The organism is Novosphingobium sp. PC22D (assembly GCF_002556635.1).
GTDB lineage: Bacteria > Pseudomonadota > Alphaproteobacteria > Sphingomonadales > Sphingomonadaceae > Novosphingobium.
Genome location: NZ_MWMO01000001.1, coordinates 456031 through 564791, shown reverse-complemented (window position 1 = coordinate 564791; position 108761 = coordinate 456031). Strand labels below are relative to the sequence as shown.

The window sequence follows — 108761 nt, the reverse complement described above, 5'->3', positions numbered from 1 at the left end:
GACAGACATGGCCAATACGCCGCAAGCCCGTAAGCGCATCCGCCGCAACGAACGCCGCGCGCTCGTCAACACGAATCGCATGAGCCGCATCCGCACCTTCGTGAAGAAGGTCGAGACCGCAATCGCCGGCGGCGACAAGGCAGCCGCGACCGAGGCGCTCAAGGCCGCGCAGCCCGAACTCGCGCGCGGTGTCGCGCGCGGCGTGCTCCACAAGAACACCGCCTCGCGCAAGATGTCGCGCCTGACCAAGCGGGTCGCCGCGCTCTGATTCGCGAATCGATTCGGTCATGTGACCGGTCGTTCCGCGGTACGAAGTGAGAACGCCGTAAGGGGGAGCCGATGCGCTCCCCTTTTTGCGTTTTTTGCAGCCCGACCTGCAATTCACAAAACTGTAGGATTCCTGCGGGATTCGCTGCGCCATGAGCCGAAGCGCCGAAAATATCTCTTTGTTTTGAAAGAGTTACAAGAAACCCAACGGATTTCTGCGGGCTTTGCGCTGTCAACCGAAGAATTTTAGCTCCGATGTTGACCCTGCGCTTGCACCTCCCCGTCCGACCTTTCAAAAGACTCGTGGCCGTTGCGGAACTGGCCGGGGAATGAATCAAATCACGAGCTGATTCACGCTGCAAGCGGTTGCTTTGCGGTGGTGGGGAACTGTTCGCGCGTCACCTCGATTATCCGTTAGGCCAAGGGGTGCATTTCTTATCTGGAGGCGAACTGGGGTGTCAGGTTCGGTCGCAGGCGGCGCCAGGGGCGCGAGCAAGAAGTCAAAGGTGGACAACAGCGCAATGGAAGAGGATCAGGAGGCCCTCAATCTCGCAGCGGATTGGGCTGATATAAGTCAGGGCCTTCGCAAGGATCTCGGCCAGCAGGCGCACAGCCAGTGGATCAAACCGATCCAGCCCGGCTGCCTGTGCAAGGAGACCGGCACGCTCGATCTCTATCTTCCCACCGAGTTCTCGGCGAACTGGGTGTCGGATCGCTTCGCCGACCGGCTTTCGCTGGCGTGGAAGATCGCCCGGCCCGACGTGCGCCACGTGCGCATCCTCGTTCAGCCGGGCCGGCGCCAGTTGCCCGAGTTGCGTCTCGGCAGCGGCGGCAATCCGCGCCGCGCCGCCAACGACGGCGCCCATGGCGGCGATTCGCTCGGCTCGGTGCTCGATGACGACGCCTTCGCATCGCTCGGCCAGGGCGGGATCGGCATCGACGCCTCGCTGACCTTCGCCTCGTTCGTTACCGGCACCAGCAACATCCTCGCCTTCAACGCGGCGCAGCGCATGGCGGCGCGCGAAGAGCCGCAGTTCTCGCCGCTCTACCTCAAGGCCGCGACCGGGCAGGGCAAGACACACCTGCTCCACGCGATCGGCCACGCCTATCTGGCCAGCCACCCCAACGCGCGGATCTTCTACTGCTCGGCCGAGCGCTTCATGGTCGAATTCGTCCAGGCGCTGCGCCAGAACCAGATGATCGAGTTCAAGGCACGGCTGCGCGGCTTCGACCTGCTGCTGGTCGACGACATCCAGTTCATCATCGGCAAGTCGGCCGCGCAGGAGGAACTGCTCTACACGATCGACGCCTTGCTGGCCGAGGGCAAGCGGCTGGTCTTCGCCGCCGATCGCTCGCCGCAGGCGCTCGACGGAGTCGAGCCGCGCCTGCTGTCGCGCCTGTCGATGGGCCTCGTCGCCGACATCCTCGCCGCCGACATCGAACTGCGCCGTTCGATCCTGGAAAATCGCCTGCAGCGCTTCGCCGCGGTCGACGTGCCCGCCGACGTGATCGAGTTTCTCGCGCGCACGATCAATCGCAACGTGCGCGAACTGGTCGGCGGCCTCAACAAGCTGATCGCCTATGCCCAGCTCACCGGGCAGGTGGTCTCGCTGCAGCTCGCCGAGGAGCAGCTCACCGATATCCTCTCGGCCAACCGCCGCCGGATCACGATCGACGAGATCCAGCGCACGGTGTGCCAGTTCTATCGGATCGACCGCACCGAGATGAGTTCGAAGCGGCGCGCGCGCGCCGTGGTCCGGCCGCGACAGGTCGCGATGTATCTCGCCAAGGTGCTCACGCCGCGCAGCTATCCCGAGATCGGCCGCAAGTTCGGCGGGCGCGACCACTCGACGGTGATCCACGCGGTGCGCCTGATCGAGGAACTGCGCACGCGCGATGCCGACATGGACGGCGACGTCAGGAGCCTGCTGCGCCAGCTCGAAAGCTGATCCGCGCTCCACAGGCAAGCCACAGGCAATCCGCAAGCCGGTGCACAGCTTCTCCAGAGGCTGCGCACCGGCTTGCCCACGCGCTATCCACAGGCTTGTCCGCAGGCGCGGGCAAGGGGGGCAGGTTTGGCGCGCCGCCTGGCGCGGTTTCGATCCCCTCTTCCCCCGCCCCGCGCGGGGGCCTAGAGACACGACAATGTCACCCCCCTCGTTGCCTCAGACGTTCGTCCAGGCGCTCGTGCGCGGCGCGCGCGGGCGCTGTCCGCGCTGCGACGGCGCTCCGCTGTTTCGCCGCTGGCTGAAGTCGGTCGATGCCTGCGCCGCGTGCGGGCAGGACTGGACGCACCACCGTGCGGACGATTTTCCGGCCTACATCGCGATCTTCGTGACCGGCCACGTGCTCGCGCCGGTCATCATCATGCTCGCGCTCGACTTCGCGCTCTCGCCGCTGGCGATGTTCGCGCTGATCATCCCGACCGCGCTGGTGATGATGCTCGGCCTGCTCCAGCCCGCCAAGGGCGCGGTCATCGCCGCGCAATGGTGGCACGGGCTCCACGGATTCGAGAAAGAGCGGCCCCGCGAGCCGACGGCGCCCGAGCCGACGAGCGAGGCGTGACTCTCGAAAGCGAAAGGGTCGGCCGGTTCGCCCGCCACATCGTGCTGCCCGAGGTGGGGGGCGCGGGACAAGTCGCGCTCGGCCAGGCGCATGTGGTGCTGGTCGGCTGCGGCGGGATCGGCAGCCCGGCGCTCCAGTATCTCGCCGCAGCCGGCATAGGCCGGCTGACGCTGGTGGACGATGACGTCGTCGACGTCTCGAACCTCCAGCGTCAGACCATCTTCACGCCGTCGGATATCGGCAAGCCCAAGGCGGAACTGGCGGCCGAATGGGTGCGGCGTTTTGATCTTGGCCTCGAAGTCCATGCATTCGCGGGTCGACTGGGTGGCGAAAACGCCGCGCAGGTCCTTTCCGGCGCGAGCCTCGTATTGGACGGGTGTGACAATTTCGCGACTCGGCTCGCGGTGTCAGATGCCTGTGTCAAGCTCGCCATACCGCTGACAAGTGTCGCCATCGGCCGTTTCCAGGGACAAGTCGGCAACTTCGCCGGTCACCTGCCCGACCAGCCCTGCTACCGCTGCTTCGTGGGCGATGCCTTCGACGCCGAGGACTGCGACACCTGCGCCGCCGACGGCGTGCTCGGCGCGATGGCGGGGATGGTCGCGACCTTCGGCGCGATGCACGCGATCCGCGTGCTTCTCGAAGGCCACGCTACGCTGGGCGAGCCGCAATACGGCAAGCTCCACCTCATCGACGGCCTCGCGCCCGCGATGCGCGCGCTTTCGATCGCCAAGGACCCGTCGTGCAAGGGCTGCTCCGCCGTTGGCGCGAGCTAGGAGGGGTGGGCCAGTTTCGAACGGCGAGGAATGGCGGCTATTCAGGAATATCGGGCGGCAGACGACTTTCCGGACACGACGACTTTGCGGACGTTCGCCGAGAGGATTTTGATCAGCAGAAACTGGGCCGGAAGCAGCCGGTCGGGTAAGCCTGCACAAACCTTCAAAAGCCGATGTTAGTTAGACATAGCCATCGGGTTGTTTCCTCGACCAACGCAGAGCGTAACGACGAGCACTCATCAGGCGGGCAAGTTATCGGGTGACTGGAGGGTGTAGTCGCCAAGTCGATTTTCGCTATAGATGTAGGGACCTAGGGGAGCGCATCTAAATGCGATATGAAGTTTACGGCCCTTTTTGGGCACCTCGAGCAGAAGCAGAAGCGAGCGGGCTCGCGCTACGACATTTCTGGGACGAGATTGAGAACATGGTTCCGGGGCTTCCGAAAGCGATCGGCATCTACATCTTCTCGACGTGTCACGGAACCAATTACACTCCGTGGTACGTCGGCAAGACGAATGCTAAAGCGGGGTTCCGCGGCGAGATTTTCCATGAGCACAAGCTCAATCATTACGTCAGCGCTGGCCAGCAAAAGAGGGGCTATCCTGCGATCCATCTCCTCGCCAAAGTCGAGCCCCGTCGTCGCAACTTCTGCCGCGCATCTCAGCGCTCGGGCCGTGAGATTGATGAATTAGAAACGGTCATGATCGGCATGGCTCTCCGTGCAAATCCCGATGTTCGCAACTCCAAAAAGACCTGGTTCAACAAGACCTGCCAGGTGCCAGGCATTATCGGAGACTCAATCACTGGACGCCCGCCAGAGGCGGTAACTTCGCTGCGCAATGCATTGGACTTGTGAAGCTTGTCATCCAGCTGAAGTTGGGCCGCGAGCGGTCTGGCCGCTTTCGGGGGAGTTAGTTGTCACTAGTCCGCCCCAGGGACGGTAGTAACTGACTAAACCCGCTTCGGAGCCTGATCATTCAAGATTAAATGGGGAATGACAGCTTTGGACCTTTCACAGCGTTAGCTTCTACGTCCGGGATTTAGGCGCAAAGCTGACGCGTTCTAGTGCAACTGCGAGCGGCTGCTTCCCGCGACTTTTCCCCCGTCCGCGGCTCGCAAGGCGTTCAACGAGAGCCGCCACTTGGCCGAACTCAGGCCGGCGCGTGGTGGTGCCGTGCCCCCATGTCCGCCCCCACAACCGTCCTGGCATTGCGCCCCTACTCCAGCATCTCCTCGACCCACGCCGGCACGATCTCGCCAGCGGGGCCGTGGCGCGCTTCGTCGAACCAGTGCGAGCCTTGCGAGGGTTCGAGGTTGAGTTCGAGTGTCGCGACGCCCAGTTCGCGGGCGTTACGCACGAAGCCGGCTGCGGGGTAGACCGCACCCGAGGTGCCGATCGAGACGAACAGGTCGGCCTCACGCAGCGCCGCGAAGATCTCGTCCATGCGGTAGGGCATCTCGCCGAACCAGACGACGTCGGGGCGCAGCGCCGGCTCGCCGCAAACCGGGCACGGCGGGCGGTCGCGCATCGTGCCCGACCACGGCGGCCGCGAATCGCAGGCGGTGCACCACGCGGTATTGTGCTGGCCGTGCATGTGGAGCACGCGATGAGCGCCCGCGCGCTCGTGCAGGTCGTCGACGTTCTGGGTGACGATCAGCAGCTCGCCCGGCCACTCGGCGTCGAGCCGCGCGAGCGCCTCGTGCGCCGGGTTGGGCTGCTTGTCGCGGATAGCCGCGCGGCGCATGTCGTAGAAGCCGAGCACGAGGTCGGGATCGCGCGCGAACGCCTCGGGCGTGGCGACGTCCTCGGGCTTGTAGCGCTCCCACAGGCCGCCCGCGGTGCGGAAGGTGTCGATCCCGCTTTCGGCGCTCACGCCCGCGCCGGTGAGGATCACGATGTTGCGGATCTGGCTCATCGCGGCCATGAGACACGCGCAGAAGGGATTGATCAATGGCCAGAATCGGGATCATCGGCAGCGAGGGGCGGATGGGGCGCGCAATCGCCGAGGCCCTCGCCGAGGCGGGCGAGGCGCTCGGGGGCGGGATCGGGCGCGGCGGCGACCTTGCCGCGCTGGCCGCCGCCTCGGACGTGCTCGTCGACTTCTCGGCGCCGGACGCGCTCGAAGGCAATCTCGATGCCGCCGCCGCCGCGGGGGTACCGATCGTCGTGGGCACGACGGGCCTGGAGGAGCGCCACCATTTCCTCATCGACCACGCCGCCGAGACGATCCCCGTCCTCCAGACCGGCAACACCTCGCTCGGCGTGACGCTGCTCGCGCATCTCGTGCGCGAGGCGGCGAGCCGGCTAGGCGAGGACTGGGACATCGAGGTCGTCGAAACGCATCACCGGATGAAGGTCGACGCGCCCTCGGGCACGGCGCTGCTGCTCGGCGAGGCGGCCGCGCGGGGTCGAGGTATCGACCTCGCAAACGAGAGCGAACGCGGTCGCGACGGCATCACCGGCAAGCGCGGCACCGGCACGATCGGCTTCGCATCGCTGCGCGGCGGCACCGTCGCGGGCGACCACTCAGTGCTGTTCCTGGGCGCAAACGAGCGCCTCACGCTCTCGCACATGGCCGAGAATCGCGCGATCTTCGCCAAGGGCGCGGTGCGCGCCTGCCAGTGGATCATCGGCCAGCCGCCGGGGCGCTACACCATGCCAGAGGTGCTGGGGCTTTGAGGAAGGCCGAGATCTTCGAGTTCTTCCGGCGGCTGGCCGAGGCCAATCCCGATCCGCAGACCGAACTCGAATACGGCAACGATTACCAGTTGCTCGTCGCGGTGGTGCTCTCGGCGCAATCGACCGACGTCGGCGTCAACAAGGCAACGCGCGCGCTGTTCCGCGAGGTGACGACGCCCGCACAGATGGTCGCGCTCGGCGAGGAAAAACTGAAAGAGCACATCAAGACCATCGGGCTGTTCAACTCCAAGGCGAAGAACGTCATCGCCTTGTCCGAGATTCTCGAGCGCGACCACGGCGGCGAAGTTCCCGCCGATCGCGACGCCCTCACCGCGCTCCCCGGCGTCGGGCGCAAGACGGCGAACGTCGTGCTCAATTCCGCGCACGGGGCGGAGACTTTTGCGGTCGACACGCACATCTTCCGGGTGTGCAACCGCACGGGACTCGCCAAGGGCAAGACGCCGCTCGCGGTGGAGCAGGGATTGGAAAAGAAGGTTCCCGGCCCTTTCCGCGTCGGAGCCCACCACTGGCTGATCCTCCACGGGCGCTACATCTGCAAGGCGCGCACGCCGGAGTGCTGGCGCTGCCCGGTGGTCGACTTGTGCGGCTTCAAGCCGAAGATCCTGGAACGCGGGGTCAAGCTTGCGGTTACGTCTAAAGAGAGGAAAAAACGACAGGCTGACAAAGGAGGCTGAAATGAAACTCCACCAACTGGGCTGCGCCGCGCTTGCCGCCGTGGGGCTGACCGCATGTTCGCAATCCGCGCCCGAAACCGCGACGAAGCCCGTCGCGCCGGCCGCCGAAATCGTGGGCGAACCGGTCAATTGCCTGCAACTGACCAGCTTCCGGTCGAGCGAGATCCGCGACGACCGCACGATCGACTTCATCGGCACCGGCGACAAGGTATGGCGCAACACGCTGCCGAACAAATGCCCCGGGCTGCGCTCGGCGGACTCGTTCAGCTATGAGACCTCGCTGAGCCGGCTCTGCAGCACCGATATCATCTACGTGCTGAACAACTATGGCGGATCGCTGCAACGCGGCGCCGGCTGCGGCCTCGGTCAGTTCGTGCCGGTGAAGCTGGCGAAGTAACCCCGCCGGTCAGACGTCGTCGGCGCTGATCATTTCCTCGCGGTCGATCTCGCCGGTCATCACCGCGACGGCGGTCGCGACGGCGGCGTCGCCGCTGACGTTGGTGGTGGTGCGCATCATGTCCATGATCCGGTCGACGCCCGCGACGAAGGCGATCGTCTCGAGCGGGACGCCGACCGCGCCGAACACCAGCGCCATCATGATCAGCCCGGCGCCCGGGATGCCCGCCGCGCCGACCGCGCCCAGCGTCGCCAGGACCGAAATCAGAAAGTAGTCGCCCCACGACAAATCGACGCCGAAAACCTGCGCGCCGAACAGCGTGGCGAGACCGAGATACATCGCGGTGCCGTTCATGTTGATCGTCGCGCCGAGCGAGATCACGAAGCTCGCGACCGAGTTGCTGACGCCGAGGTTGCGCTCGGCGCAGCGCAGCGTGACCGGCAGCGTCGCGTTCGAGGAGGCGGTCGAATAGCTCACCGCCATGGCATCGATGATGCCGCGAAAGAAATCGTGCACCGGCAACTTCGCCAGGAAGTGGATCATCGCGGAATAGATGCCGAAGATGATCAGCAGGCAGCCGAGGTAATTCAGCCCCACGAGCTTGGCGAGCGCGAACAGCGCGTCCTGCCCCAGCGTGCCGGCGACCCAGGCCATGAGCGCGAAGACGCCGAAGGGCGTCAGCTCCATGACCACCATCGTCACCTTCTGCATGATCACCGAGCCCGAATCGAAGATCTTCTGCGCGGGTGTGCCTTCCTCGCCCGCCATGAGGATGCCGACGCCGATCAGCAGCGCGAAGACGATCAGCGGCAGCACCTGAACGTCGGCCATGACCTGGACCGGGCTTTCGGGGATCATCGAGAGGATCATGTCGACCGCGTTGGTCTCGTTGGGCTGGGGCGTGGCGCCGCGCTCGATCGCATCGACATCGAGCCCCGCGCCCGGGGCGAAGAAGGTGCCGAGCAGCAACCCGAGCCAGACCGAGATCTGGCCGGTCACCACGAACAACAGCAGCGCGCGTCCGCCCACCGCGCCCAGCTTGCGCAAGTCGCCGATCGCCGCGACGCCCGAGACGAGCGAGAAGAAGATCAGCGGCACCACCAGCATCTTGATCGACTTGATGAAGAAATCGCCGATCCACTTTATGCTCTCGGCGTCGGGCCCCCAGAAGATGCCCGCCACGACGCCGAGCACGAGCGCGGCGACGACGCGCTGCCACAGGGGAATCTTGAACCAGGTAGCCAGCATTGAAAGTCCCCCTGCCCGCTTCGGGCGATGTCGATCGACGGCACGCTCGCAAGAGCGCGCCCATAATTCAAGCGCCCAGCGCGGTCTCGGCGATACGGCGGTAAATCCGCGCCAGCCCTTCCAGATCGGCCAGCGCGACCGCCTCGTCGCGTTTGTGCATCGTCGCGTTGCACAGGCCGAACTCGATCACCGGCGAGAAGTCCTTGAGGAACCGCGCGTCGGAAGTGCCGCCGCTGGTCGAAAGCTCGGGTCGGATGCCGGTCTCGGCCTCGATGACATCGCTTACGATCGCCGAGAAGGCGCCCGGTTCGGTGAGGAAGGACTCGCCCGAGATCAGCGCGCGGGCGGTGCCGCCGTGGCGCTTGGCGATCTCGGCCACGCGCTCGGCGAGACTGGCGCCGGTGTGCAGGTTGTTGAAGCGGATCGATATCCGCGCGCTCGCCTTCGCGGGGATCACATTGTGCGCCGGGTTGCCGACGGTGAGATCGGTCACTTCGAGGTTCGAGGCCTGGAACCAGTCGGTCCCCTCGTCGAGCACGATCGCCTTGAGTTCGGCGAGCATCGCCACGAGGCGGGTGATCGGATTGTCGGCGAGGTGCGGATAGGCGACGTGGCCCTGCACACCCTCGACGTCGAGAAATATGTTCACCGAGCCGCGCCGGCCGATCTTGGCCATGTCGCCGAGACGATTGACCGAAGTCGGCTCGCCGACGAGGCACAGGTCCGGGATTTCGCCCAGCGCGCGCATATGGTCCATCAGCGCGCGCGTGCCGTAGCGGGCGGGGCCTTCCTCATCACCGGTGATGATGAAGCTGATCGTGCCCGCCTCGGCCGGGACCTCGCGCACCGCGGCGACCATCGCAGCGATCGCGCCCTTCATGTCGACCGCGCCGCGTCCGTGAAGCAGTTCGCCGCGCCTCTCCGGAGCGAAGGGCGCGCTGGTCCAGCCCTCGCCCGGAGGGACCACGTCGAGATGGCCCGCGAAGGCGAAATGGCGGCTGCCTTGCGGCCCCTTGCGGATCGCGAAGAGGTTCTCGACCGGCCCGTCGGGCGCCTCGCCGTCGAGGAAACGCCAAACCGCGAAGCCGAGCGGCGCGAGCTGGCCTTCGAGACAGTCGAACACCTCGCCCGTCGCCGGCGTGACGCTGGGGCAGGCGATCAGCGCCTCGGCCAGTTCGGCGACGCTCTTTGCGGAGGATGTGGCGGTCTGTGTCATTCCGGGTTGGCGGCATATGGGCTAGGCTGGCGAGACACAAGCCGGAGAGCGTCCCGATGCCCAAGCTCGATCTCGATTCGCTGCCCCAGTCGAACGCGACCGGCTATCCGCCTCCCTTCGACGAGGCGGTCGCGGGTCGCTGGTGGCGGCGCCTGGCCCCGGCGGGCGGGCTCACCGAAATGGGCGCGAGCCATGTCGTGCTGAAGCCCGGCGGCTGGTCGAGCCAGCGCCACTGGCACGACGAGGAAGACGAACTGGTCGTCATGCTCGCCGGAGAGGCCGTGCTGATCGAGGACGGGGGGCGCACGGTGCTGCGCGCCGGCGACGTATGCGCCTGGCCCAAGGGGGTGAAGAACGGCCACCACATCGTCAACGAAAGCGGGGCCGATGTCGCCTTTATCGCGATCAGCGCGGGCAACACATCGGGCAGCGGCGGCTATTCGGACATCGACATGATGTGGGACGAGCGCGGGTTCGTCCGCAAGGACGGCACGCGCTATGGCACCGAACGGCTGCGGTAGCGCACGCGAACCGCTCGAGAAGCGCCAGCCCTGCTAACGCTGGGCCGGCCTCAGGCCACCGGGCTCTCGTACTGCTCGATGACCCATTCCTCGTCCTCCGCGGCGCCAATCCACTGCGCCATCCACTCGTGCTCCCAGATCGCCTGCATATAGGCCTGCGCGAAGCCGGGAACGCCGATGCCGTAGGAGAGGAACCGGCTCACGACCGGGGCGTAGATCACGTCGGCGGCACAGAAGCTGCCGAACAGGAACGGCCCGCCCTTGCCGAAGCGCGCCCGCGCCTCGGCCCAGAGCTGGAGAATGCGCACGATGTCCGCGCGCACATCGTCGTCGATCGTCGCGCCCTCGATCCGGGCGCGCACGTTCATCGGGCAGGTGCGCCGCAAAGGAAGGTAGCTCGAGTGCATTTCCGCGACCATCGAGCGCGCCATCGCGCGCGCGGCGTCCTGCTTGGGCCAGAAGCGGTCGCGCCCGACCTTGTCGGCGAGATATTCGATGATCGCGAGGCTGTCCCACACCACCGCGTCGCCGTCCCACAGGATCGGCACCTTGCCCGAGGAGGGCGCGAGAGCATCATCGTTGCGCTTGCGCTGCTCCCAGTCCTCGCCGAGGATCGGCACGGTCAGCTCCTCGAAATGGAGACCCGACTGCTTGCACGCCAGCCAGGCGCGCAGCGACCAGCTCGAATAGTTCTTGTTGCCGATGATCAGCTTCATTGGGGTTGGCGTCCCTGTGCGGCGAAGCGCTCGCCCTATATCGTGCGCCATATCCTGTCGAGACTGCTCCAGCATGCGCGAAACCGTGGACTTACGATCCGCAATGGCTCATAATCAGCGGATGATCCGCTTATCCCTGCTCGCTTCAGGCTTGATCCTCGCTGTCCCGGTGCCGCTGTGCGCGGCCCCGTCCGGAGCGACGATCGCGGTCGAGGTCGCGGGCATCGGCGCGGCCAGGGGGCGCGTCCACGTCGATATCTGTCCGGAAAAGCAGTTCACCCGCGAGGATTGCCCATGGTCGGCCGAGGCGCCGGCGAAAGCGGGCACGACGGTGGTCACGGTGCCGGGGGTGCCGCCCGGCCGCTACGCCGCGCAGGCCTATTGGGACGCGAACGGCAACGGCAAGGCGGACCGCAACTTCATCGGCATGCCGCTCGAACTGGTGGGTTTTTCCAACGACGTGCGCGTAAAGATGTCACGCCCGAAGTTCGCCGCGGCTGCCTTTGACCACGGCGCGGCGCCGCTGCGCATCGGCTTTGCCGTGCACAAGATCCCCTAGCCGGGGAGCCGCCTCGCCTTGTCCGGCAGAATCTGCGGGTCCTTTGCGAGCATGCGGATCGTGCCCCAGGCCATGACCAGAAGTACCAGCGCGAACGGCAGCCCGGTGACGATGGCGGCGGTCTGCAGCGCGCCGAGCCCGCCCGCGTAGAGCAGCCCGGCGGCGAGCACGCCCATCGAGATAGCCCAGGTGACGCGGGGGATCAGCCCGGCCTCGTGATCGCCGCCCGAGGCGATCATGGCGACGACCAGCGCGCCGCTGTCCGCCGAGGTGACGAAGAAGGTCGCGACGATCACGATCGCGAGGCCCGACATCACCGAGGTCAGTGGATAATGGCCGAGAAAGGCGAACAGCGCATCGGGCATGCTCGTCGAGACCGCCTCCTGCAGGCCGCCCTTGCCGAACAGCTCGATGAAGATCGCGCTGTCGCCGAAGATCGTCATCCACACGAAGGTGAACAGCGTCGGCACCAGCAGCGTGCCCGCGATGAACTCCCGCACGGTGCGCCCATACGAAATGCGCGCGATGAAGATGCCCACGAAGGGCGACCAGCTAATCCACCAGGCGTAATAGAAGATCGTCCAGTCGAGCTGCCACTTGCCGCCCGTATAGCTCTCGGTCCAAGTCGCCAGATAGACGAAGCGCTGGACGTAGTAGCCCAGGTTCTGGATGAACGAATTGAGCAGGAACACCGTCGGCCCCATCACGAAGACGAAAGTGACCAGCAGCAGCGCCAGCGCCATGTTGCCTTCCGAAAGCACCTTGATGCCCTTCTCGAGCCCGAAGGCGACCGAGAGGGTCGCCATGCCGGTCACCACCGCGATGATGATGCCCTTGGCGACCATCGTGTCGCCCGCGCCGAACAGGAAGGTGAGGCCCGCGTTGATCTGCGAGGCGCCGAAACCGAGCGAGGTGGCGACGCCGCAGACCGTGGCGACGATCGCGAGGATATCGACCACGTCGACGATCAGGCGCGGGCACTTCGGCCAGAACTCGTGCAGGAAAGCGCCGATGCTGAGCGTGCGCCCGCTATTGAATGCGACATAGGCGAGTGCCAGCCCGATCATCGCGTAGATGCCCCAGGCGTGAAGGCCCCAGTGGAGGAAGGTCAGCCCCATCGCGTGCTGAGCATTGCCGGCGACCGCCATCTCGCGGACCGGGTTGGGCGTCGAGTATTGCGAAAGCGGCGGATTGGCGAAATGCAGCACCGGCTCGGCGACGCCGTAGAACAGCAGGCCGATGCCCATCCCCGCGCTGAACAGCATCGCGAACCACGCCGCGTAAGTGAACTCCGGCACCGCCTCGGCTCCGCCAAGCCGGACATTGCCGAGCCGCGTGACGGCGATGAAGCCGCAGGTGACGAGCATAACGTTGACCGTCGCGACCAGCAGCCAGCCGAAATTCGTGGAGGCGTATTGCTGGATGGCGCCGAAGACCGTCTCTGCCTCGGCCAGATTGATGAAGGCAAACGCCAGCAGCGCGACGATCAGGCCGATCGCGCCATAGAACACGGTTGGATTGAAGCCGGCGTCCCGGCCGAGAGGGGGTGTCGCCATCTCAGCCAGGGACTGCGCGATGCGGTCTGATCAACGATCAGGCCTTCTTGCGATAGACCATGATCGCCCAGCGCAGGTTGCCGTTGGCGGCACCGTCGACCCAATGGCCGAGACCCGCCGCCATGCGGGTGACGAAATCCTCGGGCAGGCCAAGCTCCTGCTGGCGGCTGAGCAGTTCCTCGCGGACCCGCGCATAGTGCCGGCCAAGCTGGTGCGTCAGTTCGTCGACCTCGACTTCCTCGAAATCGCGCGCGACCAGGGCATCGCGATAGAAGCCGATCGAAGCGAGATCGGGAAGGTGGATGCGCTCGTAGATCGGCTTCAGCGCGCTGGTGTCGGTGAGCCCGTCGGCCTGCATCGGATCGTGGAACACGAACAGGCCGCCCGGGCGCAGCACCCGCGCCACCTCGTCGAGCACCGCGAAGCGATCGGGCGCGTGCAGGATCGCGTCCTGGCTCCAGGCGATGTCGAAGCTTCCCGCCTCGAACGGCATTGCATCGTACGAGCCGTCGATCACGTCGATCTTGTCGGCGAGTCCCGCCTCGGCGTTGAGCGCGCGGTTGCGCTCGTTCTCAACGGCCGAGAGGTTGAGGCAGGTGACATGCGCGCCGCGAGACGCGAGCACGCGCGCCGCCCCGCCGTAGCCCGAGCCAAGATCGACCACGCGCTTGCCGGCAAGATCACCGACGCGGGCGATCATGCTCTCGACGGTGCGGCGGCTGGCGTCGCGAATGTCGTCGGTCTCGTCGTAGAGGCCGACGTGAATGTCTTCGCCGCCCCAGATCGCGCTGTAGAAGCCGTCGGCCTCGGCGCTGTCGTAGTAGTCACGCGCGACAGCGACGCCTTCGTTCACCTCACTCATAGATCTTCTCCGCGATGTGCACGAAGAAGTCAGGATTGGGCTCTTCGCCCTCATCCTGGAAGTCACCGTAAGTGTGGATCTTGCGGAAGCCCGCTTCCTCGAGCAGCCCGCGCATGTACTTGCGGCGCAGCGGGAACATGTTGAGGTTGTGCTTCGACCCGTCGGGGAAGCTGTACTCAAACCGCGCGAGCCCGTCGTCGACGTGGACCGGCTCGGCCACGACCTGGTCGCCGCAGTAGTAGTAGCGGTGCTTCGACGAGAAGCCGTCGTCGAGGATCGAATCGTAGTTGCGCTGGTCGATGATCAGGATGCCGTCATGCTTGAGCGCGGCATAGAACTCGGCGAGCGCGCGGCGGCGGTCAGCCTCGTCGAACAAGTGCGTGAAGCTGTTGCCGAGGCAGATGATCGCGTCGAACTTGCCGTGCACGTCCTTGTTGAGCCAGCGCCAGTCGGCGTGGATGGTCTTGAGCACGACATCGTGGCGCATGCCGTTCTGGAACGCCTTGGCCAGCATTTCCGCCGAGCCGTCGGCCGAGAACACGTTGAAGCCGGCCTTGCTGAGCTGGACCGAGTGGAAGCCGGTGCCGGTCGCCACGTCGAGGACCGCGTGCTTGCCGCGGGCCTTGAGGACGTCGATAAAGAAACGCCCTTCACTTTCGGCGCGCTGCTCCCAGTTGATCAATTCGTCCCACTTGTCGACGAAGCCACGCACGTATTCTGACGTATATTTATCCGTCTCGCGAACAGATATCGGATCTTCTCCGTAATTCTGTTTAACATCGGGCGCGAATACGGTTTTATCTCTCTCTAACAAAGGAATCCCCTGTATGAATTCGTCACGCCTCCGACCGCGATGAAACTATCATGCAGCTATGCCGAAGGGCGGCTATTTGAGTGGACGCGCGGGAGCTAACATTTTTATATCCTGGCTTCCACCCCTGCGGGTAATGTTTTTATTGCCGGGGCGGAATCGGCGTCTCATTTCCGTCATCGCGACTCGACGCGCGAAAGCGGCCCGCGACCCGTTTTCCCGGGGAGTCGCGCGTGCCACGGGCGCATGCCCGCAGTGCGATCAGTGTCAGATTTCGGCGTCGGAAAGCACCGCGGCGCGCAGCGCGGCGATGCCCATGCCCTTCTCGGAGGACGTCACGTGGATTTCGGGATGCGCCGCGACGTGCTTGCGCGCCTCGGCCAGCGTCGCGGCGGTGACCTTCTCCAGTTCGCTGGCCTTGATCTTGTCGGCCTTGGTCAGGACGATGCGATAGCCCACGGCCGCCTCGTCGAGCATCTTCATCATCTCGGCGTCGACCGGCTTCACCCCGTGGCGGCTGTCGACGAGCAGCAGCGTGCGGCGCAGGACCACCCGGCCACGCAGGAACTCGCGCACCAGCCGGCGCCAGGCCTCGACGACGGCGGGCGGCGCCTTGGCGAAGCCGTAGCCGGGCATGTCGACCAGGCGGAACACGACCGGATCGCCCACGTCGAAGAAGTTCAGCTCCTGCGTCCGGCCCGGCGTCACCGAAGTGCGCGCGATCGCCTTGCGGCCGGTCAGCGCGTTGAGCAGCGACGACTTGCCGACGTTCGAGCGGCCGCAGAAGGCGATCTCGGGAAAGTCCGGATCGGGCAGGAACTTGAGTTGCGGCGCGCTCTTGAGGAACGTGACCGGGCCGGAGAAGAGCTTGCGCGCGCGCTCCTCCAGGTCCCGTGCCGCGGCGGCGTCCTCGTCCAAGTCAGGCCCCGCCCTTGGCGGCCGCGTCGCGCTCGGCCGCGCGCTTCTTGTCGGCGGCTTCCTTCTCGGCCATCGCCTTGAGCTGCGGGTGGCGCGAATAGAGATACTTCTGCTGCGCGATCGTCAGCAGGTTCGAGGTGATCCAGTAGAGCAGCAGGCCCGCCGCGAAGGGCGCCATGATGAACATCATGAACCACGGCATGATCATGAACATCTGCTGCTGCATCGGGTCCATCTGCGCCGGATTCAGCTTGAACTGCAGGAACATGGTGATGCCCAGCAGCAGCGCCAGCACGCCGATGCCCAAGAAGCTCGGCGGGTCGAACGGCAGCAGCCCGAACAGGTTGAGGATGTGCAGCGGATCGGGCGCGGACAAGTCCTTGATCCACAGCACGAAGGGCTGGTGGCGCATCTCGATCGCGAGGATCAGGGTCTTGTAGAGCGCGAAGAACACCGGGATCTGAAGCAGCATCGGCAGGCATCCGGCGAGCGGATTGACGCCTTCCTCCTTGTACAGCTTCATGATCTCCTGCTGCTGCTTCTGCTTGTCGTCCTTGTGGCGTTCCTGCAGCGCCTTCATCTTCGGCTGGATCGCCCGCATCGCCGCCATCGAGGCGAAGCCGCGCTGCGCGATCGGGAACATGATGCCGCGCACGAGCACGGTAAGCAGAATGATCGCCACGCCGAAGTTGCCGACCAGCTTGAACAGCGAAATCAGCACCCAGAAGATCGGCTTCTCGAACCAGCGGAACCAGCCCCAGTCGATCGCGAGGCCGAAATTGGTGATCCCGGCCTCCTCGTAGCGGTCGAGCAGGTCGTGCTCCTTGGCCCCGGCGAAGAGGCGGGTGGTGCGGCTGGCCTGCTGGCGGGGCTGGACCACCACCGTGTCGTAGACGAGGTCGGCCCGGAACAGGTTGTTACCGAGCGAGCGGAACGTGCCGCTCGCCTTGGCGTCGACCGGCGCGATCGCCGACATCCAGTAGACGTCGGTAAAGCCCGCCCAGTTCGCGCGGCCCGGCTCGGCGACGGTGCCGTCGTCGGTCAGGTCGTCGTAGTCGGGGCCGAACGAGACCGAGCCGTCGAAGGCGCCGATCGGGCCCGAATGGACGTTCCAGGTGTCCAGGCTCGCGGTGCGGTCGGTGCGGTTGATCAGCGCGAAGGGCTGAACCGCGACCGCGCCGCTTCCGGCATTGCCCAGCGTCTGCCTGGCGGTGATCAGGTAGTTCTCGTCGATCGCAAGCGTGATCGTGAAGACCTGCCCTGTCGGATTGCGCCAGGTCAGCGTGACCGGCGTCGATGGCGTGAGCTTCGCGCCCTCGCTTGCCTGCCACACGGTGCCCGCGTTCGGCAGCGCGACGCCTTCACCGACCCAGCCGAACTGCGCGAACTGCTGCGCTGGCGTGCCCTGGGGCGAGAAGATGCGCACCGGACCGGAGTCCTTCTCGACCGTCTCGCGGTAGCGGTTGATGACGAGGTCGTCGATCACCGCGCCGGTCAGGTTGATCGAACCCGAAAGTCCCGGCGCCTGAACCGGAACTCGGCCGCCCGTGGCCAGCGCCTGCTTGAGATCCCTGCGCTCGAGCGCGATGTCGCTTTCGGTCCTCAGTCCGCCCTCGCGGGTCGGCTTTGTCGGGCTCACCGCCTCGTCGGCGCCACCCTGTTCCTCGACCTTGGTCGGCGTATCGGCCTGCGGGTAGAAATAGCCCACCGCCGCGTCCCAGCCGAAGAGCACGAGCGCCGTCAGCAGGACCGCGAGGATGATGTTACGCTGATTGTCCACGAAGCTTTCCTATGACCTTCCGTCATCTGCGGCCCGCCCGGCCCAACTCTATGGCACGGGGTCGTAGCCGTGCCCCCCCCAAGGATGGCAGCGCAATATACGCTTGGTCGCGAGCCAGCCACCCCTAATCGCGCCGTGCTTCTCGATCGCCTCGATTGCGTATTGCGAGCAAGACGGCGCATAGCGGCACGAAGGCGGCATGACCCGTGAGGGGCCGAGTTGCCACGCCCGCGCGATCAGCACGAGCGCCTTGCGCACCAGCCAGCCGACCAGCGCCACCAACTTTTTCGCCAGCCCGATCGCGCTCATCGCTTCCCCCTCGGCCGGCGCGGCGGATCGCCCTTGCCCGCCGCCGCGCGGCCGAGTGCGGCGAGCAGTTCCTCGCGCAGCTTCGCGAAGTCGCGCTCGATGCCGCCCTCGCGGCCGATCAACACGTGGTCGTGGCCGGCGAGGCCGTGTTCGGGAAGAATCGCCCAGAGCAGCTCGCGAAAGCGGCGCTTCATGCGATTGCGGACCACGGCATTGCCGATCCGCTTGGTGACGGTGATGCCATAGCGCATGGCCTCGGTCCCGTTGGGTCTGGCCAGCAAGACAAAACCGGGACGTGCGACCCGCACCCCCCGGTTTGCAGCCAGATAGTCGGCCCGCCGGGTCAGACCCTGCGGACGCCCGCTCATTCCGAAGAAAGGGGCGAAATCAGGCGGACAGCTTCTTGCGGCCGCGCGCGCGGCGGGCACGCAGGACCTTGCGGCCGCCGGGGGTCGCCTTGCGGGCGCGGAAACCATGGCGCCGCTTGCGGACAAGGCGGCTGGGCTGGAATGTGCGCTTCATTGCAAACCTCGAACAATCTTCTGCGCCGTGAAGCGCGAACAAAAAGGGCCGCCCGCAAACCGGACGACCGCCGAACAGACGGGGCCGTTAATCCAGCCCCGCGCGCGAGTCAAGCCGATCCCGACGCGAACCGCCGCATCATACCACCGCCTTGCGCACCCGCGCCAGATCCTCGACACGCGTGCGGAAGGTATGGCTGCCGGTGTGGGTAAGGTCGATCCACGGGCACGCCCAGACCTTCAAGCCGATGCGGCGCACCAGCCGGCAGAACTGGAAGTCCTCCGAGACGTAGGGGCCCGGCTCGCCGCGCCTTGCGGACATGAACGCGAGCACCGCCTCGCTTCCCGCCTCGGGATGCTCGGCGAGATAGCCCCGCAGGTCGGCCTCTAGCGTCTCGGCGCCGCCTTCGATCGCGGTGTCGAAGAACTGGGTCATGGTCGGCCCCGCGCCCTCGCGCAAGTCGCTGGGGCCAGAGCGGTACGTCCGCTCCGGATAGGCCTTGCAGAAGCGGTCGAGCGTGGAACGCCGGATGGACATGAAGGCCGTGCTCGCCTGCGTCACCTCGACCGGCGCGTTCAGCTTGAACTGGCCGCCCTCGGCGAGATGAAGCTGGATGTCGCTGGCATAGCGCTCGAGCCGGTCGGCATCGTCGTCGGCGAGCCCGGCCTTGGCGGCGCGCGACACGCTCGACCAGTCGAACCGCTTCTGCGGATAGGGGGCAACAACGACATCATAGGCGTTCGCGCCCCCGTCCGCCTGCTGCACCGAGAGCACTTCGAGCACGTCGGACGCCTCGAAGCCGATGTCCGAATCGATCATCACCAGATAGTCCGCACCCGAACGCAGGAATCGGTCGGCGATCGTGTTGCGCGCGGCCATGACGAGCGCGTCGCCGCAGGGTAAGCAGACCTGGAGCGAGATTCCCACCTGCTGGCACAGCGCGGTGAGGTGGCACATGCCCTGCAGATACTGCGAGTGGCAGCGGCCGTCGTACATCGGCGTCCCGACGAGGAGCCCCACGCCCTTGAGACGAGCCGCATCGTATCTGGCGCTCAAGACGAATGCCCTCCCTGGATCGGGCGCCCCGTCCGTCGCCCCCGCGCCAGCCTAGCGACCGGGATGCCCCGGCGGCAACGAGTCTTTCGTCTGTGCCAGGGCCACAGCCACGCGAGGTCGGAACGCATCCCGGACCGCGCCGGCAAGGCGCCGTCTGTTACCCCGCCGGGCCGTCGAGCCTCACCCACATCGCCATCTGCGCGGCGTTGAGCCAGCGCGCCGAGCGGTGCGGTGCGGCGTTGGTCATCGCGTAGAAGGCCTCCGCCTCGATCCCGCTCATGCCCATCTCGCGGTAGTAGGTGAGATACTTGGCGTTCTCCGGGTCGGTGCCGGAATAGTCGGTCGCCTCATGGCCGGTATCGTCAAGCCAGGCATGGACCGCGAACTCGGCACCGGGTTCGGCGATCCGCCGCGTTCCCGCCAGGAAGAGTTCGACCGCGCCCGAGCGGACCGAGCCGTTCGCCGGAACCCGCATCGCGATCCCCGCCGAACGGATCATCCGGCCGACCCGCAGGTTGGCAAGGTCGTCCTCGGTGCCGGGGCAATCGATCATCTCGATTTCGGAGATGCCGGGAAAGGCCCGCAGCATCGCCGAGAACTGGCGCGGGCTGGCCGCGTCGGTAACGCCGACAAGCGCCGCACGGCGGGCATCGAGCACGCGGAACGGGCCGAATGCGGCGATGCCCGCCGGAATGGGATCCTCGGGGAGAGTCAGGGTCTCCGCCCCGAGGAAGCGCTCGCCGCCGCCTGGCAGCACTTCGTACGTCTCGACGATCTCGTATGTCACCTCGCGCGCCGACAGTGGAACCGCGGCAAAACAGGCGATCAACGCGAGAAAGGTGGCGAACCAACGCATGCGCCAAGAATGGCGCGCGCCCGCTTACCCGGGGGATGACGGACGCAGTTAAACGGCAAGGTTAAGCCGCTGTTTTGGATGTTTCCGGCAATGGCCTGCTCTCGACAGTCGTGAGCAGGCAAGTCATCTAGGTATGATTACTTGGGAGACGGGGGCGTAATCGATGGTCGCGCTGGTATCGACGGTGGCCTATCTCGGGCTCGAGGCGCGCAGCGTCGAGGTGCAGTGCCAGATCGCGCCGGGCATGCCGGGCTTCCATCTGGTCGGCCTGCCCGACAAGGCGGTCGGCGAGAGCCGGCAGCGCGTTCACGCCGCGCTCGCCGCGATGGGTCTCGCGCTTCCGGCCAAGCGGATCACCATTAACCTTTCCCCGGCCGACCTGCCGAAGGAGGGCTCGCATTACGATTTGCCGATCGCGCTCTCGCTGCTCGCGGCGATGGGCGTGTGCGATGCCGAGCAGATGGCGGAGTTCGTCGCGGTGGGCGAACTCGCGCTCGACGGGCGGGTGATCCCCTCGCCCGGCGTGCTGCTCGCCGCGCTCCACGCCAGCGGCGCCGACAAGGGCCTGATATGCCCCGCCGCGCAAGGCAGCGAAGCGCGCTGGGCGGGCGGCATCCCGGTGCTCGCCGCGCCAAACCTGCTGGCGCTGATCAACCATCTCAAGGGCACCAACGTCCTCGCCGAACCGCTTCCCGGCAAGGCCGCCGAGCCGGAGCGCGGCCCCGACCTGCGGCAGGTCAAGGGGCAGGAGACCGCCAAGCGCGCGCTCGAGATCGCGGCGGCGGGCGCGCACAACCTGCTGATGATCGGCCCGCCCGGCGCGGGCAAGTCGCTGCTCGCAAGCTGCCTGCCGGGGATCCTGCCCGAACTCTCGCCCGCCGAAGCGCTCGGCATTATGTAGCAAGCGCACCAGCGCGATGACGGGTGTTTTGCCCCGTGAGCGCGAACGTATCGAAAACGGTGACAATGCTCCTGATGCCGCTCCTGACTGGGAGTGAGCGCATATGCATATTTCAGGTATCGTCTGGGTGGCCATGTGGGTTTGTGGTATCGGCGAACCATCGGGGAAGCGAGATAACGCCGCGTCCTGGCTCATACCATCTCACATTTACCGTGAAGTGGCTTCGGCAAGTTTTCCCGCCGATGGTCGTATAATCAATCCAGGAATTGATACTCATGACCGCATTTCGGTTTTCGGGAACTTCAAAGAGCGGAACAGCGACGGGCTCATCATCTGGCCCGACTACCGCCCATCTTTTAGCCGGTTCGGGCGGACCGCCATTAGGTCCTTTTTTGGAACCAACGGCAACGATCCTTCCTGCTGCACGCCCTCTATTCACGACTTGTGCGGCGACCATTTGAACTCCCTTGCGGGCAGTACTCTCGCCTACCTTAGCGCCAATAACGTGCAAGATCGCACGTTCAGACTCGATGAACGCTTCCACATTGCGAGAAGCTTCATTGGCAGATCGCTGCGCTTCGATGGCGCCGGTTTCAGTGTGCCTTGCAGCCTCTCTCGCCCAGTGGGCGGCTCGCCAAGCGGCAGCAAGGGTCAAACCGCCGATCAAGGTTCCCAAGGCGCCGAAAAGCCAAGTGGCATTCTTGGAGCTGTCCGCAGCATCAGCGGCCTTCCATTGGGCGCAAAGATCGGAGGATCTGTTATCTTGGCCTTTCTGGCATGGCTGATCCAGTACCAAGCTATTGGGCACATCTTCCTCGGGCATCGGCTCCGAGGTTTTGCTTACCTTTGTGCCGGGGTCGCTGGCTGGCTTCTGCCCATCGGGCTCTGGTGGGTGAGCGCTGGCTAGTATCAGTCCAAACGCAATGTAGGCGAACCGATGGCCTCTAGACATTGGACGAAGAACACCGCCGTGAATTTACCCCGGCTGATCTTGTTCCTGATATTCGGCTCAGAGTCCATCACGCCAATGTCTGCCAGCTTCCCAACCAGTTCGGCATAGGTCACGCCCCGGCGCTTGAGTTCCGCCTTGAGCATCCCCTTGACCTTGTCTTCCCATTCTTTCTCGGCAACCGGCACTGTCGTATCTCCATGGCGTGTTTTGTCATCATAGACGATACATTCGCCATTGACAACGAGACGCTACGTCATCATGGAAAGTGCATACGCACTGGAAACGATGACATGCAGCACTTTCTCCTATCCGCCGCCGCCCGCACTCTGAGCCTCAAGAAGGTTTTTCGGATGGGCGAGGACGCTGCCTATCGCACGTTCTGTGAACTGCGCTGGCCGGAGAATGACGGCGAAGCGATATGCCCGCGTTGCGGCTGCGTCGAGACGTACAACATCACCACCCGCCGCAAGTTCAAGTGCGTTGCCTGCCACCACCAGTTTTCGGTTACGAGCGGGACGATCTTCGCTTCGCGCAAGCTGTCGTTCACCGATCTGCTCGCGGCCATCGTCATCTTCGTGAACGGTGCAAAGGGCGTATCGGCACTGCAAGTCAGCCGCGATCTGGACGTGCAGTACAAGACCGCTTTCGTCCTGTCGCACAAGCTGCGCGAGGCTATGGCGCTTGAGGACGCCGCGCAGACCCTTGAAGGCGAAGTCGAGCTAGATGGCGCGTATTTCGGCGGCTACGTGAAGCCCGCCAATGCCCGCGAGAACCGCCGCGACCGTCGCCTGTCCGTCAACCGCTCTGGCAAGCGCCAGGTCGTTGTCGTTGGCCGCGAGCGTGACGGTGACATGCTCACCGTCGTTGCCAAGAGCGAAGCGCAGGGCGGCGAAGTCATCGCGGCTCGCATTCACCACATGGCGACCGTCCATGCCGACGAGGCTTCGCATTGGGATGACCTTCACGCTAAGTTCGACACGCACCGGATCAATCACACGCTGGCATATTCGGACGGCTACGCCTGCACCAATCAGGCTGAAAGCTTTTTCTCGCGTCTGCGCCGGATGGAAGTCGGGACGCACCACCACATCGCGGGTCCGTACCTTGCTGCCTATGCCGGTGAAGCTGCATGGCGCGAGGACAACCGCCGTGTGTCGAACGGTGGGCAGGCTATGATGGTTGGCAACGCCGCTATGGCTTCGAAGGTATCGCGTCGCTGGGCAGGGTATTGGCAGCGGGCGGCTTAAGGCTCGCTTTGTCGCGCAAGCTCTTCTTCTGTCACCCGCCGCAACCCATCCTCGTCACAAATCTCGTATTCTGTAGGCGGACACGCTTTTAGGAGACCATAGCACTCGTTGTCCGAGATACCTTCAATGTTGAAGTGGCAATGATCCCCGGATGCTGTCGTTTGTTGGACTAAGCGAGCGCCGGCAGGAAGCGAAGCGACCGGTATTCGCCAGAAGACAGGCGGTTCTCCGCAGATTGCTCCATCGTAGAACGCCCGAATGTGCTCGCACGTTTCCAACCCATTTTCCGCGATGCAGTCGGAGCTAATAACTGAGACCCCGCCACCGGTAGAGTTCCGAAATGCAGGCCTGCTGAATCGTCGCTTTCCTGGAACATAGCGTTTAGGGTGCATGAGGCGTAAAATCTCGGTGACCGCCACCCGTAACTCTCCAAAGCGAAAACTAAGCCAGCGATTGACAGAGCCTCTTTCAGCTCTTCCTCGCCATTCTCTAGCTCATGCAGCAAATCATATTTTTTATTTGAAAGGCAATGAATTTCTGCGGATTTGCCATTATGATAGGCAACTATCGTGGCACCATCATCATCTCCCGGAACCACATCAAAGGCCGTCGCCCCAAGCTTCGCCAGCATCTGGAGTAGCATCAGGCCGCTAGAATATGCTTTGGCGGAAATTGGCCCTCCACGACCATAATCCCAGCCTTTTGGAAGGCGCTTGAGACTGGTCAAGCGCTCCGTCGCCTCAATGAGGTTGGCCATCATTTTTACCCTTAGTCGCGTTCAGGTTTTCCAATCCTTCCGCTACTTGTTTCGTTGTCATAATCTCACGACCGGTGACTTTCTCAAGCGTGTCAACCATTTGGTTTAACGCCTCGGCTAAAGTTTTTGCCGTGGTGTAAGACATGCTGATTGCAGCGCTCGGTTGGTTGTTCAATAACAAAATGCCATTAACGTCTGCATTGCTCAGACCCAGTTGGAAGCCATTAAAATACATGACAGGCAGCTCTAAGAGTTGCTCGTTTTGTTCCGTTTTTTCGGACATTAGGTCACGGACTTCCTCTCAACACATCATCAAAAACGATACATATAGCAGCATCGGTGATGATACACAGATTATAGTAGGCATATAGAGCTTGACAAGCGATTATCAATCGACGCCACGATGTATGAATGACGACCCGCACCGAAGCCTCAATCCTGCTCGCCCTGCTAGTCTTCGTGATCGGCGGCAATCTCTTGCTCTGGCTGCACAGCTAGCGCGCGATCTCCCATAGCTGGTAGTTCCCCGGCCCTTCGCTCGACACGACCAGCCCTTTCTCCCTCTGGTGCCTCAGAGCGCTCCCTACGCGCCGAACCATCAATGGAAGTAACTTCCGGTCTCCGGCGTCCAGACCGCGCTCCAGGATCATCTGAGCGGCAATCTCGCGGGTAGTGAGGGGATCGCGGGCCTGCCGCAGGATGGACAGCACAAGGCGGCTCATTTGCCCGCGTGAGGACCAGTCATCGGGCGGGCGGAACATCTTGGGCCGGATCGCCTCGACTTCCATGTCAGGAGCCACGACCGCCAATGCGGCGTCTATCGCAGCTAGATCCTGCACCAGCTTGGCAACCCGGTCATGCGCTGCCCGAAGTTCGCCCGCTATCTCCGCCCTGCGCTTGGCAAGGCCCGTTATCATGTAGTCTGTCATCGCCTGCGATACATACCGCGGAACGGGCGATTACATCTATCCTAGCGTTGGTGCCTTTGATACATAATGCCGGAAGCGCTCGAAACCTCGATGGTCGCCTCGGTCGCGGGCACGCTCGAGGAAGGCCGGATCAGCCGCGCGCGGCCGTTTCGCGCACCGCATCACTCGGCCTCGATCGCGGCCCTGACCGGCGGCGGCCTGCGGGTCAGGCCGGGCGAAGTCTCGATGGCGCATCTCGGCGTGCTGTTCCTCGACGAGTTGCCCGAGTTCCAGCGCGCGGTGCTCGATTCGCTGCGCCAGCCGCTCGAGGCCGGCGAAGTCACCGTCGCGCGCGCCAACGCGCACGTCACCTACCCCGCGCGGGTGCAGCTCGTCGCGGCGATGAACCCGTGCCGTTGCGGACACCTGGGCGATCCCGCGCTCGGCTGCTCGCGCGCGCCGAAGTGCGCCGCCGACTATCAGAGCAAGGTTTCCGGGCCGCTGCTCGACCGGATCGACCTCCACGTCGAAGTCGACCCGGTCCGCGCCGTCGACCTCGCGCTGCCGCCGCCCGCCGAGGGCAGCGCCGAGGTCGCCGCGCGCGTCGCGGGGGCGCGGGCGATCCAGACGCGGCGGCTCGAAGGCACCGGCCGTCGCTCGAACGCGGAGCTTGACGGCGACCTGCTCGATGCCCACGCCACCCCCGACGAGGCGGGGCGAACGCTGCTGATGCAGGCCGCCGAGGCGATGCGGCTATCGGCGCGCGGCTACACCCGCATCCTGCGCGTGGCGCGCACAATCGCCGATCTCGCAGCGAGTGAAACCGTGGGCCGCGTCCACGTCGCCGAGGCGCTGAGTTACCGCAGGCAACCTCCGCGCTCTTAGGCGGCGTGGACAAATTCGGTGCCGACCTGATTGTCTGATTTGGGTGGTTACCTGATATACGGAGCGATGGGCTGACCATCCCATTGCGACCGGCTCGTAAACGGCCATACACTTAGATCACCGTGTGCTTCCATGGCGGCGTCCATCTTGGCGTTCCGCGCCTTGATGATCCGGTCAACTGGCTTCAACAAGCCCAGTGAAAGCGGCACTAAAGCGCCAAGGCCCTCAATAAGAATGAAGTTGTCTTCGGGCTATTCGTATGGCAAATCACAGTGCAAATAGGCTTGGTATCGAGCGAAAAGCGTCAGTTCGTCTGGACTTGCCGCATCTTTACCCACTGCAAGACGCGGTTTGTGATCATCGTAATGAAGCCATAGCATTGAACCGACAGCGGCTAACGCCCGATCTTCTTTGGATGTGGGCCAGTCCGATTCCAAGTCGTCGCTGTTGATCTCACCGCTGGCAAAGCGTGCGATCAGAGCGGCGGCCTCATCTCTTTTCTGTCGGTCGATCATCATCGCATAATGCGCGGTTGTTCTTCGTCTGCAATGGGGCGGAACCGGGCATTCGAATTTGTCCACGCCGCCTAGGTGCGCGCGCCTAGTTGTCGCGAGTCGCGATCCGGCGATCGATCCCGCGCCGCATGTCTGCCGACCGTCGCGCCGACTGCCGCGCCTGCGCCTGACGCTGCTCACGACGCTGCGGCACCTGACGCGCCTGCGTCTGCTGTTGCGCCCGACGCTGCGACGCCTGACGCGCCTGCGCCTGCTGCTGCGCCCGGCGCTGCGACACCTGGCGCGCCTGTGCCGACTGCTGCGCACGACGCTGCGACGCCTGACGCGCCTGCGCCTGCTGCTGCGCCCGGCGCTGCGACGCCTGACGCGCCTGTGCCGACTGCTGCGCACGACGCTGCGACACCTGACGCGCTTGCGCCTGCTGCTGCGCCCGGCGCTGCGACACCTGGCGCGCCTGTGCCGACTGCTGCGCACGACGCTGCGACACCTGACGCGCCTGTTCATGCTGCTGCGCCCGGCGCTGTGACACCTGACGCACCTGCGCCTGCTGCTGCGGCCGGCGCTGCGATACGTGGCGCGCCTGCGCCTGACGTTGAGATATCGAACGGGTCTCGGCCCGCAACTGCTCGCGCCGCTGGGAGGCCTGACGCACCGGCGTGCGATGCAGCGCGCGACGCTGCGACGCCTCCCGGACCTGCCGCTGCTGTTGCGCGCGGCGTTGCAAGGTCCTGCGGTCCTGCGGCCGCGAGGATTGGGCGGTGGGACGATCGGTCTCGCGGCGCACTACCGCCGGGACGCCGCGAGCGCTTTCGGCCCGCCGCTCGGCGCGCACCTGCTGCTGACGCAGCGCCGCCTGCTGGCGCGCGAGCACCGCCTTGCGCACGCGACTGCTCTTGGAGGCCTCGCGATAGAAGCGCGGCGCGGTGCCGCGATAGTCGCGCGAGCGCCACTGGTCGAAGCGCTGCGCCGCGTATGTGCGCGCGGCCTGCTCCTGCGCCCAGCGGGTCTCGACCGCCGGCTCGTGCACCCGGGTCCAGTTGCGCCAGCCCTCGCGGCTGGAGCGCGCGCGCTCCCAGTTGCGCTGGTCGTTGACGATCGCCCCGCGCTGGCGCGTCCACAGCGGAGCGGCGACGCCGCGATGGCGGCGCGACTGGGCGGCGCGGTGGAGATCGACGCCGCGATCGTAGTAGCGCGTGGCGACGCGCCGCTGGTTGCGCAGGCGATCGCGATCGAGCACGCGCCCGTTGCGGTCGTAGATTACCGCCAGGTCGCTGCCGCGATAGCCATAGCTGTAATAGGGATCGCGCACGAGGAAGGGCCGCGCCGCGCCCGGTTCGTAGTAGTAATAGCGATAGCCCGAGCGGATCGGCTCGGCATAGCGCACGTAGCGATCGCCGGTACGCCAGGCCCACGGCTGCACGCCGCCGTAATCGAAGGCATAATCGGGCGGGCTGTCGGCGAGCACGCCGCCGAGCAGCGCCGCGAGGGCCAGATAGGAGAAGGTGTCGGTCCCGGCGTCGTCCGCGTAGTACGACGAGGGCTGCGGCGCGTAGTAGTCGCGGGAATCGTCGTAATAGTCATCGTAGTAGCGCGGAGCGTAGCCATAGCCGCTCGCGTAGGAAGCCGGCTCGCGCCCCGGGGCGTAAACCATCGGTTGCGCCGAAGGCATCGGCGGCAGCGCTTCGCCGCCCGGGTTGCCGGCGTCACCGAAGCCGAAGGTGTCCATCGGCCACTCGTAGCCGTTGTCGAGCATCGAATAGTGATCGGGGCTGTTGACCCGATCGTCGGGGCCGCAGGCGGCGAGCGAAGCGGTCAGGGCGACAAGGCTGGCGATGCCGAGGGCGCGGGGTGCCTTGATGGCCATGGCGCGTCTCCTTTTCTCGTTGCGTCGGTGAAATTGTTCACAAGGACAGACTGTTAGCTGAACGAGAATGAACGAGGCGTGGGATGGCTGTTCATCGAAGCGGCGAAATCCGCGCGTTTCGCACGATCTGGCGGCGGGGCGGCTCGGCTCGTCGCGGCGAGACGTTGGGGGCGAGCGTCGCAGCGCTATGCGGTCGCGTCGATCCAGCGGCGGCAGAGTTCGGACAGAGCGTCCCGCTTGGAGGCTATCTCTGCCGTGCTGCGCAATACGACGGCACCGCGATCGGGCGCGGGCCATTTCGCAAGGCCGTCGCCGTCCTCGAACTGAAAGGCGGTGCCATCCTTGGGCTTCGCGCCGCGATGGAGCACGAGGCGTACACCGCCCTTGCGTTCGATGCCGAGGGTGATCCGGTCATCGCCCTCGATTGCGAAGTTCGGCGCGTTCCACTTGATCGATTCGCTCAGCCCGGGTGCGCGGCGACCACGATAGCGCGGAGCGCATCGACCATCGCCCGACTCTCGCCGGACAGGCCCTGAAGGTACGCAGAGACCGGATCGACCGTTGCGCCCTCCCCTCGCTTCCGCCTCAGGCCGCGCGCAGTTCGGGAAGGACTTCGCGCGCAAAGAGACCCCCAGCCTCGCCCCAACTCTCTGGATAGAAGCCCGGACCGACCACGACGAGCCGTTCGAGGCCGAGCGCGAGAAGGCCGCGCAACCGTTCCGTGCAGTGCTCGGGCGAACCGACCACGGCGAAGCGCGCGACGAACTCGGGCGAGAGCGTGCCATCCCGGATGCGCGATTTCGAGGCCACGTTGCCGTGTTCTGTCATGTCGTAGCCTTCGCGCACCTTGTCCAGATCGCTGGCGCTGGCGGCATCCTCGGGGCCGACCGCCTTGCCGCCGATGACCTGAAAGCGCGCGAGCGGCGGCGCCATGTGCATCGCCACCTCCATCGCCGTCTCGGGATCGGGGTGGCACACGACGACGACTTGCGCGCCGTAGGAGATTCCTTCCTCGCCGAGCCCGCCCTCCGCCCTGGCCCGCCGCGCGCAGTCGAGCGCCCAGCGCATGCGCTCGGGCTCGGCGCCGACGCTGAAGGTCACGCGCTCTGCGACGGAGGCGGACATGGCGATCACCTTCGGCCCCGTAGCGGCGACATCGAGCGGGACCTTGGGCAGACCTTCGGGCAGCCACTTGAGCCGCACGCCTTGCGGCCGCGCGCCGAGCGACAGCGTCTCGGCTTTCGGCGCATCGCCCGCGGAACCGAAATCCTCGAAGCGCACTTCGCCGCCCGAGAGCAGCACCTGCAACTGGGCGATCGCCTCGCGAAAGCGCTTCAGCCCGACCGGCGCGTGGCCGAGATAGGCGAGCGCGGAATCACCCCGGCCGATGCCGAGTACCGCACGCCCGTTCGAGATCGCCTGGATCGTCGCGGCGGCACCGGCGGTGACCGCGAGGTTGCGCGTCAGCGGATTGGTGACGCCGGTCGACAGCTTGATGCGCTCGGTCGCGGCGGCCCATACGCCCATCTGCGCATAGGGATCGGCGCTCAGGCACTGCGAGTCCATGAACATCTGCCCGTCCCAGCCCTCGGCCTCGACCGATCGGGCAAGCGCCGGACTGGCCCCGGTGTTCGATCCGCCCGCGCGCCAGATCTCGCGCATCATCCGCCTCCCGCTTTGTCCTGGCGGCAAGCGTGGCGTGGATCGCGGCCCGGTGTCCAGCCCGCATTCGATGTGGATCAGTCTTCGTGTTCCAACTGGCGCAGGACTTCGTCGATCACGCCGCGGTCGCCGGCGAAGCCGAGGTGGGTGCAGCGCATCGCCACCGCGCGGTCGCGCTCGTGCGGCCAGCCGCAGGCGGAGCGCGGATGGATCACGCCGTCGCGCGCGCTCCACAAGGCGATCGTCGGCACCGGCGGCTTGTCCGCGCCGAAGCTTTCGACGGGCGGCGCGTCGACCGCGTGGCCGGTCACAGCCTGATAGACGCGCCACGCGTTGTTGGCGCGCGGATCGCCCGAGAACGGCGAGCCCAGCGTCACCACTTTGCCGACCTTGTCCGGCATGCGATGCGCGATCTCGCGCGCATAGAGGCCGCCCAGACTCCAGCCGACGAGCGTGACCGGCGCGCCCTCGGCGCGAGCGATCGCCCCGACCCGGCGCAGCAGATAGGCGAAATTCTGCGGAGTCGGCCCCAGGTTGAAGCCGAGGCCCCAGTGGTGGACAGTGTGGCCGGCCGCCTCGAGGGCATCGGCCATGGCCTGCATTCGCCGCGGATGCGCGCCGAAGCCGGGAATGATCATCACCGGCTGCGGGCGCGCGGTGCGGACCTCGCGCGCGTGGACCGGATGGCGCCTCCGCCACGAGCGCAGTTCGGCGAGCAGGTAGCGCAGCGGCGGCGTGCGCACGCCGTCCGGTTGCGGCTGGCGCGCGAGCGCAGCGCGGCGCGCTAGGACCTTCCAGGGCCTGGCGGCATTCCCGATAGCGCTGCTCCCGGCCGTCAGCGCGGCCGCGGCGATGGTCTCGAACATGATCTTCCGACTGCTTGCGGATCGGCAATGCGCGATCCGACCCTTGGGTTCCTGACTAGTACGGAGTCTTCGAACTGTCATTTAGGAACCGGTTTCCGTCAGAAAAGTGTCATCCGTCCTCGTCGCCGGTGCAATCGCCGACGCGCTTCGAATTGATCGCCATTTCCATCGACATCGGCTGGCCCTCGACCTCGCCGTCGGCATTGATGGTGATGGCGTAGGCCTCTTCGGAGTACGTGCCGCGCATCCGCATGTTCTGCGCTACGCCCTGCTCCTGGCAGGTCATCGCCGCATCGATCTTGCCGCCGTCCATCGAGAAATGCTCGTACTTGCAGTTCTCGCTGCCCGGCTGGAAGAAGTCGCCCTTGGGCCGCGACGCTTCCTCGGGCGTGAGGCAGGTGGAGCTGGTGCGCATCTTGCCCATCTGCTGCTGCATCATGCCCTTCATCTGGTCGGGCATGCCGGGCATGTCGAACTTGCGCATCTGCATCTGCACGTCCCAGCGCCCGGGCCTGGGCGTGATATCGGCCGCCGCGATCTTGGCCGCGACCGATTCGGCGGATTCCTCCGTCGAAGCCGCCTCCCCGGCCGTATCGCCTTCCGATTCTGACGACGAACAGGCGCCGAGCGAGAACGCTCCGGCTGCGAGCGTGGCGGTGATGGCGGCGCGAGCGGCGAGGCGCATGGATCGGATCTCCCAAAGACTTCGAATGGTTCGGCTCAAGCGCGGCAACCTAGCCGCGAGGCCGGTCGCTGCCAATGCGCCTCGCCCCGGGCTGAAGGCGTCTCAGCAGTCGCCGATGCGCTGGCCGGTCACCGTGCCCTTGAACCGCATCGTCCCGGTCTTGCCGTTGTTGATCGTGGTGTTGGTGTTCATCGTGTAGCCGCCGCCCGAAACGGTGCCGTCGACGATCGAGCGCATCGTACCCTGCCCCTTGACGTTGCAGACCATCACCGCGTGCATCTTGCCGCCCGAGAACGAGAAGTCCTCGTACTTGCAATCGCTGCCCTTGCGCGCGCCCAGCGCTTCGGACGGCGGACGGCTCGCCTGCTCGGGGGTGATACAGGTATCGACCGAATAGCTTTGCCCCATCCGTCCCTTGACCATGTTCGCCACTTGCGGCGGCATTCCGGGAATAGAGATATCGGTGATCTTCGTGGAACTGCGCCACTTGCCGGGTATCATCCCGCTGCCGGCGGCCTCGAGCCGGTCGGCAAATCCGCCAGAGAAGACAACAAGAGCACCAATGACTGCACATGACGCAGTAATACGACCGAATTTCACGAGACGACTTCCCCTCTGCTAATCTGGACTTGGCCCTTGTTGTTTCAGGCCTTGCCGCAGGTGTCCACCCCCGCCGAGAGTATCACTGAGCGGCCGGAGCCGGGCTTGCCGGGCAATCGCCGAGACGCGTCGTCTTCATGTGCATTCCGATTTTCGCGGTGCCCATCGGCGACTGGGCGTTTTTCATGTCGGCATCGATCGTGACGTCCGAGCCTTCCGGCCCGACCGTACCGGCGAGGACGAAAGTCGCGGTGCCCTCTGTCACGCTGGCGCAATCGAGCTGCGCACCCACCTTGCCGCCGCTGACGTCGAAGCGCGAATAGCGGCACTCGCCCCCCTTGCCGACGTCCTCGAACATGTCCTTGAAGCCCTTTTCCGACTGCTCCTGCGTCAGACAGAACTCGGTTTCCTGCGTCGTCTTGAGCGAGGCCGCCATCTTGTCCGAATCCTCCTTCGGCAGATTGGGCAGCTCGAACTTGGTGATCTCGATCACCTGCTTGTACTGGCCGGGACGCGGACGATTGATCTTGCCCGCCTCTTCCTTCGCCTCGGCCATCGTCTTCGGGCCCGTTTCCTGCGGCGCCTGCGAGGAATCGCAGGCCGCGAGCAGCGAGGCTACCAGCGCCGCGCCTGCCAGGGTGAAACCGTATTTCATGAATGCCATTCCCTCCGCTGGGACCCCGCGCAGGCCGCGCTAACACCCGCTCAGGCACCTGCCAATAGACGCGTTGCGAAAGCGGCACTCGTGCCCCATATGTTCCGCCATGGCCGAACTCGTTATCCGCCGCGGGCTGGAAGAGCCCGACACCTCCGGAAGCTTCGTTCCGCACAAGCCGCAGCGACCCGAAAAGTCGCTGCCGGGCAAGCGGCTGCAGATCGTCTCCGACTACGAACCCGCCGGCGACCAGCCGACCGCGATCGCCGAACTGGTCGAGGCGGCCAAGGACGGCGAGAAGACGCAGGTCCTGCTCGGCGTCACCGGCTCGGGCAAGACCTTCACCATGGCCAAGGTGATCGAGGAACTGCAGCGCCCCGCGCTGATCCTCGCGCCCAACAAGATCCTCGCCGCGCAGCTCTACGCCGAGTTCAAGGATTTCTTCCCCGACAACGCGGTCGAGTATTTCGTGTCGTACTACGACTACTACCAGCCCGAGGCCTATGTGCCCCGCTCCGACACGTACATCGAGAAGGAAAGCTCGGTGAACGAGGCGATCGACCGGATGCGCCACTCGGCCACGCGCGCGCTGCTCGAACGCGATGACGTGATCATCGTCGCCTCGGTCTCGTGCCTCTACGGCATCGGCTCGGTCGAGACCTATTCGGCCATGATCTTCGACATAAAGAAGGGCGAGAGCGTCGACCAGCGCGAGCTGATCCGCAAGCTCGTCGCGCTGCAATACAAGCGCAACGACGCCGCCTTCGCGCGCGGCAACTTCCGGGTGCGCGGCGACAATCTGGAAATCTTCCCCTCGCACTACGAGGACATGGCCTGGCGCATCTCGTTCTTCGGCGACGAGATCGAGGAGATCAGCGAGTTCGATCCGCTCACCGGCAAGAAGGGCGCCAGCCTCGACAAGGTGCGCGTCTACGCCAATTCGCACTACGTCACGCCCGGCCCGACGATGAAGCAGGCCGCCGAGGCGATCCGCTTCGAACTCACCGAGCGGCTCAAGGAACTGGAAGCGGAAGGCCGGCTGCTCGAAGCCCAACGGCTGGAGCAGCGCACCAACTTCGACCTCGAGATGATCGCCGCGACCGGCAGTTGCGCGGGCATCGAGAACTATTCGCGCTTCCTCACCGGGCGCCTCCCCGGCGAGCCGCCGCCGACGTTGTTCGAATATCTGCCCGACAACGCGCTGCTGTTCGTCGACGAGAGCCACCAGACGGTGCCGCAAGTCGGCGCGATGGCGCGCGGTGACCACCGCCGCAAGCTCACGCTCGCCGAGTACGGCTTCCGCCTGCCTTCGTGCATCGACAATCGCCCGTTGCGCTTCAACGAATGGGACGCGATGCGCCCGCAGACCGTCTGCGTTTCGGCCACCCCCGGCGGCTGGGAGATGGAGCAGACCGGCGGCGTCTTCGCCGAGCAGGTGATCCGTCCCACCGGGCTGATCGACCCGCCGGTCGCGATCCGCCCGGTCGAGGACCAGGTGCAGGACTGCATCAACGAATGCCTCGAAACCGCCAGGAAGGGCTACCGCACGCTCGTTACCACGCTGACCAAGCGCATGGCCGAGGACCTCACCGAGTTCATGCACGAGGCGGGCGTCAAGGTGCGTTACATGCATAGCGACGTCGAGACGCTGGAGCGCATCGAACTAATCCGCGACCTGCGCATGGGCGTCTACGACGTGCTCGTCGGCATCAACCTGCTGCGCGAGGGGCTCGACATCCCCGAATGCGGCCTCGTCTGCATCCTCGATGCCGACAAGGAAGGCTTCCTGCGCTCCGAGACCTCGCTGATCCAGACGATCGGGCGCGCCGCGCGCAACGTCGACGGGCGCGTGATCCTCTACGCCGACCGCGTGACAGGCTCGATGGAGCGCGCCATGGCCGAGACCGACCGCCGCCGCGCCAAGCAGGAGGAATTCAACGCCGAGCACGGCATCACCCCCACCACGATCAAGCGGCGCATCGCCGACATCGTCGCCGACACCGCCAGCCGCGACGGCGTGCTCGTCGACATCGATGCCGAGGGTGACAACAACCTCGTCGGTCACAACCTGCGCGCCTACATTGAGGAGCTCGAAAAGAAGATGCGCGCCGCCGCCGCAGACCTCGAATTCGAGGAAGCCGGGCGGTTGCGCGACGAGATCCGCCGGCTGGAGAACGACGAACTCGGCCTTCCCGACGCCGAGCACAAGGCTCCCAAGGTGGGGCGCTCGAACGAGGGCAAGCCAGGGACGAGGAAGATGCGATACGGCAAGACGCAGCGGAAGTGGGGGAAGTAGGTCAGTTGAGCCTTTACTATATAAAGTGCTGCACTTTTTGCTGACGGCGGTAACACCGGTCGCGTCTGAGCAGTAGAGATCGTGGCAAGGAGGCAGCCATGATCCGCTCGTTCGCAGACTCAGAAACCGAGAGCATCTTCGCAGGTCAGCGCAGCCGCAAGCTGCCGGCGGACATCCAGAAAACGGCGCGGCGCAAGCTCAGGCAAATCCATCGCACGCTGCGACTTAACGACCTGCGCATCCCTTCGGGCAATCGTTTCGAGCAGTTGAAAGGCTTTACCCCTTCACGATATAGTCTGCGGATCAACGACCAGTGGCGGATCACCTTCCGCTGGTCAGACGGAGACGCGCACGATGTCCGGATCGAGGACTATCACAAGGGATGACGAGCTGCTGGACAACGTCCATCCGGGCTCGATCCTGCGCGAGGATTTCCTGATCGGCAGCGAGATACCCGTGGGCGAAGTCGCAGAGGGCAGCGGCCTCGGCGTCGCGCAGCTCGAAGCACTTCTGGCCGAGACGGCTCCGGTCGACGCCGCCACGGACCTGCGCCTCGCGCGCTATTTCGGCATGAGCGAAGGCTTCTTCCTCGGCCTTCAGATCGACTTCGATCTTGAGGAAGAGCGCCGCGCGCACGGCGAGGAACTCGACCGGATCGTGCCGCGCGCCGCCTGAGGCGGAACAACCGGGCGGGTGCTTCCGTTGCCTAGGGAAACGGGAGGTTTCTCATGAAGCACGCAACGATCATCCTTGCCGGTCTTTCGGTGCTCACCGCCTGCGCGGACTCCGAGCCGGTTCCGGCCGAGGGCGAGCCGATGGACAACGGCGTCGCCGGGCCCGCGACCGAGGCCGAGCCGATGCCGCTGGCGAGCGCCCCGGCGGTGGCGGGCGAAGGCGAGGTCGCGCCCGTGCTCGCGCGGATCGACGGAAACTGGACGAGCAAGCGCGAGGCGGGCAACCGCATGGCGCTCTACGGCGAACCGGAGACCGAAGCCGCCTTCTCCGTGCGCTGCGAGGCGGGCGATCTGGTGTTCTCGCGCAGCGTCTCGGTGCCCGAGGGGCCGGTGCCGCTGACCATCGTGTTCGACGGGGACAGCGAGCGGGTCAGCGCCATGGCGCAGGAAGACCCGATCCCGATGGTCACCGGACGCCTGCCCGCGGTCAACGCCTTCGCGGGCGCGCTCGCCAGGGCCGAGAGCCCGATCATGATCCAGGTCCCCGGCGCGCCGACGATCAGCCTGCCCCCCAGCGATCAATTCCGCACCGTCGTCGAAAGCTGCCGCGCCTGAGCCGCGCGCAGACGCGCCCAAGCCGGTCGCAGAACCCAAGGCCGCGTAAGACGCGCCGCGAAAAAACTCGGCGGACGGGAACGGCAATACTTGGCGTACCGGGCCAATAATGCCAAGAACAGGCCATGGTGGGACGGTTCGGCAACTGGTTGTGGAACGATTTCTTCGGTCCGCAGAACGAGCGGCGCTTTCGCTTCAGGATCAACCGCCGGGTCAACTGGCTCTATTTCAGGCAGGGGTGGCGGCACAAGCAATGGCGCAAGGCGGTGCTGCCCCACCTCGTGCGCCCGATCGCCGTGCTTCTGGTCGGCGCGGCGCTCCCGATCCTGACGCTTCTCGCGCTCGACCTGTTTTCGGGCGGAGAAAGGGGCGCGGCGCATCAGATCTGGCAATTCCTGACGCAGACCACGGCGGAGCCCACCTGGCGATCGATCGGCCAGCCGCTGCTGATCCTGACCGGCGTGCCCGCCGCCTACGTCCTGTGGCTGTTTCGCGACATCAACGCGCGCCGCACGCTGGAAAACCAGCGCAAGGACGTGAACCTCAAGGAATTCCAGGAGATCCAGCTTCGCGCCGCCGGCGCGATGGACAAGGACAAGCTCGCCGGGGAAGCGCGCGAGCAATTGCAGATCGCCGCGCTGCACCAGTTGCGCGGCTACCTGAAGGGCGAATACGGCGAGGCCTTCCGCCGCCCGGCGTTGGAGCTGCTGCTGGCCGGCCACGCCGCCGCAATGGAACGGGCCGGGCTCAAGGAAGCGGTCGAACGCTGGCGCAAAGCCAATCCCGATCTCGATCCGGTCAAGCTGCGCGGGTATGGAGGCCTCACAAGGGAGGCCATCGCGTCAGCCAGACAGGAATGGACACCGCCCGACCGCGAACGCGCGGGCATCCTGCGCGACGAGGCGCGCCATGTCTTCTGCCGCGATTTTCCGCTCAACGGACGCCGGTTTGACGGCGTCGTGGTCGCGGCCGGCAACAAAAACGCCAGCTTCGCGTTGCTGGCACGCCTGCAACTTTCGGGCAGCGCACTCACTGGCGCGGACCTGAGCTGGGCGCGTCTCGAAGGCGCGGACCTGATCGGAGCGCGTCTCGAAGGCGCGGACCTGAGCTGGGCGCATCTCGAAGGCGCGGACCTGTTCGGAGCGCGTCTCGAAAGCGCGGACCTGAGCTGGGCGCATCTCGAAGGCGCGGACCTGAGCGAGGCGCGTCTCGAAGGCGCGGACCTGATCGGGGCGCGTTTCGAAGGCGCGGACCTGAGTTGGGCGCATCTCGAAGGCGCGGACCTGAGCTGGGCGCATCTCGAAGGCGCGGACCTGCGCCGGGCGCATCTCGAAGGCGCGAACCTGCGCGGGGCGTACCTCGAAGGCGCGAACCTGAGTGGGGCGCAAGTCGACAAATGCACCCTTCTGCAAGACGACTGGCCAGACCTGCCGGAAGCGGAGCGCGAAGCCGCACGGCAGCGGCTTCGCGACCGCGGCGCGTACCAGGTTGACGGTCCCGATTCCGGGGGCGGTCAGTCGTAGACGACGCCGTCCAGACCCTTGCCACCCTCGGCGATGAAGCGGTCGATGCGGGCTTCGAGCAGGGGCAGCGGCACCGAGCCGAGCGCGAGCACGACATCGTGGAACTTGCGGATGTCGAACCGCTCGCCCAGCGCCGCTTCCGCCTTGGCGCGCATGCGGCGGATGGTCATCTCGCCCAGCTTGTAGGCGAGCGCCTGCCCCGGCCATGAGATGTAGCGGTCGACCTCGGTGCCGACTTCGTGGTCGGACAGCGCGGTGCGGTCGGCGAGATAGCGCACCGCCTTCTCGCGGCTCCAGCCGTAGTGGTGGATGCCGGTGTCGATCACCAGCCGCACCGCGCGCCACATCTCGTAGGAGAGGCGCCCGAAGCGCTCGTAGGGCGTGCGGTAGATGCCCATCTCCTCGCCGAGGAACTCGCAATAGAGCCCCCAGCCCTCGCCCATGCCGGAAAAGTAGATGTTGCGGCGAAAGTCGGGAACCTGCGCCTGCTCGGACTGGAACGAGAACTGGAACGAGTGGCCCGGCGTGCATTCGTGCAGCGTCAGCGCGGGGATGTTGTACAAGGGCCGCGAAGGCAGGTCGTGCGTGTTCATCTGGCACGCCCCCTCGCCGCCGCGCCCGGCGGTGTAGAACGGCGCGATCGCGTCGGGCACCGGGCGGATGGTGAAGGGCTTCCTTGGCAGGAAGCCGAACATGTCTTCCAGCCGCCCGTCGACCCGCTTGGCGACATAGGCGGAAACGCCCATCAGCTCGTCGGGCGTGCGCGCGACGAAGCGCGGATCGCTCTTCAGACTGGCGTTGAACTGCGCGATCGTGCCGGTGAAGCCGACTTCGGCCATCACCACGCGCATCTCGCCCTCGATCCGCGCGACTTCGGCGAGGCCGATCTTATGGATCTCCTCGGCGCCGAGATCGAGCGTGGTGTACTGACGGATGTTCTGCGCATACCACGCGGCGCCATCGGGCACCGCCTCGGCGGCGAGCGTCTCGCGCGTGTTCGGCAGGTAGTCCTCGCGCAGGAAGGCCAGCAGCTTCGCGTAGGCGGGCACGACCTGCGCCGCGATCGCGGCGCGGCCCTCGCGCCGCAGCCGCGCGCGCTCCGTCTCGGGGAAGCGCTCGGGAATCTGTTCGAACGCCACCCCGAACGGATTGCCCTCGACCCTAGTGTATGGCTCGACCGAGGCATCGCGCCCCGCCAGCGTCACGCGCGGCACCGAAAAGCCGCGCTCCAGCCCGGCGCGGGCGTTGGCGATCTGTTCGTCGAAATAGCGCGGCACCTGGCGGATCCGCGCAAGATAGCGGTCGTATTCCTCGACGGTCTCGAAGCCGCGCCGCGCATCGAGATAGCTCCAGAAACTCGAATCGGAATCGAACGGCATTTCCCATTCGCGAAAGCGCGCGTCGCCGATCCTTTCGGCAAGGTCGGCGCGCAGCACCGCAGCGTTGGCCTGTTCGGGCGCGCTCAGGGCGCCAACATCGATCGCGTCGAGCCTGGCCAGCAGCGCCTCGTAATAGGCCAGCCGCTCGGCCTGCGCGGCGGGCGCGACCGAGGGCAGCGCGTCGCCCGGCTGCACTTCGCCGCGCGCGGTCTCGATCCGGTGGAAGGTCTCGAGCTGCCACTGCCAGTAGCCGTCGTAGAGCGCGCGCAACCGTGCGTCGGCACGCGAGGCCCGGGCTTCGCGCGCGGCGACCGGCTGCGCCGGCAAGGCCGCCGCCAGAACGAGCGCCGCCGCGAGCAGAGCCCTCACAGCTTGCCGAACTTGGCTTCGTAGGCTGCGGTATCGCCGCTCGACAGCAGCTTCGCCTGCTCGATCCAGTTGTCGCGCCGGGGGCGGCCCGCGAACGATCCGAGCTGCGCGTCGAGCGCATCGAGATCCGCATCGCTCCAGCCCGCAATCTGGGCATAGCTGGTGACGCCGATCGATTGCAGCAATGCCGCGAGCTTCGGCCCGACGCCCTTGATCTTGCGCAAGTCGTCGCTCGACCCGGCAGGCGCAGGCGGCGCGGGCGCCGGTGTCGGGTCAGGCGCGGGCTCCGAGGGCGGCGGCGCGGCACTTTCCGGCGCGGATGGCGGGGGCGACGCCCGCCTTTCGGAAGCCTCGACCTCCTCCTGCGCGGCGGCGGTCACCACTTCGCCGATCCCCGCCATGGTCCCGGCGGCAGGCGGCGGCGAGAGCGATGCGGCAGGCGGCGCGTCGATCAGCGCCTGGTTGCGCCGTGCGGGCGCCGCCCCCTCGTCGAGCACGTCGGGCCGCCGCTCGCGCACCGTGCCTTTCGAGCCGCGCCCGAAAAGCCACCACGCGACGATGATCCCGATGATCAGCGCCGCGATGAAAATCAGCCAGTTGGCCTCGATCATTTCTACCAAGTGATCACCTCATGCGATTGAACACGAGCCAGCCCGCCGCGAGCCCCAGCCCGTAGGCGAGCAGCGCGGTCACCGACATCTCAAGCCAAAGCGGCACGGCCCGGTCCTTCCTTCATGCCGACATGCATAGTCATCCCGGCCCCGGGGTGTCGATGGGAGTCGGGTTCACCGGCGCGCTCAGGATCACCGAGAACTCGATGCGGCGGTTCGCCGGGTCCTTCGGATCGAGGCCCGGAACGGGCTTGGCCGATCCCACGCCGGTCGAGCGCAGCCCGTCCGCCGGGATGCCGCGCCCGATCAGCTCGTAGCGCACCGCGTCGGCGCGCGCGAGCGAGAGCGCGACATTGGCCTCGGGGTTGCCGTTGCCGTCGGTGTGGCCGGTGATGGCGATGATGCTGCCGACGCAGGGGCGAAGCGCGTAGGCCACCTCGTCGAGCAGCTTCTCGCTGGCCGGATCGATCCGCGCGCTGGCCTCGGAAAAGCGGATCGTGCGCGTCGCGAGAATGCCCTCGACTTCTTCCTGGCAATGCAGCGTCGCGTCTTCCTCGGCCCGGGCGCCCTTGGGGCCGCGCCAGGTTATGCCGCCGATGCCGGGGATCGCGGCGACCGAGGCGGCGACCTTGCGCCGGGTGTCGGCATCGAGCTTGTCGCCGCCGATGAGCTGCGGATGGCGGGTGCGCCAGCCGAATTCGTTCTCGAACCGGAGCGTCACGCCCTTGCCGCCCGCCGCGTCGCGCGCGGTCGCGGCCTTGGCCTTCAGGTCCTCGACGAAATCGCGCCCCGCGTGGCGCTCGCCATAGATGGCAAGCGCCACGCTGGCGATGGCTCCGGCAAGGGCGATGGCAGCGCGCTTAGGGTTCACATCCCGAGCGATACCCGCCCGGGAGGCGCGTCACAATGCCCCAGCGCGCCTTTCGCGCCTCAGCCGCCCTCGAGCGAGTCGGCGACGCCGACCAGGCGGATGAACTCCTGCCGCCAGAAATCGGACTGATCGCCCGCCAGCGCGACGATGCCGTCGGTCCCGAAGCCGTGCATCATCTCGTCGCCGCGCAGCGACTGGGCGAAGGCGGCGACGGCAGCGGCGAAGGCGAAATCGCCGCGCGGCCTTCCGGCATTGGCGAGCAGCGAGGCGGGAACCGGTTTCTCGATCAGCTTCGAGGTCTTGCCGTCGGGCATCTTGTAGCGCAGCTTGACGAAGGCGAGTTCGCTCGAGCCCCGGGCTGCGGCAGGCATGTCGTCCTCGTACCGGCGCGGGGCGATCCAGCCCTTGGCGCCCGCCGGCACGATCTCGTAGATCGCGGTGACCTGATGGCCCGCGCCGATATCGCCCGCATCGACGAGGTCGTTGTCGAAGTCCTCCTCGCGCAGCGCCCGGTTCTCGTAGCCGAGCAGCCGGTACTGGCTGACTTGCGCGGGGTTGAACTCGACCTGGATCTTCACGTCCTTGGCGATGGTGAACAGCGTCGAGCTCATCTGCTCGCCGAGCACCTTCTTCGCTTCGAGCGCGCTGTCGATGTAGGCGTAGTTGCCGTTCCCGTGGTCGGCGATCTGCTCCATCATCGCTTCGTTGTAGTTGCCCGTGCCGAAGCCGAGCGTGGTCAGCGTGATGCCGTTCTCGCGTTCGCGCTCGATCATCTCGATCAGCGCCTTGGTGTTCGAGACGCCGACGTTGAAGTCGCCGTCGGTGCCGATCAGAATGCGGTTGACGCCGCCCTCGATGAAGTTGTCGCGCGCGATGTTGTAGGCGAGTTGCAGCCCCGCCGCCCCGGCGGTCGAACCGCCCGCCCGCAGCCGGTCGAGCGCGGCGCGGATCTTGGCCTTGTCGTTGGTCGGCTCGAGCACCATGCCCGCCGCGCCGGCGTAGACCACGATCGAGACCGTGTCCTTCGGGCCCAGTTCGCCCGCGAGGCCCGAGAGCGCGGTCTTGAGCAGCGGCAGCTTGTCCTGGCTCGCCATCGAGCCCGAGACATCGAGCAGGAACACCAGATTGGCGGGCGGACGCGAGGCGCGCGGCAGGTCATAGCCGCGCAGGCCGATGCGCAGCAGACGCGTCTCGGCGTTCCACGGCGTCGCCGCGACGTCCGTGGTCACGGTGAAAGGCACCGCGCGGTCGGCGGGCCGGGCATAGTCATAGCGGAAGTAGTTGATCAGCTCCTCGGTGCGCACCGCGTCTTGCGGCGGGAGCTGGCCCTGGGTGAGGAACCGGCGCGTGTTGGCATAGGCGCCGGTGTCGACATCGACCGAGAAGGTCGAGACCGGCTCGGCGCGGGCAAGATGGACCGGATTGATCTCCTTGCCCTCGTACCGCTCGCGGCCCGGATCGGTCGCGACCATGACGGGCGGCACCATGTAGCGGCTCTGCGGCTGCGCCTCGGCCTGCGCGGCCGGAGCAACCGGCTGCGGCGGAGGGGTTGTAGTCCGCACGGCTATAGAGGGCGGCGTGTTGACGGCCTTTGCTCCGGCAAATTGCGGGGAGGTCGGCGGCGGAGGTGGTGGCGGTGGCGGTGGTGGTGGAGCCACGCCGTCCGCCGCCTTGCCCGTGACCCGGCCAGCGGTCGCAATGATCTCGCCCGATGCGTCCGCCTTCGCGACCTTCTCGCGAGGGGGCTGGCTGGAAAGACTTTCGTCGCTCGTCGCGGCGCAGCCCGCAACTAATACGAGGCTGCCCGAGGCGGTAAGCGTAAGTAACGTGGATACGAGCTTGTCATCAAAGCGACGCATGACATCCCTCCTTGCCGATTCTACCCGGTCATCAGGAGGCGGGAGGAGGCGTGAACCGCGACTGAACGCGCTGAAATTGCGACGGAATGCTGACCTAGCTGTCTATTACTGGGGCGATCAACCAATCTTCTTCTGAAACAGCACGCGATCTTCTTCATCGAAGCCGCGTTTCCAGATCGTCACGAAGTATAGCGCGAGGATCGCGGGCACACCGAAGGCGAGTTCGGCCCATTCGGGCAGGAACTCGGTCGCCGCCCAACCCACGACGATCGCGGGCGCGGCGGCCCAGACCAGCGCCCAGCGCCAGTTGTTGACGCTCTCGCCCAGCCTGCGCGCGAGCATCCGCGACTTGGCGACCGACGCGAAGCCGAGCGCGAGCACCAGCGCGGCGGCCGCGGCCGAAGCCTGGAACAGCTCGTCGAAGCCCAGCCGCTGCATCAGCAGGATGCCTCCCACGGTAAGCAGCGCCTGGAGTCCTATGGTCAGGACCGAGACGACGAGGTTCCGCACGCGCGCCATGTAGATCAGCGCGGCTTCGCTGACGACGGCGGTCGCGGCGGCGACTTCGGCCATCAGCAGGAAGGCGAGCGCGCCCGTACCCGCGACGAACTCGGGCCCGATCAGGCCCATGACGCCCTCGCCCGGGATGCCCAGCGCGAGCGCGATGCCCGCCTGCGCGGCCGTGATCCAGAAGCCCACCTGCGAGACCTGCCGCGCGATCGCGGCATGGTCGCGCTCCTTGAGCTTGCGGGTGATCACGGGGCCGAGGATCGGCTCGAAGCTGGTCTTGAGCTTTTGCGGCAGGCTCGCGACCTGCTGCGCGACGTAGTAGATGCCCACCGCGCGCGGCTCGGCGAAAATGCCGAGGATGAGGATATCGATACGCCGCGTCCCCCACTCGATCGCATCGGCGGTCGCGATCGGCAGGCTGCGCAAGGTGAACTTGCCCAGCGCCTTGGGCGAGGGCCGCCAGCCGCGCGGCAGGCCATAGGCGCGCAAGAACGGCACGAAGGCAGTCAGCGCGGCGGCGAGGATCGAGGTGATGTAGGCGGTCGCGAGCCCGTATTCGGGCGCGATGAACACCATCAGCCCGGCGACGATCGAGATCGTCCAGGGCTCGACGATCGCGCGCGCGCGCACGGTCGAGGCGATGTCGAAGCGATAGGCGAGCGCGGCCAGCCAGATCTCGGTCAGTGCCAGCGGCGGGATCGCCAGGACCATCAGCCGGTCGGCGAGCGTGAACTGGCCCCCGGGGAACAGCGGCTGCGGAAAGAACCAGAAGATCGCCGCGAGCACGCTCGACGCGAGCAGCGCGACGAGCATGCCGTCGGCGACGACATTGGCGGGCCGCTCGTCGGTCTCCGACAAGCGCTGCGCGAGGCCGCGCTTTTCGCCGAGCGTGCACAGCATCGCGGTCAGCTCGATAACCACCAGCGCCGAAGCGAAGACGCCCAGCGCGGCGGGCCCGTACCCCGGCGCGCGCCCGGCGATGAACAGGAACGGGATGCGCGCGGCGAGGCGGATGAAGAAGCCGAGGAAATTGGTCCGTCCGCCCTTGGCGAGCGCGGCGATGTCGTCGCGGCTGGTGTCGTCGCGCCCGGCGCCGCCCGCGCCTGCGGCGCGCTCGTTCAAGACTCGCCCTCCTGCTCGGCGCGCAAGGGCCGCGCGAGCAGCTCGGTCACCACCGTTCCCGCCGGCGCCTCACCGGAAAGCAGGCGGCAGACCGCCTCGACGATCGGCATCTCGATACCCGCGCGCGTCGCCAGCTCGGCGAGCACCGGGGCCGTGTGCGCGCCTTCTGCGACGCTGTTCTTGCCCGAGAGCGCTTCGCGCGCGCTCATCCCCTGACCCAGCGCGAGGCCGAGCGAAAAGTTGCGGCTCGACGTCGAAGAGCAGGTCAGCACAAGATCGCCGAGCCCGCACAGGCCCGAAAGCGTATCGGCGCGCGCGCCCTTGGCTTGGCCGAAGCGCAGCATCTCGGCATAGCCGCGCGCGATCAGCGCCGCGCGCGCGTTCTGGCCGAGATTGAGCCCCTCGACCACGCCGCAGGCAATGGCGAGAACGTTCTTGACCGCCCCGCCGATCTCGGCGCCGATCACGTCGTCCGAGTAATAGGGCCGGAGCGAAGGCCGCGCGATCTGCGGCGCGAGCCGGTCCCACTGCGCGCGGCCCTGCGAGCAGGCGAGCGTCACCGCTGTCGGCAGGCCGGCGGCGACCTCGTGCGCGAAGGTCGGCCCCGAAAGCACCGCGATCGCAGCGCCGGGCGCCGCGTCAGTGGCGACGTCGAGCATTAGCCGCCCGCTGCCCGCCTCGATCCCCTTGGCGCAGAGCACCAGATCGCGCGGGCCGGACGGCAACTGCGCGATCACCGAGGCAAGGAACTGCGCGGGCACCACCACGAGCAGCGCGGCCAGATCGGCGAAGGCGGCGAGGTCGCTGGTGGCGCGGATCGTCTCGGCAAGGTTCGCGCTCGGCAGGTAGATGCTGTTGCTGCGCGCGGTGTTGATCTCTTCTGCAAGATCCGGCTCGCGCGCCCAGAGCAGCACGTCGCTGCCGTCGCTTGCGAGCGACTGGGCGAGCGCCGTGCCCCAGGCGCCCGCGCCGATCACGCCGACTGCCGCGCTCATGCCTTCACGCCCGCGCCGCGTACCGCCTCGGCATCGGGATCGAGCGGCCAGCGCGGCCGCGCAGCGACGTCGAGCGGGTCGGACTGGCCGAGCGCGAGCCGCTCGATCCCCGCCCAGGCGATCATCGCCGCGTTGTCTGTGCACAAGGCCAGCGGCGGCGCGACGAAGGGCAGATCGTGCTCGCCCGCCAGCGCCTCGAGCGCGGCGCGGATCGCCCCATTCGCGGCGACGCCGCCCGCGACGACCAGCGCACTCGGCCTGCCCGCCCGGTCGAGCGCCCGGCGGGTGCGGTCGACGAGGCAGTCGATCGCCGCCTGCTGGAACGAGGCGGCGATGTCGGCGTTGGCATGGTCGCCCGATTCCTTCGCGCGCAGCACCGCGCTCTTGAGCCCCGCGAAGGAGAAATGCGGCTCGGCCTTGCCCAGCAAGGGACGCGGCAGCGGCACCGCGCGCGGATCCCCCGAGCGGGCCAACCGCTCGACCGCCGGGCCACCGGGGTAGCCGAGCCCGAGCAACTTGGCGGTCTTGTCGAAGGCCTCACCGAGCGCGTCGTCGATCGTCGTGGCCAGCCGCCGGTAGCGGCCGACGCCCTCGACGAGCAGGATCTGGCAATGCCCGCCCGAGACCAGCAGCAGCAGGTAGGGATATCCGAGCGCGGCATCGGCGAGCCGCGGCGAGAGCGCATGACCCTCCAAATGATTGAGCGCGATCAGCGGCTTGTCGCTCGCCATCGCCAGTGCCTTGGCGGTGACGAGCCCGACCATCACCCCGCCGATCAGGCCGGGTCCGGCGGTCGCCGCGATCGCGTCGACATCGCCCAGCGCCATGCCCGCGTCGGCAAGCGTCGCCTCGATCAGCGGCGCCAGCCGCTCGGCATGGGCGCGCGCGGCGATCTCGGGCACGACGCCGCCGTAGGGCCGATGTGCCTCGTCCTGCGAGGCGATGCGCTGTGCCAGGATCGTGCGATCCTCGCGCACGAGCGCGGCCGCCGTCTCGTCGCACGAGCTTTCTATGCCGAGAACGATGCTCATCCCAATCTCACCGGGCCTGCTTCATGCGTGCCTGCCTCACTTTGGCCACATATCCTCTGGCCGACCTTTCGCTCCGCGGCAATGGGGAGTAGCACAAGCCGGGCATGTCCTTCGTATCGAACCTTCCGATCCGTCTCGGCACTCGCCGCTCGCCGCTGGCCATGGCCCAGGCCGAGGAGGCGCGCGACCGGCTCGCGGCCGCGCACGCCATCGCGCGAGCCCATATAGAGATCGTGCCCGTCACCGCCAGTGGCGACCGGATCCAGGACCGCGCGCTCGCCGAGATCGGCGGCAAGGCGCTGTGGACCAAGGAACTCGACGCCTGGCTGATCGAGGGCCGGATCGATTTCGCGGTGCATTCGGCCAAGGACGTCGAGACGCTGCGTCCGCCCGAGATCGCGATCGGCGCGGTGCTGCCGCGCGAGGACGTGCGCGACGTGCTGGTGGGCGCCGCCTCGATCGCCGCGCTGCCCGCGGGCGCGGTGGTCGGCACCAGCGCCCCGCGCCGCGCCGCGCAGTTGCGCCACGCCCGGCCGGATTGCACCGCGATCACCTTTCGCGGCAACGTCGCCACGCGGCTCGCCAAGCTCGCGGCGGGAGAAGTCGACGCCACCTTCCTCGCGGCGGCGGGCCTCAAGCGGCTCGGCGAGAGCGGCACGGGCCATCCGCTCGACCCGCAAGAATGGCTCCCCGCGCCGGGACAGGCCGCGATCCTGATCGAATGCCGCGCGAGCGATGCCGCGACTCGCGAGGCGCTCGCCGCGATCGACGATGCGCCGAGCCGCGAAGCGGTGCTCGCCGAGCGGGCGCTGCTCGCGGCGCTCGGCGGCAATTGCCACAGCCCGGTCGCGGTGCTCAGCACGATCGAGCGCGGCCATATCGCGATGCGCGCCGCCTTGTTCAGCCCCGACGGAGCCGAGCGCGTCGACGCCGCCGCCACTTTCGCGACCGGCGACATTGACGCACCCGCGCGGCTCGCCGCCGACCTCCTGGCCCGTGCGGCACCGGCGATCGCGGTGCATTTCGAGGGTGCGGGATGAAGCCGCTCGTCGTCATCCGCCCGCAGCCGGGCGCCGATGCGACGCTCGCCGAGGCCCGTGCGCGTGGTCTCGACGCCCACGCCTTCCCGCTCTTCGTGATCCGGCCGCTCCCCTGGGACCCGCCGCCGCGCGAGGACATCGACGCGCTGCTGATCGGCAGCGCCAACGGCATGCGCCACGGCGGCGCCGGCCTTGCCGCTTATGCCGGGATGCCCGCCTACGCGGTCGGCGACAAGACCGGCGAAGCCGCCCGCGAAGCGGGGCTCGACGTCGTCGCCTCGGGCAACGGCGGACTGCAGAAGGTGCTCGACGCGGTCGCGCCCGAACATCGCCGGCTGCTGCGGATCGCCGGACGCGAGCATGTCGACCTAATCGTGCCCGAAGGTGTGACCCTGCTCGCGCGCGAGGTCTACGCCAGCGAGCCCAAGCCGATGCCGCGCGAACTGCGCGAATTGCTGGCGCGCCCCGCGGTGGTCTTGCTCCATTCGGGCGAGGCGGCGGCGCACTTCGCCCGGCTCTGCGCCGAGATGGGAGTCGATCGCCGGCACGTCTCGCTGGCTGCGATCGGTCCGCGCGTGGCAGAACGGGCTGGCGATGGCTGGCGCGCGGTCCGCGTGGCCGAAAGTACGAGCGACGCGGCATTGCTGGCCTTGGCCGACGAGATGTGCCAAGAACCAACGATATCGCCGCCACCCCCCGCTCGGGACAGCATGAACGCAGAATATCCGTCCATCGACGCGCAGCCCGCCTCCTATGACAGCACGCCGCGCCGACGCTCGCGCGGGGGCACGGTCATGGTCGCGCTGCTCGCGTTCCTGTTCGGCGCGGCGGTGTTCGGCTGGCTCGAATGGCGCGGCTACTTCGACAGCCTCATGGCCGACCAACCGCAGGAAGAGACTTCCCTCGAGGCTCCTCCGGCGGACAACGAGGCCGAGGGTAATGCCACGCCCGCGGCCGCGCGCTCGCAAGCCGCGCGGCTGACCGGGATGAGCGGCGTCGAAGCGCGCGTCGCGATGCTCGAGGACCGTCTTTCGCGGCTCGATTTCCAGGCGAACGCCGCCTCGGGCAACGCCGCGCGCGCGGAGGGCCTGCTGATCGCTTTCGCCGCGCGCCGGATGATCGACCGCGGCGAACCGCTGACCTTCGTCGCCGACCAGTTGCGCGTGCGCTTCGGCAACGCGCAGCCCCGCGCGGTCGAGACGATCATCGACTTCGCCGCGCAGCCCGTGACCATCGACCAGCTTTCGGCGCGCCTCGACGCACTCTCGCCCGAACTCGTCGACAAGAGCGTGAGCGAAGGCAGCCTGTGGGACCGGATGCGCAGCGAAGTGCGCAACCTGTTCACGCTGCGGCGCGACACCTCGGCCGTGCTCGGCCCGCAGGCGCGGATCGACCGCGCGCGGCTGATGCTCACCGCGCGCCGCATCCCCGAGGCGATCGACCAGGTGGAGCGCCTGCCCGGCGCCGAGGCGGCGGAAAAGTGGATCGTCGATGCCAACCGCTACGAAGCCGCGCAGCGCGCGCTCGATCTGATCGAGACCACCGCGATGCTCGAACCGCGCCGCCTAAAGGACGCGGAAGGCCATAGCGTCGAGCAGGACAGCCCCCTCGCCACCCCCGCCTCGCCCAAGGACGGCGCCAGCCCGGCGGCGGCGACTTCCGCTACACCCGCGGCCAAGGCATCCGCATCACCTGCGCGATAGAGTCCGTTCGCGACTGGCGCGCCTGAAGCAATCTCGGCGCGGAAGGCCAATTGAGCGGCGCTTCTCGTCGATGCGCCTCGCCCCGGGCTGCCCCGGTCACCCGAACTTGTAGAGAATCCCGAAGCCGCCACGTGGGTAGTTCCACTCGACTTCGCCGGTCCGCGCGGTGACGATCCGGCACGTTCCGCACTCCAGACATCCGTCGGTGGCAATTTCGACCTGCCCGGCCTCGTTCTGCGAATAACAGCCTGCCGGACACATGTGGGTGAGCGAGCGCAGTTCCGCCGACGGCCGCTCGTGCGGCCTCACGGTGATGTGCGGCCTGCCGGCATCGACGACGAAGCGGTTGAAATAGAGCTTCTCTTCCACGTTCCGGGTCTGCGTCAACATCGTCACTTTCGTTCGATCTGGCCCCGCCCAAATGGCGCGAGGGGTGGCTTCCCGCCTGCAGCAAGCGGAGATGGTTTGGCCGCCGAACCTTCAGAAGAAGGGCCGGAATCTAGATGTTCAGCGTCACTTTCCGGCCTTCCGCTCTGGCGGCGATCCAGCGCCTTAGCTCGGCGACGTGGCCGCTCTCTTCTTCCACGAATTCCTTGGCGAAGGCGATGATCTCCGGATCGGTCGCTTTCTCGAGGACCTCGGCGTAGTAGCTCAGTCCCGCCAGTTCCGCGGCAAGGGCAGTTTCAAGCGCTTCGTCGGCACCGATCAGTGGGTCGGCAGCCCAGATTGCGGCCGCCTCGGGGCTTTCCTCGTCGGGCCAGCTGAAATCACCGGGCTCCAGTTCGGGAATGTCGCGGAAACCTGATCGCTGCCGCGCATCCTTGAGGTGGAGCCGCGAGTAGTGGGCGAGTTGGGCGAACAGGTTGGCCACTTCGGCGTTGCCGCTGCTTTTCATCGCATCGGCGAGTTGCCCGAACCGGTCGGCCGCTTCGCGCTCCAGTTGGATCGCATGAGCGAGAAATTCTTCGACAGTCTCCAACATACCTCTCCGCTCTGGGGGGACGATGCATGGTGGCGATGCCCTGAGGCAGCCAGCACGCATTTTCCGGTCATTGGGCCGCCGTGGCTTCGTCGGCCATGCCGGCAGTGGAGATGAGCCATTCCTCGCGCGTGACGGAGGCCTCGATGATCTTGAGATGCTCACTCTCTTCGCGGGCGAAGGACTTGGCCAGATCGCGCACTTCCGGATTGCCGGTGGTCTCGGCGATCGCGAGGTAGAACTCGTAGCCGCGCCTTTCACCGACCAGGGCGGCCTTCAGCGCCTCGAGCTTGGTAATGGCGGGATCGGCGGCCATCATCGAGGTCCGCTCGGGCGTCGCCTGATCAGGCCAGACGTAGTCGGGCGGGATCACGACATCGGCGTCCAGCTTGGAGGCGCGGTCCTTGGCTTCCTTGAGGTGCAGACGCGAAAAGCCGGCCAGTTGATAGAACAACTTGGCGACTTCGGCGTTTCCGCCTTCCTTCATGCCCTCGGCAAGGCCGTAGAAATGGTCGGCAGCATCTTCCTCGATCTTGACGGCATAGCCCAGGAATTCATCGACCGTTTCGACCCTGATGCCACCCTTGAATATCTTGGCGGCCCGGGTGATGTGAGGCTTCTCGACGGGCAGGGTCTCGTCGCCGACGAAAGACACCATGATGTCTTCATTGCGCACGAAACACTGGCAGGCGAGCCGGTAGCGCGGCGGCATGTCGTTGACTTCAGCTTCGTAGATTTCCTCCCTGCTGATCTTGCCGAGTTGACGCAGGGTTTCCTTCTCTTCTTCGGTCAGCGCAATCCCGTACTTGCTGTACTTCGTCGGCGCATAGATGTGGGACACCTCGACAAGACACGATCCGCAATTGCCGTCCTGGCAGTCGAATGGGATCGGGATGTTGTGTTCCTTCGCCAGTGCGAGGATCGTGCCGCGATCTCCGGCGATGGCATAGACGGTAATGTCTTTCGCCATGCGCGGAGAAGAAAAAGTTACGTTCGCCATGACAAGCTCCTTCTCTGAAGGCCGGCGATAGTGGGACCGCCCGCTTGCCCGATGAAAAGCAAAAGCTATGCCGTTCGCTGATTTCCGTCATTTCTCGCCGATGATTTGATCGAGATCAAATCGCGACTTGCCCTGTATCGACACGACACAATCGCCGCCTGCGTATATTGTTCGGTTTGCGACAGCCGAGACCACGCAGGCCATCGCGAGGCCCTGGTCGCCCGCTCCTACGCCTGCAGCAGCTCGGGCAGCTTGCCCGACATGCCGCGCGCCTCGTCCATGAAGAAGCGCTTGAGCGGTTCGAGGCGCTGCACCGCGCCCATGCCGAGGCGACGCGCGGCACTCGGCAGGGCGCCGGGGATGCCGAACAGGCGGTTGAGGCTGTCGGTCACCGACATGACGGTGAAGGTGTCGAGGCTGCGCCACTTCTCGTAGCGCGCGAGCAGTTGCGCGTCGCCCGGCTCGAGCCCCAGCCGCATGCCCTCGGCGAGCACCTCGACGAGCGCGCCGACATCGCGCAGGCCGAGGTTGAGCCCCTGCCCCGCGATCGGGTGCATGCCGTGCGCGGCATCGCCGATCAGCGCGAGGCGCCGGTCGACCAGCTTGCCCGCGTGGTGGAAGCGCAGCGGATAGGACAGGCGCGGCGCGGCCAGTTCGACCTTTCCGAACACGCCGTGCATGTTGCGCGCGACCTCGGACAGGAAGATCGCGTCGGGCAGCTTGGTGACGCCCGCCGCGTCTTTTTCCGCGACGGTCCACACAAGCGCGCTGCGATGGCGTCCGCCCTCGTCGAGCAGCGGCAGCAGCGCGAAGGGGCCATCGGGATAGAAAATCTCCCAGGCGACGCCCTCGTGCGGTTTCTCGTGCCACAGCGCGGTGACCATGGCGCGATGGCTGTAGTCCCACTTCGCCAGGCCGAACCCGGCCTCGTCGCGCGTCGGCGACTGGCGACCCTCGGCGGCGACCAGCAGGCTGCCGGTGAGCGTGCGGCCATCCGCCAGTTCGACCGCGACGCCATGCTCGCCGCGCTCGCGCCGCGCCACCTCGGCGCGCACGTGCCAGGCGATCGCCGGCTCGTCCTTCGCCGCCTCGAACAGCGCGAGACGCAAGTCGCGGTTGGCGAACATCCGGCCCAGCGTGCCTTCGCCCGGCTCGGGGCGGAAGTCGATACGGCCCGGTTTCATGCCGTCGGTCACCGCGATCGCCTCTATCGCGCAGCCGAGCGGATCGAGCCGTCCGGCGAGGCCGATGTTGCCGAACAGGTTCCAGCTCGCGGTCGAGATCGCCGAGGCGCGTCCGTCCGCGCCCGCCGCGGTCAGCTCCGCCGGATCGGCGCGCTCGACGACATGGCTGGTGATGCCGCGCTTGGCCGCCGCGAGCGCCAGCGTCATGCCGACGAGCCCGCCGCCGAGGATGACGAGGTCGCGCCGGTCGGTGTGTTCAGTGCTCATGGCGCGCAAGTATCGCCGCTGCCGCCGTCGATGTCGAGACACCGCCCGTCCCAGGCGCCCTCAGGCTCGCTCAGGCCGACCAGCGCGGCGAGCGTGGGGGCGATATCGACGGTCTCGACAGGATCGGGCTGTTCGAAGCCGGCGAGGCCCTTGCGCCAGAACAGGATCGGCACGCGCCGGTCATAGTCCCAGGGGCTGCCATGCGTGGTGGTGTAGCTCGGGCTCGGATCACCCGGCACGACGCCGCGCCTGGTCATCATCAGCACGTCGCCCGACCGCTCGGGGTCGAACGAGGCGCGCACCTTTTCGGCCATCGTCCAATCCTGCGGCGCGCCCTCGGGCACCGGCATCGCGGCGAGTTCGTCCTTGGTATAGACCGCCGCGACCTGCGGATTGGCCTTGAGCAGCTCGATCAGCTTGGCGAGCGCCTTTTCGCGGTCCTTCATCTTCAGGCCATCGGCGATCCACACGTCGCCCGAACCGCCCGCGCCGTAGAACAGCGGGCCGGACTTCGCCGCCACGCCGGTCGCCTGCGTGACGGCCGCCGAGAGCGCATCGGCCCCCAGCGCGGGATCGAGCCGCTGCGCACCGGGATAGGCGTGGAGCCGCAGCCGCTCGGGCGCATCGATGCCGCCGTGATCGGCCGTAAGCACGACCGCGTAGTCGATCCCGCGCTCGTCGAGCGCGGCGAAGAGCGTGCCGATCGTTGCATCGAGCTGGGCAAGCTGGATGCACATCTCGACCCCGTCGTGGCCATAGGCGTGGCCCACGTAGTCGGTCGCCGAAAAGCTGACGGAGAGCACATCGGCGACATCGTCCTTGCCGAGACCCTGCTCGTCGACCAGCCGCACCGCGAGATCGCCCGTCGCGGCATCGACTCGCGGCGAGCGGCCGAAGCCTTTCGCGTCACCCGCCGCCAGCGGAAAGCGGAAAGTGCCGATGGTGAAATCCTTGATCGGCACGGCGCGATCGACCCCGGCGCACCAGGCCGGCATCGGCAGCGCGGGCGCGCCAGAAGCGACGAGCGCACCGATCTGGCTGTTGACCGCCAGCGCGGCGGGGCTGACCTGGCGGTCGGCATAGGTGGTGAAGCCCTTGGTGCCGAGCCAGTAGGCGGCATCGGCGGTGTGGCCGCTCATCATCACCGCAGCGCGGTCCTTGGCCGAAACCGCCACGTTCTTCGCCCGGGGATTGGCGCGCTTCATCAGATCGCCGAGCGTGGGGACCTTGAGATGATCGGGCGAGACGACGGGCTCGCGCGAGGAACTCGCCGGATCGGTCTCGTCCTCGGCACAGTAGACCCGCTTCTCCTCACGGCCGAGCCCGGGGACGTACCAGTTGTTGGCGATGATCCCGGTGCGCGCGGGATGGGCACCGGTGAGGATCGTCGAGTGGCCCGGGCAGGTCTCGGTCGCGGCATGCGACTGATAGCCCGAGGGGAACACGGCGCCGGTCAGCAGGCGCGCGAAGCCCTGCGAGAAGTGCTCGCGATACTGCGCGAAGAGATCGGCGGCGAACTGGTCGACCGAGATCGCGACGATGAGCCTGGGCGGCCCCTGCGGCGCGGCCTCGGCGGCCGTCGCTGCGGGCGGCGCGGGCGCGGCCTCCTGCGCGAGAGCCGGAGCGGCGCCTGCAAGCGCGAGAGCAAGTGCGAACGGAGCGAACACGGGACGCATGGGCATTCCTTGAAAATTGCCGGACGAAAAGGCAGAGGCGTCACTGGCCCCATTGCGCGAGGTGCGCAAGGCCGGACGCGTTGAAGACGAAAGGTTCATGGAAACCCGCCGCTATCGCCTGCTTGTTGCGGTGCTGTGTCACTGGCTCGCCCTGATCCTCGCGGCGCCGGCCGTGCTGGCGCAGGGCACGAACATCGACGTCCAACTCGTCGCGCCGAACGTCGTCGCGCCGGGCGAGGAGGCGAACGTGGTGCTGGTGATGACGCCCAAGGCGGGCTGGCACGGCTACTGGAAGAACCCGGGGGACGCAGGCGTCGGCATGCGGCTCGACTGGCAGGCACCGGAAAGCCTCGGGATCGGCGAACCGCGCTATCCGGTGCCCGAGACGCTGCTGATCTCGGGGCTGATGAACCATGTCTACGAAGGGCGGTACGGCGTCGTCATGCCGCTCTCGGTGGCGAAGGACGCCTCGCCCGGCGCGGCGACGATCGCGCTGGAAGCCCAATGGCTCGCCTGCACCGATGAGATCTGCGTGCCCGAGCGCGGCGCGCTGAGCGCGCAAGTCACGATCGCCGCCGATCCCGACGAAGCGGCGCGCGCGGGCAATCCCGATCCCGGCCCCTGGCTGGCGCGGCTGCCCGCGCCGCTGTCGGCACCGGTCTCGCATGCGGTCGATCGCGACACTATCCGCTTCGGCATTCCCCTGCCCGCCGATCTCACGCTGACCGGGCCGCACCTGTTTCTCGCGCAGGACAAGATCGTCGACTACGCGGCGCCGCAGCACTTCTCGCGGCGTGGCGACCTGCTCATCGTCGAACTGCGCCGCAAGCCGGACGGCGCCGAGATTCCCGCGAGCGGACTCGACGCTGTGCTGCGGCTCGACGACGCGGGCAATGGCCTGGCGATCGAATCGCGCACGGGCGAAGTGCCGCAAGCCGGAGAGCCGCTCGGCGAAAAAGCCGATGCTCCTCGCACCAGCGCCCTGCCCTGGCTGCTGCTGGCGGCGCTGGCGGGCGGCTTGCTGCTCAACGTCATGCCCTGCGTCTTCCCGATCCTCAGCCTCAAGGCGCTGAGCCTCGCGCGAGCGGGCGAGAGCGAGCGCCACGCTCGGATCGAGGGGCTGGCCTATGCCGCCGGCGTGATCGTCGCCTGCCTCGCGCTCGGCGCGCTGCTGCTGGCGCTGCGCGCGGCGGGCGAGGAAGTGGGCTGGGCCTTCCAGCTTCAGGAGCCGGCGGTGATCGCCGCGTTGTTGTTGCTCGCGGTCGCGCTGACGGCCAACTTCCTCGGCGCGTTCGAGTTCGCGGTGCCTGGCTTCGCCACGGCGGGCTCGCCGCAGGGCGCCTTCGCCACCGGCCTGCTCGCCGCCTTCGTGGCGACGCCGTGCACCGGTCCGTTCATGGCGGGCGCCATGGGCGCGGCGCTGCTGCTGCCGGTGCCGTCCGCGCTGGCGCTGTTCGCCGCGCTCGGGCTGGGCATCGCGCTGCCCTTCCTGGCGATCGCCTTCGTTCCCGCGCTGCGCCGCCGGTTGCCCCGGCCCGGCCCGTGGATGGTGACTTTCCGCCGCTGGATGGCGTTGCCGATGGGGCTTACCGCGCTGGCGCTCGCCTGGCTTGCCTGGCGGATCGGTGGCACGAGTTTCGCGCTGACCGCGCTCGCATTCGCCGCCGCGATCGCGCTCGTGCTCGCGCGCATGGGCGGCCGGCAGCGCGCGGGCCTCGGCGTTGACGGGCTTCAGGTCGCGATGCTCGGCGCGATCCTGGTCGCCGCCGCCTTCGCGCTTCCGGTCACGGTCGAAGAGCGGACGCCCGAAGACAGCGCCTCGCTCCTCGCCACCGAGCCGTACAGCGAGACGCGGCTGGCCGAGGCGCGCGCGGCGGGCAAGCCCGTCTTCGCCTGGTTTACCGCCGACTGGTGCCTCACCTGCAAGGTCAACGAGCGCGTCGCGATCGAGCGCGCGCAGACGAAGGCTGCGTTCGAGAAGGCCGGCGTCGTCGTCCTGCGCGGCGACTGGACCCGGCGTGATCCCGAGATCACGCGCTATCTCACCGAGCAGGGCGCGGCGGGCGTGCCGCTTTACGTCTGGTATCCGGCGAATGGCGGAGAGGGCGAAAAGCTGCCGCAAGTGCTCACCCCCGGCACGCTCGCCGAAAAGGCTGCCGCCGGGGCCGCAGCCGACTGAGGCGGACCGCCCGACGCGGCCACTTCGCGATTGATTCTCATCGGGTTCGGACGCATGAGGTCGCAAACCCGGATGCTTGGAGTTTGGTTTACATGAGAACGCGTTTGCTGGCGGCCGCTCTGGTTTCGAGCGCCCTGTGCCTGTCGTCCTGCGGCGGCGGCGACGGCGATTCGGACCCGACGCCCACGCCGACGCCAACTCCCACGCCGACCCCGACACCAACGCCGACCCCCACGCCGACAACGCCACCGTCCGACGCCAATCTCGCGGGCCTGCAGATCCAGGGCCGGCTCGATGCGCTGCTCAATTGCGGCGGCAAGCCGGTTCGCAATGACGCGGGGCGGCTGATCAACGCGACGGACATCACCGGCGCGCAAGTCAACACCGCCAAGATCGTCTATGACGCCGAGGATACCTTCACCGTCAATCTCAATGGCGGCGACGGTCCGACCTTCGATGCCGATGAACGCGTCGACGACTACGCCGAGGCGCTGAGCTGGATCAGCGAGGAACCCGCGCAGCTTCAGTTCGTGCGAACCGATCGCTTCGCCGCCGAGTCGGTGACGCTCGGTACCTATGCCGACGATCCCGTCTGTTTCTTCGGCGCGGGGCTATTGCCCTCGGACATTCCGACCGAGGGAACGGTAACCTACACCGCCTATGCCGATGGCCTCGTCAGCGACGGCACGGTGCGGCGCCTCTTCCTCGTGAGCCAGGGCACCGTTGTGTTCGCCACGGACGACGACGAGGCGACGGTCAACATGACCTTCCGCGCCCTCGCCGATCCGGAGGGCAAGGGGCCGTTCCTCGACATTTCGGGCCGCGATGCGACCGATCTCATCACCGCCACGGCAACGCTCGACGTATCCGGCGCCACGCTCAAGACCGCGACGTTTACCGGGTCAGACGGCTATACCGGGACGATCTACGGCTCGTTCGTCGGCAAGACCGGCATCGTCCTGCCGTTCACCCTGGCGAAGACCACCGGCGAAGTGATCTACGGCGTGATCGCGGCGGACAGCGGGCTGGGCGGCTAGGCGAAACGCCCGCGCCTCACAGGATGTCGGCCACGCCTTCGAGCGATTCGCGCAGCTTGCCGAGCGCCTGCGCCTTGAGCTGGTGCACGCGCGGAATGCTCACCTGGAGCACTTCGGCGATTTCCGCGAGGTTCAGTTCCTCGACGAAGTAGAGCTGGACGATCAGCTTGAGCCGGTCGGGCAGATCGGCGATCGCCTCGGCGACCGCGCCGCGCATCTCCTCATCCTCGAGCAACGAGAGGCTGTCGGGCGTATCGGCGGCGAAGGCGAGGTCGTGGTCCGAGTAGATCTCGTCGATCGCCTCGAAGCGGAGCGGCTCGCTGGCATCGCGCAGCGCCGCCAGTTCGGCTTCGCCGATGCCCATCGCCTCGGCGAGTTCGTGCGGCAGCGGATCGCGGCCGAGCTGGCCGCGCAGTTTGCTTTCCTCCTCGCGCAGATGCCGGCGCCGTTCGGTCGCGCCGCGCGACAGCGGCACCGAGCGGCGGATCATGTCGACCATGGCCCCGCGCACGCGCATCTTGGCATAGGCGGCGAACCCGTCCTCGCCGGGACCGGCGTGTTTTTGCGCGCATTCGGTGAGCGCGACGAGCCCGGCCTGCATCAGATCCTCGATCTCGAGGCCGGGCCGCCCGGAGCCATGAACGTGCCAGGCGAGCCGGCGGACCATCGGCAGGAAGCGTCGGACGCGGTCGGCGACGTCGCCCTGATAGGCTCCGGCGATCGCGCGGGCGCGGGTGAACTGGGCGGTATCGTGCTTCATGCGGCCATGCTTTCGGCTGGTTCGATGGGGTCGGGACCGGGCAGACCCGGGGGGGTGGATTGCGGCACCGGGGCGCCGATCACGTCGATCACTTCGATCGGCTGGGCGGGCGGCAGTTCGGCGATGGAAAGGACGAGGCATCCCGGCACGCGCAGCCGCAGCAGCGCGGCGAGCGCACGGCGGGCGCGCGGCTGGACGACGAGCGCCAGCGGGATCGCCCCGGGTCCGCGCGCGTCGGTAAGTTCGGCGATGCGCTCGCCGATCATGCGCGCGAGATCGGGTTCGATCACCGGCTGGCCGGTCACCGGATCGTGCATGCCCTGCACGATCGCGTTCTCGAGCCCGGCATCGAGCGTGAGCACCGGCAGGCGCTCGTGCGGAGGACACGCGCGGCCGACGATCAGCGCGCCGAGGTCCGCGCGCAGGAGATCGACGAGCCGGTCGTGTTCGATCGTCTGCTGCACCGCGCGCGATAGGCTGGCGAGGATCGGCAGCGGATGCGCGATCGGAATGCCGTCCTCGAGCAGCGCACGCAGCACGCGCGTGACCGCGGCGAGCGAGAGCGGCTGCGGGTGGATCGTCTCGACCAGCCCGGCCGAGTGCTCCTTGATGCCCTCGAGCAGCGCCTTGACCTCGTCGGGGCCGAGCATGTCGTGCGGGCGTTCGGACAGGAGCTGGTTGAGGTGCGTGGCGACCACGGTGCTGGCATCAACGGTAAGGAAGCCTTCGGCGATGGCGTGATCGCGCGCGCTCGGCTCGATCCACAGGGCCGGGCAGCCGAAGCTGGGATCGCGGGTCGCTTCGCCGCGCAGCGTGTGGTTCGCCCGCGCCTCGCCCGCGTCGATCGCGAGGATCTTGTCGGCGCGGACCGGCGCGCTGCCGAGCACGACGCCGCCCAGCAGGATGCGGTATTCGCCGGGCGGCAGTTCGAGCGCGTCGCGCACGCGGAACTGCGGGACGACGAAGCCGAACGCCTGGCTGAGCTGTTTGCGCACGCCGGTGATGCGCGTCACCAGCGGCGCGCCCCGGCGCTCGTCGACCAGCGGCACCAGGCCGTAGCCCAGTTCGATGGTGACGAGCGTGTGGTCCGACACATCCTCGAGCACGATACGCGAGGGATCGACCGGCGGCGGCAGGTCCTCGACGACGGCCACCGGTTGCGCGGCGCGCTTGCGCAGGGCATGCCAGAGCCATCCGGCGAGCGCCGCGGCGGGCATGAACACGGTCTGCGGCATGGCCGGAATGCAGCCGATCGCGCCGAGCACGATCGCGACCGGCAACCAGGTGCCGGGGGCGGCGAACTGACCGCCGATCTGTCCGGCAAGGTCCCGAGAATCCGAAACGCGGGTGACGATGGCGGCGGCGGCGATCGAGAGCAGCAGCGAGGGCACCTGGGCCACCAGCGCGTCGCCGATGGCGAGCGTGACATAGGCCTGCGCCGCGTCGCCCGCGCTCATCGAATGGCTGATCATGCCGAGGCAGAAGCCGGCGATGATGTTGACGCCCAGGATCAGCAGCGCCGCGATCGCGTCGCCCTTCACGAACTTCGAGGCGCCGTCCATCGAGCCGTAGAAATCGGCCTCGGTCGCGACCTCGCGGCGACGGGCCTTGGCTTCGTCGGCGGTGAGCAGCCCGGCGGCAAGGTCGGCGTCGATCGCCATCTGCTTGCCCGGCAGCGCATCGAGCGTGAAGCGCGCGGAAACTTCGGAGACGCGCCCCGCGCCCTTGGTGACGACCACCAGGTTGATGATCACCAGGATCAGGAACACGAAGATCCCGACCGCGAAGTTGCCGCCGATGAGGAACGCGCCGAAGGCCTCGATCACGCGCCCGGCGGCAGCCTCGCCCTCGTGACCGTGGACCAGCACGACACGAGTCGAGGCGACGTTGAGCGCGAGCCGCAGCAGCGTCGCAAACAGCAGCACCGAAGGAAACGACGAGAAGTCGAGCGGCTTTTGCGCATTCATCGCCGCCATCAGCACCGCGACCGAGAGCGCGATGTTCATCACGAATGAAATGTCGAGCACGAAAGCCGGCACCGGCACGATCATCAGGCAGATGAGCACGAGGATGCCCGCCGGCAGCGCCAGCGCGGAGGGGCTCTGGATCTTGGCGAAAAGCGTCACAGGCCGAACCTTGCGAGCTTGGCATAGGCGTTGCGCACGTTGGCGGGCGTGCCCTGCGCGTCGCTGCCGCCGAAGGAGGCGGCCAGCGTATCGGCCATCGACATCGTCGGAACGCTCGGCGCCGCGGGCAGGCTGGCGTGGAATTCGCGGGCGATCGGCCCGCCCTGCCACTGCGGCGCAGGCGCCGGCGCGGCCTGTGCGCCGCCCATGGTCACGCCCTGGTCGAAGCGCGCGATCTGGCTCCAGTCGACGTCGAACCCGCCTTCCATCGCCCCGTCGACCTTGGCGCGGATCAAGTTCATCACGCCCTCGACGCTGCGCGCCGCGCCGCCCGGCGCGTAGAAGATCGCCCGGTTCGCGCCCGCCGCGCTCGGCAGCAGCGCGGCCGCGCTCTGGCCCGGATCGCTGGCGAGCGCGCCGAGGAAGCGGCTCGCGCCCTGGGCGCCGAGAAAGTGCCCGAGATAGAGTTCGGCGGCGTCCGGCTCGCGCCCGAGCACGCCGTGGAGCGCGTCGCGGTTGTCGCCCGCCAGTTCGGCCGCCATCAGCGCCGAGGCATCGGGATCGTAACGCAGCGCCATGATTTGCGAGGCGAGCGCGGGGTCGGTGATCCGTCCGCCCGAAATGGCGTCGCCCGCCCAGCCGAGGCCGTGGTTCGCGCCGTGGCGGTCGAGCGTCTGCAGCCAGGTGCCGCGCGTGAACTGATAGAGACCGGCCGCGCTCGAGGTGCCGGCCTTGGCTTGAGGATCGAGGCTCGATTCGAGCTTGGCCTGCGCAAGCAGGTAGTCGAAGTCGACCCCCGTGGCCTGCGCGGCGCGGGCGATCGCGGCCCGCACTTGCGGAGCCGCGCCGTTCGCCAATCCAATTGTTCTTGCCTCGCTCAAGCGGGCCTCCCGTCAGGTGTTGTGACGAGAGTTTCACAGCAAGGTGCGTGCCAATCCGGCTGCGCAACGGGAGAAGGTCTCCCAGGCGCGCCCGTCTGGCGCGCGCTGGGAAGGCATCAGGCGCGCTTGCCGACGACCGCGTAGCGCCGGCCCGCGTCGTAGAGCGGCTGACCGCCGGTGAGTGCGTTGAGCCGCGCGCTGACATTGGCGGCGACGAGGTTTCGCACTTGCCGGTTGATCTCGTTGAGCCGCTTGGCGGCGTCGATCATGCCGCGGCATTCCTCGTCGACATCGAAGTCGGCGACGGCGTCGAGCGTGCCGCAAAGACGCGTCTTGTCGTTGGTCGCGCCCACGATCGCATCGAGATCGAGACCGGCAAGCGCCTGCCGTTCCGCCTCAAGCACGGCAAGCATCTGCCGCAGGGTCTCGTGCAGTTCAGGCCTGGTCATGGCTGGGGCTCCTCAGCATTACGCCCGCCGCGATCATCGCGTCGGCAATCTTCGCGGGGATCAGCGGATAGTTGCCGGTCTCGACGGCCTTGCGGATGGTCTGCACGCGCTCGAAATCGACCGGCGGCTGACCCGGATCGAGCGCAGCGCCTGCTTCCACCGTCGCTGCCGCAGGCTTGTTGCCCGCCGCGACCGTCTCGGTCTGCCGGGCCGGAGTCTTCCCGGCGGATTCCATGCGGGTCAGAGCCGAGCTGATCGCCCTGACCGCCTCCGTCCGTCCCACTTCGATAGGTGGCATTTCGCCGCTCCTTGGTGCATCTACGGAACCGAGAACGGCAATGCGGAAAACTTTTTAAGCAGGCCGGCGGCAAATTCGTGCCGCAGGCCCCGGCAAGCTTCTTCAGGGCAGCGGCAGGGCCGCGAGGCCGGGGCGCACGACCTGCGCGCGCATCGGGTCGCCGCCGCCGCGCCCGCCAGCGGCGGGCCGCACGCGGATCCAGGCGCCGACCGCACCGGATTCCATCGCCTCGCCCGGCTGCGAGACGGTGAACCCGTCGCCGCGCACCGCCAGCGAGATCGCGTCGCCGCGGTTGATCGCGGGGACTGCCGAGGGGCCCGCGAGGGGCCGGCTCACGGGCACGAAGAGCCGCCAACCGCCCGGATCGGGGCACTGGACGACAACGCTTTCGCGCCCCTGCGTGCGCCACGAGAGCGCGAGCGGGTTGGCGCAGGGCCGCAGCCGCAAGCGCCGGTCGACCGGCACCGTGGCGCCGCCGGTTTCGCCGATCGGCGCGCCGGTGAAGCCCGCGACGGCTCGGTCGATAGCATCGAGATCGGCATAGGAGGCCGGAAAGGCCGTGCCGAAGGGCGTGGAGGCGGCCAATGCGATGGCGGCGGTGATGCTCATGGTCGATCCTTTGTTGGCGCGGGCGGCGATGCCGCCGTCTTCGCGAGTTCGTCACGCAAACCGCGTGCCAGACCCGGCGGTACGTCGAAGGCGATGGCGGCGCGCGGCGGCCCCGCGCCGGGCTCGATCACGATCCGCGCCGCCTCCGCGCCCGGCCCGGCCGCCGCGACGATCCGCGCGGCCTCGGCGAGCGCGCGCGCCTGCCCGCCCGGTGTATAGAACGCGGTGACGGTAAGCTGCTGGCGCGCGTCGGCGGGCTGCGCGGCGAGCCATTCGTCGAGGCCCGGCGCGTCCGGCGCGGCGATCCACACCGCCAGCGGCTCCGCCTGCTCGGAGGCGTGCAAGTCCGCCTGCGGGCGGGTCGGAACCGGCGGAGGAACCTCGGGCCGCTTCGCGAGCACCGCGGCGGTCACCATGAACAGGATGAGCGACAGGTCGGCCAGCATGACCTGCCAGCCGGTCCCCGAGCGGGCGATCATGCCCTTGCGGCCGCTTCGCCGTGGCGCCCGCCCGGCACTTCCGTGGCGACTTCGCCGGCGAGCCATTCGACCAGCTTCTGCCGCTCGTCCTCCTCCATGGCGGAGGCGCGCTCGATCATCCGCGCAAGCGGGGTGAGCACCAGGTTGCCGAGCAGCAGGCCGTAGAGCGTGGTCAGCACCGCCATGCCGATCGCGCCGGTAAGGTCGGTGCTGGCGCCGTCGACACGCAACTGGCTGAGCGAAATGAGCGTGCCGGCAAGCCCGAAGACCGGCGCCATCTCCGCCGCCTGGGCGAGGACCTGGGCGGCCTGCTCGCTCACCTCTATCCGATGCGCGCGATGGCGCTGGTGCGCGGCGTGGAGCGCGGCGACCGAACGCGTGCCGATCAGCGCGCGGGTCGCCTCGTCGAACTCGAGGTCGTCGAACTGATGCGCCTCGGCGCGGATCAGGCCGTCCTGGCGGATCTCGCGGATCTGCGCGGCGAGTTCGGCGCGCGTGCCCTCGGCGTCGAAACGACGGCGGGGCAGCCGCGCCAGCACGCGAAGCGCCTTGCGCGTATCGGCAAGGCCGCAGCGCAGGATGGTGGCGAGCAGGGTGCCGCCGACCACGATCAGGGCCGAGACCACCTCGATGTGAGACTGCGAAAGCATGGCGGGAATGAACTCCAGGGGGATTTGCCAGACATCGAAGAACGGCGGCGCGCGCATGCTTTCAGTCTGCCGGACGACATTTGCCGCTTCCGGCAAGCGCTTGCCGGAATGCGCCGCCGGGGACCGCATAATCGCACCGGATCGGCAATTGGCACGCGACTTGCTGATACCGGCCTGCGCGCCTGCACGGCGCTCGACAAGGCAACCAACGGAGCACTCGGACATGAGTGAAGGCATCTTCGGCATACACGGGACCGCGCTGGAGCTGCGCTCGCAGCGCATGGGCGTTCTCGCGTCGAACATCGCCAATGCCGCGACGCCGGGCTACAAGGCGCGCGACATCGATTTCGCCGCCGCGCTGCAGGCCAGCGAAGGCGGGGCCGGCATCGACGACGCGGCCGCGCGCTCCATGCGCTATCGCACGCCGGTGATGCCCGCGCTCGACGGCAACACCGTCGAACTGCAAAACGAACAGCTCGCCTTCTCCGAGAACGCGGTCGGTTATGCCGCGACGCTCGATTTCATTCGCGGCCGTGTCGACACGCTGACCCGCGCGATCCGGGGTGAATGAGCATGGCCGACGCACCCTACACGATCTTCGACCTCGCCCAGCGCGGCATGTCCGCGCAAATGGTGCGAATGAACGCCGCGGCGTCGAACCTCGCCAACGCGGGCACCGTCTCGGGCAGCGAGGAAGGCACCTACCGTCCGATCCGCGCGGTCTTCGCCGAGGATCTCGACCAGGCCTCGGGTCTCGCCACGGTCAACGTCCAGCAGGTCGTGCGCGAGAATGCCGCGCCGATCCGCCAGCACAATCCCGACCACCCGCTGGCCGACGCCAACGGCGACATCTGGCAGGCGCCCGTCGATGAGAACGCCGAGATGATCGAGATGCTCGATTCCGCGCGCCAGTACCAGAACCTGGTCGAAGCGCTTTCCACCGCCAAGCAGCTCATGCTCGACACGATGAGGCTCAAATGACGATTGACACGGTAGGCGCTTCCGGCGCCGCGACGCCCAGCACGGTACAGAAGTCGGGGTTCGCCTCGCTCGGCAGCGGCGACTTCCTGCGTCTGATGACGGTGCAGATCCAGAACCAGGACCCGTTCGATCCGGTCGACCAGAAGGACATGCTCGCGCAGATGGCGCAGTTCTCCTCGCTCGCCGGCACCACCGAGATGGGCGATACGCTCAAGCAGATCTCCGAGAAGCTCGACGGCAACGCCGAGCTCACCGACACCCTCGCCGCCATTTCCGCCAAGCTAGACGTCCTGATCTCGGCCCAGGCGGCCGCGGCGCAGACCACTTCCTCGCAGGAGAACTAAGTCATGTCCTTCTATACGTCGCTCACGGGGCTCAAGAACGCCCAGACCAACCTCAACGTCGCCGCCAACAACATCGCCAACGCCGAAACTGGCGGCTTCAAGAAGAGCAAGGTCGAGTTCGCCGACATCGTGGCCGTCTCGATCCTGACCGACCCCAGCCTGACGCAGGGCATCGGCTCGCGCACCCTGGCGATCACGCAGGAGTTCTCGCTCGGCCCCGTCGAGCAGACCGGCAACGCGCTCGACCTCGCGATCAACGGCGACGGCTTCTTCACCACCGTCTCGCCGCTCTCGGCCCAGGTCCAGTACACCCGCGCGGGCTCGTTCACGATCGACGAGAACGGCTTCATCCGCAACGGACAGGGCAACCGGCTGCAGGTCTTCCCGGTCGATGCCGCTGGCGTGGTCGACCCCACCGGCGCGCCCGCCGATGCCCAGATTCCGGCAACCAACGCGGCAGGCTCGGAGTTCGCGGGCGCCACGGTCAATACCGACGGCACCTTGATCGCGACTTACGCGGACGGCACCAACACGCCGATCGGCGGCGTCGCCCTCGCCTCGTTCCTGGCGCCGACCGGGCTCAAGCAGCTCGGCAACTCGAGCTGGGTCGCGACCGGCAAGTCGGGCGCGGCGACCTACGGCCAGCCCGGATCGGGGCTCTACGGCAGCCTGCTTTCGGGTTCGCTCGAACGCTCGAACGTCGACATCGCCGAGGAACTCGTCGGCCTGATCACCGCGCAGCGCTATTTCCAGGCCAACGCCAAGGCGATCGATACCGCGACGCAGATCTCGCAGACGATCATCCAGCTGCGCAGCTAAGCCGCGCCCTGACGGAGCAAGCCCGAGATGGACCGCCTGATCTACACCGCGCTGTCGGGGATGAACGCCTCGATGACCCGCGAACGCATGATCGCGAGCAACATGGCCAACGCGCAGACGATCGGCTTTCGCGCCGAAGTCCTCGAAACGACTCCCATGACGCTCGAGGGACCGCAGCTTCAGGTCCGCGCGATGAGCGGGGCCGAAGTGCGCGGCGCGCTGATGAAGGAAGGCTCGCTGACCCAGACCGGACACGATCTCGACGTCGCCATGCAGGGCGACGCGATGCTCGCGGTCCAGTCGATCGACGGCAGCGAGGCCTACACCCGGCGCGGCGACCTCGCGGTCTCGGTCTCGGGGCTGCTCCAGAACGGCGAGGGCCTGCCCGTGCTCGGCGACAACGGGCCGATCACGGTCCCGCCCGCCACCATCGTTTCGATTGCACCCGACGGCGGGGTCATGGTCTCAGACCCCGCCACCCCGGACCTGCCGCCCCAGCGGATCGACCGGCTCAAGCTGGTGAGCACCGCCGGAACCCGGGTCGAGAAGGATCTGGCGGGTGTGTTCCGCGTGCCCGGCGGCGGTGTGCTGCCGGTTAACGAGGATGCCCGGGTGATTTCCGGAGCCCTCGAACAGTCGAACGTCAACCCCAGCGAGGTACTCGTCGAGATGATCGAGGCGCAGCGCCTCTTCGACCTGCGCACCAAGCTGGTCGAAACCGCGCGCGAGCTCGACGAGGGCTCGTCGCGCCTGATGCGGCTCGATGCCTGAGAAAGGATTCTAGATGCCCAGTTCAGCCCTCCACGTCGCCCGCACCGGGCTCGAGGCGCAGGACGCGCGGATGCGCGTCATCGCGAACAATCTCGCCAATGTCGGCACGACCGGCTTCAAGCGCGACCGCGCCAACTTCGCCACGCTCGCCTATCAGGACGCGCGGGTCGCGGGGCAGCAGTCCTCGACCGAAACGGCCTATGCCACCGGGCTCAACCTCGGCACCGGCGTGGGCGTCCAGTCGACCACCCGGATCGCCACCCAGGGCACCTTGCAGACCACCGGAAATTCGCTGGACCTCGCGCTCGACGGCGACGGCTACTTCCAGGTGGCGCTACCCGGCGGCCAGCTCGGCTACACCCGCGCCGGCAACTTCACCCGCTCGTCCGAGGGCCAGCTCGTGACGACGCAGGGCTACGTCGTCCAGCCGCCGATCACCATTCCCGAAGGCGCGACCGCGATCTCGATCTCGGACGACGGCATTGTCTCGGCGCAGATCGCGGGGCAGACCGAATCCAACGAACTCGGCCAGATCACCATCGCCAGCTTCGCCAACCCCGGCGGGCTCCAGGCGGCGGCCGACAACTTCCTGCTCGAGACCGGCGCTTCGGGCGCCGCCCAGATCGGCATCGCCGGCGAAGGCGGCCGCGGCAACATCCGTCAGGGCATGCTCGAAGGCTCGAACGTCAACATCGTCGAGGAACTCGTCGACATGATCGAGACCCAGCGCGCCTACGAGATCAACTCGAAGATGATCAGCGCGGTCGACGAAATGCTGCGCAACGCGAACCAGACGCTGTGATCGCCTGGCTCTCCCTTCCGCGCCCCTTCGCGCGCGCGATCGGCGCGGTGCTCGCCGCCGCCGCGATCAGCGCCGTGCTCGCGGGCGAGGCCGAGGCGCGCAAGAAGGACGAGCTTTCGGGTTTCGAGCCGGCGCTGCCCGCTCCTGCTCCCGCCGCGCCGCCGCAGAACGGCTCGATCTTCCAGGCCTCGGCCGGCTACGCCGCGCTTTACGAGGGCAACCGCGCGCGCCGCGTCGGCGATCCGGTGACGATCCTGCTGATCGAGAACACCACCGCGGCCAAATCGGTCAGCTCGAAGAACGGCAAGGACGGCGCCATCGGCCTCGTCCCCCCGGCCACCGGCCCGTTCTCCTTTCTCAGCCCCGACGCGCTTAAAGCCTCGAGTTCCTCGTCGTTCAAGGGATCGGGCACTGCCGGACAGACCAGTTCGCTGACGGCGACGCTCGCCGTTACCATCGCCGAGGTCCGCCCCAACGGCACCGCGCTGGTCAAAGGAGAAAAGCAGATGCTGCTCAGCCAGGGACACGAATGGGTCCGGTTCTCCGGGATCGTGCGCCTGGCCGACATCGACCAGGAGAACACGGTGGCCTCCTCACGCATCGCCGACGCACAGATCGAATACTCGGGCAAGGGCGCGCTCCAGCGGGCCTCGAAGCAGGGCTGGCTCGGCCGGTTCTTCAACCTGATTTCGCCGTTCTAGGGGCCAAGCGCATGATCCGCCTTCTCAACCGTCTGCTGCGCAGCCTCGATGCCGCCGAGATCGGCGTGCTCGCCTGCCTCGGCGCGATCGGCCTCGTGCTCTACGCTCCGGCCGCGCATGCCGAGCGCGTGCGCGACCTCGGCCAGTTCCAGGGTGTGCGTTCGAACCAGCTCACCGGCTATGGCATCGTCGTGGGCCTGCCCGGCACCGGCGACGACAACCTCGAATACCTGACGCAGGCGATGCGCGGCGTGTCCGGGCGGATGGGCCTGCAGCTCCCGCCGGGCGTGCAGCCGGGGCTCAAGAACGCGGCCGCGGTGATGATCACCGCCGACCTGCCCGCCTTCGCCAAGCCCGGCCAGCGCATCGACGTGACCGTCTCGACGATCGGCAAGGCCAAGTCGCTGCGCGGCGGCGCGCTGATCCTTTCCCCGCTGATCGGTGCGGACGGACAAGTCTACGCGATGGCGCAGGGCAATCTCGCGGTCGGCGGCCTCGGCGTCACCGCCAAGGATGGCTCGAACGTCACCATCAACATCCCCACCGTCGGCCGCATCGCCGACGGCGCCACGGTCGAGCGCGCGGTCGCGACCGGCTTCGCCGACGCCGACACGTTGCGCTGGAACCTGTTCACCGCCGACTTCCTCACCGCCGCGCGGGTACGCGACGCGATCAACCGCGCGCTGCCCGGCACCGCCACGATCGAGGACGGCGTCACCCTCGCCCTGCGCCTGCCGAACGAGGCCGACACCCGCGCCAGCGTGATGGCGGCGATCGAGATGATCGACGTCTCCCCCGCGGAAACGCCCGCCCGCGTGATCGTCAACTCGCGCACCGGCACGGTGGTGATCAACGCCGCGGTGCGCCTGTCGCCCGCCGCGATCAGCCACGGCAAGCTCACCGTGCGCATCGACGAGGATCCGACCGTGATCCAGCCCGCGCCGTTCAGCGACGGCCAGACCGCCGTGGAGCAGAACAGCGATATCCAGGTCGACGAAGAGGGCAAGGCGGTCGCGCTGTTCCAGCCCGGCGCCTCGCTCGCGAAGATCGTCGATGCGCTCAACCTGCTCGGCGTGACGCCCGGCGACCTCGTCGCGATCCTCGAGGCGCTCAAGCAGGCGGGCGCGCTCAAGGCCGAGATGGTGGTGATATGACGAGCATCGCAGCGGCCATGTCCGCGCTCGGCAGCGCGCCGAAGCCCTCGCAGCGCGAGCAGCTTGGCGAGGCCGCCAAGCAATTCGAGGCGATCTTCGTGCGCCAGATGCTCGCCGCCGCGCGCAAGACCGATTTCGGCTCCGACATGTTCGGCGACCAGGCGATGGACACGTTCCGCCAGATGCAGGACGAACACTTCGCCGACGTCGCGGCGCAGACCGGTGCGCTGGGCCTCGCGACGATGATCGAAGCGCAGCTCGCCAGGTTCCTCGCGCCCGAGAGCGCCGAGACGGACGCGGATGCGCCGGGCAACCCTTCGGACGGAGCGTCGTAAGCCATGGCGTCCGACCTCCTCGCAATCGCCAAGAGCGGCACCAAGGCCACGCGCGCCGCGCTCGACGTGACCGCGCAGAACATCGCCAACGCCTCGTCCACGGGCTATGTCCGCCGTTCGATTCAGCTCGAGGAGGTCTCGAGCTCGGGCGGGCTCAACCGCAGCGGCGACATCTCGCTTTCGGGCGTGCGGGTCGCCGGGTTGGTGCGCAACGCCGACCTGTTCCGCCAGGCCGAAGTGCGCCGCACCGGCGCCGACGCCGCGCGCGCCAATGCCGAAGTGCAGGGCCTTGAGAACATCGAGGCGGCGATCGAACAGACGCAGGTCTACGAGGCGATCGTCGGTTTCGAAAGCGCGCTGCAACAGCTCGTCTCCGATCCGACCGACGGCTCGCTCCGCGCGGCCGTGATCGAAAGCGGCCGCTCGATGGCCAACACCTTCAACATTGCCGCCAGCAGCCTCGACACCGCGGGCGAGGGCCTGCGCTTTCAGGCCGGCGACGGGGTCGACCAAGTCAACCTCCTCGCGGGCGAACTGGCGCGGGTCAATGTGCGCCTCGGCCGCGCCGCCGACGGATCGAGCGACCAGTCCACGCTGCTCGACCAGCGCGACTCGCTGCTCGAGAAGATGAGCCAGTATGTCGACATCACCGCCTCGATCGGCGCGGACAAGACCGCGACCGTTCAGATCGGCGCCAGTTCGGGCCCAACGCTGGTGACGGGCGGGACCGCCGCGACGATGGCCATGGCGACGGCGGCCGACGGCACGATATCGCTCACGCTCGACGGTAATCCGGTCACGCCCGCCTCCGGCTCGATCGCCGGGCAGGCGCAGGCGCTGGTCAAGCTCGCCGACACCGCGACCCGGCTCAATACGCTCGCGGCCGACGTCATCGCGCTCGCCAACACCGCGCAGGCAGCCGGCGCAGACCTCGACGGCAATCCCGGCCAGCCGCTGTTCTCGGGGACCGGCGCGGCGGACATGGCGGTCGCGCTGACCAACGAGCGCCAATTCGCGACGGCACCCGCCGGCGCGAGCGCGAACAGCCGCGACCCCGGCAACCTCCTTGCCCTGCGCGACGCGCTGGGCGCCGCCGATCCCGCCCGTCAGATGGACGCTCTGCTGTTCGACGTTTCCAGCGCCGTGGCCGGCCGCAAGGTCACACGCGACGCGCTCGATTCGATCGCGGGCACAGCGCGCATCGCGCTCGATGCGCAGGCCGGCGTCGATCTCGACCAGGAAGCGGTCAACCTCGTGCGGTTCCAGCAAGCCTTCCAGGCCAACGGACGCGTCATGCAGGTGGCGCAGGACCTGTTCGACACTCTTCTCGGGATCAGGTGAGGGCCAAAGGCATGCCGATCATTTCCACCAGCACCGGCGCCTTCTTCGAGCGCGCCCGCCAGGACATCAAGGGTCTTCGCGCGCAGGCCGAGACGATCCAGTCGCAGCTCGGCAGCGGCGAGCGCATGGCGCGCTCATCGGACGACCCGGTCGCCGCCTCGCGGCTACGCACGCTGGCGCGCGCGGACAGCCTTTCGCGGATCGACACCGCCAATGCCGACCGGGCCGAATCCGACCTCTCGCTGGCCGACGGCGCGCTCTCCGACATCTCGCGCGCGCTGGGCCGCGCCAAGGAGCTGGCGACCCAGGCGGCCAACGATACGCTCTCCGACAGCCAGCGGGCCTCGATCGGCGCGGAACTCGATTCGATCGAGGAGACGCTCTTCTCGCTCGCCAACGCGCGCGATTCGAACGGCAAGGCGCTATTCGGCGGCGAAGGCACCGGCGCGGCCTATGTGCGCGACGCGGCGGGCAACGCGGTCTACGTCGGCACCGCGTCTTCGAGCGAGTTGCCGCTCGGCGAAGGGCTTTCTGTGGCGCGCTCGCTGACCGGGCCCGAATTTCTCAACTTCAACGATGCCGCAGGCAATCCGACCGACCTCATGGCGGTGGTGAAGACCCTCTCCGACGCGCTCAAGGGCGCTGCCGCCGATCCTGCCGGCGCGGCACGCGCCGCGCTCGACACGCTGGCGAACGGGCTCGACGCCGTGACCACCGGCCAGACCGTGGTCGGCACGCGGCTCGCATGGATCGACGTCGTCGGCGAGCGCCGCATCGACTTGTCGGAAATGCGCGCCGCCGAAGAGGCCGATGTCGGTTCGATCGAGATCGGCGATGCCGTCACGCGCCTGCAGCAGGCGATGGTGGTGCTCGAAGCGAGCCAGGCGAGCTTTTCCAAGCTGTCGGGCCTCAGCCTGTTCAACCAGCTTCGCTGACATGCGTCGCGACCGAAATTTCAGGGGGTAATCCGCAATGTTCGCAGTGATCGGCGTCATCATCCTGTTGGTGATGGTGTTCGGTGGCTTTGCCCTGACGGGCGGCGCCTTGGGCCCCGTCATGCACGCCATCCCCCACGAGATGCTGATCATCGGCGGCGCCGCCGTCGGCGCGATCGTCACCGGCAACTCTATGCACGAGCTGAAGGCGCTCGGCGGCGCATTCGCGCGCATCTTCAAGGGCCCCAAGCACACCAAGCAGGACCACATCGACGCCATTATCCTGGTGACGCGGCTGATGAAGCTGCTCCGGGCGGAAGGCCCCGTCGCGCTCGAGGCGCACGTCAACGAGCCCAAGTCGTCCTCGCTCTTCGCCGAATTCCCGCGCCTGCTCGCCAACGAGCCGCTGGTCCACCTGATCTGCGACACGCTGACACTCATCGTGGTCTCCTCGGGCACGCTCGAGGTCCACGCGGTCGAAGACGTGATGGACAACGCGATGAAAACGCATTTCCACGAGCTCCACGAGCCGCAGCACGCATTGCAGAACCTCGCCGATTCGTTGCCGGCGCTGGGCATCGTGGCCGCCGTGCTCGGCGTGGTGAAGACCATGGGCTCGATCGACAAGCCGCCCTCGATCCTGGGCGAGATGATCGGCTCGGCGCTGGTCGGCACCTTCATGGGCGTGCTGCTCGCCTACGGCATCGTTGCGCCGATGGCCGGGCGGCTCAAGCAGATCAACGAGCAGGACGAGCAGATCTTCCACGCGGTGAAGCAAGTGGTGATCGCGAGCCTGCATGGCTGGCCGCAGCCGCTGGTGGTCGAAAGCGCCCGCTCGGGCCTCGGCCACGCCTTCCGCCCGGGCCTGTCCGAGTTGCTCGACGCGATGCGGGGCCGCTGACATGGCCGCGAAGCGCGGCAAGAACGAACCGCTGCCGCCCATCATCGTCAAGAAGATCACCGTCGTCGAGGGCGGACACCACGGCGGCGCCTGGAAGGTCGCCTATGCCGACTTCGTCACCGCGATGATGGCCTTCTTCCTGCTGCTGTGGATTCTCGGCGCCACCACCGAGAAGCAGCGCAAGGGCATCGCCGACTACTTCACCCCGACGCTGGTCAAGACGCGCGAGGCGAGCGCGGGCTCGGCCGCGGGCCTGCTCGGCGGCTCCTCGCTGACCGACGTGGACAACTATCCCTACAAGGCCGGCCAGACCGGCACCAAGGCGATGACGATCCCGCGCGACACCACCGGCGGGCCCAAGGAAGGCGGCACCAAGATCAAGCGATCCGCGCGCGCCAAGGAGGCGATCGAGGAGAAGCTGCGTTCGAGCGCGATGCTGCGCCGCCTGGCCAGCAAGGTGCGACTGGTGGACACCACCGAGGGCGTGCGCATCGATCTGGTCGACGATGCCGATTTCTCGATGTTCCGGCTCGGCACCACGGTCCTGACTCCCGAAGCGAGGGAACTGCTGGCCGCCATCGGCGAGGCGGTCGGCCCCGACCGCGGCCTGCTGACGATCCGCGGCCACACCGATTCGCTCAAGTACCGCCCCGGCCAGGCAGCCAACAACTGGTCGCTCTCGGCCGGGCGCGCCGAATCGACACGACAGATGCTGCTCCGGAACGGTATCGCGGAGACGCGCTTCAGGCGGATCGAGGGTGTGGCCGACCGCGAACTGCTGATCCCCGCCGACCCGACCGATCCGCGTAACCGGCGGATCTCGATCACGGTACTGGACTGACGGCACGGGTCGGCTGGCGGGTTCGGCGAGCACATGGCGTGACCGGAGTGCGGCGCAATCCTGATCGGCGCGGCCCGCGCATCCGGAAACGGCCAGCCGCACCGGCCCATGGCGCCCGCGCTTTCTCTCACAAGTATCAGGTGCTCCCGGCCCTGGGCTCTTTCAGGATCGGCGGCAGACAGAACAGATTCGACGCGGGAGACCTCAACGATCGTCCGACCGCCGCCATCGGCGCGTCCCGGCATCGCCTTTCCTGACCAACACGCCGCGCCGATACTGGACGACCGCGTGCGCCACGCACCATGACGCACGTCACAAAACGGACCGAGGAAGGAGACCTGATGGCCAACATCGCTATTACCGGAGCGGGACGCGGAATCGCGTTCGAACTCGCCAAGCAGCATCTCGCCAAGGGCGACCGCGTCTTCGCGCTGGTGCGCGATCCGGATGGGGCCGACGCGCTCGCCGGGCTCGCCGCTTCGTCGGGCGGCATGCTCACGGTGCACACCATGGACGTGGGCAATGATGCCTCGGTCGCGGCGGGCGCGGCCGACACTGGCAGCGAACCGGTTGACCTGCTCTACAACGTCGCGGGGGTGGTCGGCGAAATGGCGCCGCAACTCGACACGATGGACTGGAAGGACTTCGACGAGGCGATCGAAGTGATGCTCAAGGGGCCGATGCGGGTGCTGCTGGCCTTCCTGCCGCGCATGGGCGCGGGCGCGAAAGTGATCAACTTCTCGAGCCAGGTTGCGGCGTCGACCTGGCCCTACGGCGGCCTCTATCCTTATGGCGCGGCAAAGGCCGGAATGGCGCGGATGATGCGCTCGGTGGCGTTCGACCTGAAGAAGCGCGGCATCGTCGTCGGCATCGTTCATCCCGGCTACGTCCAGACCGATATGGGCGGGCCCGGCGCCGACATCTCTCCGGAGGACAGCGCTCGCCAGATCATCGCGCTCGCCGAAGGCTGGCCGCTCGATGAGACCGGCGAGTTCTACAAGTGGAACGGTGAAAAGCACCCCTGGTAGGACGGAGAGCGAGGATGGCGTTCAGTGGCCCAATCGAGGACAGGCTCCTCATTCGCGAACTCATGGACACGCACGCGCACGGCGTGATGACCAGAGACCCCGAGATCTGGGGCTCGATCTGGGCGGAGGACGCCTTCTGGGACTTGCCCGAATACCCCGATCTCGGCGGGTTCGACGGCAAGGCGGCGATCGTCGGCGCCTGGGTCGAATCGATGAAGGTCTACGGCCTCGACGAGATGTCCAAGCCCATGGTCTACTTCATGCAGCCCGGCGCGATCGAGGTCGAGGGCGACAAGGCTCGGGCTGTCGCCTACACGATCGAGATCTACGACGACCCGGCAACAGGCAAGCGCACGCGCACAACCGGCCGCTACGACGACGAACTGGAAAAGCGGCAGGGCCGCTGGCTGTTCACCCGCCGGGCCTACCGCTCCATTCTCAACGACACCTGACGGCGACGCGCTAGTCAACGACGCGCTCGGCGGCCTTCCATCCCATCACGAAGAAGACGATGGTAAGGATGAGAGCGATGACGAAGATGACCAGGGCGATGTCCGCGAGCGTGCCCGCGACGCCGCCGAAACCGAGGATGGCGGCGATCAGCGCGATCACTGCCAGAGTTGCTGCCCAACCATACATGGCTTTTACTCCTGCTTAAGTGTTCGAGGATTCGAACCGCAGGAGAACGGGTTGGTTCCCGCAGCAGCGGCAATCGGCGGCGCCGGCCTCGCGACCGCGCCGCAAATCGCCGTCAAATTGATCGGGTCAGGACGAGCGGCGAAGGTTGTCGACGATCGAGTGATAGCCAAGAACTACCGCGAAGACGCCGAAGCCGCCGATCACCAGGTTTACGAAGTTCTCACCAATGAATCCGGCCATGACTGCTACTCCTCTTTGGGGTCGCAGCATTTTTCCGCCCGGTGCGCGAAGAATTCCTTGATCTCGATCAATTTTCCATCGTCGTGTCCGTTAGCGAGCGACTCACTCAGGGTCGTCGCCTGCTCGTGCCCTGCGGCTTGCAAGCGGGGAGCCGACGGCAATGGGTTGCGCCGCTTCCGCGGCCTCAGATCCGCGGTTCGGGGGCCGAGGGATCGTCGTCGAGGTACCAGTTCACCCACTCGTGGAAGTACTGGTTGCCGCGCTCGTTGCGGCCGAACACGAGATCGTCGTGCGCGCCGGATTCGAGGCCCTTCTGAATCTCCAGCCCGATCACGTAGTCTTCCTGGTAGGTGACGTCGCGGAAGAAGTTCATCGCGGCTTCCACCGCCTCGCGATCCGCATCGTCGCGGACCGGCTCGCGGCGCAGATAGTTCAGCACCGTGCGGTTCCTGTCGGGCGTCGGCCCGGGGAAAAGCTGGGCGACCTGGGTGATCTCGGGCGCGATGAAGACCGATACGTTGGGGAAGAAGATCCGCACGAAATCGTAGCCCTGGTTCTCGCGCGTGCCCCATTCCTCGCGCGGCACGTCCTTGAGCTGCTCGGCGATCGTGTGCTGCGGAAAGCCGATGCGGATATTGGGCCCGAATCCTTCGTAGTGCATCGTGTTCGAAGGCGTGCGCGGGAAGATCGTGTCGGGATGCAGCGACTTGAAGTGATAGCCTTCGAGATAGCCGTCGAAGGCGATCTTCCAGTTCGCGCCTTCGATCGTGCGATTGCCGAGATAGGTCCAGTTGGCGAAATCGAGCGCCTCGAAATCCTCCAGATAGCCACGGAAATACTTGTCGAGGTCCATCGGCGCATTGGGCGTGAGGCACACGAAGATCATGCCCGCGCGCTCTTCGCAAGGCAGTTCGCGCAGGCCCAGCCGCGACTTGTCGACCTCGCCGAAGCTGCTCGCCTCGGCGATGCCGATCAGCTTGCCGTCCGCACCGTAGGTCCAGGAGTGATACTTGCAGGTGAAGCGCGTGCAGTTGCCGTTGCCCTCGGCCACCGGCGCACCGCGATGCGAACACACATTGAGGAAGGCGCGCACCTTGCCCTGCCGGTCGCGGTTGATCAGCACCGGCATGCCGATCGCGTCCATGGTCTTGTAGTCGCCGGGCTCGGGCATCTCGGCGGTGAAAGCGAGCATCAGCGGCGTGCGCTTGAAGATAAGCTCCATCTCGGCGTCGAACTGATCGGACGAGGTGTAGCTGCTGGTCGGCACGTTCAACGTCTTGTCGGTCTGGAACGTCGTCTTGTTTTCGACGTAGCCGACCATGATCTCGGCCACGTCGCCGATCCTGCTGATACGGTTCACTATCATCTCCCGAATGCTTTTCGGCGAGCAGTCTTGGCGCCGCAGGGCGCGACCGCAAGCTGCACAAGATGATAGTTACTCCGGCGCAAATACGCGGATGCGCAGGTCACCCGAGGGCCGCGACGGCCCGGAACATCCCTTCCTGATCAAAATGGCAGTGGCACGCGCACGCTCATGCCGCGAAAGGGGCACGCTACGAAAACGCGAACGCGCAACACGACTGGCGGGAGATATCTGGCATGGACCTCGGACTGAAAGGCAAGAAGGCGATCCTGGTGGGCGCCAACGGCGGCATCGGGCGCGCGGTCGCGCAGGTGCTCGCCTCCGAAGGCTGCGACGTCGCCGTCTGCGGCCGCACGCAGGACAAGGTCGACATCGTCGTCGGAGAAGTGAACGGCGCCGGGGTCAGGGCCTTCGGCGAGACGATCGACGTCACCGACGCCGAAGCGGTCCCTGCCTTCGTCGAAAAGGCCGCCGCCGAACTGGGCGGCTGCGACATCTTCATCAGCTTCACCTCGGTCAATCCCGGCGAGGACACCGACGCCGCCTGGGACCTGATCCTCAAGACCGACATCCTGCCGATGCGCCGCGGCATCGCCGCCGCCAAGCCCTTTCTCGCCAAGTCCGAAGACGGCTCGATCGTGTGCATGAGCTCCACCGGCGCGGTCGAGGAATTCATGGGCGTGCAGCCGTACAATGCGCTCAAGGCCGCGGTGATCAACTATGCCGCCGCGCAGGCCCAGTCGCTGGCCGCCGAGGGCATTCGCGCCAATTGCATCACGCCCGGCCCGGTCTGGACCGACGACGGTCCCTGGCCCCAGATCAAGGCGGCGGCGCCCGAGTTCTTCGATCAGATCGTCGGCCAGATTCCCGCCGGTCGCATGACCACCGGCGAGGAAATCGCCAAGGCCATCGTCTTCACCGCCTCGCCGGCCTGCAAGGCGATGACCGGCGCCAATATCGTGGTCGATGGTGGAATCACCAAGCGCGTCCAGTTCTGACGGCCTCTTCGCACCGGAAGACCTCTCTCTCTCATTTCGGTTTCCACCCTCGAAAGAGGTTCCTTGCGGCGAGTTCCCTTCCGGGGGAACTCGCCTTTTTTTTCGGCCGATGCCTCAGGCGATCTTGAGCACGAGCTTGCCGGTGTTCGCGCCGGTGAACAGGCGCATGAAGGCATCGTAGGCGTTTTCGAGCCCCTCCTGGATGTCCTCGTCGACCCGCAGCCGCCCTTCGCCAAGCCATTGCGCCATCTTCGCGCCGCCTTCGGCGAAGCGGTCGGCATAGTCGGCGATGAGGAAGCCGTGGATCGTCGAACGCGTCGTCAGCACGCGCCACAAGTTGCGGATTCCCACCTTTTCGGGCGCGTTGTATTCGCTGATGAGGCCGCACAGCACGATGCGGGCATTGTGCGCCAGGTTGAGCAGTTCGGCGTCCATGACGTCGCCGCCCACGTTCTCGAAGACCATGTCGACGCCGTCGGGCGCCGCCTCGCGGATGTCGGCCGCGAGCGCTTCGACCGACTTGCCGCGATAGTCGATGGCGACGTCGAAGCCGTAGTCCTCGATCAGCCTGCGGCCCTTCTCCGCCCCGCCGGCGATGCCGATAACGCGGCAGCCGACGATCTTGCCGATCTGGCCGACGGCGGAGCCGACCGCTCCGGCCGCGCCCGAAACGAGCAGCGTCTCGCCGGCTTTCGGCCTCGCGACCTCGAGCAGGCCGAAATAGGCGGTGAGGCCGACCGCGCCCAGGGCCGAAAGGAAATTCGAGGGAGAGGCGACCGCGTTCACGTCAACCGGCATGGTGAAGCCGCCAGGCTGTGCGACCGAATAGTCTTCCATGGCGTTCAGGCCCATGACCCACTGACCGGGCGTGAAGTTGGGATTGTTCGAGGCATGGACCACGCCCACGGTCGTGGCGCGAACGGGATCGCCGAGCGGGATTGGCGGCATGTAGCTGGGCGCGTCGTCCATCCAGCCGCGCTGGGCCGGATCGAGCGAAATGAAGTGATTGCGCACCACCAGCCCGCCTTCGGGCGCCTCCGGGATCGGCCCCGAGACCAATGCGAAGTCTTCGGGAACGGGCTCGCCGCTCGGACGGCGCACGAGCAGGAAACGACGGTTCTCGGCCAAGGCAGGCTCTCCTCTTTGTTTGCAAGGTCTGGTCGCCAAGCTGGCGCGCGCTTGCACCTGTGCAAATGGGCAGGGCAGCTCGCGACGCAACACGCTCCATAAGACCGGCGGTGACGAGCGGGCCGCTGAGCCTGCCTGAAGGGGAGAAGGCCCGTTGGCAAGCATGGTGCATACCGCGCAAGCGAACGGCGTTCGCGCAGATCGGCGCCGCGCGCCCGGCCACCGCTCGACGCCACGCGACACGTGATGACACGTGGTTTTGCCGACCCGCCCGATGCCTCTCGCGCTGGCGGCTCAACCTGCGGACGTGCGTCGAAACGATCGGGTTCGCCGCGCTTCCGGTTCAAGCATCGAAAAGGATAGGAAAATGGGCCGCCTCGAAGGCAAGATCACCATGGTTACCGGCGCCGGAAACGCGCGCGGACTCGGCGCGGAGACGGCACGGCGCTTCGCCGAGGAAGGCGCGTTCGTCTACCTGACCGACCTTGATCTCGCGAGCGCCCAGGCGACCGCGCAGGCGATCCGCGACACGGGCGGCCAGGCCGAGGCTCTCGAGCACGATGTCGCCAGCGAAGCGGCGTGGGACAGGGTCTTCGCGCTGGTCCGCGAGGGGCACGGGCGGCTCGACGTGCTGGTCAACAATGCCGGGATCGCGATTCTCAAGCCGCTTCTCGAGCTGACCGCGGCCGAGTGGGAGAAGCAGACCAAGGTCAATCTCGACTCGGTATTCTACGGATCGCAGCGCGCGGTCGCGCTGATGCGCGCAGTCGGCCACGGCGGCTCGATCATCAACCTGTCGTCGATCGGCGGACTGGTCGGCATTCCCGCCTGCGCGGCCTACGGCGCGGCCAAGGGCGGGGTTCGCATCTTCTCGAAGTCGGTGGCGATGGAATGCGCCGCCGAGGGAATACGCTGCAACTCGGTGCACCCGGGCATGATCGATACCGCGATGCAGGACGTCGCGCGTCGCGACAATCCGGACGGTTTCGCCGAACTCGTCGAAGGCATCCCGATGAAGCGCATGGGGTCGCCGCGCGACATCGCCAACATGAACGTGTTCCTCGCCAGCGACGAGGCAGGCTACATCACCGGCGCCGAATTCGCGGTCGACGGTGGTGTCACGGCGATGTGATCGCGCGGCAAGGCGATCGTGCCGGCTCAGAGCCGGACGATCGCCTTGCCGAGATTGCGACCGGTGAGCATCCGTTCGTAGGCGACGAGCACGTTTTCGATTCCCCGCGTCTCGTCGAAAGCCATAGTCAGCTTGCCCTCGTCGAGCCAGGAGCGCAGTCGCGGCATGAATTCCGCCCCGCGCTCGAGGAAGTCGGGGATGAAGAAGCCCTCGACGCGCAGCCTGCGCATCAGGATCTGGTCGAAGCGCGCGGGCCCCGGCATCGGCCCGTCGCTGTCGTAGCCCGCCACCATGCCGCAGATCGCGATCCGACCGTAATGCGCCATGTTGGGCAGCACCGCATCGAGGATCGGCCCGCCGACATTATCGAAGAAGGCGTCGACCCCCCCTTCGATCGCGGCAAGCCGCGCCTCGACGTCTTCGTTACGGTAGTCGATCGCCATGTCGACGCCGATCGTCTCGCGCAGCCAGGCGCATTTCTCCGCCCCCCCGGCGATGCCGATCACTTTCGCGCCGAGATTGCGCCCGACCTGGCAAGCGAGGCTACCGGTCGCCCCCGCCGCCGCGGAGACCGCGAGCCACTCGCCGGGCTTTACCGCCGCGACCTCGCGCACGCCGACATAGGCGGTCCAGGCGTTCATTCCGAGCGCGCCGAAATGCTCGCGCATGTCCGGCACGCTCTGGTCCACGACCTCGAGCCCCGCCGCCGCCGGATCGACCGTGGCATATTCCGCCCACTGGCCGAAGCCGCGCACCATCGCGCCGACCGGGAAGCGGGCATCCTCGCTTTCGGTCACTTCGCCCAGGCACAAGCCGACCATCTTGGCGCCGAGCGGCAGCGGCGGCTGATAGCCGTCGGTCCGCGGGCTCATCCACATGCGCGTTCCCGCGTCCATCGAGAGCCAGGCCACGCGCAGGCGCACTTCGCCCGCGCCCAGCGGCGGCAAGGTCTCTTCGTGCAAGCTGAGCGCGTCCTCGAACCCGGTATTGCCCCGAGGGTGGCGGTCCAATCGCCAGTAACGGCTTGTGTCCATATCAGGTCCTCCTGCCCCAGCGGTGAGCCCGACCAACCGGCTTGCGAACCTGTCGAAATTACTAGGGCTATCCGAAGTGTCAGGCGGGAGGAAACAGCAGGGCCGCTAAAGGCTCAACGACAAAGTAAACAACAGGGGAGGATCGCTGACATGCGTATCTCGAAATCCGCCCTCATGGCGTCGACCGTCATGGGCGCACTTGCCGTAACCACGCCCGCCATTGCCCAGGAACAGGCGGCTGTTGCGAGCGAAGGCGGCCTCAACGACATCGTCGTCACCGCGCGCAAGCGCGAGGAAACGCTGCAGGACGTTCCGGTTTCGGTCGCCGCGTTCGATGCCACGATGATCGAGACGCGCGATGTCACCAGCGTCGAGAAGATCGCCGCGATCGCGCCGCAGTTCAACGTCGGCCGCGCCTCGAACGGCTCGGGCGCGCAGCTTACCTTGCGCGGCATCGGCTCGTCGTCGACCTCGATCGGCATCGAACAATCGGTCGCGGTCGTCGTCGACGGCGCCTACTACGGCCAGGGCCGCATCATCCAGGAAGGCTTCTTCGACCTCCAGCGCGTCGAGGTGCTCAAGGGGCCGCAGGCGCTGTTCTTCGGCAAGAACGCGACCGCCGGCGTGATCTCGATCACCAGCGCCGATCCGGGCGTTGATCCCGAATTCATGATCAAGGGCGGCTACGAGTTCAAGGCGCAGCAATACCGCATCGAAGGCGTGGCCTCGACGCCGCTGAGCGACACCGTCGGCATCCGCCTCGCCGCGCGCTATTCGAACTCGGACAAGGGCTACTACAAGAACGTCACCGTGCCGCGGAACTACTCGACGCTCGACGTCGCGACCGGCGCCACGCAGGACAACATCGCGCAGCCCGCCCCGACCTGGCAGCCGGCCGAAGAGGAGTTCCTCACCCGCGCCACCTTGAAGCTCGAGCCCACCGACCGGCTCACGGTCACGCTCAAGGGCAGCTACGACTACAACCGCGTCAACAACTCCTCGTGGAACTACGTCACCTACGAATGCGGCCTGCCGAGCGGCGTCTCGCAGCTCACCGGCTATGCCTGCGATCGCGACTTCGTGAACCACCAGAACAACATGCCCGCCAACATCGCGGCGGCGGGCTTTCCCTACGCCAAGGACGACGGCGCGCTCTACAACCGCTACAAGTCGGCCGCGGCGACGCTGAACATCCAGTACGACGCCGACCTGCTGCAGATCAGTTCGGTCAGCAATTATCAGTGGAACAACAACCGCTGGACCTGCGCCTGCGACTTCCAGTCGAGCGACGCGGGCACCTGGGCGACCGAGAACTCGTCCTGGCGCGCCTATTCGCAGGAGCTGCGCGCGCTCTCGCAGTTCGACGGACCGTTCAACTTCATGATCGGTGGCCTCTACCAGAACACCAAGCGCGACTTCGAACAGTATGTCATGTTCGCCAATCTCTCGAACAGCCTGGCCCCCGCCGGTTTCGAGTACCTGGCGACCAGCAAGGACAGCTTCACCGACGGCGAGACCTTCGCGCTGTTCGGGCAGGCGATCTTCGAGATCTCCGACACGCTCGAACTGGCCGGCGGCGTGCGCTACACCAACGAGACCAAGACCAGTTTTTTCACCCAGCCCTACAACAATCCCGGCCTGACCGGCATCTTCCGTCCCTCGGACGATCCCGACGGCCTTGGCGTGGTCACCGCCAACCAGCAGTTCATCGACTGGTCGCCCGAAGCGACGCTGACCTGGAAGCCCTCGCCGGACCTGATGGTCTACGGCGCCTACAAGACCGCCTACAAGTCTGGCGGCTTCTCGAACGGCGGCATCAACTCGAAGTTTTCCGCCAATCCGACGGACGACCTAACGTTCGAGCCCGAAACCGCCGAAGGCTTCGAGATCGGCATCAAGTCCACCCTGATGGACCGGCAGCTTCGCCTCAACCTGACGGTGTTCACCTACGACTACAACGACCTGCAGGTGGACTTCTTCAACTCGCCGATCTTCGCCTTCCAGACGCTGACCGCGGACGCCCGGACCCGGGGTGTCGAGCTTGAGTTCCAGTTCGCGCCGCGCGGCGTGCCGGGCCTCAACCTCAACGGCTCGGTGAATTACAACAAGGCCAAGTACACCGACTTCCCGCTTGCTCCGTGCTACGCGGGCCAGACGCCCGCAGAGGGCTGCACGCTGGTCGGCGGCCTTTCGGCGCGCCAGGACCTGAGCGACGCGCCGCTGTCGGTCGCGCCCGAATGGACCGGAAACCTCGGCGTCTCCTACGAGATGCCGGTGGGTGAAGCGTTCAAGCTGGGCTTCAATGCCGACGCGCGCTACTCGGACAGCTACCTCGCCTCGGGCTTCGGCAACCCGCTCTCGATGCAGGACAGCTACGTCACGCTCGATGCCGGCGTGCGCTTTGGCGCCGAGGACGACAACTGGACACTCGCCGTGATCGGCAAGAACCTCACCAACGAGTTCTACGTCACCGGCGTCGTGGACGGCCCCTCGACCGGCAGCGGCACCGGCACGGCCGCGGGCGTCAAAGCCGACCAGCTCGGCTTCGGCGCGCTGCCCCGCACGGTCATGGTCGAGGTGACCAAGCGCTTCTGACCCCCGAGCCCGCCCTCACGGATCGTCCCTCCGGAGGGCGGGTGATCATGTCCCGCAAGAAAAGGAGCGGCAGGATCGCAATGATCCTGCCGCTCCTTTCTTTTCAGGCGCTGTCCGGCGACCGGAAGGTCAGCAGCCCTTGGCGCCCTGCTGGCGGTGGATGTTGCGGAAACTGCGGCTCTTGAACAGCCAGCGCCCCCCGACCTTGACGCAAGTATCCTCGTAGAGCCCGCGATCGCGGAACGTGGTGCCGTCCTGGTCGTAGACTTCGGCGGTGTAGCTGCGCAGCGTAGCGCGATCGCCGTCGACCTCGATCGATCCGGGCCAGGCCTCGAACATGATCCCGGGATAGGACTTCATCGCCTCGACCCACATGGCGACGATCGCTTCGCGGCCCCTGGTGGTGCCCAGCTCGGGATAATCGGGCAGTGACCACTCGCCGTCGTCCGCCCAGGTCGCGCCCCAGGCATCCGGATCGCGCCGCGTCACCGCGTCGGCGTAGGTCTCGAGCAATTCGCGAATGGCGATGCGGTCCTCTATGGGGCCGGAATAGGTCATGTCTGTTTCTCCCAGGTGTTTTCGTCGCCGCGCAGCCTAGCCGCGTGACGTCCGCTCTCGAACTGTGACTGTGGGTAGGATCAGGCCCCGACCGGGCGCTCGTCGGGACCGGGAGCGGCGTCGGGAACCGCGACCTCGATGGTCCCGTCCGCGACGCGCAGGTCGAACACGCGCAAGTCGGCATAGGCGCCGCCAATGCAGCGGCCGGTCGCCGCCTCGAAGCGCGCGCCGTGCAGGGGGCACATGATCGCCCCGCGCCGCACTTTGCCCGGCGAGAGCATCGCCGCCTGGTGGGTGCAGCGGTCGTTGACCGCACGATAGCCCTCGTCGGTCCTGACGACGAGCACGCTCCAACCGCCAAGCCGCCTGGCGAGCTTGCCGTCCTCGGGAAAATCCGCCTCGGCGCAGAGGGTGTGCCAGCTCGTCATCACGGTGGCTTCAGATCCGGACGAGCGTCTTGCCGATCGTCCGGCCCGACATCAGGTCGATGAAGGCCTCGGGCAACCGCTCGAACCCATCGCGGACATTGGCCAGCGGCTTGAGCTTGCCTTCGCGCACCCAGCCATCAAGCTCGCGCTGGGCGCGTTCCAGCACCTCGGGATAGTCGTAGGTGATGAAGCCCTGCATCTTGATGCGGTTCACCACGAGCTGCCACAGCGTCGTGACGCCGTGCGGATGGTCGGCATCGTTGTACTGGTCGATCATGCCGCAAACCGCGACGCGGCCGTGGAGGCGCATCAGCGGCAGCATCGCCTCGAGCATCTCGCCGCCGACATTGTCGAAGAACACGTCGATGCCCTCGGGCGCCGCCGCCGAGACGTCGGCGACGAGATCGGAGGTGGCGCGATAGTCGATCGCGGCATCGAAGCCGAGGTCGCGCATGACCTGCACCTTTTCGGGCGACCCGGCGATGCCGATGACCTTGCATCCGCTCGCCTTGGCGATCTGGCCCACGGTCGAACCGGTCGCGCCCGCCGCCGCGCTCACCAGCACGGTCTCGCCGGGCTTGGCCTCGCCGACGGCGAACAGACCGACCCACGCCGTCAGCCCGACCGGGCCCAGCGCGCCCATGTAGTGGTGCAGCTCGACGCCCTGCTGCGGGCGGACCTTTTCAAGTCCCCAGGCATCGCCCGACAGGATGTAGTGATCCGCCCAGTGGGCAAAGGCGCGCACGAAAGTGCCGACGGGATAGTCCGGGTGCCTGGAAACGACGACCTCGCCCAGCGACATGCCCTTGATCGGCTCACCGAGCTGGACCGGCTCGATGTAGCTCGGCCGGTCGTCGAGGAAACCCCGGATCGCCGGATCGACCGAACCGACCCGCATCGCGACGAGAAATTCGCCGTCGCCGGGTTCGCCGATCGCGCCCTCGACCAGTTCGAAGTCCTCCGGCTGCGGAACGCCCGCCGGGCGCCGCGCCAGGACTATCTGTCTAACCTTTCCCATCCCCGCACCCTTAGCCTCTATGATCGCCGCGACAGGCTAGTCGAATCGCTAGGTTCGGCGAAACCGCCCGCCTGCATTACAGTGCCGGCAAACAGGCACGAGAGGAGCCCAAGCCATGACCAGCCAAGAGATCGTCGCCTTCGTGGACGCGTTGTATGCCGCCGCCGGCTCCGGCGACTGGGAGCGCGCCGCCGACCTGCTGACCGACGATTTCGTCGCCTGCGAGGCCGAGGGGCTGCCGATGGCGGGCGAATACCGCGGCAAGAACGGCCTGCGCGACCTCTATGCAAAGGTCATGGGGATGGTCGATGTCGCCGGGCTCGAACGCTCGGCGCTGACGGCGGGCGAGGATTGCGCGGTCGCGGTGCTGACGATGCGCTTCGCCGATCCCTTGCTCGCCCCGGCGGAACTGTGCGAGATGTTTCGCTTCCGCGACGGGAAGTGCTGCGAGATCAAGCCCTTCTATTTCGATCCGGCCCCCTTCCTTGCCGCCTGCAAGGCAAAGGCCGCGGCCTGAGCGCGGCGACGGGCCGAGCAGAGGAAGAGCGCATGAAGGCGATCCACTATTCACGCAACGGCGGCCCCGAGGTGATGGAGTTCGGCGAGCTGCCCGATCCGCAGGTGGGCCCCGACACCGTGCTGATCGCGGTCGAATGGGTCTCGATCGAGGGCGGAGACCTGCTCAACCGCCAGATCACCCCGCCCGCGCAAGTGCCCTTCGTGCCGGGCTACCAGGCCGCCGGCACGGTCGCGGCGACGGGTTCTGAGGTGACGCGCTTCCGTCCCGGCGACAAGGTCGTCGGCTTTCACTGGAACGGCAGCCATGCCGAACTGTTCGCGGTACAGGAGCACCATGCTTTCGCCGTGCCCGAAGGGCTCGACCTGCGGCTCGCGGCGACCGTGCCGATCCCCTTCGGCACCGCGCACGATGCGCTGTTCGAATACGGCGGGCTCAAGCCCGGTGAGACCGTTCTGGTCCAGGGCGCGGCGGGCGGCGTCGGCCTTGCCGCCGTGCAGCTCGCCGCGCAGGCGGGCGCGAGCGTGATCGGCACCGCCTCCTCGCCCGAGCGTCTGGCGCGGATCGCGCCGTTCGGGATGCACCACGGGATCGACTACCGCCGCGAAGACATCGCCTCGCGGTGCAAGGACTTGACCGGGGGCAAGGGAATCGACCTCGTGCTCGATCTCGCAGGCGGCAAGGGCAAGGACGCGCTGATGGACGCGGTGCGCCCGCACGGCCGCTATGCCGTGGTCGGCGCTTCCTCGGGCGATTTGCCAAGCTTCGGCTTCTTCGAACTGATCCGCAAGGCGCTTCACGTCTACGGTATTTCGCTGGGCCGCGACATGCACACGCCGCGTGCCCGCGCCATGATCGAGGACCTGCTCGCACGCGTCGCGGCCGGATCGCTCGAAATGCCGATCGACGCCGAATTCCCGCTCGCCGAAGCACGCCGGGCGCACGAGCATGTCGCCACGGCCCATCCCTTCGGCCGCGTGCTGCTGCGCGCGCGGTGAGCGAAGCTATTCGCTAGCCCGATCCGCTCGTTTCCGGCGGAGACGTTTCCCGGTTCGGCCAGCCTTAGCCGATCAGCCCGGCCTGCCGCGCCTTGTCGGCCACCGCCTCGAAGTAGGCAAGGTGCTCGGCCGCCGTGGTGAAGCCCAGCCCCATCGAATTGACGCCCGCGTGCGTGCCGCCAGCCTCGCGCCAGCGCAGCGCGGTTTCGACCGCCTCGTCGGCGGACTTGGCGCGCAGCATGTTGATCTGCTTGCCGAAAGCCGCCTTGTCGCGGCCCTTCTCGTCGAGCAGTTCGTCGAGCCGCGAAAGCTGGGCGAAGGCGTCGGCGGCGCCGTCGGCGCAGATGAAGCCGTCGCCGATCTCGACGCCGCGACGCAGCGCCACATCGGCGAAGCCGCCGAGCCAGATCGGGATCGCGCGGGCCGGACGCGGCACCAGCGCGGCGCGGTCGATCGTATCGAACTCGCCGTCGAACGAGACCACTTCCTCGCTCCACAGGCGGCGCAGCAGCGGCACCTGCTCGGCCACGCGCTTGCCGCGCTTCGTGAAATCCTGACCCAGCGAATCGTACTCGACGTAGTTCCAGCCGATGCCGACGCCCATGCGGAAGCGTCCGCCCGACAGCAGGTCGAGGTCCGCCGCCTGGCGCGCGACGAGCACCGTCTGGCGCTGCGGCAGGATGAGGATGCCGGTGACGAACTCGATCCGCTCAGTCAGTCCGGCGAGATATCCGAACATGACGAAAGGATCGTGGAAGGGGTCCTTCTCGGTATAGGGGCCCGTGAGCTTGGGCTCGCGATCGGCGTGGACCGCGCCGACGACGTGATCGTAGGCAATGAGGCTGTCGTAGCCCAGTTGCTCCGCGGCGACGCCGATCTCGCGCACCGCCGCGGGATTTCCGCCCAACCCGTTCTGGGGATAGATTGCGCCCAACTTCATCTCTTCGCTCCTTGCGCCCGATCTCGTGCCATCCGCCTGCGGGCCGGCATCGGCATGCGGGTCGCCCCGCGCCTCGCCGTTTCCTGTGCACGCGTACAGTTTTGCCGCCTCGCATATGCGCGCGGCGCTCGCGCGTCAAAGCCGATGATATCTCCGGAAAGCAAAGCGATCGACTGCGGCACGCTCAGATCAGGTCCGCGAGGGCCATCGCGGCGGCGGGTGCGCGCTCCTTGGCGCCGTTTATCATGTAGACGAACACCTCGCGGCCCGCGGCCGGAGCCTCCTTGGCGGTTGCATAGGCGAGTCCTTCGGGTGCGTGGCCGTCCCGCCACGAGCGGGCGATGCGCGCCCATTCGTCGAGCGCGGCGGCATCATACCCTGTGGGAACCTGCTGCTGCGCGCGCATCAGTCGGGCATAGACGAAGTCGGCGGTGAGATCCGCGATCTGCGGGTATTCGTCATGGTCGGCGATAACGATCGCCATGCCGTGGTCGCGGGCGAGCGCCACGAACTCCGCGCAGGCGAAGCTCTCGTGCCGCACTTCGAGCGCGTGGCGCAACGGCAGGCCCTCGCAGGTTTCCGGCAGCAGCGCGAGAAAGGCCGCGAAATCCTCCGCCTCGAACCGCTTGGTCGGCGCGAACTGCCAGACCACCGGCCCGAGCCGGTCGCCCAGTTCGGCGACACCCTGCGCGAAGAATTTCTCGATGCCAGACCCGGCCTCGGCCAGCACCTTGCGGTTGGTGCAGAACCGCGAGGCCTTGAGCGCGAAGCGAAAGCCTTCGGGCGTCGCGTCCCGCCAGGCGGCAAAGCTCTCGCGCTTCTGCAAGCGATAGTAGGTGGCGTTGATCTCGATCGTGCCGAGCCGCCCGGCGGCATAGGCCAGTTCGTCCGCCTGGCGCAGGCCTTCGGGATAGAAGGTCCCGCGCCAGTCGGGATAGACCCAGCCGCCGATGCCGGTGCGGATCGCGCCGCCGGACATGCCTCGCGCTCGGCCCGATGGCCTCAGTCGTGCTCGCGGTCGCCGGCGCCGACGTAGAGCTGGTTGCCCACCTCGCGGTACTTCTCGCTCATCTCCTGCATGCCCTTCTCGGCCTCGGCCTTGGTGGCGTCGGCGGCGATGAAGGCATCGCTCGGCTGGTTCTGCTTGGCCGCGAAGTCGCGCACTTCCTGCGTGATCTTCATCGAGCAGAACTTGGGCCCGCACATCGAGCAGAAGTGCGCCGACTTCGCGCCCTCGGCGGGCAGCGTCTGGTCGTGATACTGCTCGGCGGTGTCGGGATCGAGCGAGAGGTTGAACTGATCGCGCCAGCGGAACTCGAAGCGCGCGCGGCTGAGCGCATCGTCGCGGACCTTGGCGGCCGGGTGGCCCTTGGCAAGGTCGGCGGCGTGGGCGGCGAGCTTGTAGGTCACCACGCCGACCTTCACGTCGTCGCGGTCGGGCAGGCCAAGGTGCTCCTTGGGGGTGACGTAGCAAAGCATCGCGGTGCCGTACCAGCCGATCATGGCCGCGCCGATGCCGCTGGTGATGTGGTCGTAGCCGGGCGCGATGTCGGTGACGAGCGGCCCGAGCGTGTAGAACGGCGCCTCGCCGCAAGCCTCGAGCTGCTTGTCCATGTTCTCCTTGACCTTGTGCATCGGCACGTGGCCGGGGCCCTCGATCATGACCTGCACGTCCTGCTCCCAGGCGCGCTTGGTCAGTTCGCCCAGCGTGTACAGTTCGGAGAACTGCGCCTCGTCGTTGGCATCGGCGATCGAGCCGGGACGCAGGCCGTCGCCCAGCGAATAGGCGATGTCGTAGGCCTTCATGATCTCGGTGATCTCGTCAAAGTGCTCGTAAAGGAAGCTCTCCTTGTGATGCGCGAGGCACCACTTGGCCATGATCGAGCCGCCGCGGCTGACGATCCCGGTCACGCGCTTGGCGGTCATCGGAATATAGGGCAGCCGCACGCCGGCGTGGATCGTGAAGTAGTCGACGCCCTGCTCGGCCTGCTCGATCAACGTGTCACGGAAGATCTCCCAGGTAAGGTCCTCGGCCACGCCGCCCACCTTCTCGAGCGCCTGGTAGATCGGCACTGTGCCGATCGGCACGGGCGAATTGCGGATGATCCATTCGCGCGTGTCGTGGATGTTGCGGCCGGTGGACAGGTCCATGACTGTGTCGGCGCCCCAGCGGATCGCCCAGACCATCTTGTCGACTTCGCTGGCCACGTCGCTGGCGACCGCCGAATTGCCGATATTGGCGTTGATCTTGACGAGGAAATTGCGCCCGATCGCCATCGGCTCGCACTCGGGGTGGTTGACGTTCGACGGGATGATCGCGCGGCCCCGCGCGACTTCCTCGCGCACGAATTCGCCGGTCACGTAGTCGGGAATCTCGGCGCCCCAGCTCTGCCCGTCGCGGATGTATTCCTTGAGCATTTCGCGGCCGAGGTTCTCGCGCGTGGCGACGTATTCCATCTCGGGTGTGACGATGCCGCGCCTGGCATAGTGCATCTGCGAAATGTTGCCGCCCGTCTTCGCGCGCAGCGGCCGCTTGACGACCCTGGGGAAAGCCGGAACGCCGCCCGAACGGTCGGGCCCGAGCTGGCCATTGTCCTCGGGCCGCGTCTCGCGCCCGTCGTAGGCTTCGACGTCGCCGCGCGCCATCTGCCATTCGCGGCGAAGCTGGGGCAGACCCGCCTGGATGTCGATGAGCGCGTCGGGATCGGTATAGGGGCCCGAGCAGTCGTAGACGCGCACGGGCGCCTCGCCGCTCGAAGGCTCGAGGTCGATCTCGCGCATCGCGACTTTGAGCGGTCCGACGTGGATCTTGCGGCTGCCGCGGATCGGGCCGGTGGTGACGCCGATCTCGAGCTTGGAATTGATGTCGGCCATGGGCGCTTCTCTCCTCGGTGGACGGCGGAAGAGAACTACCTTGGCGGCCAGTCCCTCCCTCCGCCCGTGCTAACGGGTTCAGGTTCGACGGGTCGTGCGGAGCATACCCGCACCTCTCAGCCGTGCTGGCTCCCCGGGGTCCGCGCGAATCTACGCGATTTGCCGCAGCGTGCAAGGTCTAGCATCGCGCGCGCTCCCCCGCGAGCGACGGCCCGACCGCGGCCCTTGGCGCGGGTCGCGCACCGGGGAAGCGCCGCCGGCCCTTCTAGGCGTTTCTACTTAGCATGTTACCGGATTTAAGCTCTTGGCCCAGCGAACTACGCTGAAGAATGCAAGGGCCCCAAAGGACTACGCAGGAGTGCGCCCGCAAGCCGCGGCGACAGCAAGAGAAGACCGGCGAATTATCCGTCAGGGAAGAACCGAATCCACGCGTCATGACCAACGCAGGTCCAGAAAAAAGGTCCGCATACGGGAAACCGGTGCTGATCCATATCCATGTCCCGAAGTGCTCCGGCAGCTCCGTGAATGCGCTTGTCTCGCGGAAATTCGGCACCAGGGCGGTCTCTTTCGATCACCCCGACATCAAGAAAATTCTGCAAGAGAAGGACAATCGCTTTCGCGACGAGAATTTTGACTGCTTCTTCGGGCACACGACCGCAAACCTTGATGACCTGTTCGACAGACCGGTCATAAAATTCTCGATCATGCGAGATCCGATCGACCGGATTTGCAGCTTTTTCAATTATATCCACATGACGCCCGCCCATCCGCTGCACAGTGCGCTTCGGGAGCGTCTTCCGACCCTGGATGCAATGGCCGATGGTGTTTTCGAGGATATCGATCACCTCGAGGCCAACTGGTGCAACTATTTCTGCCGCGCCTATTCCGGCAAGGCCGTGCGCACCGTTTCCGAGTTTGCGGCGGCGAGGGCGAGCATCCTGCGTGAAATCGAAGACGGCAGGCTCGTAGTTGGGGGACAGGGCCCACATTGAAGACTTCCTGCGGCGCCATGGCGTCCTCGAGGAAACCGAGGCCCTCCCGCTCGTGAACAGTGGGCGTCGGGATGCGTGCGCGGACAAGCCCTTTGCATGGGCCCTGCGGGACCGCCTGAAACCTCGGACAATCGAATTTCTGCACCAGAAGAACATGCTGGATTACCGATTGCTGGAATATATCTCGGGATACCTGGCTTCCCACTAAGCGCGCGCGTGCCGGCGTCGGCTGCCTTCGAACCCGGGAAGCGGACGCGCGTCGTCAGTGCGTTCGCACGGTGCTTTACGCGGGCTTAACCGCGAGGCCGCATAAGGAGCCCGACCAGGTTCGCGACCGATCCGTAAAGAAGAGACAAGCCATGGAGCAGGCGGCAGCCGCAGACACTGGCGCACAGGCCCTGACCGTCGTAGCCGACACTCTCCTCTCGCTCTTCAACGATTCCGGCTCGCGGATCGGATTCCCGGTATTGCTGACCGGCTGGCTGATCGCGATGGCCGCCTGGCTCGTGGTGCGGCGGCGCGAGCGATCCTTGGACGACGGGACGGCCCGGACGGTCTCGGACCTGCGCGCCTTCCTGCGTCACGCCTTCCCGGCGAGCGCCTACTGGTCGCGCAGCGCGGCGGTCGACGGGCAACTCGCGCTGTTCAACAAGCTTCTGCTGCCGGCGCGCTGGCTCGTGTTCGGGATCACGAGCAGCTTTGCCGCGACACAGCTCGCGCGAGCGCTCGTCGCCACCTTCGACCGACGCCCCGAACTGCTCGAAGGCACCTGGGGGACGGTGATGCTCGGTGGCCTGCTGCTGCTGGCCTTCGACTTCAGCACCTACGTGACCCACCGATTGTCGCACGAGATGCCCGCGCTATGGGCCTTTCACCGCGTCCATCATTCCGCAGAGGCGCTCAATCCGCTGACCCTGCTGCGCAAGCATCCGGTTTATGACGCGCTGAGCGTCGCCATCGACTGCGCGATTGTCGCGCCGATCCAGGCGCTGATCATCTGGCAGTTCGGCGCGCAAGTGAGCATGCATGCCCTGGGCGTCGCGGCGACCGGCTTCGCCATGTTCGCCTATGCGGCATCGAGCCTGCGCCACACGCACTTGTGGCTGAGCTTCGGGCCGCTGGCCGAAAGCGTGCTGGTCAGCCCGGCGCTCCACCAGATCCACCACAGCAGGGCCGAGCGCCACCACGACCGCAACTACGGCGAGGTGTTCTCGATCTGGGATCTCGCGTTCGGCACGCTCTATCGGCCGCAAGGCCGCGAAGACCTGGAATTCGGGCTCACTCACGAAGCGGAGCAGCCGCATCGTTCGCTCGTCTCGGCATTGCTCGAACCGTTCGGCTATGCCGCCCGGCACCTGACCGGGCGCAAGCCGGTGCGGGCACCCGAGCCTGAGCCCGGGCCGATGCCCGCCGAAGGCCTGGCGCCGTGAACCGCGGAGTCTCGCTCTACCTCGACCTCGTACGCTTTCTCGCGGCGGTCGCGGTGCTGCTCACGCACCTCGCCTATCCCGAGCTTTCTGGCGGCATGCTTCTTCCCTGGCGCGCCTGGGGGAACGATGCGGTCATGGTGTTCTTCGTCCTGTCCGGCTTCGTCGTCGCGCATGTCACGCAGACCCGCGAGACCACGATGGGTGACTACGCGGCGAGCCGGCTGGCGCGGCTCTGGTCGGTCGCCGTACCGGCGCTGGTGCTGACGCTGCTGCTCGATCTGGTCGGCCGGATGGCTGACCCGGGTGCCTATCAGCAATGGTGGTTCCAGGCCGAAGACCCGCTTTGGCGGGCGCTGCGCGCGCTCAGCTTCACCAACCAGCTATGGTTCGAATCGGTGCGCCCCTTCAGCAACGGCCCGTGGTGGTCGCTGGGCTACGAGGCCTGGTACTACGCGCTGTTCGGAGCCATGGCGTTTCTTCGCGGACGCACCCGCCTGCTTGTCGTCACCGCGATGGCGCTGTGCGCCGGCCCCAAGATCCTGCTGCTGTTCCCGGTCTGGTATCTCGGGGTCGCGACCTATCGCCGGCTGCGCGCCGCCGAGGTTTCGCCCGAGCGCGGCCTCGTCTGGTTCGCGGGAAGCGCGCTGGCCTATCTCGCGCTGCGGGCGAGCGGGCTGTTCGATGTCCTCAAGGCGCTGACCTATCTGCTGCTCGGCCCCGAAAACACCGCGCACTATCTCGGCTTTTCCGACGAGGTTCTGGCGAGCTACCTGATCGGGCCGCTGGTCGCGGTGCATTTCGCCGGAGCCTGGCACATGGCCGCGCGGCTGGAAGCCTGGTTGACGCCGGTCGCCGGCCACATCCGCTGGGCGGCGCAATCGACTTTCGCGCTCTACCTGCTCCATTACCCGATGCTGCGCTTTGTCGCCGCCGTGACCGACTACGACGTGCATTCTCCCCTCGCCGTCGCGGCCGTGGCCCTGACGACGATCGCGGCGTGCTGCGCGGCGGGATCGGTGATCGAGCGCGGCAAGGGCCGCTGGAAACGCCGCCTCCTCCACATTGCTGGACGGTTCGCGCCGCATCGCGGCAGCCTTGTGACCCGCCGCCGGACCCTCCCGGATCGGTTGACGCGCAGGCCGCGATAGCGGAGACGACAGTCGCACTGCCGCTGGTCTGGTTGCATCAGCGGCTCGATACAAAACCCTGCGAACCTCCGCGTCCGACATGCCAACACTCTATCGCCTCGATGCCGATGCCGCCGCGATCGCCGCCGCCTTCGGCGCGCGCGCGGGAGACGACCCATGGGCGGGTGGCACGATCGCCCCGGGCACTTTCGCGCCGGTGGTCACGGCCGGGCGCGAGTTCATTGCCGGGCCGCGGCCCGCCGGCCGGCCGCTCGCGACACGGATGATCCCACGCCTGTGGGGCGTGCCGCCTCCTCCCTCGACCTGGGGCGAGGCGCGGCGCGACGGGATCATGACGGTGCGCAATCCGGACAGCCCGTTCTGGATCGGCAACTTGCGCAATGCCGAGTTCCGCTGCCTCGTGCCCGCGAGCGCCTTCATGGTCTGGGGCAAGGCGCGCGACGCGCAGGGGCGCCGCCACCGGCACTGGTTCGCCTGCGCCGACCAGCCGCTCTTCGCCATGGCGGGCGTGTGGAAGGACAGCGAGGTTCCGAGTTTCGCGATCCTCACCTGCGAGCCCAACGCGGCCTTGCGCGCGGCGGGACGCGAAGCGATGCCCGTCATCCTGCCCGCCGACACCGAGGCCCGGCAGACCTGGCTCCACGCCGCCTGGGCTGGCGCGGCGAACCTGATCGCGCCCTATCCCTCGTCATCGATGCGGGCGGTCTAGGCGCCCCTCGCCGCGAGGCGATCAGAACCGCACGATGCCCACCGCGATCGCGATCGCGCCCAATCCGATCGAAAGGATCGTCCACAAGCGCGACAGCGGGCCGAAGCGGCGTAGCCAGAACGCGGTATAGATGTCCGAGAACGCCAGGATCGCGAGCGCCTCGAGGCACAGCAATCCGCCGATCACGCTGAAGGTGCTCGAGAGCCAGTCGGGCGACGCCCAGGGATTGGCGAGATAGACGATCGCGCCGGTCAGGAATTCGACCAGGGCGGTGACAACCTGCAGCGCGGGCGAGTTGGCAATCTCGCGCAGCATGCGTTCCCAGTGGCCGGGCTTGCGCCACTCGCCGATGCCCGCGAACAGGGCGAAAAGGCCGAGGAAGATCGCGGTCCAGGCCGGCGCGGTGGTAAAATCAGGCATTTGCTCCTCCCGTCCCGCTTTCGGGATCACGGTGAAGAGATGGCCGCAGTGCTGCCGATTTGTAAAGTACCAATGCCGCCAAGCGCGAGGAAGGATCGGACGGGCGGTCCTGCGCGCGCGCGACCGACTGGACTTGGCATCTGGACTTGGCATCGCCGCGGCAAGCCCTCATCTGTCTGGCCATGCCCCGGACTCCGGCCGCCGCTCCCGATGCCCTCGACGACCTGCTTGCGCGCATCCGCGCCTGCCGCGCCTGCGCCGGACAACTCGCGCATGAGCCCCGCCCCTTCGTGCAGGCGGCACCGGGCGCGCGGCTGCTCATCATCGGCCAGGCGCCGGGCAGCAAGGTCCACGCGAGCGGCATCGGCTGGGACGATGCCAGCGGCGACCGTCTGCGCGAATGGACGCGAATTGATCGCGAAACCTTCTACGATCCCGCGCAAGTGGCGCAGATGCCTTCGGGATTCTGCTATCCCGGCAAGGGCGACGGCGGCGACCTGCCGCCGCGCCCGGAGTGCGCGCCCATGTGGCACCAACCGCTGCTCGACGAGCTTCCGCACGTGCGCCTGACGCTGCTGGTGGGGCAATACGCGCAGAAGCTCTATCTGCCGCGTCATCTGCGCGGATCGATGACCGAGGCGGTGCGCCGCTGGCGCGAGATGCCCGAGGGCCTGTTCCCGCTGCCGCACCCGGCCTGGCGCAGCCGCTTGTGGATGGCGAAGCATCCCTGGTTCGCCGCCGACGTGCTGCCCGCGCTGCGCGAGAGGATCGCGGCGGCGCTCGGCTGAGCGTTCCGAGATTCCGGCCGCGACCGCCCCCAGCGACTTGCGAGATGCGGCGCCCGTCAGAAAGTGTAGGACACGCCCCCCGCGACCATCCACTGATCGGCCGAGCCGCGGATCGAGGTGTAGGGCGTCTCCTTGGCGTCGTTCAGCATCCGCCCGTAACTGGCGAGCCCGACCAGCGCGAAACCCCCGTCGAGCAGATTGCCGTTGAGGTCGTAACCGGCCAGCGCGCTCACGTTCCAGCTATCCCAGCCGCCCTTCGCATCGAATTCGGGCAGGCCGCTTGCCGCGCTCTGCGCGGGCGTCACCGAATAATAGTAGCGCGCATAGTCGTCGTCGACGTGGCGCGCGCTCAGATTGAGCGTCACGATCGCCGCCCGGCTGACCGGCGTGATGTAGGTGATGCCCGGCGACCAGATCATGCCCTTGTGCGCGCCAGCGATGTCCCACGAGACGTCCGCCGAAAACGAGAGCGTGTCGTAGGGATTGAGCAGCTTGTAGGCGCTCACGCCGCCGGTCGCGCCGATCTCGATCGCCTCGTCGAGCTTGCCGGCGGCCTTGACCACCGGGTCCTTGATCCGGCGCGCGCGGTTCGCGGAGTAATTGACCACCGGCCCCAGCGAAACGCCGAAGCGCGCGTCCTCGCCGTCTGGAATGAGATCGAGGCCGACGCCGCCACGGCGCGGCGATATCGTGATCCCCTTGAACCGCCCCTGCACTAACGGGATCGGCGAGACGACCTGATCATCGGAGCCGTCGTAACTCGGGCCGTAGACGACGCCCGCTCCGAGGATCAGGTAGTCTCCGTCGAGCGCGCTCTCCTCCGGCTCGGGTCCGGCCTGGGCCAGCGCCGTAACGGGCGCGAGCGCCATGGCGGCGGCGGCGAAAGCGAACGGTTTCATGATGATTTCCCTGTAGCCACGACGCAGCAACGCACCACGCCTCCGGCGGTTGCCTCCCTGAAGCTCGGCGATGACGACAGCCCGGGGCGCCAATGCGGCGATGCCCGGAAGAGCAAACGGGGTTAAGCTCAGCCCTCGCCCTCGGGCAAGGTGTCGGCGCCCGGACCGAGCTTGCGCTGCATGATGAACACGTCGATCCACTTGCCGTGCTTCCATCCCGCCGCAGCAAGCGTGCCGACCGGAAAATAGCTCGCCCGCGCGTGGAGCACCACCGAGGCCGGCTCGGTGCCAGCGATCACCGCAAAAGCCTGCCGGTAGCCGCACTCTTCGCAAGCCTCGACCAATGCGTTGATGAGACGGGTGCCGACGCCCTTGCCGACGCTGTCCGCCCGCACGTAGATGCTCGTCTCGCACGAATAGGCATAGCCGGTGCGGTCGCCGAAACTTTGCGCATGGGCGTATCCCAGCACGCGCCCGTCATCGTCGCGGACGACCAGCCAGGGATATCCCTGGGCCATCGTCGCTTCCATGCGCGCGGCCATGGCGTCGCGGTCAGGCGGTTCGGTTTCGAAGCTGGCAGTGCTTTCGAGAACGTAGTGGGAAAATATCTCCGCGATTTGCCCCGCGTCGTCGAGCGACGCTTCGCAGATTTCCAATGCGTTGTTCATCAAAGTGAAATATGCCGCAAAGCAGCAATTTTGCCAAGCGCGGTAGTTAAGTGATTTGATTTTGTTTTAATCGACAGCCTCCGGTCAGCGCGCGAGTTGCGCCGCGCCACGCGCCTGCTAGGGCTGGACTGATGGAACCGGCCCGGACAGACATCGCCATCCTGGGCGGCGGACTAGCAGGCGGCCTTATCGCCCTGGCGATGGCCGCGCGCCGTCCGCAAACGCGCATGCTCTTGATCGAGCGCGATTCGCGGTGCGGCGGCGACCACGTCTGGTCGTTCTTCGAAAGCGATGTCGCCGCGCGCGACCGCGACCTGGTCGAACCGCTCGTGGTCAAGCGCTGGAGCGGCTACGACGTTGCTTTCCCCAAGCTTGCCCGCAGCCTCGCCACGCGATATTGCAGTGCAACAGGAACCAGCCTCGACGCGGCGCTTCGCGCCCGGCTGCCGGGCGATTCGCTGATGACCGGCGTGCAGGTCGCATCCGCCGGTGCCGAGTGCGTGACTCTGTCCGACGGCCGGGTGATCGAAGCGGGCGCGGTGATCGACGCGCGCGGGCCGCAGGCCCTGCCACATCTCGTCGGCGGCTGGCAGAAGTTCGCGGGACGCCTGCTGCGCCTGGCCGCGCCACACGGGCTCGAGCGCCCGCTGGTGATGGACGCGACCGTCGCGCAACACGACGGCTATCGCTTCGTCTACTGCCTGCCCTTCTCGTCCACCGAGGTCTTCGTCGAGGACACCTATTATTCCGACGGGCCTCAGCTCGACCCCGCCATGCTGCATCGCCGCATCGCCGACTACGCGGCGCAACGCGGCTGGCGGGTCGAGAGCCACGCGATGGATGAAACCGGCGTGCTCCCCGTGATCGCGGGCGGCGATTTCGACGCGTTCTGGCGCGCATCCGCGTGCGGCCCCGCGCCGGCGGGCGCGCGCGCCGGTCTGTTCCACCCGCTCACCAGCTACTCGCTGCCCGACGCGGTGCGGTTCGCCAGCGCACTTTGCGTACTCGACAAGCTCTCGAGCGACGCCGTAGGAAGGTTCGGTCATGCCTGGGCAGCGAAGCATTGGCGCGAGGGGCGCTTCTACCGGATGTTGAGCCGCATGCTCTTCGCCGCCGCCGAACCCGGCGAGCGCTGGCGCGTCCTGCAGCGCTTCTACGGTCTCTCCGAAGGGCTGATCGAAAGGTTCTACGCGGGCGAATCCACTGCCGCCGATCGCCTGCGCATTCTCGCGGGCAAGCCGCCGGTTCCGCTCGGCGCCGCGATGCGCAGCCTTGCCGGGCGCGGCCGGACGATCGGGAGCCTGGGATGACGCGGGCCTGCGTCATCGGCGCCGGCTTCGGCGGACTCGCGCTCGCGGTGCGGCTGCAATCCGCCGGGATCGAGACGACGCTGATCGAGGCGCGCGACAAGGTTGGCGGGCGCGGCTACGCCTGGGAGCGCGACGGATTCACCTTCGATGCCGGACCCACGGTGATTACCGATCCGGCCTGCCTCAAGGAATTGTGGGCGCTGTCGGGCTCGGACATCGCGCAGGACGTCGAACTCATGCCCGTGATGCCGTTCTACCGGCTCAACTGGGCCGATGGCGTCACTTTCGACTATTCGAACGACGAAGCCGCCCTGCGCCGCGAGATCGCCCGTATCGCGCCCGACGACCTCGCCGGCTACGACGATTTCCTGCACTATTCGGCCGGCGTCTTCCAGGAAGGCTACGTCAAGCTCGGACACGAGGCGTTCCTCAACTTTTCGAGCATGATCAAGGCGGCGCCCGCACTCGCGCGGTATCAGGCCTGGCGCTCGGTCTACTCGATCGTCTCCTCCTACGTCTCGAGCCCCAAGCTGCGCGAGGCGCTCTCGTTCCACACGCTGCTGGTGGGCGGCAATCCGATGACCACGAGCGCGATCTACGCGCTGATCCACAAGCTCGAAAAGGACGGCGGCGTGTGGTGGGCGCGCGGCGGGACCAACAAGCTCGCGCAGGGCATGGCGGCGCTGTTCGAACGGCTGGGCGGCACCGTGATGCTCGGCGATCCGGTGGTGCAGGTGCACACCGTGGGCGACCGTGTCACCGAAGTCGAGACGAACAGCGGCTGGAAGCAGCGCTTCGACGCCATCGCCAGCAACGGCGACATCGTGCACACTTATCGCGACCTGCTCTCGGGCAGCCTGCGCGGGCGCGAGATGGGCCGCAAGCTCGCCGCCAAGCGCTTTTCGCCAAGCCTGTTCCTGGTGCACTTCGGGCTCGAGGGGACCTGGCCGGGCATCCCGCACCACACGATCCTGTTCGGACCGCGCTACAAGGGGCTGCTCGAGGACATCTACCAGCACGGCGTGCTCCCGCGCGATTTCTCGATCTACCTGCACCATCCCACCGTCACCGATCCTTCGATGGCGCCGGAGGGGCACAGTACGTTCTACGCGCTGATTCCGGTCGCGCACATGGGCAAGCTGCCGATCGACTGGGACGAAGTCGGCCCCGAACTCGAGACCCGCGTGCTCGACGAGGTCGGCCGCCGCCTCATCCCCGACATCCATGAGCGGATCGTCACGAAGTTCCACTACGCGCCCACCGATTTCGCGCATGATCTCGCCGCCTATCAGGGCAGCGCCTTCAGCCTCGAGCCCATCCTGACGCAAAGCGCCTGGTTTCGCGGCCACAACCGCGACGACGGGCTGAAGAATTTCTATCTCGCGGGCGCGGGCACGCATCCCGGCGCGGGCATCCCCGGCGTCGTCGGCAGCGCCAAGGCGACGGCGAAACTCATGCTGGAGGATCTGAAGTGAAGCGCCTCGCGGTCTACTGCGGCTCGGCCACGCCCGCCGATCCACGCTACATGGAACTGGCGCGCGAAGTGGGCGCAACGCTGGCCGCCGAGGGAATCGGCGTGGTCTACGGCGGCGGCCGGCTGGGGCTGATGGGCGCGGTCGCGGGCTCGGCGCTGCTCAAGGGCGGCGAAGTGATCGGCGTGATCCCCGAAGCATTGGTGTCCGCCGAAGTCGCCAATTATGATTGCGACCTCACGATCGTATCCGACATGCACGAACGCAAGGCCGCCTTCACGCGCATGGCGGACGGCTTCCTGATCCTGCCCGGCGGCGTCGGCACGATGGACGAGCTGTGGGAGGCCGTGAGCTGGGCGCAGCTCGGCTATCACGCCAAGCCGATCGGCGTGCTCAACGCTTTCGGCTTCTACGATCACCTGCTCGCCTTCAATCGCCACATGGCCGAAGTCGGCTTCGTGCGGACCCAGCACACCGGGCTGATCATGTCCGAGCACGAACTCGACCTGCTGCTCGAGCGGATGCGCGCGCACGAGCCGGTGCATCCCATCTTCAAGATGCGATCCGACGAGCTCTAGCGCGCCCATGGCGATCGAAAACCTGCATGCGCGGGCAAGGAGAGACCTGCTCGTCGTGCAGGCACGGCAGGCGATCCGCAAAGGCTCGAAAAGTTTCGCCGCCGCGAGCCGCCTGTTCGACCGCGAAACGCGCGAGCGGGTCTGGATGCTTTACGCCTGGTGCCGCGCCTGCGACGACCTCGCCGACGCGCAGGACATGGGCGGCGCGCTGGGACCGCAGGAAGACGCCGCCTCCCGGCTCGCGACGATCCGCGCGCGAACCGCGCTGGCCTTTGCCGGGGAAGCCAGCGGCGATCCGGCCTTCGATGCGCTCGGCCTGCTCGCCACCGAGACCCCGATAACGCCCGAGATGGCGAACGACGTGATCGAGGGCTTTGCTCTCGATGCGAAGGAATGGCGGCCGCGCAGCGAAGCCGACATGCTGCGCTATTGCTACCACGTCGCGGGTGCGGTCGGCGTGATGATGGCGGCGGTGATGGGCGTGCCCGCCATCGAGGACGAAACGCTCGACGCCGCCTGCGACCTCGGCCTCGCCTTCCAGCTCTCGAACATCGTGCGCGACGTGTGGGAGGACGACGCGGCGGGGCGCTGCTACCTGCCGGTCGAATGGCTGGTCGAGGCCGATATCCCGCCCGGAGAGATCACCAAGCCGCACTATCGCCATGCGCTGGTGCCCATGGTCGCGCGCGCCTGCGAACTGGCGCGCGGCTACGAAGCCTCGGCCCGGGTCGGCGCGGCACGGCTGCGCTTTCGCCAGCGCTGGGCGGTGCTGTCGGCGGCGAACATCTACGGCGCGATCGGGCGCGAGGTCGAGCGGCTCGGCGCGCACGCCTGGGACCGCCGCGTCCACACCAGCCGCGTCGCCAAGCTCGGCCACGTCGGCCGCGGCTTCGTCCAAGCGCTCCGCGCGCCGGCCCCGGTGCGGCGTCCCGGGCCCGGACGGCGCGAGCTGTCGGCGATGGCGAAGCGCTGAGGCGCGGGACCGAGCCCCCCGCTCAGCCGTGCCTGGGCGGATTCAACCGGCGGAACAGGCGGCCACGCTCCGAATAGAGCACCAGCGCGATCGCGAGGAGCCCGGCGATCAGCATCGAGATCAGCAGCGGAACCGGCGTGCCGTCGTAGGCCTGACCGATCACGATGCCGAGCACCGCGCCGCCGACCAGCCGGACGAACATCATCACGGAGGCGGCCGCGCCCGCGGTCCGCGCGAAGGGCTGCAGCGCTATCGACTGGTAGTTGGCGCCGATGAACGACATCATGCACATGCTCGCCGTCATCAGCGGAGCGAAGGCCCACAGGTCCTCGCCGCCCGAGGCCACGGCGAGGTGGGCGAGCGCGATCGTGATGTAGAACAGCGTCGCCGCGTGCGAGACCCGGCGCGCGCCGAAGCGCTCGACGATGCGCGAATTGACGAAGTTCGTGCCCGACATGACCATCGCCATCGCTCCGAAGATAATCGGGAAGTACAGGCCCGCGCCGAAGTGCTCGGCGACGAGCTGCTGCGAGGAATTGATGTAGCCGAGCAAGGCCCCCTGGATGAAGGCGAGGCCGATGATGTAGCCGACCGCGCTACGCGTCCCCAACGCCTCGCCCATGTTGCGCAGGATCGCGCGCGGCATCACTGGCTGGCGATAGTCGTCGTGCAGCGTCTCGGGCAGGCGCGCCCCGATCCAGAACGCGACGCACAGCGACAGCAGCGCCATGATCGCGAAGATCGCCCGCCAGCCCGCGACGAGCAGCACCGCCTGCCCGAGCATCGGCGCGATCATCGGCACGACCATGAAGACCATCGCCACCAGCGACTGGATGCGCGCCATCCTGTCGCCGTCGAAGCGGTCACGGATGACCGCCATCGGCAGCACGATCATTCCCGAGGTGAACAGGCCGGTCAGCGCGCGCATGACCAGCAGCGCGTTGAAGTCCGTGACGAGCGCGCAGCCGAGCGAGAGCGTGAAGTAGGCGGCGAGGCACGCCAGCAGCACCGGGCGCCGTCCGAAGCGGTCGGACAATGCCCCCGGAATCAGCGAACCGAGCCCACTGCACACAAGGAACACACCAACCACGAGCTGGCGGTCGTTGGGATCGCTGAGCCCGAGATCGCGCGACATGGTGCCGAGCGCGGGCAGCATGATGTCGATCGCCAGCGCCTGCAACGCCTGGAGCGCGGCCATCATGGCGACGAACTCGCCTTCGCTTACCGCAAAGGGCGCGTTGGGGGACTGGGGCGAACGCATGGCGCGGCTCATGGCCGAAAGCGTGCCGGCAGGAAAGCGAAGTTTTCGCAACTGCGAAGTCGGCGAGCGAATGGCGGCGCGCCGTGGTCGCAAGACCATGGGCGGCCGCGACCCGCTGGGCTATAGCGGATGCATGACCGGCGCGAGCGCTATCGACGAGGACGAGGGCGACGAGGATGCGGGCATCCGCAAGATCATCCACGTCGACATGGACGCTTTCTTCGCCAGCGTCGAACAGCGCGACTTTCCCGAACTGCGCGGCAAACCCGTCGCTGTCGGCGGCTCCTCGGGCCGCGGCGTGGTCGCAGCGGCGAGCTACGAGGCGCGGCGCTTCGGCGTGCGCTCGGCGATGCCCTCGGCCCGCGCGGCCCGGCTGTGCCCCGACCTCATCTTCCGCAAGTCGCGCTTCGACGTCTATCGCGAAGTCTCGGCCCAGATCCGCGCGATCTTTCTCGACTATACCCCCCACGTCGAGCCGCTGAGTCTCGATGAAGCCTATCTCGACGTGACCGAGGACCTGAAGGGCATCGGTTCGGCGACGCGCATCGCCGAGACCATCCGCCGCCGCATCCGCGAGGAAACGCGGCTCACGGCCAGCGCGGGCGTTTCGTACAACAAGTTCCTCGCCAAGCTCGCGAGCGACCAGAACAAGCCCGACGGGCTGTGCGTGATCCGCCCCGGCGAAGGCGCGGCCTTCGTCGCGAACCTGCCGGTGCGCCGGTTCCACGGCGTCGGCCCGCGCGGCGCGGAGAAGATGGCGAGCCTCGGCATCGCCACCGGCGCCGATCTCGCCGCCAGGGACCTCGCCTTCCTGCGCGCGCATTTCGGCAGCTTCGCCGAGTACCTGTTTCGCGCCGCGCGCGGCATCGACCTGCGGCGTGTCAGGGCGAACCGCGAACGCAAGTCGGTGGGCGGCGAGCGCACCTTCGCCATCAACATCGCAGAGCCCGGCGAAGTGCTCGCCACGCTCGACACCATCGTCGACATCGTCTGGGAGCGGATCGAGCGCGCCGAGGCGAGCGGCCGCACGGTCACGCTCAAGCTGCGCTACGCCGACTTCCGGACCGTCACGCGGGCGCGCTCGGTCCCGCATATCGTGACGGACAAGGCCGAGTTCGCGCGGCTCGGGCATGCACTGCTCGACGAGCTGATGCCGCTGCAACAACCGGTGCGGCTCATGGGCCTCACTCTGTCCGCCCTCACCCGCGCCGAATCCGATGTCCGCGAAGAAGGCGGCGATCAACTGTCGCTGCTGTAACCCTGCAAGAGCGCGATGCGCCGCACGACCGCTGGCCCCAGCGGTTCGGGCAAGGCGTCGAGCGGGAAATAGCGCGCCTCGAGAATTTCGCGGCCGTCGGGACGGACCGGTCCGGCGAGGCGGGCGTGGAATACGAAGGCGGCATGCGGCGCACCCGATATGGTTTCGTCCAGCCGCCCGATCAGTTCGAGCGACTCGATCGCGCAGCCCAGTTCCTCGCGAATCTCGCGGCGCGCGCAGTCGGCGGGTGCCTCGCCCCGCTTGCATCCGCCGCCCGGGAACAGCCAGGCCTCCTCGCCGTAGGAATGGCGCACCATGAGGATTGGCCCGTCCGGATCCTGCACAATCACCGAAGCCCCGACCAGTTGCGGACGAACGATCCGGCGCCAATGGCGCATGAGCCTGCTGCCCACGCGTAGCGCCAACCTGTGCAGCGGAGCCGGGATCAGGTGAAGCATGTCACCTGCTGGCTGGCCGCGCCGAGCAGGCGGGCGACGGGAAGGTCGCCACGCCCTTGCGCCGCCTCCTCGAACACCGCGCGCTTCTCCTCGCCACGGATGACGAAGACGAGTTCGTCGCTGTCGAGCAGCGCCGGGATGGTCAACGTCACGCGGTCGAACGGCGCTTCGGGTGGGAGCGGATCGGGCGTCAGCCGGCGCACCGCGCGCGGATCGTCGATCCGCGGGTCGGTATTGGGGAAGAGCGAGGCTATATGGCCGTCGGCGCCCATCCCGAGCCAGGCGAGCGCGAAATGCGGCGGGCGCGCGTCGACCGAAAGCGGCACGATCTTCGCGCCGGCGGGCGCAAGCCGTTCGCGAATGCGACCGACGTTGCTGGCCGGGTGCGCCTCGTCGACCAGCCGGTCGTCGCCCGGCCAGACGGCGATCCGCGGCCAGGCGATCGGCCGGTCCGCGAGCGCGGCAAGAATCGGGAACGGCGTCGAGCCGCCCGGAACGCTCACCGCGATCTCGCCGGCAGCGGTTTCGAGGGCAGCGGCAAGGCGCGCTTCGAGCCAGTCGGCAATCGCCAGATCGTCGGCCCCTGCGATAAACTCTATGTGCGGCATCAGCGCGATGCCTAGCACGCGGACGCGGCGAGCGGGAGGGGCGACGGCCGGTCCGCAGACCGGCCGCACCCCTTGCGCCAAAGCGCCGGATCAGGCGAGAATCTCGCGCAGGAACCAGGCGCGCTGCTCGGCCTGATCGGTCCAGTCGTCCATCATGCCGTCGGTGGCGTTGTCGCCGGCCTCCCCGGCCGCCGCCTTCACTTCGCGCAGTCTGGCGATGAGGGTCTGGTTGTCGTCGAAGAGTTCCTTGACCATCGCCATCGCATCGAGGCTCGTGTCGTCCTGCGGCTTGATCTGGGTCTTGGCCGCGATCGCCGAAGGGCTGGTCAGCGTCGTGCCGCCGATCTTGCGCACGCGCTCGGCGATGAGGTCGACAAGGCCGAAAACCTCGGTGGCATGCGTGTCGAACAGCAGGTGCAGGTCGTGGAACTGAGGCCCCTTGACGTGCCAGTGGAAGTTCTTGGTCTTGACGTAGAGCGAGAACGTGTCCGCCAGCAGCCCGTTAAGGCTGTCGATCAGGGCGCCCTTGGAATTGTCGTTGCTGCTCATGGTTGCTGCCTCCTTGTCCTGTGCCGCATGATATCGTTCGGTGCGATTGGATATCGTGATGGGAAACGCGCATGAAAAGATGGCGGAACGATCGAATATTCCGATCAGAGTATGCCGCTTTCACGAAAGGCCACGATGATCGCCGCGACGAGCAACAGCGCGCCGACCGCGCGGCGCGCATGGCGGGCGCCGGGGCTCATCGCGAACTGGGGAAAAGCCCATGCCGCGCCGGCCAGAACCGCTCCACCGATGGCGCCGCCAAGGCCCGAGGCAAGCGGCGCCGCCATCCCCGCGGCGAGGCCGAACGTGATGAAGCGCGGCGCGTCGGTCACCTGGTGCGCCAGCAGCAGGAGCGCGAGCGCGCCGAGCGATCGGGTCGGCTCGCTGGGAACCTTGCGCGGCGCGATCGCCAGCGATTCCGCGCCCGCCAGACCGAGCGCGATGGCGACGAACCAGATCCGCGCGGGCGGCGGTAGCAACGGCCGGAACAGCGTCGCGGCGTAGGCGGCGAGCGCGGCGGTGGCGATGCTCACGAGGATCGCGACGACGAGCACCGCCGGACGCTGGCCCTGCGCCCGCGTCAGACCGGCGATGTCCGCCTGGTCGCGCGCGCGCCATCCCGAGAGCAGGACCGCGATCAGCGTGAGGTAGAACGCGGGCATGCCGGGCGCGGGCTTCGTCAGTCGACCGGATCGGCGGCAGGCGCCGTCTGCGCCGTCGGCCCGGCGCGCGGCGGGGCGAGTGCCATCAGGTCGTTGCCTGTCGGCGTCTGGAAGACCTTCAGTCCGAACTGCGGAAGGATCGCCAGCAAGTGGTCGAAGATGTCGGCCTGGATACTCTCGTACTCCGCCCAGGCGATGGTATCGGTGAAGCAGTAGAGTTCGAGCGGAAGTCCCTGATCGGAAGGCTCGAGCTGGCGCACCAGCAAGGTGCCGCGCTTGGCGATGTGGGGATGCGCCCTGAGGTAGGCGATCACATAAGCGCGAAACGTGCCGATATTGGTGGGCCGCCGCTTGTTGACTGGCTCGTCGCCGGCTTCGCGGGCGTTGGCCGCGTTCCATTCCTTAAGCTCGGCCTCCTTGGCCGCCATGTATTCGTGGAGCAGGCGAAACCGGCGCAGGTTCTCCCAACCCTGGACGTCCAGGAAGTCGATCGTCGTCTGGTCGATGGGGATCGCGCGCTTGATCCGCCGGCCGCCCCACTCGCGCATGAAGCGCCAGTTTCGGTACGAATCGGAAACCAGCAGGTGCGTCGGGATCGTCGTTACGGTCTTGTCGAAGTTCTGCACTTTCACCGTATGCAGCGAGATGTCGATGACATCCCCGTCGGCATTGAGCTGGGGCATCTCGATCCAGTCGCCCACGCGCAGCATGTCGTTCGAGCGCAGTTGCACCGAAGCGACCAGCGAGAGGATCGTGTCGCGAAAGATCAGCATCAGCACTGCGGCAAGCGCGCCCAGGCCGGACAGCAGGATCAGCGGCGATTCGCCGACCAGCGTCGCCACGATCAGGATCGTCGCGGCCGCGTAGACCACGATCTTGGCGACCTGGATATAGCCCTTGATCGGCCGGCTGGCCGCCTCCGGCTTGAGCTCGTAGGCGTCGTTGGCAAGTTCGAGCAGGTCGCACAGAGCGCGCGCGATCGTGTAAACGATGAACGCGCCCGTCAGCGCCTGAACCACCACCACGACCTTGTCGGGCATGCCCGCGACGACCGCGATGCCGTTCATGATAGCGACGGCGGGCACGATATTGGCGAGGTGCGCGACGAGCTCGCGCGCGTCCTGCGCTTCGTTGCGCAGCGGCGTGCGGGCGATCACCGCGCTTACCGGACGAACGGTCACGAT

116 protein-coding genes, 2 pseudogenes and 1 riboswitch (1 of these 119 running past the window's edge) are annotated in these 108761 nt (G+C 67.3%); of the genes and pseudogenes, 54 read left to right on the top strand and 64 right to left on the bottom strand.

Annotation, left to right across the window (positions count from 1 at the left end):
- Window positions 1-7: 7 nt before the first annotated feature.
- The 5 genes from rpsT (at window position 8) to B2G71_RS02660 (ending at window position 4464) form a co-directional block, all read left to right on the top strand.
- Entirely contained in the window at window positions 8-268 is a 261-nt protein-coding gene (gene rpsT / locus B2G71_RS02680) for a 30S ribosomal protein S20 (protein WP_098104189.1), read from the top strand.
- 520 nt (window positions 269-788) lie between these two features.
- Window positions 789-2216 carry a chromosomal replication initiator protein DnaA gene (dnaA, locus tag B2G71_RS02675; RefSeq protein ID WP_098104423.1) on the top strand — a complete coding sequence of 476 codons (1428 nt, stop codon included), beginning with the start codon at window positions 789-791 and terminating at the stop codon, window positions 2214-2216.
- Between the two features lie 196 nt (window positions 2217-2412).
- Window positions 2413-2832 carry a DUF983 domain-containing protein gene (locus B2G71_RS02670; RefSeq protein WP_098104188.1) on the top strand — a complete coding sequence of 140 codons (420 nt, stop codon included), beginning with the start codon at window positions 2413-2415 and terminating at the stop codon, window positions 2830-2832.
- Window positions 2829-3608: a HesA/MoeB/ThiF family protein gene (locus B2G71_RS02665; RefSeq protein ID WP_206049260.1), complete on the top strand. Its 780-nt coding sequence runs from the start codon at window positions 2829-2831 to the stop codon at window positions 3606-3608. Before B2G71_RS02670 ends, B2G71_RS02665 begins: the two co-directional genes overlap by 4 nt.
- A 328-nt stretch (window positions 3609-3936) precedes the next feature.
- Window positions 3937-4464, top strand: coding sequence for a hypothetical protein (locus B2G71_RS02660; protein ID WP_098104186.1), 528 nt, complete (start codon window positions 3937-3939; stop codon window positions 4462-4464).
- 361 nt (window positions 4465-4825) lie between these two features.
- On the opposite strand, the gene B2G71_RS02655 is transcribed toward B2G71_RS02660, so the two are convergent.
- On the bottom strand, window positions 4826-5524 hold the full coding sequence (locus tag B2G71_RS02655) for an NAD-dependent deacylase (RefSeq protein WP_098104422.1): 699 nt from the start codon (window positions 5522-5524) through the stop codon (window positions 4826-4828).
- A 35-nt stretch (window positions 5525-5559) separates the two neighbouring features.
- On the opposite strand from B2G71_RS02655, the gene dapB reads away from it, so the two are divergent.
- The 3 genes from dapB to B2G71_RS02640 are packed head-to-tail and all read left to right on the top strand — an operon-like array spanning window position 5560 to window position 7380.
- A complete protein-coding gene (gene dapB, locus B2G71_RS02650; RefSeq protein ID WP_098104185.1) occupies window positions 5560-6288 on the top strand; it encodes a 4-hydroxy-tetrahydrodipicolinate reductase in 729 nt (242 codons plus the stop codon).
- Window positions 6285-6983 carry an endonuclease III gene (gene nth / locus B2G71_RS02645; RefSeq protein WP_098104184.1) on the top strand — a complete coding sequence of 233 codons (699 nt, stop codon included), beginning with the start codon at window positions 6285-6287 and terminating at the stop codon, window positions 6981-6983. Before dapB ends, nth begins: the two co-directional genes overlap by 4 nt.
- A 1-nt stretch (window position 6984) precedes the next feature.
- Window positions 6985-7380 carry a hypothetical protein gene (locus B2G71_RS02640; protein ID WP_098104183.1) on the top strand — a complete coding sequence of 132 codons (396 nt, stop codon included), beginning with the start codon at window positions 6985-6987 and terminating at the stop codon, window positions 7378-7380.
- A gap of 9 nt (window positions 7381-7389) precedes the next feature.
- Here B2G71_RS02640 and B2G71_RS02635 read toward each other — a convergent pair whose 3' ends face one another.
- The gene (locus tag B2G71_RS02635) at window positions 7390-8628 is read right to left on the bottom strand and encodes a dicarboxylate/amino acid:cation symporter (RefSeq protein WP_098104182.1); all 1239 of its coding nucleotides are present in this window, start codon (window positions 8626-8628) and stop codon (window positions 7390-7392) included.
- A 67-nt stretch (window positions 8629-8695) separates the two neighbouring features.
- On the bottom strand, window positions 8696-9844 hold the full coding sequence (gene dapE / locus B2G71_RS02630; protein ID WP_098104181.1) for a succinyl-diaminopimelate desuccinylase: 1149 nt from the start codon (window positions 9842-9844) through the stop codon (window positions 8696-8698).
- A gap of 56 nt (window positions 9845-9900) precedes the next feature.
- Here dapE and B2G71_RS02625 point away from each other — a divergent pair, with 56 nt between their 5' ends.
- Complete coding sequence (locus B2G71_RS02625) at window positions 9901-10365, top strand: cupin domain-containing protein (RefSeq protein WP_098104180.1); 465 nt, start codon at window positions 9901-9903, stop codon at window positions 10363-10365.
- 50 nt (window positions 10366-10415) lie between these two features.
- Here B2G71_RS02625 and B2G71_RS02620 read toward each other — a convergent pair whose 3' ends face one another.
- The gene (locus tag B2G71_RS02620) at window positions 10416-11081 is read right to left on the bottom strand and encodes a glutathione S-transferase family protein (RefSeq protein ID WP_098104179.1); all 666 of its coding nucleotides are present in this window, start codon (window positions 11079-11081) and stop codon (window positions 10416-10418) included.
- 121 nt (window positions 11082-11202) lie between these two features.
- On the opposite strand from B2G71_RS02620, the gene B2G71_RS02615 reads away from it, so the two are divergent.
- Window positions 11203-11640, top strand: a complete 438-nt coding sequence (locus B2G71_RS02615) for a DUF2141 domain-containing protein (RefSeq protein WP_098104178.1) — start codon at window positions 11203-11205, stop codon at window positions 11638-11640.
- On the opposite strand, the gene B2G71_RS02610 is transcribed toward B2G71_RS02615, so the two are convergent.
- The 10 genes from B2G71_RS02610 to B2G71_RS02570 all read right to left on the bottom strand — a co-directional run bounded on the left by B2G71_RS02610 (window position 11637) and on the right by B2G71_RS02570 (window position 20241).
- Window positions 11637-13196, bottom strand: a complete 1560-nt coding sequence (locus B2G71_RS02610) for a BCCT family transporter (protein WP_098104177.1) — start codon at window positions 13194-13196, stop codon at window positions 11637-11639. The genes B2G71_RS02615 and B2G71_RS02610 overlap by 4 nt on opposite strands.
- Window positions 13197-13233: 37 nt before the next feature.
- The gene (locus B2G71_RS24320; protein ID WP_206049258.1) at window positions 13234-14058 is read right to left on the bottom strand and encodes a methyltransferase domain-containing protein; all 825 of its coding nucleotides are present in this window, start codon (window positions 14056-14058) and stop codon (window positions 13234-13236) included.
- Entirely contained in the window at window positions 14051-14770 is a 720-nt protein-coding gene (locus tag B2G71_RS24315; RefSeq protein WP_240529970.1) for a class I SAM-dependent methyltransferase, read from the bottom strand. The genes B2G71_RS24320 and B2G71_RS24315 overlap by 8 nt, the downstream gene beginning before the upstream one ends.
- 366 nt (window positions 14771-15136) lie before the next feature.
- On the bottom strand, window positions 15137-15787 hold the full coding sequence (gene yihA / locus B2G71_RS02600) for a ribosome biogenesis GTP-binding protein YihA/YsxC (protein WP_098104176.1): 651 nt from the start codon (window positions 15785-15787) through the stop codon (window positions 15137-15139).
- A 1-nt stretch (window position 15788) separates the two neighbouring features.
- Window positions 15789-17567 carry a membrane protein insertase YidC gene (gene yidC, locus B2G71_RS02595; protein ID WP_098104175.1) on the bottom strand — a complete coding sequence of 593 codons (1779 nt, stop codon included), beginning with the start codon at window positions 17565-17567 and terminating at the stop codon, window positions 15789-15791.
- 48 nt (window positions 17568-17615) lie between these two features.
- On the bottom strand, window positions 17616-17828 hold the full coding sequence (gene yidD, locus B2G71_RS02590; RefSeq protein WP_098104421.1) for a membrane protein insertion efficiency factor YidD: 213 nt from the start codon (window positions 17826-17828) through the stop codon (window positions 17616-17618).
- Between the two features lie 44 nt (window positions 17829-17872).
- Window positions 17873-18244, bottom strand: a complete 372-nt coding sequence (rnpA, locus tag B2G71_RS02585) for a ribonuclease P protein component (RefSeq protein WP_098104174.1) — start codon at window positions 18242-18244, stop codon at window positions 17873-17875.
- Window positions 18245-18263: 19 nt separating this feature from the next.
- Complete coding sequence (gene rpmH, locus B2G71_RS02580; RefSeq protein ID WP_098104173.1) at window positions 18264-18398, bottom strand: 50S ribosomal protein L34; 135 nt, start codon at window positions 18396-18398, stop codon at window positions 18264-18266.
- 138 nt (window positions 18399-18536) lie between these two features.
- Window positions 18537-19454 carry a hypothetical protein gene (locus tag B2G71_RS02575; protein ID WP_141521476.1) on the bottom strand — a complete coding sequence of 306 codons (918 nt, stop codon included), beginning with the start codon at window positions 19452-19454 and terminating at the stop codon, window positions 18537-18539.
- 157 nt (window positions 19455-19611) lie between these two features.
- Window positions 19612-20241: an alpha/beta hydrolase gene (locus B2G71_RS02570; protein WP_346426924.1), complete on the bottom strand. Its 630-nt coding sequence runs from the start codon at window positions 20239-20241 to the stop codon at window positions 19612-19614.
- Window positions 20242-20473: 232 nt separating this feature from the next.
- On the opposite strand from B2G71_RS02570, the pseudogene B2G71_RS02565 reads away from it, so the two are divergent.
- Both B2G71_RS02565 and B2G71_RS23995 read left to right on the top strand, forming a co-directional pair.
- Window positions 20474-21199: pseudogene (locus B2G71_RS02565) on the top strand (magnesium chelatase domain-containing protein); the annotation flags it as partial.
- Between the two features lie 115 nt (window positions 21200-21314).
- Window positions 21315-22118, top strand: coding sequence for a hypothetical protein (locus B2G71_RS23995; protein ID WP_168176224.1), 804 nt, complete (start codon window positions 21315-21317; stop codon window positions 22116-22118).
- 2 nt (window positions 22119-22120) lie between these two features.
- On the opposite strand, the gene B2G71_RS02560 is transcribed toward B2G71_RS23995, so the two are convergent.
- Window positions 22121-22348 carry a DUF6471 domain-containing protein gene (locus B2G71_RS02560; RefSeq protein WP_206049254.1) on the bottom strand — a complete coding sequence of 76 codons (228 nt, stop codon included), beginning with the start codon at window positions 22346-22348 and terminating at the stop codon, window positions 22121-22123.
- Between the two features lie 105 nt (window positions 22349-22453).
- Here B2G71_RS02560 and B2G71_RS02555 point away from each other — a divergent pair, with 105 nt between their 5' ends.
- Window positions 22454-23410, top strand: coding sequence for an IS1595 family transposase (locus B2G71_RS02555; protein ID WP_098104170.1), 957 nt, complete (start codon window positions 22454-22456; stop codon window positions 23408-23410).
- Between the two features lie 169 nt (window positions 23411-23579).
- Here B2G71_RS02555 and B2G71_RS23655 read toward each other — a convergent pair whose 3' ends face one another.
- The 3 genes from B2G71_RS23655 to B2G71_RS02550 form a co-directional block, all read right to left on the bottom strand.
- A complete protein-coding gene (locus B2G71_RS23655) occupies window positions 23580-24167 on the bottom strand; it encodes a hypothetical protein (RefSeq protein ID WP_141521474.1) in 588 nt (195 codons plus the stop codon).
- Window positions 24151-24450, bottom strand: coding sequence for a hypothetical protein (locus B2G71_RS23650; protein WP_141521473.1), 300 nt, complete (start codon window positions 24448-24450; stop codon window positions 24151-24153). Before B2G71_RS23650 ends, B2G71_RS23655 begins: the two co-directional genes overlap by 17 nt.
- Window positions 24451-24661: 211 nt before the next feature.
- On the bottom strand, window positions 24662-25096 hold the full coding sequence (locus tag B2G71_RS02550; protein WP_098104169.1) for a hypothetical protein: 435 nt from the start codon (window positions 25094-25096) through the stop codon (window positions 24662-24664).
- Window positions 25097-25168: 72 nt separating this feature from the next.
- Here B2G71_RS02550 and B2G71_RS02545 point away from each other — a divergent pair.
- Window positions 25169-25960, top strand: a pseudogene (locus tag B2G71_RS02545) (ATP-binding protein); the annotation flags it as partial.
- Window positions 25961-26211: 251 nt separating this feature from the next.
- On the opposite strand, the gene B2G71_RS23645 reads toward B2G71_RS02545, so the two are convergent.
- Window positions 26212-26541 (bottom strand): hypothetical protein, encoded by a 330-nt coding sequence (locus B2G71_RS23645; protein ID WP_141521472.1) that lies wholly within the window; start codon window positions 26539-26541, stop codon window positions 26212-26214.
- A gap of 19 nt (window positions 26542-26560) precedes the next feature.
- Window positions 26561-28339, bottom strand: coding sequence for a hypothetical protein (locus B2G71_RS02540; protein ID WP_098104168.1), 1779 nt, complete (start codon window positions 28337-28339; stop codon window positions 26561-26563).
- Between the two features lie 83 nt (window positions 28340-28422).
- Here B2G71_RS02540 and B2G71_RS24435 point away from each other — a divergent pair, with 83 nt between their 5' ends.
- Window positions 28423-28875, top strand: a complete 453-nt coding sequence (locus tag B2G71_RS24435) for a hypothetical protein (RefSeq protein WP_240529969.1) — start codon at window positions 28423-28425, stop codon at window positions 28873-28875.
- 49 nt (window positions 28876-28924) lie between these two features.
- Here B2G71_RS24435 and B2G71_RS02530 read toward each other — a convergent pair whose 3' ends face one another.
- The 5 genes from B2G71_RS02530 to B2G71_RS02510 form a co-directional block, all read right to left on the bottom strand.
- Window positions 28925-30001 carry an LLM class flavin-dependent oxidoreductase gene (locus B2G71_RS02530; protein WP_168176222.1) on the bottom strand — a complete coding sequence of 359 codons (1077 nt, stop codon included), beginning with the start codon at window positions 29999-30001 and terminating at the stop codon, window positions 28925-28927.
- Window positions 30002-30078: 77 nt separating this feature from the next.
- Window positions 30079-30867, bottom strand: a complete 789-nt coding sequence (locus tag B2G71_RS02525) for an alpha/beta fold hydrolase (RefSeq protein WP_141521470.1) — start codon at window positions 30865-30867, stop codon at window positions 30079-30081.
- A gap of 109 nt (window positions 30868-30976) precedes the next feature.
- A complete protein-coding gene (locus B2G71_RS02520) occupies window positions 30977-31552 on the bottom strand; it encodes a DUF3617 domain-containing protein (RefSeq protein ID WP_098104165.1) in 576 nt (191 codons plus the stop codon).
- 102 nt (window positions 31553-31654) lie between these two features.
- Window positions 31655-32152: a DUF3617 domain-containing protein gene (locus B2G71_RS02515; RefSeq protein WP_141521469.1), complete on the bottom strand. Its 498-nt coding sequence runs from the start codon at window positions 32150-32152 to the stop codon at window positions 31655-31657.
- A gap of 82 nt (window positions 32153-32234) precedes the next feature.
- On the bottom strand, window positions 32235-32807 hold the full coding sequence (locus tag B2G71_RS02510) for a DUF3617 domain-containing protein (protein WP_168176221.1): 573 nt from the start codon (window positions 32805-32807) through the stop codon (window positions 32235-32237).
- 109 nt (window positions 32808-32916) lie between these two features.
- Here B2G71_RS02510 and uvrB point away from each other — a divergent pair, with 109 nt between their 5' ends.
- The 5 genes from uvrB to B2G71_RS24310 all read left to right on the top strand — a co-directional run bounded on the left by uvrB (window position 32917) and on the right by B2G71_RS24310 (window position 37915).
- Window positions 32917-35103 carry an excinuclease ABC subunit UvrB gene (gene uvrB, locus B2G71_RS02505; protein ID WP_098104162.1) on the top strand — a complete coding sequence of 729 codons (2187 nt, stop codon included), beginning with the start codon at window positions 32917-32919 and terminating at the stop codon, window positions 35101-35103.
- Window positions 35104-35201: 98 nt separating this feature from the next.
- Complete coding sequence (locus tag B2G71_RS02500) at window positions 35202-35489, top strand: type II toxin-antitoxin system RelE/ParE family toxin (protein WP_098104161.1); 288 nt, start codon at window positions 35202-35204, stop codon at window positions 35487-35489.
- On the top strand, window positions 35458-35778 hold the full coding sequence (locus B2G71_RS02495) for a HigA family addiction module antitoxin (protein ID WP_098104160.1): 321 nt from the start codon (window positions 35458-35460) through the stop codon (window positions 35776-35778). The genes B2G71_RS02500 and B2G71_RS02495 overlap by 32 nt, the downstream gene beginning before the upstream one ends.
- A 53-nt stretch (window positions 35779-35831) precedes the next feature.
- The gene (locus tag B2G71_RS02490) at window positions 35832-36392 is read left to right on the top strand and encodes a hypothetical protein (RefSeq protein WP_098104159.1); all 561 of its coding nucleotides are present in this window, start codon (window positions 35832-35834) and stop codon (window positions 36390-36392) included.
- Window positions 36393-36517: 125 nt separating this feature from the next.
- Window positions 36518-37915, top strand: a complete 1398-nt coding sequence (locus tag B2G71_RS24310; RefSeq protein ID WP_098104158.1) for a pentapeptide repeat-containing protein — start codon at window positions 36518-36520, stop codon at window positions 37913-37915.
- Here the strand turns inward: B2G71_RS24310 and B2G71_RS02480 are convergent.
- From B2G71_RS02480 to tsaD, 7 genes are all read right to left on the bottom strand, one after another.
- Complete coding sequence (locus tag B2G71_RS02480; protein WP_098104157.1) at window positions 37906-39663, bottom strand: DUF885 family protein; 1758 nt, start codon at window positions 39661-39663, stop codon at window positions 37906-37908. The two genes, B2G71_RS24310 and B2G71_RS02480, sit on opposite strands and share 10 nt — an antisense overlap.
- Entirely contained in the window at window positions 39660-40283 is a 624-nt protein-coding gene (locus B2G71_RS02475) for a hypothetical protein (RefSeq protein ID WP_098104156.1), read from the bottom strand. Before B2G71_RS02475 ends, B2G71_RS02480 begins: the two co-directional genes overlap by 4 nt.
- A gap of 130 nt (window positions 40284-40413) precedes the next feature.
- Window positions 40414-41145: an OmpA family protein gene (locus B2G71_RS02470; RefSeq protein ID WP_098104155.1), complete on the bottom strand. Its 732-nt coding sequence runs from the start codon at window positions 41143-41145 to the stop codon at window positions 40414-40416.
- 59 nt (window positions 41146-41204) lie between these two features.
- On the bottom strand, window positions 41205-43004 hold the full coding sequence (locus B2G71_RS02465) for a VWA domain-containing protein (RefSeq protein ID WP_240529968.1): 1800 nt from the start codon (window positions 43002-43004) through the stop codon (window positions 41205-41207).
- A gap of 117 nt (window positions 43005-43121) precedes the next feature.
- Entirely contained in the window at window positions 43122-44636 is a 1515-nt protein-coding gene (locus B2G71_RS02460) for an oligosaccharide flippase family protein (RefSeq protein WP_098104154.1), read from the bottom strand.
- Entirely contained in the window at window positions 44633-45631 is a 999-nt protein-coding gene (locus tag B2G71_RS02455; protein ID WP_098104153.1) for an NAD(P)H-dependent glycerol-3-phosphate dehydrogenase, read from the bottom strand. Before B2G71_RS02455 ends, B2G71_RS02460 begins: the two co-directional genes overlap by 4 nt.
- Window positions 45628-46662 (bottom strand): tRNA (adenosine(37)-N6)-threonylcarbamoyltransferase complex transferase subunit TsaD, encoded by a 1035-nt coding sequence (tsaD, locus tag B2G71_RS02450; protein WP_098104152.1) that lies wholly within the window; start codon window positions 46660-46662, stop codon window positions 45628-45630. Before tsaD ends, B2G71_RS02455 begins: the two co-directional genes overlap by 4 nt.
- A 104-nt stretch (window positions 46663-46766) precedes the next feature.
- Here tsaD and hemC point away from each other — a divergent pair, with 104 nt between their 5' ends.
- On the top strand, window positions 46767-47702 hold the full coding sequence (gene hemC, locus B2G71_RS02445; RefSeq protein WP_098104151.1) for a hydroxymethylbilane synthase: 936 nt from the start codon (window positions 46767-46769) through the stop codon (window positions 47700-47702).
- The gene (locus tag B2G71_RS24430) at window positions 47699-49405 is read left to right on the top strand and encodes a uroporphyrinogen-III synthase (protein WP_240529967.1); all 1707 of its coding nucleotides are present in this window, start codon (window positions 47699-47701) and stop codon (window positions 49403-49405) included. The genes hemC and B2G71_RS24430 overlap by 4 nt, the downstream gene beginning before the upstream one ends.
- 96 nt (window positions 49406-49501) lie before the next feature.
- Here B2G71_RS24430 and B2G71_RS02430 read toward each other — a convergent pair whose 3' ends face one another.
- The 5 genes from B2G71_RS02430 to B2G71_RS02410 form a co-directional block, all read right to left on the bottom strand.
- Window positions 49502-49795 carry a ferredoxin family protein gene (locus B2G71_RS02430; protein ID WP_098104150.1) on the bottom strand — a complete coding sequence of 98 codons (294 nt, stop codon included), beginning with the start codon at window positions 49793-49795 and terminating at the stop codon, window positions 49502-49504.
- A 109-nt stretch (window positions 49796-49904) separates the two neighbouring features.
- On the bottom strand, window positions 49905-50384 hold the full coding sequence (locus B2G71_RS02425; protein WP_098104416.1) for a ferritin family protein: 480 nt from the start codon (window positions 50382-50384) through the stop codon (window positions 49905-49907).
- A 70-nt stretch (window positions 50385-50454) separates the two neighbouring features.
- Entirely contained in the window at window positions 50455-51384 is a 930-nt protein-coding gene (locus tag B2G71_RS24730; protein WP_098104149.1) for a ferritin family protein, read from the bottom strand.
- 227 nt (window positions 51385-51611) lie between these two features.
- A complete protein-coding gene (locus B2G71_RS02415) occupies window positions 51612-52835 on the bottom strand; it encodes an FAD-dependent monooxygenase (RefSeq protein WP_098104148.1) in 1224 nt (407 codons plus the stop codon).
- A complete protein-coding gene (locus B2G71_RS02410; RefSeq protein WP_168176220.1) occupies window positions 52832-54511 on the bottom strand; it encodes an alkaline phosphatase family protein in 1680 nt (559 codons plus the stop codon). Before B2G71_RS02410 ends, B2G71_RS02415 begins: the two co-directional genes overlap by 4 nt.
- 97 nt (window positions 54512-54608) lie before the next feature.
- Here B2G71_RS02410 and B2G71_RS02405 point away from each other — a divergent pair, with 97 nt between their 5' ends.
- Both B2G71_RS02405 and B2G71_RS24305 read left to right on the top strand, forming a co-directional pair.
- Window positions 54609-56690: a thioredoxin family protein gene (locus B2G71_RS02405; protein ID WP_098104415.1), complete on the top strand. Its 2082-nt coding sequence runs from the start codon at window positions 54609-54611 to the stop codon at window positions 56688-56690.
- Between the two features lie 92 nt (window positions 56691-56782).
- The gene (locus B2G71_RS24305) at window positions 56783-57727 is read left to right on the top strand and encodes a hypothetical protein (RefSeq protein ID WP_098104146.1); all 945 of its coding nucleotides are present in this window, start codon (window positions 56783-56785) and stop codon (window positions 57725-57727) included.
- Between the two features lie 16 nt (window positions 57728-57743).
- Here B2G71_RS24305 and B2G71_RS02395 read toward each other — a convergent pair whose 3' ends face one another.
- From B2G71_RS02395 to B2G71_RS02360, 8 genes are all read right to left on the bottom strand, one after another.
- Window positions 57744-58487, bottom strand: a complete 744-nt coding sequence (locus B2G71_RS02395) for a sigma-70 family RNA polymerase sigma factor (RefSeq protein WP_098104145.1) — start codon at window positions 58485-58487, stop codon at window positions 57744-57746.
- Window positions 58484-60613 carry a flagellar biosynthesis protein FlhA gene (locus B2G71_RS02390; protein WP_098104144.1) on the bottom strand — a complete coding sequence of 710 codons (2130 nt, stop codon included), beginning with the start codon at window positions 60611-60613 and terminating at the stop codon, window positions 58484-58486. Before B2G71_RS02390 ends, B2G71_RS02395 begins: the two co-directional genes overlap by 4 nt.
- Window positions 60610-61494, bottom strand: coding sequence for a lytic transglycosylase domain-containing protein (locus B2G71_RS02385; RefSeq protein WP_240529966.1), 885 nt, complete (start codon window positions 61492-61494; stop codon window positions 60610-60612). The genes B2G71_RS02390 and B2G71_RS02385 overlap by 4 nt, the downstream gene beginning before the upstream one ends.
- Window positions 61495-61610: 116 nt before the next feature.
- The gene (locus B2G71_RS02380) at window positions 61611-61943 is read right to left on the bottom strand and encodes a flagellar protein FlgN (RefSeq protein ID WP_240529965.1); all 333 of its coding nucleotides are present in this window, start codon (window positions 61941-61943) and stop codon (window positions 61611-61613) included.
- Window positions 61930-62241 (bottom strand): flagellar biosynthesis anti-sigma factor FlgM, encoded by a 312-nt coding sequence (locus B2G71_RS02375; protein WP_098104143.1) that lies wholly within the window; start codon window positions 62239-62241, stop codon window positions 61930-61932. Before B2G71_RS02375 ends, B2G71_RS02380 begins: the two co-directional genes overlap by 14 nt.
- A gap of 102 nt (window positions 62242-62343) precedes the next feature.
- Window positions 62344-62850, bottom strand: coding sequence for a flagella basal body P-ring formation protein FlgA (locus tag B2G71_RS02370; RefSeq protein WP_098104142.1), 507 nt, complete (start codon window positions 62848-62850; stop codon window positions 62344-62346).
- Window positions 62847-63329, bottom strand: a complete 483-nt coding sequence (locus tag B2G71_RS02365; protein ID WP_098104141.1) for a hypothetical protein — start codon at window positions 63327-63329, stop codon at window positions 62847-62849. The genes B2G71_RS02370 and B2G71_RS02365 overlap by 4 nt, the downstream gene beginning before the upstream one ends.
- A complete protein-coding gene (locus tag B2G71_RS02360) occupies window positions 63326-64036 on the bottom strand; it encodes a MotA/TolQ/ExbB proton channel family protein (RefSeq protein WP_240529964.1) in 711 nt (236 codons plus the stop codon). Before B2G71_RS02360 ends, B2G71_RS02365 begins: the two co-directional genes overlap by 4 nt.
- A 166-nt stretch (window positions 64037-64202) precedes the next feature.
- Between B2G71_RS02360 and flgB the strand changes: the two genes are divergently transcribed.
- The 15 genes from flgB (at window position 64203) to B2G71_RS02285 (ending at window position 75384) form a co-directional block, all read left to right on the top strand.
- Window positions 64203-64550 carry a flagellar basal body rod protein FlgB gene (gene flgB, locus B2G71_RS02355; RefSeq protein WP_098104140.1) on the top strand — a complete coding sequence of 116 codons (348 nt, stop codon included), beginning with the start codon at window positions 64203-64205 and terminating at the stop codon, window positions 64548-64550.
- A 2-nt stretch (window positions 64551-64552) separates the two neighbouring features.
- On the top strand, window positions 64553-64960 hold the full coding sequence (flgC, locus tag B2G71_RS02350; RefSeq protein ID WP_098104139.1) for a flagellar basal body rod protein FlgC: 408 nt from the start codon (window positions 64553-64555) through the stop codon (window positions 64958-64960).
- Window positions 64957-65304 (top strand): flagellar hook capping FlgD N-terminal domain-containing protein, encoded by a 348-nt coding sequence (locus B2G71_RS02345; protein ID WP_098104138.1) that lies wholly within the window; start codon window positions 64957-64959, stop codon window positions 65302-65304. The genes flgC and B2G71_RS02345 overlap by 4 nt, the downstream gene beginning before the upstream one ends.
- A 3-nt stretch (window positions 65305-65307) precedes the next feature.
- Window positions 65308-66123: a flagellar hook-basal body complex protein gene (locus B2G71_RS02340; protein ID WP_098104137.1), complete on the top strand. Its 816-nt coding sequence runs from the start codon at window positions 65308-65310 to the stop codon at window positions 66121-66123.
- 27 nt (window positions 66124-66150) lie between these two features.
- A complete protein-coding gene (flgF, locus tag B2G71_RS02335; RefSeq protein WP_098104136.1) occupies window positions 66151-66894 on the top strand; it encodes a flagellar basal body rod protein FlgF in 744 nt (247 codons plus the stop codon).
- Between the two features lie 13 nt (window positions 66895-66907).
- The gene (gene flgG / locus B2G71_RS02330; RefSeq protein WP_098104135.1) at window positions 66908-67696 is read left to right on the top strand and encodes a flagellar basal-body rod protein FlgG; all 789 of its coding nucleotides are present in this window, start codon (window positions 66908-66910) and stop codon (window positions 67694-67696) included.
- Window positions 67693-68397 carry a flagellar basal body L-ring protein FlgH gene (locus B2G71_RS02325; RefSeq protein ID WP_240529963.1) on the top strand — a complete coding sequence of 235 codons (705 nt, stop codon included), beginning with the start codon at window positions 67693-67695 and terminating at the stop codon, window positions 68395-68397. Before flgG ends, B2G71_RS02325 begins: the two co-directional genes overlap by 4 nt.
- Before the next feature lie 11 nt (window positions 68398-68408).
- On the top strand, window positions 68409-69551 hold the full coding sequence (locus B2G71_RS02320) for a flagellar basal body P-ring protein FlgI (protein WP_098104134.1): 1143 nt from the start codon (window positions 68409-68411) through the stop codon (window positions 69549-69551).
- Entirely contained in the window at window positions 69548-69886 is a 339-nt protein-coding gene (locus tag B2G71_RS02315; RefSeq protein WP_098104133.1) for a rod-binding protein, read from the top strand. Before B2G71_RS02320 ends, B2G71_RS02315 begins: the two co-directional genes overlap by 4 nt.
- 3 nt (window positions 69887-69889) lie before the next feature.
- Window positions 69890-71227, top strand: coding sequence for a flagellar hook-associated protein FlgK (flgK, locus tag B2G71_RS02310; RefSeq protein ID WP_098104132.1), 1338 nt, complete (start codon window positions 69890-69892; stop codon window positions 71225-71227).
- Between the two features lie 11 nt (window positions 71228-71238).
- Window positions 71239-72162 carry a flagellar biosynthesis protein FlgL gene (locus B2G71_RS02305; protein ID WP_098104131.1) on the top strand — a complete coding sequence of 308 codons (924 nt, stop codon included), beginning with the start codon at window positions 71239-71241 and terminating at the stop codon, window positions 72160-72162.
- A gap of 37 nt (window positions 72163-72199) precedes the next feature.
- Window positions 72200-73063, top strand: a complete 864-nt coding sequence (motA, locus tag B2G71_RS02300; protein ID WP_098104130.1) for a flagellar motor stator protein MotA — start codon at window positions 72200-72202, stop codon at window positions 73061-73063.
- Window position 73064: 1 nt separating this feature from the next.
- Window positions 73065-73904 carry a flagellar motor protein MotB gene (locus B2G71_RS02295; protein ID WP_098104129.1) on the top strand — a complete coding sequence of 280 codons (840 nt, stop codon included), beginning with the start codon at window positions 73065-73067 and terminating at the stop codon, window positions 73902-73904.
- A gap of 341 nt (window positions 73905-74245) precedes the next feature.
- Window positions 74246-74932, top strand: a complete 687-nt coding sequence (locus B2G71_RS02290; RefSeq protein WP_098104128.1) for an SDR family NAD(P)-dependent oxidoreductase — start codon at window positions 74246-74248, stop codon at window positions 74930-74932.
- A gap of 14 nt (window positions 74933-74946) precedes the next feature.
- Entirely contained in the window at window positions 74947-75384 is a 438-nt protein-coding gene (locus tag B2G71_RS02285; protein WP_098104127.1) for a nuclear transport factor 2 family protein, read from the top strand.
- A gap of 10 nt (window positions 75385-75394) precedes the next feature.
- Here B2G71_RS02285 and B2G71_RS02280 read toward each other — a convergent pair whose 3' ends face one another.
- Complete coding sequence (locus tag B2G71_RS02280) at window positions 75395-75571, bottom strand: DUF1328 domain-containing protein (RefSeq protein WP_098104126.1); 177 nt, start codon at window positions 75569-75571, stop codon at window positions 75395-75397.
- 424 nt (window positions 75572-75995) lie between these two features.
- Window positions 75996-77177, bottom strand: coding sequence for an SRPBCC family protein (locus B2G71_RS02275; protein WP_168176219.1), 1182 nt, complete (start codon window positions 77175-77177; stop codon window positions 75996-75998).
- 233 nt (window positions 77178-77410) lie between these two features.
- Here B2G71_RS02275 and B2G71_RS02270 point away from each other — a divergent pair, with 233 nt between their 5' ends.
- Window positions 77411-78172, top strand: a complete 762-nt coding sequence (locus tag B2G71_RS02270) for an SDR family oxidoreductase (protein ID WP_098104125.1) — start codon at window positions 77411-77413, stop codon at window positions 78170-78172.
- A 114-nt stretch (window positions 78173-78286) separates the two neighbouring features.
- On the opposite strand, the gene B2G71_RS02265 is transcribed toward B2G71_RS02270, so the two are convergent.
- Window positions 78287-79300, bottom strand: a complete 1014-nt coding sequence (locus B2G71_RS02265; RefSeq protein ID WP_098104124.1) for an NADP-dependent oxidoreductase — start codon at window positions 79298-79300, stop codon at window positions 78287-78289.
- A 367-nt stretch (window positions 79301-79667) separates the two neighbouring features.
- Here B2G71_RS02265 and B2G71_RS02260 point away from each other — a divergent pair, with 367 nt between their 5' ends.
- On the top strand, window positions 79668-80432 hold the full coding sequence (locus B2G71_RS02260) for an SDR family oxidoreductase (RefSeq protein ID WP_098104123.1): 765 nt from the start codon (window positions 79668-79670) through the stop codon (window positions 80430-80432).
- 26 nt (window positions 80433-80458) lie between these two features.
- Here the strand turns inward: B2G71_RS02260 and B2G71_RS02255 are convergent, their stop codons facing one another.
- Window positions 80459-81466, bottom strand: coding sequence for an NADP-dependent oxidoreductase (locus tag B2G71_RS02255; protein WP_098104122.1), 1008 nt, complete (start codon window positions 81464-81466; stop codon window positions 80459-80461).
- 150 nt (window positions 81467-81616) lie between these two features.
- Here B2G71_RS02255 and B2G71_RS02250 point away from each other — a divergent pair, with 150 nt between their 5' ends.
- Window positions 81617-84061 carry a TonB-dependent receptor gene (locus B2G71_RS02250; RefSeq protein WP_098104121.1) on the top strand — a complete coding sequence of 815 codons (2445 nt, stop codon included), beginning with the start codon at window positions 81617-81619 and terminating at the stop codon, window positions 84059-84061.
- 129 nt (window positions 84062-84190) lie between these two features.
- On the opposite strand, the gene B2G71_RS02245 is transcribed toward B2G71_RS02250, so the two are convergent.
- The 3 genes from B2G71_RS02245 to B2G71_RS02235 all read right to left on the bottom strand — a co-directional run bounded on the left by B2G71_RS02245 (window position 84191) and on the right by B2G71_RS02235 (window position 86065).
- On the bottom strand, window positions 84191-84619 hold the full coding sequence (locus B2G71_RS02245; protein WP_098104120.1) for a nuclear transport factor 2 family protein: 429 nt from the start codon (window positions 84617-84619) through the stop codon (window positions 84191-84193).
- 80 nt (window positions 84620-84699) lie between these two features.
- On the bottom strand, window positions 84700-85050 hold the full coding sequence (locus B2G71_RS02240; RefSeq protein ID WP_098104119.1) for a Rieske (2Fe-2S) protein: 351 nt from the start codon (window positions 85048-85050) through the stop codon (window positions 84700-84702).
- 7 nt (window positions 85051-85057) lie between these two features.
- Window positions 85058-86065, bottom strand: coding sequence for an NADP-dependent oxidoreductase (locus B2G71_RS02235; protein WP_098104118.1), 1008 nt, complete (start codon window positions 86063-86065; stop codon window positions 85058-85060).
- Window positions 86066-86180: 115 nt separating this feature from the next.
- Here B2G71_RS02235 and B2G71_RS02230 point away from each other — a divergent pair, with 115 nt between their 5' ends.
- Window positions 86181-86582 (top strand): nuclear transport factor 2 family protein, encoded by a 402-nt coding sequence (locus B2G71_RS02230; protein WP_098104117.1) that lies wholly within the window; start codon window positions 86181-86183, stop codon window positions 86580-86582.
- 32 nt (window positions 86583-86614) lie between these two features.
- Window positions 86615-87580 (top strand): zinc-binding alcohol dehydrogenase family protein, encoded by a 966-nt coding sequence (locus B2G71_RS02225; protein WP_098104116.1) that lies wholly within the window; start codon window positions 86615-86617, stop codon window positions 87578-87580.
- A 64-nt stretch (window positions 87581-87644) separates the two neighbouring features.
- Here B2G71_RS02225 and B2G71_RS02220 read toward each other — a convergent pair whose 3' ends face one another.
- The 3 genes from B2G71_RS02220 to thiC form a co-directional block, all read right to left on the bottom strand.
- The gene (locus tag B2G71_RS02220) at window positions 87645-88520 is read right to left on the bottom strand and encodes an LLM class F420-dependent oxidoreductase (protein ID WP_098104115.1); all 876 of its coding nucleotides are present in this window, start codon (window positions 88518-88520) and stop codon (window positions 87645-87647) included.
- 184 nt (window positions 88521-88704) lie between these two features.
- On the bottom strand, window positions 88705-89499 hold the full coding sequence (locus B2G71_RS02215; RefSeq protein ID WP_098104114.1) for a DUF72 domain-containing protein: 795 nt from the start codon (window positions 89497-89499) through the stop codon (window positions 88705-88707).
- A 23-nt stretch (window positions 89500-89522) separates the two neighbouring features.
- Window positions 89523-91394 carry a phosphomethylpyrimidine synthase ThiC gene (gene thiC, locus B2G71_RS02210; RefSeq protein ID WP_098104113.1) on the bottom strand — a complete coding sequence of 624 codons (1872 nt, stop codon included), beginning with the start codon at window positions 91392-91394 and terminating at the stop codon, window positions 89523-89525.
- 38 nt (window positions 91395-91432) lie between these two features.
- Window positions 91433-91540: riboswitch (TPP riboswitch) on the bottom strand.
- Window positions 91541-91828: 288 nt separating this feature from the next.
- Here thiC and B2G71_RS02205 point away from each other — a divergent pair.
- From B2G71_RS02205 to B2G71_RS02185, 4 genes are all read left to right on the top strand, one after another.
- The gene (locus B2G71_RS02205; protein WP_168176218.1) at window positions 91829-92386 is read left to right on the top strand and encodes a sulfotransferase family 2 domain-containing protein; all 558 of its coding nucleotides are present in this window, start codon (window positions 91829-91831) and stop codon (window positions 92384-92386) included.
- A gap of 359 nt (window positions 92387-92745) precedes the next feature.
- Window positions 92746-93816 (top strand): sterol desaturase family protein, encoded by a 1071-nt coding sequence (locus B2G71_RS02195; protein ID WP_098104110.1) that lies wholly within the window; start codon window positions 92746-92748, stop codon window positions 93814-93816.
- On the top strand, window positions 93813-94964 hold the full coding sequence (locus B2G71_RS02190; protein WP_098104109.1) for an acyltransferase family protein: 1152 nt from the start codon (window positions 93813-93815) through the stop codon (window positions 94962-94964). The genes B2G71_RS02195 and B2G71_RS02190 overlap by 4 nt, the downstream gene beginning before the upstream one ends.
- A 79-nt stretch (window positions 94965-95043) precedes the next feature.
- Window positions 95044-95673: an SOS response-associated peptidase family protein gene (locus B2G71_RS02185; protein ID WP_098104108.1), complete on the top strand. Its 630-nt coding sequence runs from the start codon at window positions 95044-95046 to the stop codon at window positions 95671-95673.
- Window positions 95674-95694: 21 nt separating this feature from the next.
- On the opposite strand, the gene B2G71_RS02180 is transcribed toward B2G71_RS02185, so the two are convergent.
- Entirely contained in the window at window positions 95695-96093 is a 399-nt protein-coding gene (locus B2G71_RS02180; protein WP_098104107.1) for a hypothetical protein, read from the bottom strand.
- A 182-nt stretch (window positions 96094-96275) separates the two neighbouring features.
- On the opposite strand from B2G71_RS02180, the gene B2G71_RS02175 reads away from it, so the two are divergent.
- Window positions 96276-96881 (top strand): uracil-DNA glycosylase family protein, encoded by a 606-nt coding sequence (locus B2G71_RS02175; RefSeq protein ID WP_098104106.1) that lies wholly within the window; start codon window positions 96276-96278, stop codon window positions 96879-96881.
- A 56-nt stretch (window positions 96882-96937) separates the two neighbouring features.
- Here B2G71_RS02175 and B2G71_RS02170 read toward each other — a convergent pair whose 3' ends face one another.
- On the bottom strand, window positions 96938-97780 hold the full coding sequence (locus B2G71_RS02170) for a MipA/OmpV family protein (RefSeq protein ID WP_098104105.1): 843 nt from the start codon (window positions 97778-97780) through the stop codon (window positions 96938-96940).
- 128 nt (window positions 97781-97908) lie between these two features.
- Window positions 97909-98448 carry a GNAT family N-acetyltransferase gene (locus B2G71_RS02165; RefSeq protein WP_098104104.1) on the bottom strand — a complete coding sequence of 180 codons (540 nt, stop codon included), beginning with the start codon at window positions 98446-98448 and terminating at the stop codon, window positions 97909-97911.
- Window positions 98449-98579: 131 nt separating this feature from the next.
- Between B2G71_RS02165 and crtY the strand changes: the two genes are divergently transcribed.
- From crtY to B2G71_RS02145, 4 genes are read left to right on the top strand one after another with little or no spacing between them, the layout of a single operon-like run.
- The gene (crtY, locus tag B2G71_RS02160) at window positions 98580-99758 is read left to right on the top strand and encodes a lycopene beta-cyclase CrtY (RefSeq protein ID WP_098104103.1); all 1179 of its coding nucleotides are present in this window, start codon (window positions 98580-98582) and stop codon (window positions 99756-99758) included.
- Window positions 99755-101233 carry a phytoene desaturase gene (locus B2G71_RS02155; protein WP_098104102.1) on the top strand — a complete coding sequence of 493 codons (1479 nt, stop codon included), beginning with the start codon at window positions 99755-99757 and terminating at the stop codon, window positions 101231-101233. Before crtY ends, B2G71_RS02155 begins: the two co-directional genes overlap by 4 nt.
- Complete coding sequence (locus B2G71_RS02150) at window positions 101230-101808, top strand: TIGR00730 family Rossman fold protein (RefSeq protein ID WP_098104101.1); 579 nt, start codon at window positions 101230-101232, stop codon at window positions 101806-101808. The genes B2G71_RS02155 and B2G71_RS02150 overlap by 4 nt, the downstream gene beginning before the upstream one ends.
- Window positions 101809-101815: 7 nt before the next feature.
- The gene (locus tag B2G71_RS02145) at window positions 101816-102781 is read left to right on the top strand and encodes a phytoene/squalene synthase family protein (RefSeq protein WP_098104100.1); all 966 of its coding nucleotides are present in this window, start codon (window positions 101816-101818) and stop codon (window positions 102779-102781) included.
- Window positions 102782-102803: 22 nt separating this feature from the next.
- On the opposite strand, the gene B2G71_RS02140 is transcribed toward B2G71_RS02145, so the two are convergent.
- Window positions 102804-104042, bottom strand: a complete 1239-nt coding sequence (locus B2G71_RS02140) for a multidrug effflux MFS transporter (RefSeq protein WP_098104409.1) — start codon at window positions 104040-104042, stop codon at window positions 102804-102806.
- A gap of 133 nt (window positions 104043-104175) precedes the next feature.
- Between B2G71_RS02140 and dinB the strand changes: the two genes are divergently transcribed.
- Window positions 104176-105300 carry a DNA polymerase IV gene (gene dinB, locus B2G71_RS02135; protein WP_098104408.1) on the top strand — a complete coding sequence of 375 codons (1125 nt, stop codon included), beginning with the start codon at window positions 104176-104178 and terminating at the stop codon, window positions 105298-105300.
- On the opposite strand, the gene B2G71_RS02130 is transcribed toward dinB, so the two are convergent.
- From B2G71_RS02130 to B2G71_RS02110, 5 genes are all read right to left on the bottom strand, one after another.
- On the bottom strand, window positions 105282-105758 hold the full coding sequence (locus B2G71_RS02130; protein WP_098104099.1) for an NUDIX domain-containing protein: 477 nt from the start codon (window positions 105756-105758) through the stop codon (window positions 105282-105284). The two genes, dinB and B2G71_RS02130, sit on opposite strands and share 19 nt — an antisense overlap.
- Window positions 105746-106366 carry a 6-phosphogluconolactonase gene (locus B2G71_RS02125; RefSeq protein WP_098104098.1) on the bottom strand — a complete coding sequence of 207 codons (621 nt, stop codon included), beginning with the start codon at window positions 106364-106366 and terminating at the stop codon, window positions 105746-105748. Before B2G71_RS02125 ends, B2G71_RS02130 begins: the two co-directional genes overlap by 13 nt.
- Window positions 106367-106456: 90 nt before the next feature.
- Window positions 106457-106915 carry a DNA starvation/stationary phase protection protein gene (locus B2G71_RS02120; RefSeq protein ID WP_098104097.1) on the bottom strand — a complete coding sequence of 153 codons (459 nt, stop codon included), beginning with the start codon at window positions 106913-106915 and terminating at the stop codon, window positions 106457-106459.
- 104 nt (window positions 106916-107019) lie between these two features.
- On the bottom strand, window positions 107020-107577 hold the full coding sequence (locus tag B2G71_RS02115; protein ID WP_098104096.1) for a hypothetical protein: 558 nt from the start codon (window positions 107575-107577) through the stop codon (window positions 107020-107022).
- A gap of 17 nt (window positions 107578-107594) precedes the next feature.
- Window positions 107595-108761, bottom strand: the 3' portion of a protein-coding gene (locus B2G71_RS02110) for a mechanosensitive ion channel domain-containing protein (protein WP_206049250.1). 108 nt of this gene lie beyond the right edge of the window; 1167 of the gene's 1275 nt are visible here — the last part of the coding sequence; the start codon falls outside the window, past its right edge; it ends in the stop codon at window positions 107595-107597.

Excerpts from the sequence above, each read along its gene's own strand:
- rpsT (WP_098104189.1), top strand. The coding sequence starts at position 8 with ATGGCCAATACGCCGCAAGCCCGTAAGCGCATCCGCCGCAACGAACGC.
- dnaA (WP_098104423.1), top strand. The coding sequence starts at position 789 with ATGGAAGAGGATCAGGAGGCCCTCAATCTCGCAGCGGATTGGGCTGAT.
- B2G71_RS02670 (WP_098104188.1), top strand. The coding sequence starts at position 2,413 with ATGTCACCCCCCTCGTTGCCTCAGACGTTCGTCCAGGCGCTCGTGCGC.
- B2G71_RS02660 (WP_098104186.1), top strand. The coding sequence starts at position 3,937 with ATGCGATATGAAGTTTACGGCCCTTTTTGGGCACCTCGAGCAGAAGCA.
- B2G71_RS02655 (WP_098104422.1), bottom strand. The coding sequence starts at position 5,524 with ATGAGCCAGATCCGCAACATCGTGATCCTCACCGGCGCGGGCGTGAGC.
- dapB (WP_098104185.1), top strand. The coding sequence starts at position 5,560 with ATGGCCAGAATCGGGATCATCGGCAGCGAGGGGCGGATGGGGCGCGCA.
- B2G71_RS02640 (WP_098104183.1), top strand. The coding sequence starts at position 6,985 with ATGAAACTCCACCAACTGGGCTGCGCCGCGCTTGCCGCCGTGGGGCTG.
- B2G71_RS02635 (WP_098104182.1), bottom strand. The coding sequence starts at position 8,628 with ATGCTGGCTACCTGGTTCAAGATTCCCCTGTGGCAGCGCGTCGTCGCC.
- dapE (WP_098104181.1), bottom strand. The coding sequence starts at position 9,844 with ATGACACAGACCGCCACATCCTCCGCAAAGAGCGTCGCCGAACTGGCC.
- B2G71_RS02625 (WP_098104180.1), top strand. The coding sequence starts at position 9,901 with ATGCCCAAGCTCGATCTCGATTCGCTGCCCCAGTCGAACGCGACCGGC.
- B2G71_RS02620 (WP_098104179.1), bottom strand. The coding sequence starts at position 11,081 with ATGAAGCTGATCATCGGCAACAAGAACTATTCGAGCTGGTCGCTGCGC.
- B2G71_RS02615 (WP_098104178.1), top strand. The coding sequence starts at position 11,203 with ATGATCCGCTTATCCCTGCTCGCTTCAGGCTTGATCCTCGCTGTCCCG.
- B2G71_RS02610 (WP_098104177.1), bottom strand. The coding sequence starts at position 13,196 with ATGGCGACACCCCCTCTCGGCCGGGACGCCGGCTTCAATCCAACCGTG.
- B2G71_RS24320 (WP_206049258.1), bottom strand. The coding sequence starts at position 14,058 with ATGAGTGAGGTGAACGAAGGCGTCGCTGTCGCGCGTGACTACTACGAC.
- rnpA (WP_098104174.1), bottom strand. The coding sequence starts at position 18,244 with ATGAGCGGGCGTCCGCAGGGTCTGACCCGGCGGGCCGACTATCTGGCT.
- rpmH (WP_098104173.1), bottom strand. The coding sequence starts at position 18,398 with ATGAAGCGCACATTCCAGCCCAGCCGCCTTGTCCGCAAGCGGCGCCAT.
- B2G71_RS23995 (WP_168176224.1), top strand. The coding sequence starts at position 21,315 with ATGCATATTTCAGGTATCGTCTGGGTGGCCATGTGGGTTTGTGGTATC.
- B2G71_RS02555 (WP_098104170.1), top strand. The coding sequence starts at position 22,454 with ATGCAGCACTTTCTCCTATCCGCCGCCGCCCGCACTCTGAGCCTCAAG.
- B2G71_RS23655 (WP_141521474.1), bottom strand. The coding sequence starts at position 24,167 with ATGGCCAACCTCATTGAGGCGACGGAGCGCTTGACCAGTCTCAAGCGC.
- B2G71_RS23650 (WP_141521473.1), bottom strand. The coding sequence starts at position 24,450 with ATGTCCGAAAAAACGGAACAAAACGAGCAACTCTTAGAGCTGCCTGTC.
- B2G71_RS02550 (WP_098104169.1), bottom strand. The coding sequence starts at position 25,096 with ATGACAGACTACATGATAACGGGCCTTGCCAAGCGCAGGGCGGAGATA.
- B2G71_RS02540 (WP_098104168.1), bottom strand. The coding sequence starts at position 28,339 with ATGGCCATCAAGGCACCCCGCGCCCTCGGCATCGCCAGCCTTGTCGCC.
- B2G71_RS24435 (WP_240529969.1), top strand. The coding sequence starts at position 28,423 with ATGGCTGTTCATCGAAGCGGCGAAATCCGCGCGTTTCGCACGATCTGG.
- B2G71_RS02530 (WP_168176222.1), bottom strand. The coding sequence starts at position 30,001 with ATGCGCGAGATCTGGCGCGCGGGCGGATCGAACACCGGGGCCAGTCCG.
- B2G71_RS02525 (WP_141521470.1), bottom strand. The coding sequence starts at position 30,867 with ATGTTCGAGACCATCGCCGCGGCCGCGCTGACGGCCGGGAGCAGCGCT.
- B2G71_RS02520 (WP_098104165.1), bottom strand. The coding sequence starts at position 31,552 with ATGCGCCTCGCCGCTCGCGCCGCCATCACCGCCACGCTCGCAGCCGGA.
- B2G71_RS02510 (WP_168176221.1), bottom strand. The coding sequence starts at position 32,807 with ATGAAATACGGTTTCACCCTGGCAGGCGCGGCGCTGGTAGCCTCGCTG.
- uvrB (WP_098104162.1), top strand. The coding sequence starts at position 32,917 with ATGGCCGAACTCGTTATCCGCCGCGGGCTGGAAGAGCCCGACACCTCC.
- B2G71_RS02500 (WP_098104161.1), top strand. The coding sequence starts at position 35,202 with ATGATCCGCTCGTTCGCAGACTCAGAAACCGAGAGCATCTTCGCAGGT.
- B2G71_RS02495 (WP_098104160.1), top strand. The coding sequence starts at position 35,458 with ATGTCCGGATCGAGGACTATCACAAGGGATGACGAGCTGCTGGACAAC.
- B2G71_RS02490 (WP_098104159.1), top strand. The coding sequence starts at position 35,832 with ATGAAGCACGCAACGATCATCCTTGCCGGTCTTTCGGTGCTCACCGCC.
- B2G71_RS24310 (WP_098104158.1), top strand. The coding sequence starts at position 36,518 with ATGGTGGGACGGTTCGGCAACTGGTTGTGGAACGATTTCTTCGGTCCG.
- B2G71_RS02465 (WP_240529968.1), bottom strand. The coding sequence starts at position 43,004 with ATGCGTCGCTTTGATGACAAGCTCGTATCCACGTTACTTACGCTTACC.
- B2G71_RS02455 (WP_098104153.1), bottom strand. The coding sequence starts at position 45,631 with ATGAGCGCGGCAGTCGGCGTGATCGGCGCGGGCGCCTGGGGCACGGCG.
- tsaD (WP_098104152.1), bottom strand. The coding sequence starts at position 46,662 with ATGAGCATCGTTCTCGGCATAGAAAGCTCGTGCGACGAGACGGCGGCC.
- hemC (WP_098104151.1), top strand. The coding sequence starts at position 46,767 with ATGTCCTTCGTATCGAACCTTCCGATCCGTCTCGGCACTCGCCGCTCG.
- B2G71_RS24430 (WP_240529967.1), top strand. The coding sequence starts at position 47,699 with ATGAAGCCGCTCGTCGTCATCCGCCCGCAGCCGGGCGCCGATGCGACG.
- B2G71_RS02430 (WP_098104150.1), bottom strand. The coding sequence starts at position 49,795 with ATGTTGACGCAGACCCGGAACGTGGAAGAGAAGCTCTATTTCAACCGC.
- B2G71_RS24730 (WP_098104149.1), bottom strand. The coding sequence starts at position 51,384 with ATGGCGAACGTAACTTTTTCTTCTCCGCGCATGGCGAAAGACATTACC.
- B2G71_RS02415 (WP_098104148.1), bottom strand. The coding sequence starts at position 52,835 with ATGAGCACTGAACACACCGACCGGCGCGACCTCGTCATCCTCGGCGGC.
- B2G71_RS02410 (WP_168176220.1), bottom strand. The coding sequence starts at position 54,511 with ATGCGTCCCGTGTTCGCTCCGTTCGCACTTGCTCTCGCGCTTGCAGGC.
- B2G71_RS02405 (WP_098104415.1), top strand. The coding sequence starts at position 54,609 with ATGGAAACCCGCCGCTATCGCCTGCTTGTTGCGGTGCTGTGTCACTGG.
- B2G71_RS24305 (WP_098104146.1), top strand. The coding sequence starts at position 56,783 with ATGAGAACGCGTTTGCTGGCGGCCGCTCTGGTTTCGAGCGCCCTGTGC.
- B2G71_RS02395 (WP_098104145.1), bottom strand. The coding sequence starts at position 58,487 with ATGAAGCACGATACCGCCCAGTTCACCCGCGCCCGCGCGATCGCCGGA.
- B2G71_RS02380 (WP_240529965.1), bottom strand. The coding sequence starts at position 61,943 with ATGACCAGGCCTGAACTGCACGAGACCCTGCGGCAGATGCTTGCCGTG.
- B2G71_RS02375 (WP_098104143.1), bottom strand. The coding sequence starts at position 62,241 with ATGCCACCTATCGAAGTGGGACGGACGGAGGCGGTCAGGGCGATCAGC.
- B2G71_RS02370 (WP_098104142.1), bottom strand. The coding sequence starts at position 62,850 with ATGAGCATCACCGCCGCCATCGCATTGGCCGCCTCCACGCCCTTCGGC.
- B2G71_RS02365 (WP_098104141.1), bottom strand. The coding sequence starts at position 63,329 with ATGATCGCCCGCTCGGGGACCGGCTGGCAGGTCATGCTGGCCGACCTG.
- B2G71_RS02360 (WP_240529964.1), bottom strand. The coding sequence starts at position 64,036 with ATGCGCGCGCCGCCGTTCTTCGATGTCTGGCAAATCCCCCTGGAGTTC.
- flgB (WP_098104140.1), top strand. The coding sequence starts at position 64,203 with ATGAGTGAAGGCATCTTCGGCATACACGGGACCGCGCTGGAGCTGCGC.
- flgC (WP_098104139.1), top strand. The coding sequence starts at position 64,553 with ATGGCCGACGCACCCTACACGATCTTCGACCTCGCCCAGCGCGGCATG.
- B2G71_RS02345 (WP_098104138.1), top strand. The coding sequence starts at position 64,957 with ATGACGATTGACACGGTAGGCGCTTCCGGCGCCGCGACGCCCAGCACG.
- B2G71_RS02340 (WP_098104137.1), top strand. The coding sequence starts at position 65,308 with ATGTCCTTCTATACGTCGCTCACGGGGCTCAAGAACGCCCAGACCAAC.
- flgF (WP_098104136.1), top strand. The coding sequence starts at position 66,151 with ATGGACCGCCTGATCTACACCGCGCTGTCGGGGATGAACGCCTCGATG.
- flgG (WP_098104135.1), top strand. The coding sequence starts at position 66,908 with ATGCCCAGTTCAGCCCTCCACGTCGCCCGCACCGGGCTCGAGGCGCAG.
- B2G71_RS02320 (WP_098104134.1), top strand. The coding sequence starts at position 68,409 with ATGATCCGCCTTCTCAACCGTCTGCTGCGCAGCCTCGATGCCGCCGAG.
- B2G71_RS02315 (WP_098104133.1), top strand. The coding sequence starts at position 69,548 with ATGACGAGCATCGCAGCGGCCATGTCCGCGCTCGGCAGCGCGCCGAAG.
- flgK (WP_098104132.1), top strand. The coding sequence starts at position 69,890 with ATGGCGTCCGACCTCCTCGCAATCGCCAAGAGCGGCACCAAGGCCACG.
- B2G71_RS02305 (WP_098104131.1), top strand. The coding sequence starts at position 71,239 with ATGCCGATCATTTCCACCAGCACCGGCGCCTTCTTCGAGCGCGCCCGC.
- motA (WP_098104130.1), top strand. The coding sequence starts at position 72,200 with ATGTTCGCAGTGATCGGCGTCATCATCCTGTTGGTGATGGTGTTCGGT.
- B2G71_RS02295 (WP_098104129.1), top strand. The coding sequence starts at position 73,065 with ATGGCCGCGAAGCGCGGCAAGAACGAACCGCTGCCGCCCATCATCGTC.
- B2G71_RS02290 (WP_098104128.1), top strand. The coding sequence starts at position 74,246 with ATGGCCAACATCGCTATTACCGGAGCGGGACGCGGAATCGCGTTCGAA.
- B2G71_RS02285 (WP_098104127.1), top strand. The coding sequence starts at position 74,947 with ATGGCGTTCAGTGGCCCAATCGAGGACAGGCTCCTCATTCGCGAACTC.
- B2G71_RS02280 (WP_098104126.1), bottom strand. The coding sequence starts at position 75,571 with ATGTATGGTTGGGCAGCAACTCTGGCAGTGATCGCGCTGATCGCCGCC.
- B2G71_RS02275 (WP_168176219.1), bottom strand. The coding sequence starts at position 77,177 with ATGATAGTGAACCGTATCAGCAGGATCGGCGACGTGGCCGAGATCATG.
- B2G71_RS02270 (WP_098104125.1), top strand. The coding sequence starts at position 77,411 with ATGGACCTCGGACTGAAAGGCAAGAAGGCGATCCTGGTGGGCGCCAAC.
- B2G71_RS02260 (WP_098104123.1), top strand. The coding sequence starts at position 79,668 with ATGGGCCGCCTCGAAGGCAAGATCACCATGGTTACCGGCGCCGGAAAC.
- B2G71_RS02255 (WP_098104122.1), bottom strand. The coding sequence starts at position 81,466 with ATGGACACAAGCCGTTACTGGCGATTGGACCGCCACCCTCGGGGCAAT.
- B2G71_RS02250 (WP_098104121.1), top strand. The coding sequence starts at position 81,617 with ATGCGTATCTCGAAATCCGCCCTCATGGCGTCGACCGTCATGGGCGCA.
- B2G71_RS02245 (WP_098104120.1), bottom strand. The coding sequence starts at position 84,619 with ATGACCTATTCCGGCCCCATAGAGGACCGCATCGCCATTCGCGAATTG.
- B2G71_RS02235 (WP_098104118.1), bottom strand. The coding sequence starts at position 86,065 with ATGGGAAAGGTTAGACAGATAGTCCTGGCGCGGCGCCCGGCGGGCGTT.
- B2G71_RS02230 (WP_098104117.1), top strand. The coding sequence starts at position 86,181 with ATGACCAGCCAAGAGATCGTCGCCTTCGTGGACGCGTTGTATGCCGCC.
- B2G71_RS02225 (WP_098104116.1), top strand. The coding sequence starts at position 86,615 with ATGAAGGCGATCCACTATTCACGCAACGGCGGCCCCGAGGTGATGGAG.
- B2G71_RS02220 (WP_098104115.1), bottom strand. The coding sequence starts at position 88,520 with ATGAAGTTGGGCGCAATCTATCCCCAGAACGGGTTGGGCGGAAATCCC.
- B2G71_RS02215 (WP_098104114.1), bottom strand. The coding sequence starts at position 89,499 with ATGTCCGGCGGCGCGATCCGCACCGGCATCGGCGGCTGGGTCTATCCC.
- thiC (WP_098104113.1), bottom strand. The coding sequence starts at position 91,394 with ATGGCCGACATCAATTCCAAGCTCGAGATCGGCGTCACCACCGGCCCG.
- B2G71_RS02205 (WP_168176218.1), top strand. The coding sequence starts at position 91,829 with ATGACCAACGCAGGTCCAGAAAAAAGGTCCGCATACGGGAAACCGGTG.
- B2G71_RS02195 (WP_098104110.1), top strand. The coding sequence starts at position 92,746 with ATGGAGCAGGCGGCAGCCGCAGACACTGGCGCACAGGCCCTGACCGTC.
- B2G71_RS02185 (WP_098104108.1), top strand. The coding sequence starts at position 95,044 with ATGCCAACACTCTATCGCCTCGATGCCGATGCCGCCGCGATCGCCGCC.
- B2G71_RS02180 (WP_098104107.1), bottom strand. The coding sequence starts at position 96,093 with ATGCCTGATTTTACCACCGCGCCGGCCTGGACCGCGATCTTCCTCGGC.
- B2G71_RS02175 (WP_098104106.1), top strand. The coding sequence starts at position 96,276 with ATGCCCCGGACTCCGGCCGCCGCTCCCGATGCCCTCGACGACCTGCTT.
- B2G71_RS02170 (WP_098104105.1), bottom strand. The coding sequence starts at position 97,780 with ATGAAACCGTTCGCTTTCGCCGCCGCCGCCATGGCGCTCGCGCCCGTT.
- B2G71_RS02165 (WP_098104104.1), bottom strand. The coding sequence starts at position 98,448 with ATGAACAACGCATTGGAAATCTGCGAAGCGTCGCTCGACGACGCGGGG.
- crtY (WP_098104103.1), top strand. The coding sequence starts at position 98,580 with ATGGAACCGGCCCGGACAGACATCGCCATCCTGGGCGGCGGACTAGCA.
- B2G71_RS02155 (WP_098104102.1), top strand. The coding sequence starts at position 99,755 with ATGACGCGGGCCTGCGTCATCGGCGCCGGCTTCGGCGGACTCGCGCTC.
- B2G71_RS02145 (WP_098104100.1), top strand. The coding sequence starts at position 101,816 with ATGGCGATCGAAAACCTGCATGCGCGGGCAAGGAGAGACCTGCTCGTC.
- B2G71_RS02140 (WP_098104409.1), bottom strand. The coding sequence starts at position 104,042 with ATGCGTTCGCCCCAGTCCCCCAACGCGCCCTTTGCGGTAAGCGAAGGC.
- dinB (WP_098104408.1), top strand. The coding sequence starts at position 104,176 with ATGACCGGCGCGAGCGCTATCGACGAGGACGAGGGCGACGAGGATGCG.
- B2G71_RS02130 (WP_098104099.1), bottom strand. The coding sequence starts at position 105,758 with ATGCTTCACCTGATCCCGGCTCCGCTGCACAGGTTGGCGCTACGCGTG.
- B2G71_RS02125 (WP_098104098.1), bottom strand. The coding sequence starts at position 106,366 with ATGCCGCACATAGAGTTTATCGCAGGGGCCGACGATCTGGCGATTGCC.
- B2G71_RS02120 (WP_098104097.1), bottom strand. The coding sequence starts at position 106,915 with ATGAGCAGCAACGACAATTCCAAGGGCGCCCTGATCGACAGCCTTAAC.
- B2G71_RS02115 (WP_098104096.1), bottom strand. The coding sequence starts at position 107,577 with ATGCCCGCGTTCTACCTCACGCTGATCGCGGTCCTGCTCTCGGGATGG.